The organism is Streptomyces sp. NEAU-YJ-81 (genome assembly GCF_017592595.1).
Classification (GTDB): domain Bacteria; phylum Actinomycetota; class Actinomycetes; order Streptomycetales; family Streptomycetaceae; genus Streptomyces; species Streptomyces hygroscopicus_B.
The window spans coordinates 1-113,938 of the sequence record NZ_JAGFNO010000027.1 but is presented as its reverse complement, the minus strand read 5'-3'; the positions used below and the strand labels follow the sequence as shown (position 1 = coordinate 113,938).

At 71.5% G+C, this 113,938-nt stretch carries 99 protein-coding genes and 2 pseudogenes (1 of these 101 cut by a window edge); 43 read left to right on the top strand and 58 right to left on the bottom strand.

Annotated features, from left to right (window positions below):
* A protein-coding gene (locus J5X86_RS38620) for a CHAT domain-containing protein (protein WP_208521322.1) crosses the window boundary here: on the bottom strand, window positions 1-2,825 show its 5' portion. It extends 889 nt beyond the left edge of the window; the window shows 2,825 of its 3,714 coding nt (coding positions 1-2,825); it begins with the start codon at window positions 2,823-2,825; its stop codon lies beyond the left edge, outside the window.
* A 330-nt stretch (window positions 2,826-3,155) separates the two neighbouring features.
* On the opposite strand from J5X86_RS38620, the gene J5X86_RS38615 reads away from it, so the two are divergent.
* Window positions 3,156-4,046 (top strand): MHYT domain-containing protein, encoded by an 891-nt coding sequence (locus J5X86_RS38615; RefSeq protein ID WP_208521321.1) that lies wholly within the window; start codon window positions 3,156-3,158, stop codon window positions 4,044-4,046.
* Window positions 4,047-4,161: 115 nt separating this feature from the next.
* Here the strand turns inward: J5X86_RS38615 and J5X86_RS38610 are convergent, their stop codons facing one another.
* Window positions 4,162-5,298 (bottom strand): carboxylesterase/lipase family protein, encoded by a 1,137-nt coding sequence (locus J5X86_RS38610; protein WP_208521320.1) that lies wholly within the window; start codon window positions 5,296-5,298, stop codon window positions 4,162-4,164.
* On the bottom strand, window positions 5,289-6,185 hold the full coding sequence (locus J5X86_RS38605) for an MBL fold metallo-hydrolase (RefSeq protein WP_208521319.1): 897 nt from the start codon (window positions 6,183-6,185) through the stop codon (window positions 5,289-5,291). Before J5X86_RS38605 ends, J5X86_RS38610 begins: the two co-directional genes overlap by 10 nt.
* Before the next feature lie 87 nt (window positions 6,186-6,272).
* On the opposite strand from J5X86_RS38605, the gene J5X86_RS38600 reads away from it, so the two are divergent.
* Entirely contained in the window at window positions 6,273-9,038 is a 2,766-nt protein-coding gene (locus J5X86_RS38600; protein WP_243982547.1) for a helix-turn-helix transcriptional regulator, read from the top strand.
* Between the two features lie 31 nt (window positions 9,039-9,069).
* On the opposite strand, the pseudogene J5X86_RS38595 reads toward J5X86_RS38600, so the two are convergent.
* Window positions 9,070-9,768: pseudogene (locus J5X86_RS38595) on the bottom strand (sensor histidine kinase); the annotation flags it as partial.
* Window positions 9,769-10,099: 331 nt separating this feature from the next.
* Here J5X86_RS38595 and J5X86_RS38590 point away from each other — a divergent pair.
* Window positions 10,100-10,537: a TIGR03618 family F420-dependent PPOX class oxidoreductase gene (locus J5X86_RS38590; RefSeq protein ID WP_208521317.1), complete on the top strand. Its 438-nt coding sequence runs from the start codon at window positions 10,100-10,102 to the stop codon at window positions 10,535-10,537.
* Window positions 10,538-10,555: 18 nt separating this feature from the next.
* Here J5X86_RS38590 and J5X86_RS38585 read toward each other — a convergent pair whose 3' ends face one another.
* The 4 genes from J5X86_RS38585 to J5X86_RS38570 all read right to left on the bottom strand — a co-directional run bounded on the left by J5X86_RS38585 (window position 10,556) and on the right by J5X86_RS38570 (window position 13,390).
* Window positions 10,556-11,611: a biotin/lipoate A/B protein ligase family protein gene (locus tag J5X86_RS38585; protein WP_208521316.1), complete on the bottom strand. Its 1,056-nt coding sequence runs from the start codon at window positions 11,609-11,611 to the stop codon at window positions 10,556-10,558.
* Between the two features lie 91 nt (window positions 11,612-11,702).
* A complete protein-coding gene (locus J5X86_RS38580) occupies window positions 11,703-12,176 on the bottom strand; it encodes a hypothetical protein (RefSeq protein ID WP_208521315.1) in 474 nt (157 codons plus the stop codon).
* Window positions 12,177-12,366: 190 nt separating this feature from the next.
* The gene (locus J5X86_RS38575; protein WP_208521314.1) at window positions 12,367-12,753 is read right to left on the bottom strand and encodes a tautomerase family protein; all 387 of its coding nucleotides are present in this window, start codon (window positions 12,751-12,753) and stop codon (window positions 12,367-12,369) included.
* Window positions 12,754-12,826: 73 nt separating this feature from the next.
* Window positions 12,827-13,390: a TetR/AcrR family transcriptional regulator gene (locus J5X86_RS38570; RefSeq protein WP_208521313.1), complete on the bottom strand. Its 564-nt coding sequence runs from the start codon at window positions 13,388-13,390 to the stop codon at window positions 12,827-12,829.
* A 117-nt stretch (window positions 13,391-13,507) separates the two neighbouring features.
* Between J5X86_RS38570 and J5X86_RS38565 the strand changes: the two genes are divergently transcribed.
* Entirely contained in the window at window positions 13,508-14,068 is a 561-nt protein-coding gene (locus tag J5X86_RS38565; protein WP_208521312.1) for a GNAT family N-acetyltransferase, read from the top strand.
* A gap of 8 nt (window positions 14,069-14,076) precedes the next feature.
* On the opposite strand, the gene J5X86_RS38560 is transcribed toward J5X86_RS38565, so the two are convergent.
* The gene (locus tag J5X86_RS38560; RefSeq protein WP_208521311.1) at window positions 14,077-14,835 is read right to left on the bottom strand and encodes a class I SAM-dependent methyltransferase; all 759 of its coding nucleotides are present in this window, start codon (window positions 14,833-14,835) and stop codon (window positions 14,077-14,079) included.
* Window positions 14,836-14,962: 127 nt separating this feature from the next.
* Here J5X86_RS38560 and J5X86_RS38555 point away from each other — a divergent pair, with 127 nt between their 5' ends.
* Window positions 14,963-15,406, top strand: a complete 444-nt coding sequence (locus tag J5X86_RS38555) for a DUF4186 domain-containing protein (protein ID WP_243982546.1) — start codon at window positions 14,963-14,965, stop codon at window positions 15,404-15,406.
* 4 nt (window positions 15,407-15,410) lie between these two features.
* Here the strand turns inward: J5X86_RS38555 and J5X86_RS38550 are convergent, their stop codons facing one another.
* Window positions 15,411-16,802, bottom strand: a complete 1,392-nt coding sequence (locus tag J5X86_RS38550; protein WP_208521310.1) for a 2-oxoadipate dioxygenase/decarboxylase family protein — start codon at window positions 16,800-16,802, stop codon at window positions 15,411-15,413.
* 292 nt (window positions 16,803-17,094) lie between these two features.
* Here J5X86_RS38550 and J5X86_RS38545 point away from each other — a divergent pair, with 292 nt between their 5' ends.
* Complete coding sequence (locus tag J5X86_RS38545; RefSeq protein ID WP_208521309.1) at window positions 17,095-18,141, top strand: tetratricopeptide repeat protein; 1,047 nt, start codon at window positions 17,095-17,097, stop codon at window positions 18,139-18,141.
* Window positions 18,138-19,274, top strand: a complete 1,137-nt coding sequence (locus tag J5X86_RS38540; protein ID WP_208521308.1) for a polyprenyl synthetase family protein — start codon at window positions 18,138-18,140, stop codon at window positions 19,272-19,274. Before J5X86_RS38545 ends, J5X86_RS38540 begins: the two co-directional genes overlap by 4 nt.
* Before the next feature lie 59 nt (window positions 19,275-19,333).
* Here J5X86_RS38540 and J5X86_RS38535 read toward each other — a convergent pair whose 3' ends face one another.
* Window positions 19,334-19,582 carry a hypothetical protein gene (locus tag J5X86_RS38535; protein ID WP_208521307.1) on the bottom strand — a complete coding sequence of 83 codons (249 nt, stop codon included), beginning with the start codon at window positions 19,580-19,582 and terminating at the stop codon, window positions 19,334-19,336.
* Between the two features lie 193 nt (window positions 19,583-19,775).
* Between J5X86_RS38535 and J5X86_RS52170 the strand changes: the two genes are divergently transcribed.
* A complete protein-coding gene (locus J5X86_RS52170; protein ID WP_208521306.1) occupies window positions 19,776-20,711 on the top strand; it encodes a fumarylacetoacetate hydrolase family protein in 936 nt (311 codons plus the stop codon).
* A 50-nt stretch (window positions 20,712-20,761) separates the two neighbouring features.
* Here J5X86_RS52170 and J5X86_RS38525 read toward each other — a convergent pair whose 3' ends face one another.
* Window positions 20,762-21,415, bottom strand: coding sequence for a L,D-transpeptidase family protein (locus tag J5X86_RS38525; protein WP_374229335.1), 654 nt, complete (start codon window positions 21,413-21,415; stop codon window positions 20,762-20,764).
* Window positions 21,416-21,613: 198 nt separating this feature from the next.
* On the opposite strand from J5X86_RS38525, the gene J5X86_RS38520 reads away from it, so the two are divergent.
* From J5X86_RS38520 to J5X86_RS38490, 7 genes are all read left to right on the top strand, one after another.
* Window positions 21,614-22,240: an alpha-ketoglutarate-dependent dioxygenase AlkB gene (locus tag J5X86_RS38520; protein WP_208521305.1), complete on the top strand. Its 627-nt coding sequence runs from the start codon at window positions 21,614-21,616 to the stop codon at window positions 22,238-22,240.
* Between the two features lie 62 nt (window positions 22,241-22,302).
* A complete protein-coding gene (locus J5X86_RS38515; RefSeq protein WP_208521304.1) occupies window positions 22,303-22,899 on the top strand; it encodes an HD domain-containing protein in 597 nt (198 codons plus the stop codon).
* A 210-nt stretch (window positions 22,900-23,109) separates the two neighbouring features.
* Window positions 23,110-23,910, top strand: coding sequence for a thaumatin family protein (locus tag J5X86_RS38510; protein ID WP_208521303.1), 801 nt, complete (start codon window positions 23,110-23,112; stop codon window positions 23,908-23,910).
* Between the two features lie 61 nt (window positions 23,911-23,971).
* A complete protein-coding gene (locus J5X86_RS38505; protein ID WP_243982577.1) occupies window positions 23,972-24,796 on the top strand; it encodes a glycoside hydrolase family protein in 825 nt (274 codons plus the stop codon).
* A gap of 58 nt (window positions 24,797-24,854) precedes the next feature.
* Window positions 24,855-25,289 (top strand): septal ring lytic transglycosylase RlpA family protein, encoded by a 435-nt coding sequence (locus J5X86_RS38500; protein ID WP_208521301.1) that lies wholly within the window; start codon window positions 24,855-24,857, stop codon window positions 25,287-25,289.
* 198 nt (window positions 25,290-25,487) lie between these two features.
* Window positions 25,488-27,431 (top strand): serine/threonine-protein kinase, encoded by a 1,944-nt coding sequence (locus J5X86_RS38495; protein WP_208521300.1) that lies wholly within the window; start codon window positions 25,488-25,490, stop codon window positions 27,429-27,431.
* Complete coding sequence (locus tag J5X86_RS38490) at window positions 27,428-28,279, top strand: FHA domain-containing protein (protein ID WP_208521299.1); 852 nt, start codon at window positions 27,428-27,430, stop codon at window positions 28,277-28,279. Before J5X86_RS38495 ends, J5X86_RS38490 begins: the two co-directional genes overlap by 4 nt.
* Window positions 28,280-28,318: 39 nt before the next feature.
* On the opposite strand, the gene J5X86_RS38485 is transcribed toward J5X86_RS38490, so the two are convergent.
* Window positions 28,319-30,844: an ABC transporter permease gene (locus J5X86_RS38485; RefSeq protein ID WP_208521298.1), complete on the bottom strand. Its 2,526-nt coding sequence runs from the start codon at window positions 30,842-30,844 to the stop codon at window positions 28,319-28,321.
* 202 nt (window positions 30,845-31,046) lie between these two features.
* On the opposite strand from J5X86_RS38485, the gene J5X86_RS38480 reads away from it, so the two are divergent.
* Together J5X86_RS38480 and J5X86_RS38475 are read left to right on the top strand one after the other, a co-directional pair.
* Window positions 31,047-32,333 carry a sensor histidine kinase gene (locus J5X86_RS38480; protein ID WP_208521297.1) on the top strand — a complete coding sequence of 429 codons (1,287 nt, stop codon included), beginning with the start codon at window positions 31,047-31,049 and terminating at the stop codon, window positions 32,331-32,333.
* A 20-nt stretch (window positions 32,334-32,353) separates the two neighbouring features.
* Window positions 32,354-33,079 carry a response regulator gene (locus J5X86_RS38475; protein WP_374229334.1) on the top strand — a complete coding sequence of 242 codons (726 nt, stop codon included), beginning with the start codon at window positions 32,354-32,356 and terminating at the stop codon, window positions 33,077-33,079.
* A 32-nt stretch (window positions 33,080-33,111) separates the two neighbouring features.
* On the opposite strand, the gene J5X86_RS38470 is transcribed toward J5X86_RS38475, so the two are convergent.
* Entirely contained in the window at window positions 33,112-34,068 is a 957-nt protein-coding gene (locus tag J5X86_RS38470; protein WP_243982544.1) for a LysR family transcriptional regulator, read from the bottom strand.
* A 202-nt stretch (window positions 34,069-34,270) separates the two neighbouring features.
* Between J5X86_RS38470 and J5X86_RS38465 the strand changes: the two genes are divergently transcribed.
* Window positions 34,271-34,966 (top strand): type 1 glutamine amidotransferase domain-containing protein, encoded by a 696-nt coding sequence (locus J5X86_RS38465; protein WP_208521295.1) that lies wholly within the window; start codon window positions 34,271-34,273, stop codon window positions 34,964-34,966.
* 70 nt (window positions 34,967-35,036) lie between these two features.
* On the opposite strand, the gene J5X86_RS38460 is transcribed toward J5X86_RS38465, so the two are convergent.
* Window positions 35,037-37,115: a tetratricopeptide repeat protein gene (locus tag J5X86_RS38460; protein ID WP_208521294.1), complete on the bottom strand. Its 2,079-nt coding sequence runs from the start codon at window positions 37,113-37,115 to the stop codon at window positions 35,037-35,039.
* Window positions 37,116-37,269: 154 nt separating this feature from the next.
* A complete protein-coding gene (locus J5X86_RS38455) occupies window positions 37,270-37,872 on the bottom strand; it encodes a TetR/AcrR family transcriptional regulator (RefSeq protein WP_208521293.1) in 603 nt (200 codons plus the stop codon).
* Window positions 37,873-38,128: 256 nt separating this feature from the next.
* On the opposite strand from J5X86_RS38455, the gene J5X86_RS38450 reads away from it, so the two are divergent.
* The gene (locus J5X86_RS38450) at window positions 38,129-39,274 is read left to right on the top strand and encodes an NAD(P)/FAD-dependent oxidoreductase (protein ID WP_208521292.1); all 1,146 of its coding nucleotides are present in this window, start codon (window positions 38,129-38,131) and stop codon (window positions 39,272-39,274) included.
* A 129-nt stretch (window positions 39,275-39,403) separates the two neighbouring features.
* Here the strand turns inward: J5X86_RS38450 and J5X86_RS38445 are convergent, their stop codons facing one another.
* Complete coding sequence (locus J5X86_RS38445; RefSeq protein ID WP_208521291.1) at window positions 39,404-40,429, bottom strand: LacI family DNA-binding transcriptional regulator; 1,026 nt, start codon at window positions 40,427-40,429, stop codon at window positions 39,404-39,406.
* A gap of 245 nt (window positions 40,430-40,674) precedes the next feature.
* Here J5X86_RS38445 and J5X86_RS38440 point away from each other — a divergent pair, with 245 nt between their 5' ends.
* Both J5X86_RS38440 and J5X86_RS38435 read left to right on the top strand, forming a co-directional pair.
* Complete coding sequence (locus J5X86_RS38440; RefSeq protein ID WP_208521290.1) at window positions 40,675-41,457, top strand: TIM barrel protein; 783 nt, start codon at window positions 40,675-40,677, stop codon at window positions 41,455-41,457.
* Between the two features lie 180 nt (window positions 41,458-41,637).
* Window positions 41,638-42,660, top strand: a complete 1,023-nt coding sequence (locus tag J5X86_RS38435) for a Gfo/Idh/MocA family oxidoreductase (protein WP_208521289.1) — start codon at window positions 41,638-41,640, stop codon at window positions 42,658-42,660.
* Window positions 42,661-42,664: 4 nt separating this feature from the next.
* On the opposite strand, the gene J5X86_RS38430 is transcribed toward J5X86_RS38435, so the two are convergent.
* Genes J5X86_RS38430 through J5X86_RS38390 form a run of 9 tightly spaced genes read right to left on the bottom strand, consistent with a single transcriptional unit; the run spans window position 42,665 to window position 52,635 of the window.
* Window positions 42,665-43,408, bottom strand: a complete 744-nt coding sequence (locus J5X86_RS38430; RefSeq protein WP_208521288.1) for a trans-aconitate 2-methyltransferase — start codon at window positions 43,406-43,408, stop codon at window positions 42,665-42,667.
* 16 nt (window positions 43,409-43,424) lie between these two features.
* Window positions 43,425-44,678: an MFS transporter gene (locus tag J5X86_RS38425; RefSeq protein WP_208521287.1), complete on the bottom strand. Its 1,254-nt coding sequence runs from the start codon at window positions 44,676-44,678 to the stop codon at window positions 43,425-43,427.
* Window positions 44,675-45,166, bottom strand: a complete 492-nt coding sequence (locus J5X86_RS38420) for a pyridoxamine 5'-phosphate oxidase family protein (RefSeq protein ID WP_208521286.1) — start codon at window positions 45,164-45,166, stop codon at window positions 44,675-44,677. The genes J5X86_RS38425 and J5X86_RS38420 overlap by 4 nt, the downstream gene beginning before the upstream one ends.
* Window positions 45,163-46,383, bottom strand: coding sequence for a PLP-dependent aminotransferase family protein (locus J5X86_RS38415; protein WP_208521285.1), 1,221 nt, complete (start codon window positions 46,381-46,383; stop codon window positions 45,163-45,165). The genes J5X86_RS38420 and J5X86_RS38415 overlap by 4 nt, the downstream gene beginning before the upstream one ends.
* Window positions 46,380-48,137 (bottom strand): non-ribosomal peptide synthetase, encoded by a 1,758-nt coding sequence (locus J5X86_RS38410; protein WP_208521284.1) that lies wholly within the window; start codon window positions 48,135-48,137, stop codon window positions 46,380-46,382. Before J5X86_RS38410 ends, J5X86_RS38415 begins: the two co-directional genes overlap by 4 nt.
* Complete coding sequence (locus J5X86_RS38405; RefSeq protein ID WP_208521283.1) at window positions 48,121-49,515, bottom strand: condensation domain-containing protein; 1,395 nt, start codon at window positions 49,513-49,515, stop codon at window positions 48,121-48,123. Before J5X86_RS38405 ends, J5X86_RS38410 begins: the two co-directional genes overlap by 17 nt.
* Window positions 49,512-50,591, bottom strand: a complete 1,080-nt coding sequence (locus tag J5X86_RS38400) for an LLM class flavin-dependent oxidoreductase (RefSeq protein WP_308124847.1) — start codon at window positions 50,589-50,591, stop codon at window positions 49,512-49,514. Before J5X86_RS38400 ends, J5X86_RS38405 begins: the two co-directional genes overlap by 4 nt.
* Window positions 50,581-51,294: a class II aldolase/adducin family protein gene (locus J5X86_RS38395; protein ID WP_078638652.1), complete on the bottom strand. Its 714-nt coding sequence runs from the start codon at window positions 51,292-51,294 to the stop codon at window positions 50,581-50,583. Before J5X86_RS38395 ends, J5X86_RS38400 begins: the two co-directional genes overlap by 11 nt.
* 9 nt (window positions 51,295-51,303) lie before the next feature.
* On the bottom strand, window positions 51,304-52,635 hold the full coding sequence (locus J5X86_RS38390) for an SUMF1/EgtB/PvdO family nonheme iron enzyme (RefSeq protein WP_243982543.1): 1,332 nt from the start codon (window positions 52,633-52,635) through the stop codon (window positions 51,304-51,306).
* Between the two features lie 843 nt (window positions 52,636-53,478).
* Between J5X86_RS38390 and J5X86_RS38385 the strand changes: the two genes are divergently transcribed.
* Window positions 53,479-54,576, top strand: coding sequence for a LacI family DNA-binding transcriptional regulator (locus J5X86_RS38385; protein ID WP_078638650.1), 1,098 nt, complete (start codon window positions 53,479-53,481; stop codon window positions 54,574-54,576).
* Here J5X86_RS38385 and J5X86_RS38380 read toward each other — a convergent pair.
* The 11 genes from J5X86_RS38380 to J5X86_RS38330 all read right to left on the bottom strand — a co-directional run bounded on the left by J5X86_RS38380 (window position 54,570) and on the right by J5X86_RS38330 (window position 67,842).
* Window positions 54,570-55,457, bottom strand: a complete 888-nt coding sequence (locus J5X86_RS38380) for a carbohydrate ABC transporter permease (RefSeq protein ID WP_374229337.1) — start codon at window positions 55,455-55,457, stop codon at window positions 54,570-54,572. The two genes, J5X86_RS38385 and J5X86_RS38380, sit on opposite strands and share 7 nt — an antisense overlap.
* A gap of 58 nt (window positions 55,458-55,515) precedes the next feature.
* Window positions 55,516-56,466 (bottom strand): carbohydrate ABC transporter permease, encoded by a 951-nt coding sequence (locus J5X86_RS38375; RefSeq protein WP_208521281.1) that lies wholly within the window; start codon window positions 56,464-56,466, stop codon window positions 55,516-55,518.
* A gap of 31 nt (window positions 56,467-56,497) precedes the next feature.
* Window positions 56,498-57,805, bottom strand: a complete 1,308-nt coding sequence (locus J5X86_RS38370) for an extracellular solute-binding protein (protein WP_208521280.1) — start codon at window positions 57,803-57,805, stop codon at window positions 56,498-56,500.
* Complete coding sequence (locus tag J5X86_RS38365; RefSeq protein WP_208521279.1) at window positions 57,802-59,697, bottom strand: glycoside hydrolase family 2 protein; 1,896 nt, start codon at window positions 59,695-59,697, stop codon at window positions 57,802-57,804. The genes J5X86_RS38370 and J5X86_RS38365 overlap by 4 nt, the downstream gene beginning before the upstream one ends.
* 123 nt (window positions 59,698-59,820) lie before the next feature.
* Window positions 59,821-60,054, bottom strand: coding sequence for a hypothetical protein (locus tag J5X86_RS38360; RefSeq protein WP_043236480.1), 234 nt, complete (start codon window positions 60,052-60,054; stop codon window positions 59,821-59,823).
* Window positions 60,055-60,141: 87 nt separating this feature from the next.
* A complete protein-coding gene (locus J5X86_RS38355) occupies window positions 60,142-62,502 on the bottom strand; it encodes a family 43 glycosylhydrolase (protein WP_208521278.1) in 2,361 nt (786 codons plus the stop codon).
* Entirely contained in the window at window positions 62,503-63,969 is a 1,467-nt protein-coding gene (locus tag J5X86_RS38350) for a sulfatase-like hydrolase/transferase (RefSeq protein WP_208521277.1), read from the bottom strand. It abuts the gene before it with no gap.
* On the bottom strand, window positions 63,966-64,946 hold the full coding sequence (locus J5X86_RS38345) for an aliphatic sulfonate ABC transporter substrate-binding protein (RefSeq protein ID WP_208521276.1): 981 nt from the start codon (window positions 64,944-64,946) through the stop codon (window positions 63,966-63,968). Before J5X86_RS38345 ends, J5X86_RS38350 begins: the two co-directional genes overlap by 4 nt.
* A 67-nt stretch (window positions 64,947-65,013) precedes the next feature.
* A complete protein-coding gene (locus J5X86_RS38340) occupies window positions 65,014-65,793 on the bottom strand; it encodes an ABC transporter ATP-binding protein (protein ID WP_208521275.1) in 780 nt (259 codons plus the stop codon).
* Window positions 65,790-66,599, bottom strand: a complete 810-nt coding sequence (locus J5X86_RS38335; RefSeq protein ID WP_119984818.1) for an ABC transporter permease — start codon at window positions 66,597-66,599, stop codon at window positions 65,790-65,792. The genes J5X86_RS38340 and J5X86_RS38335 overlap by 4 nt, the downstream gene beginning before the upstream one ends.
* A 52-nt stretch (window positions 66,600-66,651) precedes the next feature.
* A complete protein-coding gene (locus tag J5X86_RS38330) occupies window positions 66,652-67,842 on the bottom strand; it encodes an ROK family transcriptional regulator (protein ID WP_208521274.1) in 1,191 nt (396 codons plus the stop codon).
* Window positions 67,843-68,223: 381 nt separating this feature from the next.
* On the opposite strand from J5X86_RS38330, the gene J5X86_RS38325 reads away from it, so the two are divergent.
* Window positions 68,224-68,991: an NPP1 family protein gene (locus J5X86_RS38325; RefSeq protein WP_208521273.1), complete on the top strand. Its 768-nt coding sequence runs from the start codon at window positions 68,224-68,226 to the stop codon at window positions 68,989-68,991.
* Window positions 68,992-69,061: 70 nt separating this feature from the next.
* Here J5X86_RS38325 and J5X86_RS38320 read toward each other — a convergent pair whose 3' ends face one another.
* The 4 genes from J5X86_RS38320 to J5X86_RS38305 all read right to left on the bottom strand — a co-directional run bounded on the left by J5X86_RS38320 (window position 69,062) and on the right by J5X86_RS38305 (window position 72,226).
* Window positions 69,062-69,532 carry a hypothetical protein gene (locus tag J5X86_RS38320; RefSeq protein WP_208521272.1) on the bottom strand — a complete coding sequence of 157 codons (471 nt, stop codon included), beginning with the start codon at window positions 69,530-69,532 and terminating at the stop codon, window positions 69,062-69,064.
* A 46-nt stretch (window positions 69,533-69,578) separates the two neighbouring features.
* The gene (locus J5X86_RS38315; protein WP_208521271.1) at window positions 69,579-70,631 is read right to left on the bottom strand and encodes an alpha/beta fold hydrolase; all 1,053 of its coding nucleotides are present in this window, start codon (window positions 70,629-70,631) and stop codon (window positions 69,579-69,581) included.
* Between the two features lie 128 nt (window positions 70,632-70,759).
* The gene (locus J5X86_RS38310; RefSeq protein ID WP_208521270.1) at window positions 70,760-71,311 is read right to left on the bottom strand and encodes a DoxX family protein; all 552 of its coding nucleotides are present in this window, start codon (window positions 71,309-71,311) and stop codon (window positions 70,760-70,762) included.
* 51 nt (window positions 71,312-71,362) lie between these two features.
* Window positions 71,363-72,226, bottom strand: coding sequence for a polysaccharide deacetylase family protein (locus tag J5X86_RS38305; protein WP_374229333.1), 864 nt, complete (start codon window positions 72,224-72,226; stop codon window positions 71,363-71,365).
* Window positions 72,227-72,377: 151 nt separating this feature from the next.
* Between J5X86_RS38305 and J5X86_RS38300 the strand changes: the two genes are divergently transcribed.
* Window positions 72,378-74,039 (top strand): APC family permease, encoded by a 1,662-nt coding sequence (locus tag J5X86_RS38300; RefSeq protein ID WP_243982541.1) that lies wholly within the window; start codon window positions 72,378-72,380, stop codon window positions 74,037-74,039.
* Here J5X86_RS38300 and J5X86_RS38295 read toward each other — a convergent pair.
* Entirely contained in the window at window positions 74,020-76,596 is a 2,577-nt protein-coding gene (locus tag J5X86_RS38295; protein WP_208521357.1) for a polysaccharide lyase family 8 super-sandwich domain-containing protein, read from the bottom strand. The two genes, J5X86_RS38300 and J5X86_RS38295, sit on opposite strands and share 20 nt — an antisense overlap.
* 195 nt (window positions 76,597-76,791) lie before the next feature.
* Here J5X86_RS38295 and J5X86_RS38290 point away from each other — a divergent pair, with 195 nt between their 5' ends.
* The 6 genes from J5X86_RS38290 (at window position 76,792) to J5X86_RS38265 (ending at window position 82,773) form a co-directional block, all read left to right on the top strand.
* Window positions 76,792-77,460 carry a GntR family transcriptional regulator gene (locus J5X86_RS38290; RefSeq protein ID WP_208521268.1) on the top strand — a complete coding sequence of 223 codons (669 nt, stop codon included), beginning with the start codon at window positions 76,792-76,794 and terminating at the stop codon, window positions 77,458-77,460.
* A 65-nt stretch (window positions 77,461-77,525) separates the two neighbouring features.
* Window positions 77,526-78,287, top strand: coding sequence for a 4-carboxy-4-hydroxy-2-oxoadipate aldolase/oxaloacetate decarboxylase (locus J5X86_RS38285; protein ID WP_208521267.1), 762 nt, complete (start codon window positions 77,526-77,528; stop codon window positions 78,285-78,287).
* Complete coding sequence (locus J5X86_RS38280) at window positions 78,284-79,345, top strand: 4-oxalomesaconate tautomerase (protein WP_208521266.1); 1,062 nt, start codon at window positions 78,284-78,286, stop codon at window positions 79,343-79,345. Before J5X86_RS38285 ends, J5X86_RS38280 begins: the two co-directional genes overlap by 4 nt.
* A gap of 127 nt (window positions 79,346-79,472) precedes the next feature.
* Window positions 79,473-80,423, top strand: coding sequence for a catechol 2,3-dioxygenase (locus tag J5X86_RS38275; RefSeq protein WP_208521265.1), 951 nt, complete (start codon window positions 79,473-79,475; stop codon window positions 80,421-80,423).
* 80 nt (window positions 80,424-80,503) lie between these two features.
* The gene (locus J5X86_RS38270) at window positions 80,504-81,841 is read left to right on the top strand and encodes an aromatic acid/H+ symport family MFS transporter (protein WP_208521264.1); all 1,338 of its coding nucleotides are present in this window, start codon (window positions 80,504-80,506) and stop codon (window positions 81,839-81,841) included.
* Window positions 81,842-81,915: 74 nt separating this feature from the next.
* Window positions 81,916-82,773, top strand: coding sequence for a triphosphoribosyl-dephospho-CoA synthase (locus tag J5X86_RS38265; RefSeq protein ID WP_208521355.1), 858 nt, complete (start codon window positions 81,916-81,918; stop codon window positions 82,771-82,773).
* A 30-nt stretch (window positions 82,774-82,803) separates the two neighbouring features.
* Here J5X86_RS38265 and J5X86_RS38260 read toward each other — a convergent pair whose 3' ends face one another.
* From J5X86_RS38260 to J5X86_RS38250, 3 genes are all read right to left on the bottom strand, one after another.
* A complete protein-coding gene (locus tag J5X86_RS38260; protein ID WP_208521356.1) occupies window positions 82,804-83,454 on the bottom strand; it encodes a TetR/AcrR family transcriptional regulator in 651 nt (216 codons plus the stop codon).
* Window positions 83,455-83,573: 119 nt separating this feature from the next.
* A complete protein-coding gene (locus J5X86_RS38255; RefSeq protein ID WP_208521366.1) occupies window positions 83,574-83,747 on the bottom strand; it encodes a hypothetical protein in 174 nt (57 codons plus the stop codon).
* 216 nt (window positions 83,748-83,963) lie between these two features.
* Window positions 83,964-84,665 (bottom strand): ATP-binding cassette domain-containing protein, encoded by a 702-nt coding sequence (locus tag J5X86_RS38250; protein ID WP_208521263.1) that lies wholly within the window; start codon window positions 84,663-84,665, stop codon window positions 83,964-83,966.
* Window positions 84,666-84,856: 191 nt separating this feature from the next.
* Here J5X86_RS38250 and J5X86_RS38245 point away from each other — a divergent pair, with 191 nt between their 5' ends.
* The 3 genes from J5X86_RS38245 (at window position 84,857) to J5X86_RS38235 (ending at window position 88,647) form a co-directional block, all read left to right on the top strand.
* Window positions 84,857-85,816 (top strand): tetratricopeptide repeat protein, encoded by a 960-nt coding sequence (locus J5X86_RS38245; RefSeq protein WP_208521262.1) that lies wholly within the window; start codon window positions 84,857-84,859, stop codon window positions 85,814-85,816.
* Window positions 85,817-86,025: 209 nt separating this feature from the next.
* Window positions 86,026-87,162, top strand: coding sequence for a glycoside hydrolase family 64 protein (locus J5X86_RS38240; protein WP_208521261.1), 1,137 nt, complete (start codon window positions 86,026-86,028; stop codon window positions 87,160-87,162).
* A gap of 18 nt (window positions 87,163-87,180) precedes the next feature.
* Window positions 87,181-88,647 (top strand): glycoside hydrolase family 76 protein, encoded by a 1,467-nt coding sequence (locus J5X86_RS38235; RefSeq protein ID WP_208521260.1) that lies wholly within the window; start codon window positions 87,181-87,183, stop codon window positions 88,645-88,647.
* Window positions 88,648-88,704: 57 nt separating this feature from the next.
* On the opposite strand, the gene J5X86_RS38230 is transcribed toward J5X86_RS38235, so the two are convergent.
* On the bottom strand, window positions 88,705-89,613 hold the full coding sequence (locus tag J5X86_RS38230; RefSeq protein ID WP_208521354.1) for an NADP-dependent oxidoreductase: 909 nt from the start codon (window positions 89,611-89,613) through the stop codon (window positions 88,705-88,707).
* A 95-nt stretch (window positions 89,614-89,708) separates the two neighbouring features.
* On the opposite strand from J5X86_RS38230, the gene J5X86_RS52165 reads away from it, so the two are divergent.
* Both J5X86_RS52165 and J5X86_RS38220 read left to right on the top strand, forming a co-directional pair.
* Window positions 89,709-91,001, top strand: coding sequence for a response regulator transcription factor family protein (locus J5X86_RS52165; RefSeq protein WP_208521259.1), 1,293 nt, complete (start codon window positions 89,709-89,711; stop codon window positions 90,999-91,001).
* Window positions 91,002-91,096: 95 nt separating this feature from the next.
* Complete coding sequence (locus J5X86_RS38220) at window positions 91,097-91,702, top strand: GPP34 family phosphoprotein (protein ID WP_208521258.1); 606 nt, start codon at window positions 91,097-91,099, stop codon at window positions 91,700-91,702.
* 24 nt (window positions 91,703-91,726) lie between these two features.
* Here J5X86_RS38220 and J5X86_RS38215 read toward each other — a convergent pair whose 3' ends face one another.
* The 6 genes from J5X86_RS38215 to J5X86_RS38190 form a co-directional block, all read right to left on the bottom strand.
* Complete coding sequence (locus J5X86_RS38215; protein WP_208521257.1) at window positions 91,727-92,491, bottom strand: SDR family NAD(P)-dependent oxidoreductase; 765 nt, start codon at window positions 92,489-92,491, stop codon at window positions 91,727-91,729.
* A 68-nt stretch (window positions 92,492-92,559) separates the two neighbouring features.
* On the bottom strand, window positions 92,560-92,754 hold the full coding sequence (locus tag J5X86_RS38210; protein WP_078638620.1) for a ferredoxin: 195 nt from the start codon (window positions 92,752-92,754) through the stop codon (window positions 92,560-92,562).
* Window positions 92,755-92,768: 14 nt separating this feature from the next.
* Window positions 92,769-93,998, bottom strand: coding sequence for a cytochrome P450 (locus J5X86_RS38205; RefSeq protein ID WP_208521256.1), 1,230 nt, complete (start codon window positions 93,996-93,998; stop codon window positions 92,769-92,771).
* An 86-nt stretch (window positions 93,999-94,084) separates the two neighbouring features.
* Complete coding sequence (locus J5X86_RS38200; protein ID WP_208521255.1) at window positions 94,085-94,729, bottom strand: TetR family transcriptional regulator; 645 nt, start codon at window positions 94,727-94,729, stop codon at window positions 94,085-94,087.
* A gap of 194 nt (window positions 94,730-94,923) precedes the next feature.
* A complete protein-coding gene (locus J5X86_RS38195) occupies window positions 94,924-95,583 on the bottom strand; it encodes a response regulator transcription factor (protein ID WP_208521254.1) in 660 nt (219 codons plus the stop codon).
* A 35-nt stretch (window positions 95,584-95,618) separates the two neighbouring features.
* On the bottom strand, window positions 95,619-96,800 hold the full coding sequence (locus J5X86_RS38190; protein ID WP_208521253.1) for a sensor histidine kinase: 1,182 nt from the start codon (window positions 96,798-96,800) through the stop codon (window positions 95,619-95,621).
* A 158-nt stretch (window positions 96,801-96,958) separates the two neighbouring features.
* Here J5X86_RS38190 and J5X86_RS38185 point away from each other — a divergent pair, with 158 nt between their 5' ends.
* The gene (locus J5X86_RS38185; RefSeq protein ID WP_208521252.1) at window positions 96,959-97,201 is read left to right on the top strand and encodes a hypothetical protein; all 243 of its coding nucleotides are present in this window, start codon (window positions 96,959-96,961) and stop codon (window positions 97,199-97,201) included.
* A gap of 33 nt (window positions 97,202-97,234) precedes the next feature.
* Here J5X86_RS38185 and J5X86_RS38180 read toward each other — a convergent pair whose 3' ends face one another.
* Together J5X86_RS38180 and J5X86_RS38175 are read right to left on the bottom strand one after the other, a co-directional pair.
* On the bottom strand, window positions 97,235-99,814 hold the full coding sequence (locus tag J5X86_RS38180; protein ID WP_374229332.1) for an alpha-L-arabinofuranosidase C-terminal domain-containing protein: 2,580 nt from the start codon (window positions 99,812-99,814) through the stop codon (window positions 97,235-97,237).
* A 106-nt stretch (window positions 99,815-99,920) separates the two neighbouring features.
* Window positions 99,921-100,928 (bottom strand): LacI family DNA-binding transcriptional regulator, encoded by a 1,008-nt coding sequence (locus tag J5X86_RS38175; protein ID WP_208521250.1) that lies wholly within the window; start codon window positions 100,926-100,928, stop codon window positions 99,921-99,923.
* A gap of 112 nt (window positions 100,929-101,040) precedes the next feature.
* On the opposite strand from J5X86_RS38175, the gene J5X86_RS38170 reads away from it, so the two are divergent.
* The 4 genes from J5X86_RS38170 to J5X86_RS38155 all read left to right on the top strand — a co-directional run bounded on the left by J5X86_RS38170 (window position 101,041) and on the right by J5X86_RS38155 (window position 105,230).
* On the top strand, window positions 101,041-102,195 hold the full coding sequence (locus J5X86_RS38170) for a Gfo/Idh/MocA family protein (protein WP_208521249.1): 1,155 nt from the start codon (window positions 101,041-101,043) through the stop codon (window positions 102,193-102,195).
* 146 nt (window positions 102,196-102,341) lie between these two features.
* Entirely contained in the window at window positions 102,342-103,355 is a 1,014-nt protein-coding gene (locus J5X86_RS38165) for a permease (protein WP_208521248.1), read from the top strand.
* Window positions 103,352-104,086: a TIGR03943 family protein gene (locus J5X86_RS38160; RefSeq protein WP_208521247.1), complete on the top strand. Its 735-nt coding sequence runs from the start codon at window positions 103,352-103,354 to the stop codon at window positions 104,084-104,086. The genes J5X86_RS38165 and J5X86_RS38160 overlap by 4 nt, the downstream gene beginning before the upstream one ends.
* Before the next feature lie 133 nt (window positions 104,087-104,219).
* Window positions 104,220-105,230 carry an alpha/beta hydrolase fold domain-containing protein gene (locus tag J5X86_RS38155; protein WP_208521246.1) on the top strand — a complete coding sequence of 337 codons (1,011 nt, stop codon included), beginning with the start codon at window positions 104,220-104,222 and terminating at the stop codon, window positions 105,228-105,230.
* A 103-nt stretch (window positions 105,231-105,333) separates the two neighbouring features.
* Here the strand turns inward: J5X86_RS38155 and J5X86_RS38150 are convergent, their stop codons facing one another.
* Together J5X86_RS38150 and J5X86_RS38145 are read right to left on the bottom strand one after the other, a co-directional pair.
* Window positions 105,334-107,067: an IlvD/Edd family dehydratase gene (locus J5X86_RS38150; protein ID WP_208521245.1), complete on the bottom strand. Its 1,734-nt coding sequence runs from the start codon at window positions 107,065-107,067 to the stop codon at window positions 105,334-105,336.
* An 81-nt stretch (window positions 107,068-107,148) separates the two neighbouring features.
* A complete protein-coding gene (locus J5X86_RS38145) occupies window positions 107,149-107,964 on the bottom strand; it encodes an SDR family oxidoreductase (protein WP_208521244.1) in 816 nt (271 codons plus the stop codon).
* Window positions 107,965-108,198: 234 nt separating this feature from the next.
* On the opposite strand from J5X86_RS38145, the gene J5X86_RS38140 reads away from it, so the two are divergent.
* Window positions 108,199-108,939 (top strand): SDR family NAD(P)-dependent oxidoreductase, encoded by a 741-nt coding sequence (locus tag J5X86_RS38140; RefSeq protein ID WP_208521243.1) that lies wholly within the window; start codon window positions 108,199-108,201, stop codon window positions 108,937-108,939.
* A gap of 17 nt (window positions 108,940-108,956) precedes the next feature.
* On the opposite strand, the gene J5X86_RS38135 is transcribed toward J5X86_RS38140, so the two are convergent.
* The gene (locus J5X86_RS38135; RefSeq protein ID WP_243982539.1) at window positions 108,957-111,965 is read right to left on the bottom strand and encodes a SpoIIE family protein phosphatase; all 3,009 of its coding nucleotides are present in this window, start codon (window positions 111,963-111,965) and stop codon (window positions 108,957-108,959) included.
* Between the two features lie 156 nt (window positions 111,966-112,121).
* On the opposite strand from J5X86_RS38135, the gene J5X86_RS38130 reads away from it, so the two are divergent.
* Window positions 112,122-113,318 carry an acyl-CoA dehydrogenase family protein gene (locus tag J5X86_RS38130; protein ID WP_208521242.1) on the top strand — a complete coding sequence of 399 codons (1,197 nt, stop codon included), beginning with the start codon at window positions 112,122-112,124 and terminating at the stop codon, window positions 113,316-113,318.
* Between the two features lie 33 nt (window positions 113,319-113,351).
* The gene (locus J5X86_RS38125; protein ID WP_208521241.1) at window positions 113,352-113,810 is read left to right on the top strand and encodes an Rrf2 family transcriptional regulator; all 459 of its coding nucleotides are present in this window, start codon (window positions 113,352-113,354) and stop codon (window positions 113,808-113,810) included.
* Window position 113,811: 1 nt separating this feature from the next.
* On the opposite strand, the pseudogene J5X86_RS51285 reads toward J5X86_RS38125, so the two are convergent.
* Window positions 113,812-113,938 (bottom strand): annotated as a pseudogene (locus J5X86_RS51285) (IS630 family transposase); the annotation flags it as partial.

Sequence of the window (113,938 nt, the reverse complement as noted above, 5' to 3'; positions counted from 1 at the left end):
GCGTGCCAGGGAACGGCACCGAGGTTGCCGCACGGCACGAGGATCAGCCGGACCGGTGTGTTGTGCTGCGGGGACCCGTCCTCCGCCCGGACACCCAGCGCGTCCAGTACGGGGGCGAGGACGGCCGGGCCCGCCCAGTCGCACAGCCCCTCCAGCGCCGCCTCCCAGTGCCGATGGGCCTCGGCGTAGGCGTCCATGCCGTGCCCGGACACGGCGGACCGCCGGGCGCCCGCGTCCAGATAGCGCTCCAGCGGCTCCCGGCCGGGCGCGCCGAGCCCCGGCAGCGCCAGCGCCGTCGGCTCACCGGCGCTCGGCACCAGGACGGTCACGCCGTCGGCGGTGTCCTGCCCGGGCACCAGATACACCAGGGCGTCGGTGCCGGTGGCGCGCAGCCCCTCCCGCAACTCCCCGATGCCGGGGGCGCCGAGCAGCCCGCGCAGCGGCGCCTCGCCGCTGTCCCGGCGCAGCACGTCCAGCGCGCGACGGCGCAGCCTGCTGGGGATCTCGACACCGGGGGCGGCCCCGGCCGACATGACCCGCGCGAGCGCGCTCCGGACCTCGTCCGGGGTACCGCCGCCGATGCCGGGCGCGAGTCCGCCGCCGGTCGGCGCGGCCTGGGGCGGGAGGTCCCGTACGGCGGTCCGCCACTGCTCGGCCAGCTCCGCCTCGCCGCGGGCGGCCAACTGCTCGGGGACCCCGGCGGCCGCGGCCGCGGCCCGCAGCACCAGGCCACGCCCGTTCTCCAGCGATGCCACGGCCTCCTCGATCCGGCCGTCCACGGCGGCCCAGTGGGCGGCGAGCAGCCCACGGCTGGCCCCCGCCCTGGCCACCTCCAGGCCGTGCTCGGCGCCCAGTTGCAGCAGCACGTCCTCGGCCAGCACCCACAGCGAGGCATGGGCGGCGGCGACGGCCGTTCCTGTGTCATCGCGCTCGCGGTCGTCGCGCAGCCGGTACGCCTCGGCCAGCTCCCACAGCAGCTTCTGCCGGATGGCCGGGCTGGTGCGCTCGGTGAGTTCCCGCCTGGCCTGTTCCAGCTCCCCGACCGCCTCTTCCAGGTCGGAGTGGTCGCCGGTCGACCTGTGGATGGTGAGCAGCGCCATCCCGATGCCTTGCCGGATCCACACCCGCTGGTCGGGGGTCGAGGCCGGGCCGTCCAGGGCCCGGCGGGCCCGGGTCACGGCCTCGGAGACACGTACGGGATCCGGTTCGATCATGGAGAAGAGGGCCAGCAGGGGCGCGCATTGCGCGTCCATGAGGGGCTGTGCGAAGGCCGGGAGCCTCGGGTGGTTCGCCGCCTCCTCGAAGTAGGCCACGCCGGCCCGCAGCGCGGGGATCCCGCCGTCCAGCGTCGCCAGGCTCAACTGCGCCTGGCCGAGCAGAAAGAGCACCAGGAACTGCCATTCGCTGCTCTCGCCGGCCTCCTCCAACAGGTCGAGCAGCTCGTCCAGCAGCTCCTCCAGCGTTTCGGCGTCCCGCTCGTCCAGCGCTTCGTTGAGGCGCAGCTGGAGGTGCATGCTCCGGGTACACAGCCGTAGCCCCTCCGCGCCGGGCCCGGTCGCGTGGGCGGATTCGAACACCGCGGAGGCGGGGCCGAAGAGCGCGTCGAGGCGGGCCCGCGCCTGGTCGCGGTCGGTGAGGTTGCCGCCCAGGATGTTGGCCGCGGTGAGCAGTCCGGGCGAGATGACCCCGGCCATCCAGTCCACCCGTCCGGATCCCGTACCGGCGGCTGTGCCGATCAACTCGGCCGCCTCGGCCAGCCGGTCGGCGTCACCTGTGCGCACGCCGTGGGCCATGCGGCTCATCGCGGCGCGCATCGCGGTCTCCGCCTCTTCACCGGCCGGTCCCTTGCTCACCTCATCGACCAGGGCCTCCAGATCCTCGGTCCGGACGGTGCCGGGCACTTCGAGCTCCAGCATGAGGGCGGCCTGTGCGAAGGTGAGGGCGGTCTCCTCCGCGCTGAGCTCCTCCAGTCGATCGGTCTCATCGCCCCCGACCGCCCCGGCCGTGGCGAACTCGGTGACCAGCCCGCTCAGGGCCCGCATCAGCGGGGAGTGGCGGTCCGGCATCCGCTCCGCCAGCTGCGCGGCCAGGTCGGCCATCTGCTCGAAGTCCCCGGAGCGCGCGGCGGCGGGCACCCGCTCCAGGGCCTCGGCCGCCCACGACAGGGGTTCGGCCATACCCTCGGGCAGGGTCGGCACCAGGTCGGTCAGCAGCCCGCGCAGCTCGGTCAGATCGGCGGTGAGTTCGGGCTCGCCCACCACCACCTGGCGGCCCACATCGAAGGATTCGAGGAGGCGGGACAGCGTGCCGTCCCATCCGGCCATCATGCCGGGCGTCAGCAGCAACCGCACCAGATGGAGGGCGGAGGCCCGCTCGTCCGGTGGGTCGAGCGTCCCAGGGGCGCGCGCCGCCCTCAGGACCCGCAGGCCCCGACTCCGGTCGTCGTCGGTGGGATTGCGCCGGTAGCGCTCGGCGTACAGGCCGCCGAGCCGGGCGCGTACGGTGCACAGCAGCGCGTCCCCGTCCGGCACGGCCGCCGCCAACGCGGCCTCCAGCTCGTTCAGTTCGGCGATGAAGCGGTCGAGTGACGCGGGGTCGGCGTCGGCGGGCGACTGAGTGCCGCCGGACGATCCCTCTGCCCCGATGCCGTCGGACGGTCGCTCGGCCGCCGGGCCGTCCGGTGGGCCCTCCGAATCAGCGCCGCCGGACGGGGCCTTGGCCGCCGGGCCGTCCGGTGGGGGCGGGGGCGGGGCGATCCACGCCAGCGCGTCGGCCGCGGCTCGTTCGGCTCGGTCACGTAATGCCGCGAGATCCCTGCTGTGCATGAAACGTCCCCCTTCGTCATGCCCCACTCATCATCCGCCCGTCCGCGCGAGCACAGGAGCCCTTTGATCGCTCTTTCCGGAAACCGCCCGGAAGACGTCCGCGAATCGCCCAGTCGGATACGCGTGTTCGGGGCCGCGCGGGAACTCCCGCCCGGTGGCCAAGGCGAAAACGGACATGAGGTGAATGATGCGACATCCTGTCACGCCCGGTGAGACACCTTTATCGATGCGTGACCAAATGTGTGGGTGGCGTGCTTGCGCGCGCCCTACTCTCGCCGGTGACTCAACGTTTCTGCACAGAATCCCCGCGGCGAGAAGGATGGAACGTACATGTACGGCACGATCGACGGGTTCAACTACGGGGCCACCACCCCGCTGGCGGCCTACCTCATGGCCTGTCTCGGGGGAGCCCTCGGCTTACGCTGCACCGCCCGTTCGGTGCGTACTCGGCGTTCCTGGAAGCCGGGCTGGCTCGCGCTCGGATCCGCGTCGATCGGCTCGGGCATCTGGACGATGCACTTCATCGCCATGATGGGGTTCCATGTGAAGGAAACCCCGGTCGGCTTCGACATACCGATCACCCTTCTCAGCCTTCTGGTGGCGATCGTCGTCGTCGGCATCGGTGTCTTCATGGTCGGCTACCGGGGCGTTTCCCGAGGGGTGCTGCTCTCGGCCGGTGTGTTCACCGGACTCGGCGTCGCGGGCATGCACTACATCGGGATGTCCGCGATGCGCATGCAGGGGCATCTGGAGTACTCCGTGCCGACCGTCCTGCTCTCCGTCCTGATCGCGGTCGTGGCCGCGACCGCCGCCCTCTGGGCCGCCGTGACCATCCACGGTTTCCGCGCCAGCCTGGGATCGAGCATGGTGATGGGGATCGCGGTGACCGGGATGCACTACACGGGCATGGCCGCGGTCAGTGTGCGGCTGGACGATGTGCTCGGCGCCTCCGTGGGCGGTAATGCGCCGGCTTCGCTGATCCTCCCCATGCTGATCGGCCCGGTGATCTTTCTGGTGGTCGCGGGGACCATCATCATGTTCGATCCGCTGCTGGTCCTGGGCGAGGGGGAGTGGAACGAAAAGAAAGCGGACAGCTCTCGCCTGCCCCCGCCGCCACCGCCTCGGCCGGTCTGGCCGGCCCGGCCGCCGGAGGACCCCATGCGGGCCCCGGCGAGCCGCCCGGCTCCGCCCCACAGCCGTCAGGAATACGGCGGTTGGTGAACGCGCGGCCGGTGGTCCGGGGTGCGACGAGGCGGGCCGTGACCGTGGGCGCCGGAGCGGACACCGATCCGCCGCCGACGGCCACCCCGCCGCACCCCGCCGCACCCCGTGGGACCTAGTGGAACCTGCGCGTCCCCGACCAGCCCGGATCCCCGGTGGTGGCGAACCGGACCCACGCGCCGTGCATCTCCGTGGCCAGCGACGGCGGGATGTCCGGTCCGAGCAGTCCGTTCGCCGTACGGAGCGCGGGCAGAGCGGTGTTGTCGAACACGAACGGGAGCTCCGCGGTGTGGCACGCGCCGAACGGACCGCCCCGCCAGTCGAAGTCGTAGCTGAACACCTTGTCGTAGCGGGACACCAGCCGCTCACGGGCGTCGCGGAACATGGCGTCGATGCCCGCGCTGTGTTCCGGCCGCTGGTAGAGCAGCGACTCCTGGGTGTTCGTGCCCACCAGCAGATCCACCGGATGCGGCGGGGCCACCTCGTCGGGCTCATCGAGCACCACACCGAGCGGTGAGAGCCTCGGACCCAATCCGGGCAGGTCGGCGAGCGCGGACACCAGGCGCTCGTCGGGGATGGCGGCGAACGCCTCGGCCGTGGCGGGTACGCCCAGCCGGTCGGCCAGGGCCCGGGTCGTCTCCGCCGCCTCCGCGCCGGTCAGGGTGTGCAGCCCACCGCTCTGGCTGATCGCACGCCGGAACAGCCCGGCGGCCTCGGGCGTCACCAGCAGCGCGCTGACGATCATTCCTCCGGCCGACTGCCCGAACACCGTGACCCGGTCCGGGTCCCCGCCGTAGTCCGCGATGTGCTCGCGCACCCACCGCAGCGCCGCGAGCACGTCCAGCAGACCCCGGTTGCGCGGGGCGTCCGGCAGGTCCAGCCAACCCGGTGCGCCGAGACGGTAGTTGAGGGTGACCAGGACCACGCCGTCGCGGGCGAAGGACGTCCCGTCGTACAGCGGCGCCTGGCCGGTGCCGGAGAGGAAGCCGCCGCCGTGCACGAAGACCATCACCGGGGCGTTGCCGTCGGTCCGGGGCGTCCAGATGTTGACCGTCAGATAGTCCTCGCCACGCACCCAGCCGTGCCCCAGCACCGGGCTGAGGTCCGCCGCGAACCGCCGCTCGGGCACCGGAGCCGTCGGCCCCGGCCCGTCGGCGCCGGGTGCACCGTGTACGGGGGTCGGCGCGGCGAACCGCGCGGCGCCGGTGAGTGCGGCCGCGTACGGGATGTTCCGGAACACGCTCACCGCCATGCCGCCCACTCCTTCACCGCGAACCGCTCGCCATCCCGCCGCACTTCGGCCGCGCCCGCGCCGGGGAGGTGCGCGGGGAAGAGCAGCGCGCCCTGGTCCGCGGCCTCGCCCAGCACCCGGCGGCGGGCGACCCGCGCCCGGGGCTCGTCCTCGTCGAAGCAGGGGCAGAGGTCCGGCTCCACGATCTGCAGCGGGCTGTGCAGCAGATCGCCCGCGAAGATCGCCCGATCCGTACCGGACCGCAGCCGCACCACGCAGGAGCCGGGGGTGTGGCCGGGGGCGGGCTCGAGGCGAAGCTGGGCGTCGATGTCGTAGTGGTCGCCCTCCCACAGCACGGTCTGCCCGGCCTGGTGGACGGGGGCGACGCTGTCCTCGAACACGTTCGCCATCCTGGGGCCGGAGCGGGTCCGGTGTCCGTTCTCCGGGTTCCAGTAGTCGAAATCGGTCCGGGGGAGCACATACTCCGCGTTGGGGAAGGTCGGCCGCCACTCACCGTCCGTCCACGAGGTGTTCCATCCGACGTGGTCCCCGTGCAGATGGGTGCAGATCACCAGGTCCACGTCGGCCGGGCGGACCCCGGCCGCGGCCAGTTCCCCGAGGTAGTCCGTGTGCAGATGGTGGAAGTGCGGCACATCCGGCCGCTCCCGGTCGTTGCCGATGCCGGTATCGATCAGGATCGTCCGGCCCTCGCTGCGGAGCAGCCAGGTCTGGATCATCGTGCGTACCTCATCGGCGGCCGGATCCAGGAATTCGGGGGTCAGCCAGCCCTCGTGCGCGCGCCAGTGCTCCATGGCCACGTCGGGAAAGATGAAGCCGCGCGGCAGCCCCCTTGGGGTCACCTCTACCACGCGGGTGATCTCGACGTTTCCAAGCGTGATGGTGTCCATGACTCCAGCCTGCGCTTCGGCGGGCGCCGGCGGTATCCGTCATATGACTGCACCACGGGCTACTGCACCACGGGCTAGAGTCGAGGGATGACCATGGTCGGGCGGGAGAATGAGAGCGCGGCCGTACTCGGTCTGACCAGCGGTGTGCTGATCCTTACGGGTGAACCGGGTGCGGGCAAGAGCACCCTGCTCGGCCTCGCGGCGGATCGTCACCCGGGCCGGGTGCTGCGGATGACGGGCAGCGAGAGCGAGGCGAACCTGACGTTCGCGGGGCTGCACCAGCTGCTGCGGCCGGTGCTGGGGGAGACCGCCGGGCTGTCGGCGCGGCAGCGGTCGGCCCTGCTCGGCGCCATCGGCCTTGCGGAGGCCGAGCCCCACGACACCGGCCTCGCGGAGGCCGAGCCCCACGACACCGGCCTTGCGGACACCAAGCCCCACGACACCGACCTCGCGGAGGCCGAGCCCAGCGGTGTCGACAGCGGACACGGTGGCCCGCCCGACCGGCTCCTGCTCGGCGTCGCGCTGCTCACCCTGCTCTCGGACCTCGCCCGGAGATCGCCCGTCCTGGTGGTCGCCGACGATCTGCAGTGGATCGACGCCGGCTCGCTGGAGCTGCTCGCCTTCGCCGCCCGGCGCATCGACGACGAACCCCTCGCCGTGCTGGCCGCGGCCAGGGACACGGCGGGCGAGGGCGGCACCCGGGACGGGGCCACGGCGCCGTTCTCCGGCTTTCCCCTGCTCACGCTGGGCCCGCTGGACGCGACCGCCGCCGGCCTCCTGCTGGACCGGCAGCCGCATCCGCCGACCGGCCGCGGCCGGCTGCGCATCCTCGACCAGGCCGCCGGGAATCCGCTGGCGCTGGTCGAACTGGCCCGGGCGAACGGCACCTGCGCCGCGGACTCGGCCGACTCCGCCGAAGGGGAGCTCCTGCCGCCCACCGACCGACTGATGCGGGTCTTCGCCGCCGACCTCGAAGCCCTGCCCGAGACCACCCGGCAGGCGCTGCTCCTGGTCGCGGCGGACGACCGGGCGGTGGCGGGCCGGGTCGAGGCGCTGGCCCCGGCCGAGGCCGCCGGACTGCTGCGGCTCACCGGTGGCGGCCACGACGGCTGGCGGGCCCGCTTCCGGCATCCCCTGATCAGGTCCGCGATCTACCACTCCGCACCGCTGGCGGCCCGCCGTCAGGCCCACCGCGACCTCGCCGCGCTGCTCAGCGCCGAACCCGACCGCCGCGCCTGGCATCTGGCCGCCGCCGCGGAGGGGCCGGACGAGGAGATCGCCGCCGCCCTGGAGGAGTCGGCGGCCAGGGCCCGGGAGCGTGGCGGATACACCGCCGCCACCACCGCGCTGGAACGTGCCGCCGAGCTGAGCCCCGGGCGCCGCGACCGTGCCCGCCGCCTGGTGGCGGCGGCGGGTGCGGCGGTGTCCACCGGACAGCCGCACTGGGTGCGCCGGCTCGCCGCGCGGGCCGCGGAGCTCACCGACGACCCGGCGCTGTCGGCCGAGGCATCGCTGCGGGTGGGCCAGGTGCTCACGCTGAGCACCGAGCACGACACCGCGCTGTCCCTGCTGCTGCGGGCGGCGGAGGATCCCGGGCTGCGCCGGGTCGCGCTCGCCTCCGCGTCGGTGGCGGGCTTCTACTCGGGCGACGAGGAATACCGCCTCGCGGTACGGGCCCGGGCACAGGACGACCTCTGGACGCTCGCGGTGACCGACCCCACCGCGCACCGGTCCGAGCGGGTGGCGGCGATCCCGGCGCTGGTCGAGCGGGCGGACGGCGACCCCGCCCGGCTCATCTCGCTCGGCGCCATGGCCTGGCTGCTCGACGAGACCGCACTCGCGGTACGGATCTTCGACGACGCCCTCCACCGCTGGCGGCTCGGCGGCACCCTGCCCATCGGTCTCGGCTGCTCGGCCGGGTGGGCGTATCTGGACCACGGGCTGTGGGCGCAGGCCCGTACCGCCGCCGTGAACAGCAACTCCGCGGGCGCCGGGCTGCCCCACCTCGACGCCGCCGCACGGTCGCTCGAAGCCGCCGCCCTGGCGCTGACCGGCCGGACCGACGAGGCCCGCACCGCGGGCTCCGCCGCGCTGGCCCTCGTCGACCCGCACCGCAGCCGCGCCGTCGCCGTCCGGGCCCGGTGGGCGCTGGGCATGGCCGGGGTGGCCGACGGCGACCACGTCGGCGCGTACCAGCAGTTCCGTCTGCTGTTCACGGCCGACGGCGACCCCGTCCACTACGCGTGTTCCTTCCCCGGGGTCGCCGAACTGGCTGCCGCGGCCGTCCGCACCGGCCACGGCGCCGAGGCCGCCGCCATCGTGGAGCGCACCGCCGACCGGCTCGCCGAGGACCCCTCGCCCCGGATCCGCATCCTGATCCACCGCGCCCGTGCGCTGCTCGAACCGTCCCGGGCCGAGGCGCACTTCGCGGCGGCCCTCGCCGAACCCACGGGCGGTCAATGGCCCTTCGAACGCGCGCAGCTCCTGCTGGACCACGCCGAATGGCTGCGCCGCCGCCACCGCATTACCGAGGCCCGCCACCAGCTGAACACCGCGCTGGAGACCTTCCGCCGCCTCGGCGCCCGCCCCTGGATCGACCGCACCCAGGCCGAACTGCGCGCCGCCGGGATCGAATCCGCCCCCACCAGCCCCGACGCCCTCACCTCCCTGTCCCCGCAGCAGCAGCACATCATCCGCCTGGCGGCGCAGGGCCTGAGCAACCGTGAGATCGGCGAACGGCTCTTTCTCTCCCCCCGCACCGTCGGCTCGCACCTCTACCGCAGCTTCCCCAAACTTGGCGTCACCGCCCGCTCCCAGCTGCGCGATCTGATCGAGGCTTCCTGCCCGTCGTAGTGGCGGTGGCCACGCGGGCTCCCGGCGATCGCCACCGGCAGGGCAGCTCCACCGCGACGACCGTGGGCCCGCCCCGCGGGCTCGTCACCGTCACCGTTCCATCGAGCGCGGCGACGCGGCGACGTATCCCGAGCAGTCCGGAGCCACCTCCGGAGCTGCCGGAACCACCGGTCTCCGCGGCGCCGGACACGCCCGCGACCGCCTCGGCGCCACCTCGTCCCTCGTCACGCACCGAGACCCACAACCCGCTCGGTGTGCGGGCCAGCCGGGCCTCGGCCCGGTCGGCGCCACTGTGCCTCGCCACGTTCGACAGTGCCTCCGCCACGACGAAGTACGCGGCCGCCTCGACCGCCGCCGGGGCCCGCGTCCCGTCCTCCAGACCGTCCACCCGCACGATGACATCGAGCCCGCTGCTCGCGGCGAGCGCCCGTACCGCCCCGGCCAGGCCACGGTCGGTGAGGACCGGCGGATGCATGCCACGCACCACCTGGCGCAGCTCGGTCAGCGCCGCTTCGGCCAGGTCCTGCGCGTCGTCCAGCATCCTGCGCGCCGCCGTCGGATCCCGGTCGTAGGCCCGCTTCGCCAGGCCGATCCGCAGGGACAGGGAGACCAGCCGCGCCTGGGTGCCGTCGTGCAGCTCCCGTTCGATCCGCCGTAGTTCGGCACCGTGCGCGGCGATGGCACCCGCCCGGGTTTCCGCCAGCTCCGCCACCCGCTCGGTCAGCCGCGCCGTGGCCGTGTCCGTTGCCGTGTCCGTCGGGCCGGGCCGCCGACGGCGCAGGTACGAGCCGAACGCCAAGGCGAGCACGGACACCAGCAGGGCCATGGCCCGCACCGCGTGCCGCATCGATCTCCCCATGCCGACGAGGCTAGAAGACCGGCCGGACACACGCGGGAGAGCGAGCCGCCCCATCGACGGTGGAGTCCGCTACACCCCCGGCCCGGCGGCGAGCCCACGCCCGCCCGCGCGGTCCGGGATTCACCGGCATGGACGCATCAGGGTGCGGTAGCGTGCCGAGGAAGCCATGGTGGACGGACCGGTCCGCCGAGAAGGGCACCCGATGACGGATCTTCAGGAAGTGGACCGCATCGCCACGGCCGACCACCACTTGGCGGTCGTGACGACGACACGCGCCGACAGCTCGGTCCAGGCATCAGTGGTCAACGCCGGGATCATCGACCATCCGGTCTCCGGTGAGCAGGTGGTCGCCTTCGTCACCTACGGCCGCGCCAAACTCGCCCATCTGCGGGCACGACCGCGGGCCACCCTGGTCTTCCGCGCCGGATGGAACTGGGCCGCCGTCGAGGGCCGCACCGAGCTCGCGGGGCCCGACGACCCGTTCCCCGGGGTCGACCAGGAGCGTCTGCGCCTGCTGCTGCGCGAGATCTTCACCTCCGCGGGCGGCGCGCACGACGACTGGGGCGCCTACGACCGGGTGATGGCCGAGCAGCGCCGCGCCGCGGTCTTCGTCCACCCCGAGCGCGTCTACAGCAACTGACCTCTGGGGCGGCCCCGGTCACGGCACCCGCGATGTCCACTCCGGTGAGCCGAACTTGCCGGCCGCCAGCAGCCGCGCCGCCGCCGACTCATCGTCCGTCACCTTGCCGTCCGTGAGCCCGTACCGCCCGCGGAACGAGGCCACCATGCGGTCGATGACGGCCGGGCGCGGCAGCCCGGTCTGGCGGCGCAGCGGGTCCACCCGCTTGTCGGCGCTCGCGATGCCCTTGCCGGACAGCTTCTCCCGCCCGATGCGCAGCACCTCCACCATCTTGGCGGCGTCGATGTCGTACGACATGGTCACGTGGTGCAGCACCGCACCGCCGTGTGCCGCGATCCGCTTCTGGGCGGCCCCGCCGACCTTCCCGGCCTCCGTCGCGATGTCGTTCAGCGGCTGGTACCACGCCTTGACGCCCATCTCGCCCAGCGCGCCGAGCACCCAGTCGTCCAGATAGGCGTAGCTGTCGGCGAAGGACAGGCCGGAGACGAGCGACTGGGGTACGTAGAGCGAGTACGTGATGGTGTTGCCCGGTTCGACGAACATCGCCCCGCCGCCGCTGATCCGCCGGACGACCGTCACCCCGTGCCGCTCGGCGCCCGCCGGGTCGACCTCGTTGCGCAGGGACTGGAAGCTGCCGATGATGACGGCCGGACGGTCCCACTCCCACACCCGCAGCGTCGGTGGCCGCCGCCCGGCGGCCACCTCGCCGGTCAGCACCTCGTCCAGGGCCATGTGCAGCGCGGGATCCTGTGGCCCCTCGTGGACCAGCTGCCAGTCGTAGTCCGTCCAGTCGGTGGCACGGGCCACCGCCCGCCGCACCGCGATGCCCACGGCCTCGGCGGAGAAACCGAACATCACGGTGTCGGCTGGCAGTCCCGCCTCGACGCGGGCGGCGAGCGCCTGCGCGTCCGCCTCGGCGGGCGCGCCCTCAAGTGCGCGGTCGATGGCGTGCAGCGCCTCGTCCGGTTCCAGGAAGAAGTCGCCCGCGACCCGCACCCCGCGCAGCGCGCCGTCGTGGACATCCAGATCCACGACGACCAGCTTGCCGCCCGGCACCTTGTACTCACCGTGCATGCCCTGTACCGCCTCCTGTTTCCGCCCCGGCGCTTTCGATCATTATCCCGCGCCGGGGGCGGCTTCGGTCGGCACCGGTGATCCGGTGGGGTCAGGCTCCCGTGGTCGAGCCCGGGCGGACGATCATGAGAATGGTCACCGTCGCCCACAGTAGGTTGAACGCGCCCGTGAACATGGCCAGTTGGGCGGTATCAGTCCGCTCCAGGGCCTTGCCCCCACCGAGGCTGTCGATGAGCTCGTCCTGGCGGGGCAGGACGAAGGCGATCAGGACGCCGGCGGCCGCGGCCGTCAGCGCGATGGAGGCGGTGAGCCAGCCGCTGCTGAGGACGCCCATCACGGCGGCCGTGGCGAATCCGAAGACGGGCACGGCGAGGCCCATCTTGGCGTAGACGCGGCAGATGCGGTGCAGAAGCCGGACCGTGCCCAGGTCCGCCTCGCCCTCGGCGGCGGCAGTGGCAGCGTGGGCGTTGCGGACCGCGGGCGGGAACATGCTGGCCGCGACGGTGACGGGGCCGATCGCGACAATGGCGGCCAGGACATGCAGGGAGAGCAGGATCTTGGTCATCGGGTGGTGTCCGGCTCCCTTTCGAACGTGGCAGGCACCGCGTCTCCTTCCGAGCGTGGGGCGGCTGGTGCGCGCCCCACGCTAGGGAGCCGCGAGAAGATCACCCAGGGGCCGGAACGACAGAAGTCAACGGATTCTCGCCATGCCGGGCCCCAGCGGCTCAGTGGTATGGCGAGAGGGGGCGACGTGGTCATCCGTCGATGTACTGCGCCACCCCGTGGCCGAACGACCAGTCGGCCGACTCGTTCTCGGTCAGGGTGATGAAGACGTTCCGCGGCTCGGTCCCCGCGTACTCCTGGGCGAGCTCGGCGATCCGCTGGTACAGCGCCTGCTTCTGTGCCGGTGTGCGCCCCGAGCGCATCGTGAGCGCGATGTAGACGATGCCGTCGTCGCGCCGCACACCGAGGTAGTCGTCGTAGCGCAGCATGCCGCTGGTGCCGTCATGGCTGGTCAGGACCTGGAACCGGTCGTTGGGCGGGAAGCCGATGGTTTCCACCAGGGCGTCGTGCACGGCACGGCCGAGCGCGTCGAGCCGGTCGGGGCCGGCCCGCAGCGCGTCAATGCGGACGAAGGGCATGTCGGGGCTCTCTTTCGGACGAGTGGCGAGTGGCGGGCGGCGGGCGGAAACTCAGTGGAAGGTCGGCGCAAGCTCAGCGGACATGGGCGGTGAGCAGGCCGAGCGCTCCGTCCATGGCCCGGGCGTACACCTCGGCCGAGTCGGCGGCGCGGGCCAGAACATAGCCGCCCTGCAACACCGCGACCAGTGCGGTGGCCGTGCTCGCCGGGTCGAGCCCGGTGTCCAGCTCGCCGTTCGCCCGGCCCTCCGCCAGCAGCCCGGCCAGCCGGTCGGTGAGCCAGGCGAAGGTCGCCTCGACCGGTCGGCGCAGGTCCGGATCCGCCATCACATCGGGGTCCTGGGTGAGGCGGCCGACCGGGCAGCCCTTCAGGGCGTCCCGCTCCCGCCGCAGATAGGCGCTGATCCGCTCGACCGCGGTGCCGGGACCGCTGAACTCGGCCTCCGCCCTGCCCCTCAGCTCCTCGGCGCTGCGGCTGATCGCGGCGAGCGCCAGATCGGGCTTGCCGCGGAAGTGGTGGTACATGCTGCCCTGGCCCGCTCCGGATCGCTCCTGGATCGCCTTCGGGCTCGTGCCCACATAGCCGCGCTCCCACAGCAGCTCGCGGGTGCTTGCGATGAGTCGTTCCCGGGTGTCCATGGGCAAGATCATACATACTAGTAGGTACAAATTGAAGCGCGCGGACGGCCCTCTCGGTGAGAGGATCCCTCCGCAGTGGGCGGGCAAGCGGGCCGGTCCGGACGGTGGAAGGTGACGATGTACGCGATACCCCTGGGCGAAGACGGCGCGGAGCTGCGCCCGCTCGAGCCGTGGCAGGCCGAGGAGTTCCTTACGCACATGGACCGGGGACGGGAATTCATCGGGCGGTACATCCCGCTGGCGGACGCCGTCTCCGACCTGGAGTCGGCCCGGGCGTTCCTCCAGGGATACGCGGACAAGGCGGCGGCCGACGCCGGGCGGATCTACGGCATCTGGACGGACGGCAAGCTGGTCGGCGGAGTCCTCTTCCGGACGATGGACATCAACCAGGGCACCGCGGAGGCGGGTTGCTGGCTGGAGCCGTCGGCGGTGGGCAAGGGGTTGGTGACCCGGGCCACGCGCGTGATCATCGACTGGGCCGTCGAGGAGCGGGGCATCCACCGCGTGGAGTGGATTGCCGCCGCCGGGAATGAGGGCAGCATCGCCGTGGCCCGGCGGCTGGGGATGACGAAGGACGGTGTGCTGCGGGAGAGCTATCTGCGCCGGGGCGAGTGGCAGAACAGGGAGATCTGGTCGGTGCTGGCACCGGAGTGGCGGGCGGCCCGGAAGCCGTCCTGAACCGCGCGTCAATCACGCTGATGGCGAGGGCGGCGGGCGACGGTAATGATCTCCGGGCTGGTGTCGGTCAGCGGCGCCCGGTCCCAGTCCCCGAACTGCTCCGCCACGACCAGCCCCGCCTCGCCCAGGAAACCCGCCAGTGCGTCCGGGCCGAGAAACCGCAGCGTGCTGCGGCTCAGCAGGGGCCGCTCCCAGCCCGCGCCGGTGTAGGTGTGCGTGGCCGAGACGAGATCGCCCCGCACCGGCGTCTCCACCTCGCACACACACCGCACCACGGCCCCGGTGGAGTCCACCACCTCGCCCGAGTACCGCACGTCCCAGTCCGCCCACTCCCGCACCAGCGGATTGCGGGTCTCGAACACAAAGCGGCCGTCGTCGGTCAGTGCCGTGGCGATCGCGGCCAGCGCATCGCGCAACTCGTCGTCGCCGAGAAGCCCCTGGAAGGCGTGGCCGGTCATCACCACCAGATCGAACGCGCGGCTCCACCCCGGCACCGAGGCCAGGTCACCGAGCACCCACTCCACATCCGGGCACGCCCGCGCCACCTCCAGCATCCCCACCCCGGGATCCAGCCCGCACAACCGCCCCTCATGCCCGTCCTCCCGCGCCCTGCGCAGCAGCGCGCCCGTTCCGCACCCCACGTCCAGAACGGATCGGGCGGACATCACCAGGGGCAGGTAGAACGTGAAATCGCCGCGCTCGTCCCAGGGGCAGAACAGGTCGTACAGCGCGGCCAGCCGACGATCGGAGAACTGTGTGTCCACCATGGCCGTCACAGTGCCCTTGGCCCGGCGGGGGCGCAAGGTCCGGCACCCGTCCAGGGCCCCGTCCACGGCGTCGTGGGCGGGCCGTCTTACGATCGAAAGGGGCTTTTGCCGTCTCCGGGAGCTTTCTATGTCCGACCCGACGCCCGACCCGTCCGACCCGACGCCCGACCCGTCCGACCCGATGCCCGACTCGCCCGCCCCGGTGCCTGAATCGCTCGACCAGCGGCTGGAGGCCATCGCGCGCCATCCCTTCCGTGCGAAGTTCCATCTGCGCGGTCGTGATCGGGCCACGGCCGAGCTGAGTGGCCCGTCGACGATGCGCTGGCACGCGTACGACCTGATCGCCAAGCGGCTGGCCCCCGCCGAGCCGTACAAGGACGGCAAGCAGACGCCCTACCGGGGCCACCCCGTGTTCGTCGCCCAGCACGCGACCGCCACCTGCTGCCGTACCTGCCTCGAGCGCTGGCACCGGATCCCCAAGGGGCGGGAACTGAGCCGTGCGGAGCGGGCGTACGTGGTGGGGGTGATCTGCCGTTGGATCGAACGCGAGGTGGCGACAGGCGGACGGTGACGGATCAGCCTGGGACGCCGTCGAGCCCCAGCTCGCGGGCGACCCGCGCGAGGGAGCCGCTCTGCTGCCGCTCGTAGAGCGCGAAGGGGTCCAGGACATCGCGGCCGATGGCGCCGGAGAGCCATGCGGCGTCGTGGGCGGTGCCCTCCTGGCCGTTGTCCCGTACGCCCTCGCCGCTGAGGTTGGACTGGAAGATGCCGGCGGCGGAGCGGGGCAGGAAGTCCTCGTAGACGCTGGGCTCGGCCCGCGCCCAGCCCCGCTCCAGCAGTTCGCCGATGGTGGTGGGCGGACGGCTGCCGTCGCGCGGGCGGTCCGGTACCACGTGGTAGGTGAACCAGCCCAACCCCCGGGCGGCCAGCTCCCGTTCGGTGTGGGGCAGATGCTCCTCCCATACGCCGCGCGCCAGTTCGCCCCGGTGCACCCCCGGGTGGCGGGCCACTTCATGGTCGACGAGGGTGAGCAGCCGGTCGTACAGGGCGCGGCCGTCGTGGGTGAGGGCGATACCGCGGGCCTCGACCTCGCCGAAGCGCACCCGCAGGGCGCCGGTGGTGACACTGCCGTCCGCGAGGCGCATCGCGCGGGGTTCGTCGAGGGCGCGGAAGGAGGTCTGGCGCAGCAGGACGTCGGGGCCCTTCCAGGCCGGTGGCCCCTGAATGGTGTCGATCATCTGGATGCCGCGGTCGGTCATCCGCCGGTAGAGCTCGTCGATGTCCAGGACGCGCGGAGTGAGGTGGTTGATGTGGGTGCTGCCGACGCCGCCGATGTCCGCGGCGACGGCGGAGATCCTCTCCAGGGTCTCGTACCAGACCTTGTCCACCGGCTCGGGTGACAACTCGAAGGCGGACACGGCGAGGTGGAGGAAGCGCTCGGCGTCCTCCTCGGGCAGTCCGTGCTCGGCCGCCGCGCGGTCGGCCAGGGCGAGCAGCTCCGGCGGGAACAGCTCGCGGCCGGCCAGGAAGGTTTCCAGCCGGGAGCGCAGATCGGCGTCGAAGAACCGCGGGTCGGCGGTGGTGAGGAGGGAGGTGAAGACGCGGAAGGGGTTGCGCGCCAGCTCCTCCCCGTCCACCGGGCGGAAGGCGGTCGAGACCACGGGGACCGCGCTGGCGGCGGCCTCGCGCAGATCGTAGAAGCCGACCGGGTGCATGCCCAGCGCGCCGAAGACGCGGGCCACCTGCCCCAGCTCCTGAGGTGTTCCGACCCGGATGGCGCCGTGGCGTTCGGCGGTCACCCGGCCGATGGACCCCAGACGCTCGGCGTCGGCGCCCCGTGCGCGCAGCACGTCCTCGTTGACCTCGCGCGAGACGTCCACGAGCGTGGTGTACGCGGGGACTTCCCGGCCGTACATGTCGGAGAGCCGTGCCGCGAAGGCGGCGCGCAGCTGCCACTGGCTGATCATGGGTGGTTTCTGCCTTTCCGTCGGGGACCTGCCGGATCGGGCGGGAGTGCCGAGCCCGGTCCATAAGTTTTTTGCCACCCGCGGAGCCGGTCGGTAAACCTCCCCGGCCTCGATCGCGTCTAGATCGGCAACGGACGCACAGCACCGGTGACCTTGGCAGGGCCGGTTTCCTGTCACCTATACACGGCATGTATACATGGAGTGCATACTCACGGTGTATGCACTCCATGTATGCACTCGGTGTATAGCGGACAGCCGCGTGCTCCTGGGAACAACAGACGGAAAGGCATCCATGTACGGCAAAGCATTCGCTCCTGAGTACCAGGGCTCCCTCACCACCCTGTCCGTGAACTCCTCGCTGGTCGACGTGCTGGCGGCGGGCACCGAACAGTTGCGGGCGGCCGAGCGGGGCGGCTCCCCGGGCGAGGCGGCCCGCGCGGGGCTCGCGGTCGCCGAGGCGCACCGGAGGCTGGGGCAGGTGGGCGAGGCCGACCGCGAGTGGAAGGCCAGTTACCGGGCGGCCCGTGCGGCGGGGGACGTCGGAGCGATGGCGTGGGCGCTGTGGAGCGGAGGCACGCTCGCCCGGCAGCGGGGCGCGCTGGCGCTGGCGTGGCGGCTGCTCGGACTCGCGGCCGAATTCGGCGAACGCGGCGGGGACATCGTCGTCCGTGGCTACTCGCTGGCCGGGATGGCGGAGACCGGCCGCATCCAGGGTGACTACGAGGCCGTGGGCGCGCTGCACGAGCGGCTCCTCGCCGAGGCACGGAAGCGCGGCGAGGCGCGGCACACCGTATGGGCGCTGGAGGGCATCGCCCAGATGCACCGCAACACCGGGTCGTACGACTCGGCCTACGCGATGTTCCAGGAGGCCGCGGAGATAGCCGCGGGCGCCGATGACCGGCGCGGACACGCGTGGGCGCTGCGGGGCATGGCCGACATTGTCTCCGTACGCGACGGGGACGTGGAGCGCGCACTGGAGCTGCTCTCCGGGGCCGAACTGACCTGCCGCGAGATGAACCTGGTGAGCGCGCTCGCGTACAACCACAAGATGCGCGGCAATGTGTTCTATCGCGCGGGCCGTTACGAGGAGGCCCGCGCGATGTACGAGCAGGCCCTGGAGGAGTTCCGCGACATGAGCGAGCCACGCGGCGAGGGTCTCGCCCGGCTCGGGCTCATCAAGTCCCTGGCCCGACTGGGCCGCGACCGAGCCCGGACCGACGAGGACCTGTCCGAACTGGCCGGTGTGCTGGAGCGGATCGGGCTGCGGCACGCCCGCCGGATGGTGGACCGTGCCCGGGAGGAGTTCGGCCTCGCGGAGGTCATGGAGGTGGCACTGTGACGACGGCGTTCCCCGTGCTCCTCGGGGCATACGAGACCACCGCGACCGCGCACCAGACCGCGGACCGGACCACCGCGACCGCAGGCGAGCCCATCGCGACCGCGGGCGAAATCCTGGGCCGCTGCCGGGAGTTGGTGCGCCCGGCGCTGGCCGAGACGGTCGGCCGGCTGCACCCATGGGTCGGCGAGATGGCCGCGTACTCCTTCGGCTGGTGCGATGTGGGCGGTACGCCCGCCGAGGGAGCCGGCGGCAAGGGCGTGCGGCAGGCCCTGGCCGTGCTGTGCGCGGAGGCGGCCGGGGCATCCGGCGAGGCGGCGGTGGCCGGAGCGGTGGCGGTGGAGCTGGTGCACACCTTCTCGCTGCTGCACGACGACATCATGGACGGCGACCAGACCCGCCGCACCCGCCCCACTGTGTGGAAGGCGTATGGGACCGGCCCGGCCGTGCTCGCCGGTGACGCCCTGTTCGCGCTGGCCGTGGAGGCGCTGGCCGCCGTACCCGGCGCCGGAGCCGCGGCCGCGGTGCGGCGCCTGAGCGTGGCCCTCGGCGACCTCGTCCGCGGCCAGGCGGATGACCTGCTCTTCGAGTCGCGCCCCTGGACGGGAGCTACGGCGGTGGGGTCGGATGAGTACCGCAGGATGGCCGAGCACAAGACCGGCGCGCTGCTCGGCTGCGCCGCCGCCTTGGGCGCCGCGCTCGCCGGGGCTCCGGAGAGCACCGCGACCGCGCTGGACCGGGCCGGACGGCATATGGGCGTGGCGTTCCAGGTGGCGGACGACCTGCTGGGCATCTGGGGCGACCCCGCGGTCACCGGCAAACCCGTCCACCGCGATCTGCGGCAGCGCAAGAAGACCTTCCCCGTGCTCGCCGCCCTGAGCGCCCGCGGCCCCGGTGCCTCGGCCGCCGGGCAACTGGCCACGCTCCTGGAGGAGTCCCCGGACACCCCGGACGACGCCACCACGCGCCGGGCGGCCGATCTGATCGAGCAGGCCGGTGGCCGCTCCGCGGCCCTGGTGGAGGCCGACCGTCACATCGCCGCCGTGGAGAGGTGCCTGGACGGTCTGCCGCTCGTGCCTCGCGCGAACGCGGAGCTGCGCACCCTGCTGGGCTTCCTCGCACGGCGCGACATCTGACCCGGCGGGGCATGGTGTGCCCCCTTGCGGCCGGTGCCCATGCCACTCGGGCCCGCCGGTCAGCGGCGGTCGCGCACCGCGTCCAGCCGGTCGCGGACCCACAGCTCCACATCGCCCACATGCCGACTGGCCGCGGTGAACGCGGCCAGGCTGTGATGGGCCCGGAGCGCGGTGTAGATGTCCATGTGCTGCTGCTGGGTCCAGGACAGCACATCGGACTTGACCAGGGCGCGCCAGATGCGGAGGTGGCCTCGTCGATGCGGGTCGCGGCCAGTGCGGTGGCGCCCGGCTCCAGGACCTTGCGGCATTCCAGCATCTCGGACCTCAGTGGCGACTGGCGCGGGTCGCTGCGGCTCGCCCTGGTGCTGACCGTCGTCGGCCTGCTCGGCGGGGTGCTGCTGCCCCCGGTCCCCGTCATCGTGGCGGCCGGTGTGTGCGCGGCCACCGCCCTCCGCTGGGTAGGAGGACTGACTGCACCGTCACGAGAGGAGAGGACGACAGATGACACGCATCGTGCGCTTCGCCGATGACGCCGGGACCGTCCGGACCGGAGTGGCCGACGACACCGGCGGGGTACGGGCCTTCCCCGGAGCGCCGCTCATCGCCGAGCTGCTGCGGCTGTCCGTGGCGGAGCTGCGGGCCCTGGTGGAGAACACCGTCGCCGGACCGGCGGCCGTCCATGAGCCGGACGTCCTGCCGCTGCCACCGCTGGACGGGCTGATGGAACTGTGGGCCGCGGGGGTGACGTATGAACGCTCGCGCGAGGCCAGGGTGGAGGAGAGCACCGAGCAGTCGGTGTACGAGCGGATCTACGACGCCGAGCGCCCCGAGCTGTTCTTCAAATCGCCGCCTTGGCGGGTGGTGACCGACGGCGAGCCGATCGCCGTACGGGACGACTCCGCGCTGAACGTCCCCGAGCCCGAACTGGCGCTGGTGCTCAACCGGTACGGCGAGACCGTCGGCTATCTCGTCGCCGACGACGTCAGCTCACGGTCCATCGAGGGCGAGAACCCGCTCTACCTCCCCCAGGCCAAGATCTACGCCGGAAGCGCCGCCGTGTCCTCGGCCATCGTGCCCGCGTGGGAGATCGACGCGCCCGACGCGCTGGACATCACCATGGCGGTATGGCGCGACGGCGAGGCGGCCTACCGGGCGTCCACCTCCACCGCCGCGTTCCACCGCACCCCGCAGGGGCTGGTGGACCACTTGTGGCGCTCCCAGCCCTTCCCCGACGGCGCCGTGCTGTCCACCGGCACCGGCATCGTGCCCGCGCTCGACTTCACACTCCACGCCGGGGACGTCGTGGAGATTTCCATCGAAGGGGTCGGCACCCTGCGCAACCCGGTACGGGCCCAGCAGTCCGACCTGGACTGGCTGGTGGAGGCCATCAACCATCCGCTGACCCGCCGTGCCCACCGCAGCGGCTTCCCGGAGTGATCCGCTGCCGTGGTCACCGCACCGGTGCTCCGCCGTGCACGGCCCGGCGCTCAGCGTTCCAGTGACGCCGGGTCCCCCATGGCGACGACGGGCTCACGGGCCGGGTCCAGCGCCCGGAGCAGCTCCTTCATGGGGCCCTCCCCGAGGCTGACACAGCCGCGTGTGGGGCCGCCGTGGTCGACGTGCAGCCAGATGCCGCCGCCCCGGTCCGGGCCGAGGGGGCGGGCCCGGTCCAGGGGGGATGTGCCGGACCGGCGGTTGTAGTCGATGGCGACCACGTAGTCGAACGAGCCGGACAGGGGCTCGCCTTCGAAGCCCGTGCCGCCCGCGGTGAACTCGGCCGACCGGTCGTAGGGCAGCCGTGTTCCGGGGTCGGGGAGCCGTCCGCCGGCGTCCGTGAGGGTGTAGACGCCGATGGGGGAGCGCAGATCGCCTTCCCGGTGGTGGTCCGTCCAGCCGTTGAGCGCGTTGTGCGCCGGCCGGCTCGCCCCGGCCCGCCAGCCGGCCCCGGCGCGCTCGTACAGCACCGCCGTGGCCACCGGCGCATTCCGATCGCGGCCCGTCACCACCAAGAGCTGCCCGCACAGGCGCGGCACCTCGGCCCAGGTCCGGAGCCCCAGCCCCGGAGGTGGCGGCGCCGGGGCGAGCGGAGGCGGTGTGCGTCGTGGTGTGCGCATGGTCATGGACCGACCCCCGGCCGACATGGGAGGGAACGTGTCAGGGTCCCAGTGTCCCGCGACGGCTCGAACGATGGTGACGACGTCGGGAGGTGTCGTGCGGCGGGCCGGTGCAGGGGCGGCGACCGGTCGCTGACCTGCGGTGTCACCGCCGAAGGAGCCACGGCCGGGTCCTCCGCATCCACCTGTAGAACGTTTGCTCGATTACACGAGTACGCTGCGCATATGGGTGCGTATCTCCAGGGCTCGCTCTTCGACCAGACCGACGACATCGGTCTCCGCTCGCTGCGCGGGACGCGCAGGACCGAGCTCGGGTCCGGGGCCTGGATCGATCTGCTGCCCGGGTGGCTGAGGGGAGCGGACGACCTGTTCTCCCGTCTCGTCGCCGAGGTCCCCTGGAAGGCCGAGCGGCGGCACATGTACGAGCAGGTGGTGGACGTCCCACGGCTGCTCGCGTTCTACGGCGCCGAGGACCCGCTGCCGCACCCCGTCCTGTCCGAGGCCCGGGAGGCGCTCTCCACGTACTACGCCGCCGAGCTGGGGGAGCCCTTCACCACGGCCGGGCTGTGCTACTACCGCGACGGCCGGGACAGCGTGGCCTGGCACGGCGACCGCATCGGCCGCGGCAGGACCGAGGACACCATGGTCGCCATCCTGTCCGTGGGTGCGCCCCGGGACCTGCTGCTCCGCCCGCGTGGTGGCGGCAGCGCCATGCGGCGGCCGCTCGGCCACGGCGATCTGCTGGTGATGGGCGGCTCCTGCCAGCGGACCTGGGAACACGCGATCCCCAAATCCTCCCGCGCCACCGGCCCACGGATCAGCATCCAGTTCCGCCCCAGCGGCGTGGGGTGAAGCCGACCACCTGACCACGGCCGTCCGCCGTGCGCGCCCGTCGTGATTGTTACGCTGCGGCGGTGATTCTGCCGACCGTCGACGAGGTGCGTGCGCTGCACGAGAAGTACGCGCCGACGCGTGGGGCCCTGGACCTCGTGTACACCCACTGCGAGATCGTCTGCCACATCGCGGAGCAGCTCATGGCGCGCGCCGGGCTACGGCTCGACGCCTCCCTCGTCCGCGCGGGGGCGCTGCTTCACGACATCGGTGTGTATCGGCTCTACGACCCCACGGGCCGGCTCGACGAGGGCAACTACATCCGCCACGGAGTCCTCGGCCACGAGATCCTCCGCCAGGAAGGCTTTCCGGAGCCCCTGTGCCGCTTCTGCTCCCACCACACGGGCGTCGGCATCACCCGGGACGACATCCGCGCACAGAAGCTGGCTCTCCCTCCGGCCGACTACACGGCCGACACCACCGAGGAGCAACTGGTGATGTACGCGGACAAGTTTCACAGCAAGACCTCGCCACCGAAGTTCCTGACCGCCGACTCCTACGCCACCTATGTGCGGAGATTCGGCAGCGACAAGGTCGATGCGTTCCACCTCCTGCGTGAGCGGTTCGGCGAGCCCGACCTCACGTCTCTCCAGGCGCGGTACGGCCACCCGCTAGCCTGATCCGGGGCCGGGTGCGGCTGGTTTTGGTCCAGACCATTGACATATATGGCTCGGGGCGCTGTCATGGGGGACCGTCAGCTCTGGCGCGTGCCTTCGGGCGGATGTCCCCGGGCGGGTGCCCTCACGTGGATGTCCTCATCTGAGGCCGGATCTCGGAGAGTTCTCGTGCGTCAAGATTGTCATGATCGTGACAACGGCGAAAGAGACACCATGCGGAAAGTCATGACCGCCCTGGCCGCCGCGGCCATCGCGGTCCTGGTGGCCCTGAGCCCCCAATCCGGGACCAGCGCGGCCGCCACCCCCGGCACCGGCGGGGACCTGCCGTCCCGCGCCGCACCGGCCGTAGCCTCGGCGGTCGATCACACGGTCACGTTCGTCAACGACACCGGGAAGACCGTATGGATCGGCAGTGATGTCAACAACGACGGATCCAAGCCGTTCGCCACGTTACCCACCCTGGAGCCCGGACAGTCGGGCACGGTGACGATTCCCGAAACGGCGGAACCCGGCCACTGGCGTGGCAAGTTCTTCGCCCGTCAGGGATGCACCGGGACATCGGGCAGCACCTTCCACTGCCTGGTGGGAGACTGCGGCACGTTCGCCGACCACTGCGAGCGGAGCGAACAGCCCACCAGCCTCGCGGAGTTCAATTTCGACACCAAGGACACGCTCGCTCCCTGGTACAACGTCAGTTACGTCAACGCCTTCTCGCAGCCGGTCACCATCGCCCCGAAGAACGCCACGGGCGGCGGAGGATGCGGCACCATGGGCTGCTCGGAGAACCTGCTCCCGCTGTGTCCGCCCGACAATCTGACGCGCTGGCCGGACGGCAAGCCGATGCTGTGCACCAGCCCCAACCGGGACGCCAAGACGCCCTACAGCGACATGATCGCCGCCCATTGCCCCAAGGCGTACGGCTGGTCCAAGCAGGACCAGGAGCCGGGCAACCAGGTGATGCAGCAGTGCGCCCAGTGCAGTGGTTTCACCGTCACCTTCCACAGCGCCGCCTGACCGGCCGGTCCGCCGCTTCACCCCAAGACCGGATGAGGAAGGGAGAGACGACGTGCACAGGATGCGCGGGACACGCGTTCTGGCCGTACTGCTGGCGGTGCTGACTCTGCTGACCGCGGGCAGTCAGGCGGGCGCCACCGGCGCGGCCACCGCCGCGGCGCAGAAGAAGGGCGTCAGCGCCTGGAACTTCAACGGGGTCACCGCCGCGATGTCCGACGCCAAGGTCGGCTGGTTCTACACCTGGGCCTCCGGCCGGGAACAGATCAACGCCCCGGCCGGTGTCGAGTTCGTGCCCATGATCTGGGGTCCGGGCTCGGTGACCGACGCGGAGCTGGACCGGGCGAAAAGCGAGGGCACGACCCTGCTCGGATTCAATGAGCCGGACATGGCCGGCCAGGCGAACATGACCGTGGAGCAGGCCCTCGACCTGTGGCCCCGGCTGCAGTCGACCGGTATGCGGCTCGGTGCCCCCGCCGTGGCCTACGGCGGTGACGTCGCCGGTGGCTGGCTCGACCGCTTCATGAAGGGCGCCGCCGACCGCGGCCACACGGTCGACTTCATCCCGCTGCACTGGTACGGCGCGGACTTCGACCCCACCCGCGCGACCGACCAGCTGCGGAGCTATCTCCAGGCCACATACGACCGCTACAAGAAGCCGATCTGGCTCACCGAATACGCGCTGATCGACTTCTCGACCGGTACGCCGAGGTATCCGACCCCGGGCCAGCAGGCCGCCTTCGTGACCAAGTCCACCGCCATGCTCCAGGGACTGTCCTTCGTCGAACGGTACGCGTGGTTCACGCTGTCCGCCGATCGCGGCGGCACCGGTCTCTACAACGGCGCGACGCCCAACCAGGCGGGCGTCGCCTACCGTGCGGCCGGCTGACGAACGGCCCACCCGCGCTCACACCACACCACGACAACCCGAAGTGAGGTTCTCCGCCATGCGCAAGGGAACGCTGATCGGCCGGGTGGCGGCCGCCGCCGTCGCCCTGACCGCCGTGCTGGGTGCCGCCCCGGCGAGCACCGCCGCGACCAGCGACACCCCGCCGGCCGGTGAGAACTGCTGGGCGACGCACTACGGCTACATACCCCCCGGCGCCTACACCGCCAGTGGCGAGCTCTTCGACAACAACGCGGACACCGCGGCGACTTCTCTGAGCCGCGATCCGCAGCTGCCGTTCGGGACCAGGGTGAAGGTCACCAACGTCGCGAACAACGCGTCGCTGGTCGTGCGCGTCAACGACCGCGGCACCTTCGCGTGGACCCCGTCGGTGCCCAAGTGCCTCGACCTGACCGACGGGGCGTACGCCCGGCTCGGCGGCGTGCTCAACCCGGACTCCGGCCACATTGTGGTCAAGGAGGAAATCGTGCCGTAAGCCGAATGAGACGGCCCATTTCACGCCGTCCAACACCGGCTGTCGGCTCGGGGAACCGACCGTCGTGCGCCGGAGGCTTCCCTCTTTCCGGGGGCTATCGACCGGAAGCGCTACCCACTGACGTCAGGGCCAAGTACTCTCCGTGGCGACACGGGAACGTGATTCGCGCGATGAAACGGGGTAGCGGGGGTGCGGGTGATGGCGGAGGCCGGTGACAGGGTCGCCGACCGATATCTCCTCCAGGAGCCCATCGGGAGAGGCGGAATGGGCGTCGTCTGGCGGGCCCACGATGAGCTGCTGGACCGCCAGGTCGCGGTGAAGTGTGCCCGTCCGGACGACGACCGCGCGGCGCTGCGACTCACCAACGAGGCACGCAACGCCGCACGGCTGCACCATCCGCATATCGTCTCGGTGTTCGACTTCGTGGAAGAGGCCGAGGTCTGCTGGATCGTCATGGAATATGTGTCCGGGGGCAGCCTCGCCGACATGGTGCGCGACCGTGGTGCGCTCACCCCCGAGGAGGCGGGCGCCATCGGCTGCCAGATCGCCACCGCGCTGGCGAAGTCGCATGCCGAGGGCGTGGTGCATGGCGATGTCACCCCGGAGAACGTCCTGATCACCGAGGACGGCGTCGCCAAGCTGACCGACTTCGGCATCTCCCGGGCGCTGTGGAGCGAGGCCACCATGACCCGGACGGGCGGGGTGCGCGGCAAACCGCCGTATCTGCCGCCCGAGGTGGCCAGGGGAGACGCGGCCGACCGGAAGTCCGATGTCTTCTCCCTGGGCGCGACGCTCTACGCGGTGATCGAGGGACGGTCCCCGTACGGCGAGGCATCGCACCCCATGGCCTATGTGGCGCGGGCCATCGAGGGCTATATCGAGACCCCGCACCGGGCCGGTCCGCTGGTTGACCCGCTCACCGCGCTGCTGAACGTGGAGCCGAAGCGGCGCCCCGCCGCCGATCAGGCCGCACGGCTGCTGCGGCGGGTCGCCCCGTCGTCCCCCCATCTCGAACACATCGAGGACACCCACGAGGACCCGCACGACGTCGACACGCTTCACCGCACCCCTTTCACGATGCGGCTGCTGCCGCCGTCGGTCCGAGGGGCGTGGCGCCGCCCGAGCCGCCGGGTGGTGATCACCGCGACCGCGGTGGGCACCGCCGCGGCCCTGGTTGCCTGGGCCGCCCTCTTCGGCCCCTGGGGCGGCGGGCACTCGGACGAGAGCGGCCGGTCCGGGCAGGACGGCGGGCGTGGCGCGTCCGGCACGGCCGACTCGCTGTCACAGGCGGGACGGGCCGGTACCGTGGGCGACGCACGGACGGCCGACCCCTGCAAGCTGCTCAACGCCGCATCGCTCAGCCGCTTCGGCGAGACCGTCATCGACCCGGACTACGGCGAGGTCGATCGATGCGATGTCCTGCTGCACGGCGAAAGCGGCGATGACATCGCCGACGTCCAGCTCAGCTTTGACGCCGACCCGCCGGAGCCGGGCGGCGACGCGCCCACCCGAAGGATTGGCAACGTCACCGTCGGCGCGTTCCAGCGCGAGGGGGACGAGTGCGTGCGGAACATCGCCTCCGCCGACCGGATGCAGATCTGGATCATCACCGAGCGGCTGGACACCCCGGCGCCCGACCCGTGCCAACTGGGCGACGCCGCCACCGACTACGCGATCAGTGTGCTGGACCGCGGCCAGGTTCCCCGGCGCTCGGGGCAGCCGGTCGCGAGCTCCCTGGTCCGCGAACACGCATGCCGGCTGCTGGACGGCGACGAACTCCAGCGGATCGCCGATGTCCGGGTGAAGGACCGCGACCCGGGCTTCGGGGACTGGCGGTGCGAGTGGGCGGACGGCTCGGACGACGCCGGAGTGGAGCTGGAGTTCACCCGGGACAATGATTTCTCCCCGGAGGACGGGCAACGGGCGGAGATCGACGGGAAGTTGAGCTCCGTGTCCCCGGAGGAGTGGGACGACGACTCATGCCTCGTCCGGATGCTGCACCGCTCATACCGCAACTACCTCGGTGACGACACCGTCGAGTTGATGTCGTTGAACGTCTACGGGCCGAAGCCCACCGCAAAGCTCTGCCAGACCGCCAAGGCGCTCGCCGCCACGGCCGCGAAGAAACTCCCGAGCTCATGACCACACCTCCCGGCAGCGACCGCCGTACCACCGGCCGGGCCCCCGCCGCCCGCCACCCCGCCACCGGCCGGCCCGCCGCGGGCGGCCGCCCCCTGCCCGCCGCACACGGCAGCCTGGCCCGCGGTGTGACCGCGCCGGTGCCGGGCACCGCCTTCGCCCTCGCGCTGACCGGTGGCATGACCCTGGGCCCCGGCGACGGCCGTGAGCTGCTCTTCGGACGGAACCGCCCCGAGGTGCACGTCTGCGTGGGCGAGGACGACCCCCAGGTCAGCCGCTGCCAGGGCAGACTGACCCACCGCCACGGCCGCTGGTGGGTCGCCAACAGCGGCCGGCTGCCCCTCCGCTTCCCGACCCGGCTGCTTTTCACGGGCGAGGAGCCACTGCCCCTCGAAAGCGGCTACACCCCGCTGTTCGTCCGCGGCTCGCGCGACCGTGAGCATCTGCTGGAGGTCTTCGTCAGCGGCCCCGAGGCCGAGCGGCCCGTAGCCCTGCCCGGGGAGGTCACCCGCCCGCCTCGGGTGTGGGTGCTCACCGACGAGGAGAAGCTCGCGCTCATCGTCCTCGGCCAGCGGTATCTGCTCCACGAACCCCGGCCACAGCCCCTCACCTGGAAGCAGACGGCCGCCCAGCTCGCGGAGTTGCGCCCCGGCGAGGGCTGGCGGGAAAAGCGCGTCGAGCACCTGGTCAACCGGGTCCGCATGATGCTGTCCCGGGACGGAGTGCCCTGGCTGACCCGCGAGGAGGTCGGTGAGCCGGTCGGCAACGCGCTCAACGACCACCTCATCCGGGCCCTGATGATGTCGACCACACTGGTCCCCCCGGACCTGGCCCTGATCGACGCCGCCTGACCGCTCACCCCGCGTCCTCGGCGCCCGCCGCCGCGCCGGTCATTCGGTGTCCGCGCCGATGGCCTCCAGCATCGGGAGGCGGGCGGCCTGACGCCCCGGCCAGAGCGAGGCGAGAACACCGATCGCGGCGCTCGCGAGGAAGAAGAGGGCCGCCCGGTCCCAGGGGATGACGAGCGGAACGACCTCCTGGCCGAGGACGGCCGCCGCGCCGATGGCCGTACCGGCGACGACACCGAGCGCGGAGCCGAAGAGCGAGATGGTCACCGACTCCAGGCGCAGCACCGATCCCACGCCGGCGCCGTCCAGCCCGATGGCCCGCAGAAGTCCGATCTCCCGCACCCGCTCGAACACGGCCATGCCCATGGTGTTGACCACCCCGAGGGCGCCGATCAGCACGGTGACGCTGAGCATGGCGTACATGATGTTGAGGAACGGCGCGGTCCGCGCGGTGGCGGCGGCCCGCGCGTCGGCGTGGTCCTGGACGAGCAGCGCCGGGTTGTCCAGGGTGCGCCGGATCTCCTCCCGGAGCGCGGCGGTACGGCCGGGAGCGGCCTTGACCAGGACCGAAGCGATGCTCGGCCGGTCCTCGGCGCCGGCCGGACGCGGCAGGGCGCGATCGGAGACGAGGGCGGGGGTCACATCGTCCGGGCCGTCGTAGATCGCCACGACGGGCAGGCTCGTCGGGGTGCCCGGCGTACGCGCGCTCGCGCCGGTGAAGGTGCCGCTGACGCGGGAGCCGAGCCGCCAGCCGTGGGCGGCGGCCAGCTCCTCGGTGAGGGCGATGCCATGGCCGAGGCGGTCCAGCGACCCCTCGCGGACGGACAGCGACGCGGCGCGTTCCACCGCGGCGGGGTCGACCGCGGTGACCTCCAGGGACGTTTTATGGGGGACGTCGAGGTAGGTGTGGATGACGGGCGTGACGGCCTCGGCGTCGGCGAGCCGCCCCACCCGGGCCGCCGTGTCCTCGCCGATCTCCCCGAAGTCGACGGCCGTGATGCGCAGGTCCGAGGTCATGGAGCTGTCCGCCTCCTGCTCGTCGAAGCGGTTCACGGAGGCGACGACCACGGTGACGGCGGTGACCATCGCCAGACCGACCATCAGGGTGGTCGCCGTGGCCGCCGTACGCCGTGGATTGCGGCGGGCGTTCTCCACCGCCAGCTTGCCCCGGATGCCCGCCAGCCGGGTCAGCGGGGAGCGCAGCAGCCCGGTGACGCCCAGGGCGAGCAGCGGGGTGAGGACGATCAGGCCGACCAGCAGCAGGGGCACGGCACCGAAGAGGAGGTCCGGCTCGCCGACGGCGGCGGCGACCAGCAGCGCTCCGCACGCGGTGACGAGCAGCCCGATGGTGTTGCGGCGGCGCAGCGAGGCGGCGGAGGACGGCTGGACGGTCCGCAGTGCCGCCACGGGCGGTACGGCCGCAGCCCGGCGGGCCGGGACGTAGGCGGCGAGGACGGTGACGCCGATGCCGACGGCGAAGGCCGCGATGAGGGGCTTGGCCGACAGCGCCCGCACGGTGGCACTCCCCGCGCCGGAGGCGTCGAACAGGCTGCCCAGCAGGTGCGCGGCACTGATGCCCAGCCCGTAACCGATGGCCGAGGCGGCCGTGCCGACCATGGCGGCCTCGGCCAGGACCATCCGCATCACGTGGTTCCTGGTGGCGCCGACCGCCCGCAGCAGCGCGTGTTCCCGGGCACGGGCCGCGCTGAGCATGGTGAAGGTGTTGGCGACCAGGAAGGTGGAGACGAAGAGGGCGACGCCGGCGAAGCTCAGCAGCAGTGTGGTGAGCTTGTCCGAGTCCTCCTCGGAGGCGGCATCGGATTCCAGATCCGCGCGGGTGACCGCCCGCAGCCCGGACGGCAGCAACTTCTGTGCCTGCTGCGCGAGTTGGGCATCCGATGTGCCGTCGGCAGCCGTCAGGGTGATCGCCGAGTAGCCGTTCGGCGCCGGGGCGAAGTGCCGTTGTGCGGTGGCGGTGTCGAAGGCGGTGAGCGTACCGCCGGAGTCCACACGGCTGTCATGGACGGTGAAGACGCCGACCAGCCGGGCGTCGCGGGCCGTGCCGCCCACGACGATGCGCACCCTCGCCCCCACCCGGTACCCGGCGCGCTCGGCGGTCCGCCGGTCGACGGCGATCTCGGTGGCGCTACGGGGGCCGTGGCCCGCGGTGAGCGGATAGCGGACGTCCTTGCCGCCGTCGTCGGGCACGTAGTTGACGCCCGCGGCCTGGTACAGATCGCCCACCAGAGTGCCGTCGGAGCCGACGAGGAACGAGCGGCCCTCCACCACACCGCGCGCCGCGGCCGCCGACGGCAGCGCCCGCAGCCGCCGCAGAAGCGTGTCATCGAGCGGGTGTGCTTCGGAGGGGTCCGCGGAAGGGGAGTCCGCGGTGATCGAGACGGACGCATCGGGCTGGGAGTTGGAGTGTGCGCGGTTCACGGCCGCTTGGACGGAGTCGCCGTAGAGCAGCGACCCGGTCACGAAGGCCACGCCGAGCACGACGGCGAGGGCGGGCATCGCGAAACGGAGCCGATGGGATCGGAGGGTGCGCAGGGCGGTGCGGAACATCGACGGCCTTCGGAAGGGGAACGGTCGGAAGGGGCGTGGCGCATCGCGCTCGAGCGCTCTCCGGTCGCCCCGGATGCCATCCTTCGCGAGGGCGCGGCGTGGCGGATCCACCGGAATGCCGAAGCGATCCGCGCCCCTTCCCCGGCTTCCTCGGCCGAAAGTCTGATGTGGCGACGGCGGCCGGGCCGTAGCGTGACCTGCCATGATCTCCGAGTTCCGGTCCCGCTTCCGGTCCCGATTCCGTTTCCGGCACGCGTGGCTGGGCCTGGTCGGCGTCAGTCTGGTCGTCCTCGTGGTCCTGGAGGGGCTGAACGCGCCGAATCCGCCGATGGCCGCGGCGACGATGGTGTCCGGGGTGCTGTGCCTGGCCGCGTTCGCCGTGCCGGAACGCCTCTTCGCGCGCTACGCCATCGGCGCGGCGGCCGTCTCCTGCGCGCTGACCCTGGTGGAGGCGCAGCTCTCCCAGCGTCCTCCGAACACCCCGGGCCTGGTGGAGCTGGGTGTGCTGCTGCTGCTCATCACCCGCGCAGTGCGGCGCTGCCGGCCCCTGCGAGCGGCCGGTCCGGTCGCGGGATCCGCACTCGCCGCCGTGGTTCTTCCCCTGCGGATCGCGGTGTGGGACGGCAACCTCCTGAATCTGATCGCCGTCATCGCGGTCTGCGCCGTGCCGTTCATGGTGATGGTGGGGCTGTGCCTGCGCCTGTACGACACGCTGCGGGAGCGGGATCGCGAAGCCGTCCGGCAGGGCCAACGCCTTGAACACGCAAGGGAGTTGCACGATTTCGTGGCCCACCACGTGACGGCGATCGTCGCGCAGACCAAGGCCGCGCGCTTCACGGCCGCGGCCGGTCACACCCAGTCCCCGGAGGATCTGGACCGGATGCTCGCCCAGATCGAGCGGGCCGGATCCCAGGCGCTGGGGTCGATGCGCGCCATGGTCTCCAGCCTGCGGGACCACACCACCGCCTCCGCCGCGACCCGGCCCACGGGCGATCCGGCGGGGCTGCGCGGTCTGCGTGAGCTCACCGAGGAGTTCTCCGAGGTGGGGCCGCCCGCCGAGCTGACCCTAGCCACGGAACTCGCCGACCGGCCGCTGCCGCCCGGCATCATCACCACCGTCCACCGGGTGGTGCGGGAGTCGCTGACCAACGTGCGCAAGCACGCCATCGGGGTCGGCCGGGTCGAGGTGCGGATCGGTGTGCGGTCCGGTGCCCCGGAGCGGCTGGAGGCGTCGGTCGTCGACGACGGGCAGGGTGGCGCCTCGCCCGCCGCTGAGCGGTCGGTCGAGGGGAGCGGCTATGGTCTGGTCGGTCTGGCCGAGCGGGTCGAGAAGGTCAACGGGCGTATCACGGCAGGGCCGCGGGACGGCGGCGGCTGGCACGTCGTGGCGGTCCTCCCCCTGGACAAGGCGGACAAGGCGCTCACGGTGGACAGCGCGGACGCGGCGGCCTTGGGCAAGGCGGCCCCGAACGTGACCTCCCCCGGCTGACGGCCCGCGCGCCTGCGATCATGCGTGACATGACGATCCAGGTGCTCATCGCCGACGACCAGGAGATGGTCCGTGCCGCCTTCCGCATGATTCTGGACTCCCAACCTGACATGCGGGTGGTCGCCCAGGCGGCGACCGGTGTCGAGGCGGTCGAGCAGGCCCGGCGGCTGCGGCCCGACGTCTGCCTCCTGGACATCCGTATGCCCGAGCTGGATGGTCTGGAGGCCACCCGGCTCCTCGCCGGGCCCGATGTGCCGGACCCCCTCAACGTCCTCATCGCCACCACCTTTGACCTCGATGAGTACGTCTACCGGGCGCTGCGCAACGGCGCGTGCGGCTTTCTGCTCAAGGACGGCGCGCCCGGCCTGCTCACCGAAGCGGTGCGGGCCGCGGCCTCGGGCAACTCGCTGATCTCCCCGTCGGTGACCGTCCGCCTGCTCGCGCACATGGGGCCCCACCGCGACCGGTCGGCCCCCTCCGAGGCCCGTCCGGCCAGCCGGGGGAGGGGCGGGCGGGAGGATTTGATCGAGCCGCTGACCCAGCGTGAACGCGAGGTGGTCCGGCGGGTCGCCCGCGGCCGTACCAATGAGGAAGTTGCCGTCGATCTGCATGTCACCCTGTCCACGGTCAAGACCCACCTCGGCAACGTCCAGCGCAAACTGGCCGCCCGCAACCGCGTCGAGATCGCGGCCTGGGCCTGGGAGCACGGCATGGTGGACCAGTCCTCGCCGAGTGGCGGAGGGTGACCCGCCTTGCGGATTTCCCTGATGTGTGCGCGTTACCAGGTGCGGGCGGCGCGCTGAAGCCGCTCGCGGACCCGGGCCACGTCCGGGTTGGCGTCGGCCCCCGGCCGCTGTACGAGGAAGAGGGTGTTGAGCGGCGGCTCATCGGGCTCATGGAGCAGGACCAGCCCGCCGGACGTGAGTTCGTCCTGGCACAGGTAACGGGGGAGCACGCTGTAGCCCGCGCCCGCGGCGACGGCCGACACGGCCCCGCGCAGATCCGGCACGGTCACCGCGGCCTGCGCGGTGAGCCGCTTGCCGAAGACATTGCGCCAGTACCGGCGGGCGATGGGGAGGTCCTCCGCGTAGGTGATCAGCGGTACGTCACGGACGGCGGCACACGGCCCGTCGGCCGCCAGCCGCTCCCCGATGCGCCGGGCCCAGTCGGGCGAGGCGACCAGCACATAGTCCTCGTCCGCCAGCGGCAGCGAGGTCAGCGCGCGGCCGCCGGGGCGTCTGGTGGCGATCACGAGATCGTGGTGTCCCGCACGCAGCGCGTCCAGCAGCGGATCGGTCAGCCCCATCGTGATCCGCAGCCGCAGCCCCTCGGCGACCAGCGAGGCGAGTGCGGGCAGGGCGCGGGCGCACAACAACTCGGCCGGACCGGCCAGATGGACCGGGATGGCGTGTCCGGTGAGTACGGTGCTCCGGCCGCCGAGGGAGGCGAGGGCGTCGAGTGGCCCGGCGATCTGCCCGGCCAGATCGTGGGCGAGGTGAGTGGGTTCCGCACCGCGCGGCAGCCGGGTGAACAACTCGCGCCCGGTCTGCTGCTCCAGGGTGCGGATCTGGGCGGTGACAGTCGGTTGAGAGAGTCCGAGCAGCGGCGCCGCGGCGGTGAACGAGCCGGAGCGGTAGACGGCCAGAAAGGTGCGCAGCAGATTCAGATCGGCGTGCGGAGGTGTCCGCCCACCGCCGATGACGAGGTCGCCGTCCTGGTATGTTCCGTCCTCCATGCCGCCCAGCATAGAGAGGCGTACGGCTCTTCCTCCCATCGGAATCCCGATGCCGACGATCGACTCACCTATTGGCATTTCGATGCCCAGTGGATCTACCTTCGAGCACGCCGCCAGGACGGCGGCGACACATGGGGGCGGCAGCGCCCCAGGAGATCCCAGCGATCACACGTACGGCGGGTGATCGCATCGAGGAGTGAGCATGGCGAAGATCCTGTTCGTGATGACCGGTGCCGACCAGTGGACACTGGCCGACGGTACCAAGCACCCCACCGGCTACTGGGCCGATGAGGCCGTTGCCCCCTATGAGGCGTTCAAGGCCGCGGGCCACGAGATCACCGTGGCCACCCCGGGCGGTGTCGTCCCGCCCGTCGACGCCGCCAGCCTCAGCCCCGAGGCCAACGGCGGCCCGGAGAACGCCGCCAGGATCAGGAGCGTCGCCGAGACCGCCGCCGAATTCCGCGCCCCCATCGCGCTGAGCGAGGTGCGCCTGGACGAATACGACGCCGTCCACGTCCCCGGTGGCCACGGCCCCATGGAGGACCTCGCGGTCGACGCCGACTCGGGCCGGATCCTCACCCAGGCGGTACGGAGCGGTACGCCGGTGAGCGTGGTCTGCCACGGCCCGGCGGCGTTGCTGGCGGCGGTCACCGAGGACGGCACCCACGCCTACGCCGGCTACCGGATCACCGCCTTCACCAATGAGGAGGAGACGATGGCCGGCAACGCCGACAAGGCCAAGTGGCTTTTGCAGGACCGCCTGACCGAGGCGGGCCTGACGGTGCGGGTCGGTGAGCCCTTCGCACCGCATGTGGAAGTCGACCGCAATGTGATCACCGGCCAGAACCCGGCCTCCTCCGGCCCGCTCGCGGACGAACTGCTCAAGCAGCTCGGCTGACCTCTCATCCCTTTTCCCCGTCCACCGCACCGGTGGACGGGCCGTCGACAGCGGGGTCGCCCCTATTGGCTCAGCCGCACATGCCCTCGGACGCACGGCGGCGCACCGCCCTGGCCTCGGTTGTCTGCGGATGGGCGCCGCCGAAGGCGTGCTCACAGGCTCGGATGGCGTCGTCGCAGAGACTTCGCACGTCGGCCCAGGTGAGTCTGTCCGGTCGAGTGGGGGTGACCGTGCGCCCCAGCCACTTCACCACCGGGGCCGGAAACATCCCGACGCCTCGTGTGCGCTGCCTGTCGCCTCGCTGGCGAGAGGCGACGATCTCGGCCGTCACCTCGGCATGCGCCAGGCGGATGAGCGCGTCCGTCTCCGGGCTGTCCTGGTCGAGCCGAAGCCGCGCGGCGCAGGGGATCACATCGTGCACCAGCCCCAGTGCCTCTTCCCACCGATGTTGGCGCGCGACCGCTTGGGCTCGGTGCATCTGGGCGAGCATGCGTCCCGGATGCTCCGCCCCCTGGGTTCTCCAGAGTAGCCCTACGGCGGCTTGCAGCAGCCTCTCGCTCTCGGGGTACCGCCGCAGGCCGTAGAGAGCGTTGCCCAGGGCGTGCTGAACTCTGGCGGCGAAACCGAGCACGTCGCATTGGGTCTGGGAGAGATCTCGGGTGAACGGGCCTTCGGCGTCGTTGGTAAGAACGTCCCTCATGCTGGGGCCGGTTCGCCCGGCCAGTGATAGCCCGTGTTCGGCGGCGTCCTTCTCCGCCATGGCGAGAACCCCGCGGAGCACGACTTCGGCTTCGCCGAAGTCCCCCCGTCCGCTGTGGAGTTGGCCGAGTGCGAGGTCGTCCTTGAGGTCACCCTGGCCGCTCATCACCAGCTGGACGGCGAGGGGCAGCCCGTCTTCGTAGCGGCCGCGCGCCAGGTACGCGTCCCGCACTCGGCGCGCGGCCGCGATGGACCGTGCCGGATCGCCGTCGCGGTGCCACAGCAGGGCCAGTACGTGCGGCGCCAGGAGGGGTAGGCCGGAGTCGTCCGGGGGCGCCGCCACGGCGTGATCGAGAAGCGCCCCCGCATACGTGCACAGGCGGGCACGTTCGTCGGGCGTTTGGCATGCGGCGTCCACCGGCGTTGCGGCGCCCGCCCTGATACAGGACACCATGGGTCCGCCGGGTTCCCCGGATGCCGTGACGGGCTCGACGGTGAACTCACTTATCTCCTCTGCCACCCGGTCAGCGGAGAGCTCCGGTATGCCGACGGCCGAGATTGCCGCCGGGGAGAGCACATACAGCGGCAGCGGTGCGTCCGCGAAGCATGACAACAGGTGTCGGAGCGACAATGACGTTCCGCTCCGGGGAGAGCCGGGAAGATCACCCCGGTCCGAAGAGGGAAGCGCTGCCCGGCTGAGTGGGGCAGACGGCGCTTGGGGCGGTGACAGGTGCCGTATCACGGCGACCGCGGCTGCCGCGGCATGGGCGGCGGCGCGAGGCTGGTGCTCGGTGTCAGCCTCCGCGTATTTGTTGCCATCGGCCATGTCGCTGATGCCACGGACGGTCAGGGCCTCGACACGGCCGATCTGGGCGGCATGCGCCATTCCGGCGCTCTCCATCTCAATGGCCACGGCGTCGTTGTAGTGCGTCCGCAGCTGCTGGCGCAGTACGGAGGTGGCGGAGTTGAGCACGACGTCGCCGGCCGCGATGGGCTTGAAGTGTACGCGTGGGTGCCGCTGGCCGTCGGTGTCGCCCGGTGCAGACTCCGTGTGCCATGACTGGCCACGCAGTGCGTGCCGGGCCGACTGCACCAGCTCATGTGAACCGGCCCAGCCCTCCGGACGGGCCAGGAATCCTTCGGGGGCGTCCTTGCCACCGTGAACGGAATGCACCCGAGTGGCGACGACGACATCACCGAGTGCCAGGTCGTCTTTGAGCGCGCCCGCGACGCCCACGAACAGGAGCGCTCTGGGCGAGAAGAGCTGGCGGGCCTGCTCGGTGACGACGGCGGCCGAGTCATTGCCCGCTCCGACCTCCGCCAGCGCCGTCCGCCATGCGGTCCCGGCGAGCGTGCCCACTTCGAAGACGGTGCCGGTCTCATGGCGGACGAAGTCCCGTTCCCTGAGGTACGCCCGCACCGCCTCATACTCCAGGCCCAGTGCAGTCAAGATCACTACTGTGTCGCTCAACCGCGCTCTCTCCAGTGATCGAGGGACATTCCCGGGCACTCTATCGCCGTGTCGCCGCAGCGTCCCGGGGAGCCATCCGCGAGTACCCGCGCAAGCGCGGCATCCGCGCGGTGATTCCCGTCCCCGTGGACGCCTAGGCGCTATGGGGCGCGGACGACTTGGCCGGCGGTTGCCAGCCCTTCGTGAGGATGCCGAAGATGGCGTCGACGGCGGCTCGGCGGTCCTGTTGACCGCGGGCCAGGGCCGGGATCTCGAGTACGAATCGGGCAAGAGCCACACATGAGAGGTCGTCGTGGTCGACGCCGAGCTCGTCGGCGATGGCTGCGCTGAGGCTGTCGGTGTGCCGGGTCCACATGCGTTCGGCGTATGCGCGGAGTGCCGGCGTGGAGTCCACCAGGTTGGTGAACTCGGCCATCCGCGGATGCGCCGTGATCGGCAGCCAGGCGTCCAGGACGTGCTGCCGGAGGGCATCGAGGATGCTCTGACCGGCGGCCCGCTGTCGCACCGCCGCGATCACTTCCGACTCCCGGTCCTGCTCCCGGTCGAATACCAGCGCTTCCTTGCCGGTGAAGTGCTTGAACACCGTAGTGGTCGACACATCGGCCGCGTCGGCGATGTCACGGATGCTCACCTGGTCGTAGCCGCGTTCCAGGAAGAGCTGCAGCGCGGCGTCGGCGATCGCCTGGCGGGTGGCCGCCTTCTTGCGTTCGCGGCGGCCGACGGGGGGCTCGGTCATGGCTTGAGCATATCCGATAGTTGCATCGAGAGCTAAGTGGACTCGTTGCACTTTTCTACTGGGTCTGCTTTTCTGGGGTCTGCGAGAACCCGAGCGGCACCGCTTCCTCGGCATGCTCCTCGTCCGCACCGCATCGCTGGTCGCCGTCCTGTGCATCAAGAAGGCCCGGTGCGAGGCATGTCCGAGGCTGAGGGTGATGCCGGAACGCCCGGCCCTGCTCGCCCCATGCCCCTCTTCGCCGGTGAAAGGAACCACCATGACCTCCCCAGAGCCCGCCCACGCCCGCATCAGCGTCATCGGCGCCGGGCCCGGCGGCCTGACCTGCGCCCGCATCCTCCAGCAGCGCGGAATAGCGGTCACCGTCTACGACCGCGACTCGGGCCCCGGCGTGCGCAACCAGGGCGGCACCCTCGACCTGCACGCGGACAACGGCCAGATCGCCCTGCGCGAAGCGGGCCTGCTCGAGGAGTTCTTCAAGCTGGCCCGCCCGGAAGGGCAGGAAATGCGCAAGATCGACCCGGCCGGCACGATGACGTTTCATCACGTCCCGGAGGCCGACGAACTGTTCAAGCCGGAAATCGACCGCGGCCAGCTGCGCACCCTGCTGCTGGACTCCTTGCAGCCGGGAACCGTGCAGTGGGGCCGTGCCCTCGACAGGGTCAGCGGGCCCGCCGATGGGCCGCGGCAGTTGTCCTTCGCCGACGGCACGACCATCGAGACCGATCTGGTCATCGGCGCCGACGGCGCCTCTTCCCGGGTGCGCCCGGCCGTGTCCCCAGCCGTCCCCGAGTACACCGGGGTGAGCTTTGTGGAGGCGTGGTTCTCCGACGTGGAGAACCGGCACCCCGACATCGCCGAGCTGGTCGGCTCGGGCAGCGCGGGCGCGGCCGACGGCGAGCGTGGCCTCTTCGCCCAGCGCAACAGCGGAGACCACATCCGCGTCTACATCATCCGGCGAGCCCCGGTCGACTGGCTCGCCATGAGCGGCCTGACCGCCGACGACACCGACGGCATCCGCGCCCTGCTCCTCGACGAGTACGCCCACTGGTCGCCCCGCATGCGCCAGATGATCACCACCAACGACGGCCCCTACGTCGACCGCCCGCTCTTCGCCCTCCCGGTCCCGCACACCTGGGAGCACAACCCGACGGTGACCCTGCTGGGCGACGCCGCCCACCTCATGCCTCCGCTCGGTGTCGGCGTCAACCTCGCCATGCTCGACGCGAGCGAACTCGCCCTCGCCCTCGCGAACGCGGCCACCGTCGATGACGCCATCCGCGTCTACGAGAAGACCATGCTCCCCCGCTCCATCGAGATGGCCAAGGCCCTCGAAGGCGCCGCCGAGCACCTGCTGTCCGCCGACGTACCCGACTTCGGCAACGACAACGGCCCCCGGTCCTGAGCGCCCCGCCCCGCGAGGACGGCACCACCGAAACCCTGTCGAGCGACCGCGTCCGGGACGCTCACCACAGGCCGGAGGGAGGCAGGCGCGGCGAGGAAGGCAACAGCGAAACGCCCTAGTCGTCGCGTATCAGGCGGGCCCGGCCGTCGTGCCCCGGATGACGAGGTGCGGATCGACCACCGCTTCCCCGGTGGGCGTCCGCTCGCCCTCCAGGCGGGCGATGGCCCGGCCGACGGCGAGTTCGGCGAGGCGGGGGATGTCCTGGCCGACGGTGGTGAGGTTGATATGGGCCAGGCGCGCCAGATGGCTGTCGTCGAAGCCGATGACGGAGACCTCGCCGGGGACGGAGACCCGGGCGCGGAGGAAGGTGTCCAGGACACCGGTGGCGGAGCGGTCGTTGAAGGCGAGGACGGCCGTGGGCAGGGGAGTGGCATCGAGGAGGGCGTGGGCGCCCGCGGCGCCGTCCTCCTCGGTGAGCCCGCCGGGCAGCACATGGACGCGGTCGGCGAGGCCGTGGCGGCTCATGGCGGTGCGGTAGCCACGGCGTCGGTCGGCGGCGCCGGGTGCCCTGCCGCCGTCGATATGGGCGATGTCGCGGTGGCCGAGGGCCACCAGGTGGTCCACGGCCTGGCGGGCGCCCTCGTCATCCGCGGTCCGCACCACCTCCACGCCCGGGGCGGTCCCGCGCAGCCGGCGGGCCACGGAGACGACCGGGAGCTGTCCGGCGAGTTCCGCCAGCCGCGCGGCCGGGGCCTGCGGGCCGAGCAGGATCAGGGCCTCGCAGCGGTCGGCGAGCAGGGCGTCGGTCGCCCGTTGTTCGCCACGGCCGGCGGCCACGGCGCTCAGCGCGATCTGGTACCCGGCGGGCTCGGCCACCGCGTAGATGCCCTCCAGCAGATCGGAGTGGAAGGGGTGCTGGAGGCCGAACTGCACCCCGAGGAGATGGGACCGGTGGCTGCGCAGCAGCCGGGCCCGGGCGTCCGGCCGGTATCCGATCTCCTGTGCCGCCTCGAGGACCCGCTCACGGGTGGCGGCGCCGGCGCCCTTGGCGTCCCGCATCACGATGGAGACCAGCGCCGTGGACACGCCTGCCCGCGCCGCCACGTCCGCGAGGGTGGGGCGCTTCCCATGGGGGACGGCCGGCGTCGGTGGCACCACTGGTCTCCCTGGTCGAGGTGTCGTCTTCGGTCGGGGGCGGTCGGGGTTTCGCCTTCCGGGCGACGATCGTAGCCCAGGGCGCGATGCGCGGCGCCCGGGTTCTATAACGTTCTAGTCATTCGGTCGTCGGCCCTTGACAGGGGTGGCCGGTGGCTGGCGTACTGCTGCTCGTTCCCTAGAACGTTCTAGTAGCTGGAACGTTCTAGTTTCTGCCGAGGTCGTCGTAGAGAGGGCGAGCAGCGATGTACACATTGGCGGTCTGCGCCGAGATGGTCTTCCGGGATCTGCCGGTCCAGGAACGGGCGCGGCGTATTCACGACGCCGGCTTCCAGGTCGAGATCTGGGACTGGAGCCGACACGATCTGGCCGCCCTGGAGCGGACCGGCGCGGTCTTCTCCTCGATGACCGGCTATCTCCGCGGCAGCCTGACGGACGAGGACGGGGCGGCCGAACTCCTGCGCACCGCCGAGGAGTCGGTCAAAGTGGCCGAACGGCTCGGCTGCCCCCGGCTCAATCTGCACGGCACCGGGCTGGACGGCGAGGGCCTGCCGGTGGTGCCGGTGGCGGGCCCGGCCACCGGCCCGATGTGGATCGCCGCCCATCGCACCCTCACCCGCCTCGCCGAACTGGGTGAGCGCGCCGGGGTCACCTTCACCCTGGAGAACCTCAACACCGCCGTCGACCACCCCGGCGTGCCGTTCGCGACGGCCGCCGACACCCTGGCGCTGGTTCAGGCGGTGGACCGGCCGGGCCTGCGGATGAATCTGGACCTGTACCACGCGCAGATCGGCGAGGGAAACCTGACCGAGCTGGTCCGAAGGGCCCACGGCCGGGGCCTGATCGGCGAGATCCAGGTGGCCGACGTACCCGGCCGTCGCGAGCCGGGAACCGGGGAGATCAACTACCCGGCCCTCGCCCAAACCCTCGTCGACCTCGGCTACGAGGGCACCGTGGCCATGGAGGCATGGGCCTCCGGTGACAGCGACCTCGCCCTGGAGCGCTTCCGCTCCGCCTTCACCCGCTGACGGCGCGATGGCCTTGGCCGGCGGCCGCGACGCCGTACCGCCCTGTTCTCACCCGTTCTCACCCGTTCTCGCCTACGGAACCACGGAACCTACGGAACCACGGAACCTACGGAACCACGGAACCTACGGAACCACGGAACCTACGGAACAACGCACTCACGGAATCTACGGAGCATCCGCATGACCACGCGACACCCTCTCCCCGTCGGTCTCATCGGCGCCGGCCGCATGGGCTCCTTCCACGCCGAGACCCTCGCCCGCCGCCTCCCCGGCGTCCGTCTCGCGGCCATCGCCGACCCGGCCCCGGGCGCCGCCCAGGGGCTCGGCGACCGGGTGGGCGGCACCACGGCGTACACCGAGATAGCCGAACTGCTCGCCGACCCCGGGATCGAGGCGGTGGTCATCGCCACCCCGGCCCGCACCCACGCCGGGCTGGTCGAGGCGGCGGCCCGGGCGGGCAAGGCCGTCTACTGCGAGAAGCCCATGGCCGTCACCCTCGATGAGGCGGACCGCGCCATCGCGGCCGCCGCCCACGCGGGCGTCCCCCTCCAGGTGGGCTTCAACCGCCGCTACGACACCGGCTTCCGCACCGCCCACGAGAAGATCCGCGCAGGCGCCATCGGCACCCCGCAGCTGCTGCGTTCGCTCACCCGCGACCCCAAGCTGGCCGACCCGGGCCGCATCCCGCCGTGGACCATCTTCCTGGAGACCCTCATCCACGACTTCGACACCCTGCGCTACCTCAACCCCGGCGCCGCGCCCGTCGAGGTCTTCGCGTTCGCCGACGCCCTGGTCCGCCCCGACTTCAAGGACCGCGGACTGCTCGACACCGCCGTGGTCACCATCCGCTTCGACAACGGGGCCCTCGCCACCGCCGAGGCGAACTTCCAGGCGGTGTACGGATACGACGTCCGCGGTGAGGTCTTCGGCTCGGCCGGCATGCTCACCATGGGCGACATCCGCCGCAGCCATCTGACCGCCTACGGCCCGGACGGCCTCACCGCCGCATGCGTCACCTACGACCAGGATCTCTTCCACGACGCCTACGTCGCCGAACTCGCCGACTTCGCCGAGTGCGTGCGCACCGGACGTGCCCCCTCCGTCACCGGACAGGACGCCCGCGCCGCCCTGTCCGTCGCGCTCGCGGCCATCCAGTCGGTCACCACCAACGGACCCGTCCGGGTCGGCGACACCGTGGCGTAGGCCCTCACACCGCCTCGGCGGGCTTCCGGTAGACCACGACATACCCGCCCTCCGCGGTGAAGGGCGCCCGCGACCAGCCGTCCCAGCGCCCTTCCAGCCGGAGGCCCGCCAGCCGTGCCATCAGGTCCAGCTCGGTGGGCCATGCGTAGCGGAACACCATGGGGTACAGCTTCGTCCCGCCCTCGGTGATGGCGACGTACTGCCGGTTGACCGTCTGCGTCACCCGGTCGAACTTCGAGACCCGCAGGACCACCTGGTCGAGTGCCACATGAAGGGCGTCACTGGTCTGCGGCTGGATCAGCCGATGCGGATCGGGGACGAAGAGCTGGAGGACGAAGGCGCCACCGGGGGCCAGCCGCGCGGCCACGTTCTGGAAGCAGCGGATCTGGGTCTCCTGGTCGCGCAGCAGGAAGAACGTGTGCTGGACGGCGTAGACGAGGTCGAAGGTCCCGTCGACGGCGGCCTCCGCGAAGTCGCCCTGGACGGCCCGCACCTGTGCGCTGCCCGGCTTATCGGCCATCTGCTGGAGCATGACGGGGGAGGCGTCGATGCCGGTGACCCGCACCCCCCGCTCCGCCAGCGGCAGGGCGACCCGCCCGGTGCCCACCCCGAGCTCCAGCGCATGGCCGGGCTTGGCCACGTCCACGAGGAACCCCACCGCCGCGTCCTCGTCCTTCGCGGCCGGCCAGCCGATGGCGTCGTGGTCGGTCATGTGGTCGCCGTAGGTCGACGATTCGTATCCCTGCACGTGCGCACTCCTCTGGCTATGCGACTCGGCGCGGGCCCAGCAGGCCCTTGGCGGCGAACGGAACGAGAACGAGGGTGAATGCCGCGGAGAGCAGCAGTCCGCCGCGCGCGCCGAGCGCGCTCACCAGCGGGCCGCTGAGCGGCAGGCCGATCGGGGCCGCCAGCGTCGAGCCGGTGGTCCAGAGCGTGATCACCGGCTGCTGCTCATGGGGCGGGAGCTCCGACTGCACAAAGGTGTAGGCGATGGGTGTGAACGGGGCGTAGATGAGTCCGCCCAGGGCGAAGGCGCACATCGCGACCGGCCCGGAGGGGGCCAGGGCGAGCAGCACCACCGAACCGCCCCACAGCGCGATGACCGCCACCAGGACGGCCTGCTGGTGCAGTTTCCGCAGGAAACCGGTGAGCGCCCCGCCGATCAGCGCCCCGGCGCCGAAGGCGGTCCAGATGATGCCCAGTGTGTTTCCGTCCCCGTGGAGATCTCCGTTGACCAGTACGGGAAGCGCCACTTCCACCGGCATATAGGACAGATTGAAGAAGAAGACCACGAAGAACAGGCGGGCGGCCACGGGACGCAGCCGCAGGATCCGCCACCCGGACTCCGTCGACCGCTCCGCCCGGGGCGCTCTCGGCTGTGGCGGCACGACGAGCGCGACGGCCCCGAACAGCAAGAGGAAGCTGAGCGCTTCGAGGAGGACGGCCACGTCCGCTCCGAACGCGACCGTGACCGCGCCACCGACCGCCGGCCCTATGACATAGAGCGCCAGGCTGTTGGCGAAGCCCAGCAGTCCGTTGACGGTGAAGAGCTCGCCCTTCCCGGCCATACCGGTGGCGACGAGGCGCCGGCTGCTGGACGCCGTCTGATGCAGGACGGACCCGAGGAGCAGCGCCACCACCAGGAACCGGATGTCGATCCGGTCGGCCATGGCGGCGAGGCCCACCACCGTGAAGAGGACGGTGCGCAGCGCGCTGTCGGTGATGACCACGGCCCGGGTGGGCAGTCGCAGCCGTCCCAGGCCGATGCTGAGGGCGAGCACGGTCGACAGCACATACGGTGCGGTCATCACCAGGCCGACCGCCACGGGGGCGGAGAGCTGCCCGTGGTGGCGTATGGCCAGCAACGGCAGGGCGATCAGCAGGATGCCATCGCCCACGCTGGAGATCACATAACCGGCGAGCAGTACGGCCAGGCGCGGGTTCCCCGTCAGCACCTGGCGGTAGGACCGGTGGCCGGCGGCCCCGTCCGCCGTCTCGTCCGTGGTGTCCGTGGTCATGGGCGGTCCATTCGCGCTTCGTGGGGCGGGCGGAAGGACAGGTCCGCGATCCACAGGGTGTCGGGCACCAGCAGGGCCCAGCGGGTGCCCCGGGCGGACGGGTCGTCGCGCAGGCTGAACCGGGCGTCCCACAGCTTCTCCCGCTCGCCCAGGTACCGGGTGAGCTTGCGGCGGCCCCGGTCCGTGTCGAAGTTCACCACCCGGCCGTGGCCACGGGCGATGACCTGGTGAACGGTGCCGGTCGCGAGGTCGCACGAGTCCACCACGAGTTCGAAGACCGGGGCGCGGTCCAGTCGCTCCTCCAGCCGGGCCCAGGGGCCCGTGAGCACCCAGAAGGCGTGGTCCTCCCACAGGAACCACACGGGCCGCACCCGTGGGCCCTCGGTGGCCAACCGGGCCACCAGGGGCCGGGCCAGGAACGCGTCCACGTCGAACGGGGCCTTGTCGAGGCCCGCGAAGGTTCCGTCGTCGTCCCTGGTGAGCTTCATGAGCGGGGTCCCTTGCGCAGGGTCCGCCATGCCCGTTCCAGCCGGGCGACGCCTTCGACGATGTCCTCGGCACGGGTGCAGGAGAAGGACAGCCGGAGGGTGGACGGGTCAGGCCCGGTCGCGTAGAAATCGGTCCCCGGTACGAAGGAGACACCTTCCTCGACCGCGGCGGCCAGCAGTTCGGTGGCGTCGGCGCCCCCGGGAAGCCTCGCCCAGACGAAGAAGCCACCGTGGGGCACCTCGAACTCCAAAGCCCCCTCGAAGGAGCCGGCCAAGGCGCTCACCAGTGCGTCGCGGCGCTTGCGATAGAGATGACGGGAGCGCTCCAGCCGGGTGGCCAGAAAGCCGGGCTCCTGGACGAGCTCATGCACCACCTGCTGCATGAGAAGCGAATTCCCCAGGTCGGCCGCCTGTTTGAACTTCATCAGCACATCGGTGAGAAAAGGTGGGACGACCAGATGGCCCAGGCGCGCCGCGGGGAAGAGCACCTTGGAGAAGGTACCCATCCGTACGGCGCCGGCCACGGCGGAGGTCGCGGCGGCCGGCCGGGGCGCGACGGTGTCGTAGCCGAGATCCCGGTATGGGTCGTCCTCGACGAGGACGCAGCCGTACCGCTGGGCGAGGGCGGCCAGGCGGCGCCGGTGCGCGGTGTCCAGGGTGGCGCCCGTCGGATTGGCGAAGGTGGGTACCACATAGATGATTTTGGCCCGGTCCTCCACCGACAGCGCCGCTTCGAGCCGGTCGAGACCCTCGTCCGACCCCAGGGGAACGTCCACCACCCGGGCCTGGAAGAGACGGAAGACCTGCAGCGCTCCCACATAGCTGGGCCGGTCCACGAAGACCACGTCCCCGGGATCGAGCAGCGCCTTGCACAGCAGGTCGAGGCCCTGTTGTGAGCCATGGGTGAGAAGCACCTGCCCCGCGTCGACCGGACGGCCGAGCTCGGCGGACTCCCGGGCCGCGATCCACGACCGGAGCTCGGGCAGCCCGCTCGCGTCGCCGTACCGCAGCGGCAGGCCGCCCTGGCTCAGCAGGCGGGTGGTGGCGTCGGTGAACTCCTGGTGGCAGTAGGTCTCCGGCGCCGGGCTGCCGGCCGCCAGAGCGATCACATCGTGGCCGTCGGTCAGCCGGAGCACGGCGCCGACGGCGGAGTCCGCGAGCTGGTCCGTACGGCTCGCCAGAGCCGGAAGCCTGCTGGGCGCGTCCGTGAAGGTCACCGGGGCTCCTCCCCGCCGTCGCTGGCGGCCGTACAGATCCGGCGCGGGGTCCGCTGACGGAAGATGAGGGTGTAGGGGACGTCGATGCCGTGCCGTTCCAGGAGGGACTGCCGCACCCGGGCGACACCCATGGAGTCCCCGCCCAAGCCGAAGAAGTCGTCGTGGGCGCCGATGTCCGCGCGGCCGAGGACTTCCCGGAAGACGTCGATGACCTGCTGCTCGGTCTCGTCCCGCGCCGTGGCCCGACGACCGCGGAACACGATGTCCGCCGTGGGTTCCGGGAGCCGGCCGCGGTCCACCTTCCCGCTGGACAGCAGCGGCAGGGAGGTGAGGCGCACCAGGACGCCGGGCACCATCTGAGGGGGCAGCCGCCTGGCGACCGCGTCGATCACCTCATCGGGGGCCGGCCGGTCGTCGTCCACGACCAGATACCCCACCAGCCGTGGCCGCTCCCCGTCGTGGACACGGATCGAGACCGCGGCCCCGGTGACCCCGGGCGAGGCGAGCAGCGCGGCCTCGACGGCCGCGAGGTCGACGCGGACACCGCCGACCTTCGGGTCGTCGTTCAGCCGGCGGACGAATTCCACCCGCCCCTTCTCATCGACGCGCACCAGATCACCGGTGCGGTACAGGCGCCGCCCGCCGCCGTGGAACGGATCGGGTACGAAGCGCCGTGCGGTCTGTTCCGGGTCGCCGAGGTAGCCGCGGGCCAGTCCGACACCGCCGATGAACAGCTCCCCGACCTCCCCGTCGGGCACCGGGGCCAGTGCGTCGTCGAGCACATGGACCCGGGTACCGCGGATCGGACGGCCCACCGAGGGGAGACGTCCGGTGGAACCCTCGGAGGGGCCGAGCCGGGCCGCGAGGCGGACGCTGGACGCCTCGGTGACACCGTAGGAGTTGACGACCTCGAAGGGCAGCCCGCGGGGCCAGACCCTCAGTTGCTCACCGCCCGTCACCAGCAGACGCAGCGGGCAGTTGGCCGGCCAGGGGACGCCGAAGAGCCGTTCCGCGAGCCCGGTCACCACGATGCTCCAGGTCACCCCCTGGTCCAGCAGCCAGTCACGGAGCGCCCCCGGCTCGCGGACGGCGCCTTCCTCGGAGACGGCGATGGCGGCGCCCGCGGTCAGCGGAGTCCACAACTCCCATCGTGAGATGGCGAATCCAGGGGAGGCCAGCCAACCGCTGCGGTCCTCGGGGCGGATCGAGAAGGCGTCATGGGACCACAGCGCCTCGTTCACGATGCCCGCGTGGGTGAGGGCCACCGCCTTGGGACTGCCGGTCGAGCCCGAGGTGAAGTAGACGCAGGCGACGGCGCCGTCCTCGCCCTCCGGAGCCGGGGGCAGACCGGCGAGTGGCTGGTCCACGGGGGGATCCGCGACCTCGCTGATGGTCAGTCCCGGACCCACTGTCAGTCGCACCCCGGCGATCCGCAGCATGTCCGCGATCCGGGCCGGGGGCAGATCCGTCGCCAGTGGCACACAGACGCCACCGGCCTTCCACACGGCGAGCGCGGCGATCACGTGCTCGGCGGAGCGTGGCGCGCTGACCCCGATGGTCATGTCGCGGGCCGCGCCCCGCGCCACTAGGGCCTGGGCCAAGTCCTCCGCGCGCCCGTCGAGTTGGCGGTAGCTGAGGACGGTGTCGCCCTCGATCAGCGCCGGGCGGTCCGGCCACCGTAGTGCGGCGTCGCGCACCAGGTCGTGGGTGCGGGCCGGACGGCCGTGCCCGGGCTGGTCAGCGGCCGCTGTCATGCCACACCTCCCCGATCCGCGTCTGGGGGTCCTTGAGCATGTGTTCCAGGTTCTGGCAGTGGCGGTCGACGTAGCGCTGTGCGCCGCTCGGGGTGAAGGCCGCGCGGTTGTACGTCATCTCGCCCTCCAGCCCGGTCGGGCCGGCGTAGAGGGTGGGCACCACGTTCTGGCCGTAGACATGCGCGTACCGATCGCCGTCCAGCTCGATGGGATAGCAGGTCTCCCTGGTGAACTCGAAGGGACGGACCTCGGCGTCGCCGATGCGCTCCGGCGGGCCCAGGTCGGCGTTGAGGACGCTGCCGCGCACCCACACGTGGTACAGCGCCCTCGCCGGCCAGGGCCGTCTGGCCGTGAAGTCCGGGTCGATCGCGTCGGCGATGCGCAGATACGGCAACTGGTTGTCGTAGGCGTCGAGCGTGGTGTCCCTGACGTGTTCCAGAAGCTCGCCGAAGGTGTGCTCGGGGCGCACCTCGATCGGCAGCAGCACCAGATCGGCGAAGTGCCCGACCGTATGCGGATCCGGTTTGAGCTCCAGACGGGTCAGCGTGGATCCGACCACGACGCGCCGCGCCCCGCAGAGGTCCGCGAGGGCGGCCACATAGGCCGCGAGATGAATCAGATAGGGGGTGACGCCCGCCCGGCCGCGGAGCGCGGCGAGGGCCTCGGAATCGGCCTCGGCCCGGAACGGCGTCGTCTCCCGCAGAAAGACCGGCGGTGGGGCCGCGGGGTAGTCGGTGCGGACGTCGAGCGGGGCGGGCAGGGGGCTGAGCACCCGGCGCCAGTGCTCCAGACGCCGGTCGGCGTCCGCGGGCGGCCGGGCGGCCCGCCGGACGAAGTCGCGGTACTGCTCCTGCCGTGCCGGAGGGGCGACTCCCTCGTACGCCTCGGCCAGGTGCCGGACGACCGTCTGCACCGAGGGGGCGTCCAGCATCAGATGGGCGGCGGACAGGACCAGCACATGCTCCGTGCGGGAGCGGCGCACCAGCGTCGCCCGCCACAGCGGGCCCCGGACATAGTCGAAGACGCGGTGCTCCTCGGCGCCGGCCACCAGCTCGCAGTAGGTGTCCTGATCCTCCGGTGGCACGCCGGAGAGATCCACCAGGGCGAGGCGGGGCGGGTGCGAGTCCTCCGCGTCCTGGACGTGGGTGCGGGGTGCGGTGCCCAGGTCGCTGAGGCTGGTGCGCAGCGCCTCGTGCCGTCGGCGGACATCGGCCAGTGCCCGTTCGAGCCGCCCGGTGTCCAGGGGGCCGCGCAACGTGAACGCCAGACAGACATTGGTCCTGGTCATCGCCGCGTCGTCCGGGTTCATGAAGCGCATGCTCTCCCAGATCCACTCCTGCTGCGGACTGAGCGGAACCGGATCGCCGGACGCGGTCATACGCCCTCCATGAGCTCGGGCAGCACTCGCTCCCCGAGCAGCCGCACCGCCCGCATGGCCTCGGTGTGCGAGACGGACCCGAACCGCAGCTGCAGGCTCAGTTCGGCACCGGGGTAGAGCTTGCCGATGCGGCGGATGGTGGCGGCGGTCTCGGCCACCCCGCCCACGATGATGTTGTCGGCGGCCATCAGACCGGCCACCGTGGTCGTGCGAGCCGCCTGTTCCATGCGCTCATAGCCCTGATACTGATCCGAGGTGATGCCGCTCCAACTCCCGTAAGCCTCAAGCTGTTTGGTTCGATACGCGGCGTAGTGCTCCTCAGCTCGCGCCACCGCCTCGTGCTGGCTCTCCGCCACATAGCAGTGGTAGCTGACATGCAGTCGGAAGTCGGGGGAGTGGCCGTGCTCGATCCGGGTGGCGCGGTACAGATCGAGAAGCCCGGTGAGCTTCTCATGGCTGGCCACCACCGGGATGATCATGAGGTGGTACCCCTTGGAGGCGGCCCAGGTGAAGGTCTCCGGAGAGGTGGTGGCGGCGATGAACACCGGTGGCCGGGGCCGCTGTGCGGGGCGGGGCAGCATCGCGGACAGCGGGCCGAAGCGGTGGAAGCGGCCCTCCCAGCGGAAGCCCTCGTCCGTCCACAGCCGCTCGACGGCCTCGACGTTCTCCTCCAGCAGGGCCCGGCTGTCGGCCATGTCCACCCCGAACGCCTCGAACTCCGAGGGCAGGAACGCCCGGCCGAACCCGGCGTCGAGGCGGCCGTGCGAGAGGTTGTCGAGGACCGACAGTGAAGCGGCCAGCTTGATGGGGTGGGTGAACGCGGGGGTGACCGCCCCGGTCACCAGCCGTACGCGGGTGGTCCGCCGGGCGATGGCCGACAGCAGCGCCACCGGGTCCGGACTGTATCCGCCCCACTCGTGGAAGTGGTGCTCGACCAGCTTCACATGGCTGAAGGAGAGCCGGTCGGCCAGCTCGCTGAGCTCGATGATCTCGTCGTAGAACCGCTCGGCCGGCATATCGCCGGGGCCCACGGTGGGCAGGAAGTTGAGCCCGACCTTCATGGTGTCACTTCCCACGCCGGCAGGTCGTCTCGTACAGATTCCGGTACTGCCGGTCGGCGAATTCGAGCTTGGCCAGCGCGCGTCCGGTCTCCAGGGCCGTCTCGTGCGGGATCAGCCGCGGTGTGCCGACGGCCTCGGCCATCAGCTGGGACGCGGCGGCCCGTTCCATGACGATGAACAGCCAGATCGCCTCGCCCAGGGAGCGGCCCCCGGCCAGGAAGCCATGATTCTGCATGATCACGGCAGTGCCGTCGCCCATGGCCTCGATGACCTCCTTGCCCTCCTGGCGCGCGTTGACCAGACCGGTGAACCGGTCGTACAGGCCGTGCCGCCGGTAGAGGACGCAGGCGTCCTGAGTGATCGGATCGAGCAGTCGGCCCAGGGACGACCAGGTCTTGCCGTACATCGAGTGGGTATGGGCGAAGGCCACCAGGTCCGGCCGGTTGCGATGCAGTTCACCATGGAGCGGGTCCACCGAGGGATTGAGCTCGCCCGAGCCCTCCAGGACGGTGCCCTGCGCCCCGACGAGGAGCAGATCGTCGACCCTCACATGGTGGAAGTCCAGACCGAAGGGATTGACCCAGTAGGCATCCGGGTCCTCCGGGTCGCGCACGCTCACATGGCCCGCGATGCCCTCGCTGTAGCCCAGCTCCGCGAGCAGATGGATCCCCTCCACCAGAGACTGCCGCAGCACATCGCGCTCGCCTCGGTCCGGCATGGTGCAACCTCACTTTCCAGAAGCGTCGTATACGCAGCGAAAGCCGACTTCGTTGTGCCGGTCGGTGAGCAGGTCCTTACCTCGGTAGAAGGTCGACAGGCAGACCGGAGGCGAGGTCCACGTCCCACCGCGCAGCACATGGAAAGCCTCGGGACGGTTCATGAATTCCTGCCCCGAACGCCCCTTGAAGAAGGGGGCCATATCGGCCCGGGTGAAGAAATTGGTGCGAGTGAGCTCCCAGACGTTCCCCGCCATGTTGAGGACGCCGTAGGGGCTCGCGCCGGCCGGATGGGAGTCGGCCGCTGCCACCGGGCGCTCGGGCCAGGAGACGGTGGTGGTGACGAGCAGCTCCTCCAGTTCCGCGAGATTCCGGATGTCGTCGCGGCCGTATGCCGTGAAGACGCTTTGTGCCTTGTCATCGCTCCATTCGTCGCCCCATGGATAGATCCGGCCGTCGGTTCCACGGGCGGCCTTCTCCCATTCGTTCTCCGAGGGCAGCCTGCCTCCGGCCCAGCGGGCGAACGCGTACGCGTCGTACCAGTCGACCCCGACCACCGGGAAGTCCGGCCCGTTGAACCGAGGATCGTGCCAGTGCGCCGGGGTGTAGTCCTTGCCGTCGGGCTCATCGGGGTGGGCGAACTCCCTGGAGCCACCCACCGCGTCGAGGAATTCCGCGTACCGGGCGTTGGCCACCGTGGTCCGGTCGATGTAATACGCGGGAAGTTCCTCGACGCGCAGCGGATTGTCGGTGTTGTCCATCTGGAAGGGGCCGATGTCGTTCACCCGGGCCCCGGCGATGAAGGGCCCGGCCGGAATCAGCATGGCATCGCGCAGGTCCGGTTCGCGTCTGGCGGAGTCCACCGTGGCCCGCAGCCGGGCGAAGTGGCGGTCCTCCAGCTCGCGGAGCTCGTCCGGATCGGTGGAGTCGAAGAAGTCGAGTAGGGCGCGCTTGGTGAAGGCGGCACCGCAGCCCACGGGTTTGCGGGCGTAGGCGGGCTTGGTGAAGTTGCTGGGCCAGCCGGAGATGCGGATCATGTGGGCCACCGCCTCCGGGACCCGGTGCTCTCCGGCGACCTTGATGGCGGTGAAGGCCACCCAGTCGACATCGTCGTGGATCGCCTCGGTGATCGCCGCCCGTGCCTCGGGTGCGTCGACGAACCGGGCGGCGAGGGTCTCCACGGCGAGGCGCCTGACGTTCCAGTCCCGGTGCCCGACCGCCCACTCGGCCAGTTCCTTCAGTGAGAGGTCGCCGTCGGCGGCATCGGTCAGCGCCTTTTCTATCCGCTGGATCCGATCGCGATACTCCTGGCCCTGAAGGGAGTTTATCGATTCCTCGTTCAAGAGTCCGTGCAGCATTGTCCCACCCACCCTCGTACACACTGCCCTGACGGGGTGCCGGGCGAATACGGAGATCCGCCCGGCGCCCCTTACCTACCGGTCGCGACGATTACCACTTCGTCGCGGCCTCGCCCGCCTCGCGGGAAGCCAGGAAGTCCTCGGCAGTCATTGTCAGTCACCTCCATTCGCTCGCCGGTCGGAGTTTTTCAAGCCACGCGCACAGCGTGGCCACTCATGGGCGCCCGAGGGCGCGATGACGAGAAGGTCTCCCGTTTCAGAGATTCCTGAGTGAGATGCTTACCGGCCGTGATCGCACCGGGCCGGGATCTTGTCACTGACAGGCGCTGTGGGTCAGCAGCGCACCGTGCTCATCTGCATCTTCGAAAGAGTCCGAGGGGATCGGACCCCCAGGAAATCAGTGGCACTACACTTCCTCCGTTGCGTGACGTCCAGCATCCGCTCGGGGAGTCGCATGTACACCTCACGGCACTATAGGCATCCGTCACCTCTGCCACAACGGATGCGAGCCAAAAAGCTTTTCGGCTTTATGGAATCTTGGTACTCAAGCTGAATTGAGTATTCCATTCCGGTTGTGTTTCGATCTTCGCGTCGGCCCGCGGTCGCCGAGGTAAGAGGTCTGGATGACCTGGCCCTCGAGGCAGGGCGCTCTTCGAGAGAATCGCCATATTCTGGCTATATGGAACGACGTCGGCGGCCCGTGGTCCGTGCGGCACCCGTCCTCCGAGGGGCACCCTTCTCCCGAGGGGGCGGCCGTCGCCTGACGGGACGGGGCCCGGGTGGTGCCCGCCGGTGCGGCCCACCACCGTCACGCTCTAGGATCGGTCGGTGACCGCCGTGAAACAGCAGACCACCAGGGATCAAGCGGCACCGGGGCGGAAGCGCTCGGACGGTGCCGGCCGGAGCGCCACCGTCAAGGACGTGGCGACGCTCGCCGGGGTCTCCCCGAAGACCGTGTCGAATGTGATCAACGGCTTTGTGCATGTGTCCCCGGCGACCCGGGAGCGGGTCCAGCGGGCCATCCGGGAGCTCGGCTACCGGCCCAACCGGGTGGCCCGCAACCTCCGCCGCGGCAGCACCGGCATGATCGGGCTGGTCCTGCCCGAGCTGGACGTCCCCTACTTCGCCGAATTGGGACGCCACTTCCTCACCACGGCCGAGGAGCACGGCCGCACCCTGCTGATCGAGCAGACCCTCGGTGACCGTGAGCGGGAGGCGGCGGTGATCCACGGGCTGGGCGACCAGGTCGTGGACGGCATGGTGGTGAGCCCGCTCGCGCTGCACGGCAGCGCGCTCGCGAACCACCTCGGCACCGTGCCGCTCGTGCTCATCGGCGAACGCCCCAGCGGCGGCCTCGCCGACCATGTGGTGATCGACAACGTCGCCGCCGCGCAGCAGGCCGTGCGCCATCTGGTGGCCGGCGGGCGCCGCCGGATCGCCGCCATCGGGGTGCAGCCCGAGCCGTACATCGGCACACCGCTGCTGCGCAGGACCGGCTACCGCCAGGCGCTGGAGGAGGCCGGGCTGCCGCTGGACCCCCGGCTGGAGCGGGAGACCCCCCGCTACCACCTGGCCGAGGGCGCCCGGGCGATGGCGGCCCTGCTCGACCAGGCCGAACCGCCGGACGCCGTGTTCTGCTTCAACGACGCGCTCGCCCTCGGCGCACTGCGCACCCTGTACGAGCGCGGGCTACGGGTGCCGGACGACATGGCCGTGATGGGCTTCGACGACATCGAGGCCGCGCGGTACAGCACCCCGAGCCTGAGCAGCGTGGCACCGGACAAGACCGCCATCGCCCGGCACGCCATCGATCTGCTGCTGGAGCGGATCGAGGCACCGGACCGCCCGCCCCAGGAGGTCGTCGTCGGGCATACCCTCCACGCCCGCGAGTCCACCGAGGGCGGTGTCGCCCGGACCGCTCACTGACCTCCCAGACCCGTGGTGGCCACGGACCTCACGATCTGGCGCTGGAACAGCATGAAGACGATCAGCAGCGGGATGGAGCCGAGGATCGAGGCGGCCGACTCCTGGGCGTTCCGCAGCCCCGTGGAGTCCTTCACGGTCGACAACCCCACTGGCAGCGTCATGAGCTGCGGATCGCTTGTGCTGATGAACGGCCAGAGGAAGTTGTTCCAGGTGTTGATGAAGACGAATATCGCCACGGCCGCCAGGATCGGCCGGGACAGCGGCAGCACCACACTCCAGAACACCCGGAAGCTGCCCGCCCCATCGATCCGGGCCGCCTCCTCCAGCTCACGCGGAATGCCATCGAAGAACTTCTTCAGGATGAACACCATCGCGGGCGCCACCACCTGCGGCAGGATCACCGCCGCGTAGGTGTCGACGAGGTTCATCGCGAGCATCTGCCGGAAGAGCGGCACGATCAGGATCTGTGGCGGCACCATGATCGAGGCGATGGTGACGGCGAAGAGCACGCGGCGACCGCGGAAGAGCGTACGCGAGAAGGCGTACGCCGCCATCGCCGAGATCGTCACGGTGATCGCCGTGACGCATACGGCGATCACGACGCTGTTCACCGCCCACACCGGGAGATTGCCCTGACCGAGGATGGTCCGGTAGGCGTCGAGGGTGAAGCCCGCCTTGGGGATCCAGTCGGCGCCCGACGCGCTCGCATCGACCTCCGTCTTGAACGAGGTGTCCACGCCCCAGCCGAACGGCACCAGCCAGACCACCGTCATCAGCGCCAGCGCCAGCAGCGTCAGCACACGGGGGAGAGGACCCGTTCCGAGCGTGGGGTGCCAGGCATGGCCGCCGTAGCGACGCCGCCGGACCACCTCCCGGGGCATGGTCGAGCGGGGCTTTCCGGGGGTACGGGGGGAGAGTGTCTCGGTGGTCATGGCGCGATCAGTCCTCCCTGCGCGAGAAGATCTTCAGCTGGGCGAGCGAGAGGATGATGATGATCCCGAAGAACACGTACGACACCGCCGAGGCGTAGCCGAGCCGGTAGTTGGTGAAGCCGGTGTCGTAGATGTACTCCAGGATCGGCCGGGTGGCCCCGTTCGGGCCGCCTTTGGTCAGCAGATAGATCTGGTCGAACACCTTCAGCGACGCCATCACCTGCAACACCGCGATCAGCGCGGTGGTCCGGCGCAGCTGGGGGAGTGTGACCGACCACAACCGGCGCCACGCACCGGCGCCGTCGAGCGCCGCCGCCTCGTAGAGGTGGTCGGGGATCGCCTGCAACGCGGCAAGGTAGAGCAGGAAGTTGAATCCCACCGTCCACCACAGGGTCACCAGCCCGATGGACCACATCGCGTACTTCTCGTCCGTCAGCCAGGCGATCCCGTCCATCCCGAACGTCTGGAGCACGCTGTTGAGCATCCCCCGGTCCGGCTGGAACAGCATGCTCCAAATCTGGAAGACCACCGCCACCGGCAGCAGATGCGAGGCGAAGAAGGCCAGCCGCCACAGCCACTGCCCCGGCATCCCCGTGTACACCAGCAGGGCCATCACCAGGGCGACGATCACGAGGGGGACGGTGGTCAGGACGGTGAACCAGACCGTGTTGCCGAGGGTCTGCCACACCTGGCTGTCGCCGAACGCCTCGGTGTAGTTGTCCAGGCCGACGAAGACGCCGTCACCGTGTCCGGTCAGGCTGGCGTCGGTGAAGCTCATCCACAGGCCGATGCCGATCGGCACGAGGAGGAAGAGCGTGAAGAACACCAGGAAGGGGGTGGCGAAGAGCCACCCGGCGCCGCCCGGGGACCGTCGCCGGTCCGTGGCAGCGGCCCATCGGGATCTGGCGCGCCGGGATCCGGCCGCGGCCTGCCGCGAGGGCGTGGAAACGGAAGCCATCACATCGCTCCTTTCTGCGATTCCGCCGCGATCAGGCCGGATTCGGCTGGGCCATCAGGGTGTTGATCTGGGAGACCATCGTGCGCACCGCACTCGCCGGGGACGACGAGCCGCCGAGCGCGGGATCGAGCGCCTGGCACATCCGCGTCTGGAAGTCCGAGCCGGAGCCCGCGAACCACACCGGCGGGTCGAGCACGAGTTGCTTCGCGGCGCCCGCGTACTCGGACTGCGGACGCAACTTGGCGTAGCCCGCGGACGAGACGGCCGGTGTGTACGCGGGGATATGACCCGCCGACGCCCACGTCAGCCCGGATTTGACCAGCTCGGCCACGAACTGGTGGGTGCGCCGCCGGTGCTCCGGATCCGGGTTGTCCTGGTGCGGCAGCACCAGCGCATGGCTGTCGGACGCCCCGGCCGGACGGTCGTAGAAGGTGGGAATGGGGGAGCCGCCCAGCCTGTCCTTGAGCGCCGTCTTGTAGGTGGCCATGTCCCACTCGCCCGAGAAGATCATCGGGGAGCGGCCGTTGGCGAAGGCGGCGATCGCCGTCTGGACGTCCATGGTGCGGCTGTCGCGTGCCAGGTCGGCCATGAAGCGCACCACCTCGACGGCGGTGTCCTCGTCGATCTCGGCGCGCTCGCCCGTGAGGTCGAAGGTGGCGCCGGTCTGGCTGAACAGCGTCCAGAACATCCGCCAGCCCATCGCCGCGTCATTCGCATGGCCGAAGACGGGCCCGAGCTTGCCGGTGTCCTTGCGGAGCTTGTCCATCAGCTCCAGGGCGTGCTTCGGCGATTCGAAGGGCACAAGCCGGCCGTCGCCCGCGAGGAGACCCGCCTTGTCCATGACGTCCCGGTCGAAGAAGACGACGAAGGGGTGGGTGTCCAGCGGAATGGCGTACGGGGTGCCCTCGAACAGACTCCGCTTGACCAGCGTCTTGTTGAGGTCGTCCTGCTTCAGGCCGAACTCCGCCAGCAGATCCGTGTCCCAGGGGTCGAGCAGACCACCGGGGGCGTAGCCCGCCAGCCGGGTCAGGTGCATGATCGCCACATCCGGCGAGCGGCCGCCCGCCGAGGCCATCGCCAGCTTGGTGTAGTACGGCGGGCCCCAGTCCAGCACCGTCGTCCTGACCTTGAGATCCGGGACGCGCTTCTCCACGTTCCGGGTCATCGTCTTCATCAGTTCGCCGTCGGGGCCGGTGAACAGGGTCCAGTACTGGATCTCGTCGGCGCTCGCCACGCTCCCGGCGATCGATCCGCAGCCGCTGAGCGCGGACGCCGACACGGCGGCACCCGCCCCGTACACCGCGTCTCTCAGCAGCCCACGCCGTGACAGACCGCTCATCGCCCCTCCTCACCGGCCGGGCGCTCGAAGGCGGCGGGGCGCTGCTGGGCCGCGCGCACCCGCGCCACGTCGAGCTTGCTGCTCCGGTCGAAGCGGTAGACGCCGTTCTGCTCCTGGAAGACATCGGTGAGCTGGGTGTAGCAGTAGCCGAACATCAGGGGGTCGTCGAGCAGCGCCGCGGTCAGCCCCGCGAAGCGCGCGTGGAACTCCTCCTCGGTCCGCGGCCGCTCCCCGTAGCCCCAGGACACCTCGCGGTCGTCACCGGCCGCGGCCTCAGCCTCCTCCGGATTCCACCAGATGCCGCCGAACTCGCTGCAGAAGTAGGGCTGGCCGCGGTACGGCAGCGACCACACCGCGTCGGTGTCCCGCTTGCCGGGGTTTCCCCGGTTGTCGGGGTTGAGGAACGGCTCGTCCTTGTCCAGCCCCGCCATCTGGCGGCGGAACGCCTCCGGGTCCTGTTCATAGCTGTGCGAGTCGTACACGTCGGTCTCGGCCACGCGGTGGGAGTAGCCGGAGGCGTCCAGGACCGGACGGGAGGTGTCGGCGGCCTTCGTGGCCAGGAACATGCCCCGGGTGACATCGTCCAGGACGCTCTGCCGGTCGTGGAGTTCCTGGTGTGTCTCGTTCAGCGGGCACCAGCCCACGATGGACGGATGGGAGTAGTCCCGCTCCACGGCCTCCAGCCACTGCGCGACGAATCCGGCGGTGGGCTGCTGGTTGTCCCGGGTGGTGCGCCCGGTGCCGGCTCCCCAGTCGCCGAACTCGCCCCAGACGAGATAGCCGAGCCGGTCCGCGTGGTGCAGGAACCGCTCCTCGAACACCTTCTGGTGCAGCCGCGCCCCGTTGAACCCCGCGGCCAGCGACAACTCGATGTCCCGGACGAGCGCGGCGTCGTCGGGCGCGGTCATCAGCCCGTCGGGGTACCAGCCCTGGTCAAGGACGAGCCGCTGGAAGACGGGGCGGCCGTTGAGCAGCAGCCGTTTGCCGTCGATGGCCACCGACCGCAGCCCGGCGGTGCACTCGGCGCGGTCCACGGCTTCGCCGTCGGTGTCCAGCAGCTCGATCCGTACCCGGTACAGATGGGGGTCCTCCGGAGACCACGGCCGGCGCCGGTCCTCCGGCAGCGCGAGCACCATACGGGGTGCCATATCGAGATCGGCGCGCACGGTCGCCTCGGCCACCGTCTCGCCGTCCGCGTCGCTCACCCGGGCCGTGATCCGGTGGCCCGGGCGGTTGGCGCTGAGCGGCAGTTCGAGGTGGAAGGCCCCGGACGCGAGGTCGGGGGTGATCCGGGGCCTGCGCAGATGGACCTCGGACACCGGCTCCATCCAGACCGTCTGCCAGATGCCGGTGGTGCGGGTGTAGTGGCAGTCGCTGTTGGCGTACTCGGTGGCCTGCTTGCCGCGCGCCTGAGGGCCGTGCCGGGCGTCCCGGGCCCGTACCACGATCACCACCTCCGCCCCTTCGCCGGCCGGGTCCGCCACCTCGCCGAGGTCGGCGGTGAAGGAGGTGAAGCCGCCGCTGTGCCGGGCCACTTCACGGCCGTCGGCCCAGACGGTGGCGTCGTGGTCGACGGCCCCGAAGTGCAGCAGCACCCGCCGGCCGGCCCAGTCCGCCGGTATCCGGACCGTGCGCCGGTACCAGACCGCGGGGTGGAAGTCGGTGTCACCGATCCCCGACAGCTCGGACTCGGGGCAGAACGGGACCAGGATCCGCCCGTCCAGCTCCTGGTGCACCAGACCGCGTTCGAGTCCGCTGTCACCGGGGTCGAACGCGAACTGCCAGGTGCCGTTGAGATTGAGCCAGTTCTCACGGACGAAGCTGGGACGGGGATATTCGGGTCGTGGAACGGCGTTCGACAGGTCGGGCGAGGGGATGTCGGTGTGGGCCATGGGGTCTCCGGGACGGGGCGGGGATTCGGCCGGGCAGGGGTATGCCATCACCCGTTTACATCGTTGTAAAGATCCCGCGCACCATCTTTTACCGCGACCTCGGGAGGCCGCCGGTGGGCGTGGCTAGATCTCGCCCTTCTTCACCTTGTACAGCTCGATGTCAGTGTTGGCGAAAAGGTGCACATAGCCGCAGTTCCAGCAGATCAACCCGGTGGCCGATTCGTTGGCCCAGCCGAACTTGAACAGCTCCATGCCGGTGCTGTTGAGCTTCACCTCGCGGTCCCGGAAAAGGTCGCCCTTGCAGAACACACATGTGATCCACACGTCCCCGATCGCCGCACGTACAGGCTTGGCCACGCTCGCTCACCTTCTCCGGCCGCCGAAGCGGCCCCCGTCGCGCATCAACAAAGGTGATCAGCATAGGACGGGGGCTCGCTCGGAACGTCAGCGGCGGTAGGTGTGCACGTAGTCGAAGCGCGCGACCGCGCCCGCGGTGTTCTGCGCGACCAGCCCGATCCTGAGCTTGCTTGACGTCGGAAGCGTCCAGACGCCGGTGTGGACCCAGTGCACACCGTCCGTGCTGGTGGCGGCGCGCACCTCGGTCTCGTCCCGCGCGGTGTCGGCGTGGTACGACAGCCGCATCCACAGCGTCTCCGCGGGCGGGCCGCCGAACATCGGCCCGTAGGCCACCGGCGTCGGCGGTGTGGTGGTGGGACGCTCGCCCTCCTTCGCGAACTCCGTGACATGCGTGGCCTTCCCATCGGTGTGGCTCACCGGGAGCACCGCGTGCACCAGCTTCAGATAGCGGTCGTCGTTCCCGTAGAGCACCAGCCCGGCCTGCTGATTGGTCCGCCCCGGAGCGAAGCGGAGCCTGGTCTCCACGGTGTAGTCGCCCGGGGGAGCGTCGCGGGTCAGCACCGACGCCGTATTGGTGCCGAGATAGAGCTCGCCACCCTGAGTCGGCCAGGACAGGGCGCCATCGGCCATCGTGACCCCGGACGCCGGTCCGCGTACCCAAGACCACGGCGAATCCGCCGTGGTGCCGGGGACGGTGGCGGTGTCGAAGTCGTCGCTGTAGGCGGGCAGCAGCGGGCCCGGCACCCGGTCGGGGATGCGGGTGGTGACCGGCGTGTGGAGCGCCGCGGCCCCCACGTTGTCGGCGGCTGCCCCGGCGCCGCGGGTGGCGACGCCGACCTTGCCGGAGCGGACCGCCGCCGCGGGCAGCGTCCGCTCCTGGGTGGCCACCGCGTCCCGCAGCCGGTCCGCGCTCACCTCCACGGTCATCCGGGTGCCGCGGATCTCGGCCGCCACGTTGTGCCAGGTGTCCCAGGCGAAGTCCGCCGGGAGCGGGGTCGTCCGAGCGCCGCGGCTCCGGCCGCCGACTCGTACGTCCGTCACCAGTGCGTTGCGCGCCCTGTCCAGCCACGCCACCACGACGTCGTCCGGGCCGGTGTAGCGGACCAGCAGCCCGGCCGCGCCGGTGGCCGAGGTGACCCGGAGGTCCGCCTCGGCGCGCCGGGCGGCCGGGGCAGAGCGGTCCGAGACCAGAGAGGCGGGGCCGGTGGGGTTCCCGCGCGGTGTGACGAAGCCCCGCGCGTCCTGCTCGTGTCCGACACGCCAGCCGTCGGTGCCGGAGCCGCCACCGCCGTGCCACCCCTTCAGCGAGCCGTCGTTGAAGGTGCCGCCCGCGGCCCAGGAGGCCACCGGGGCCCGCTGTGCGCCCTGGGAGGCGCCGGCCCCGGCCCGTACGACCGGCCAGCCGTCGATCCAGTCCAGCCGGTCCATCAGCATCGGCCGCTTGGACAGCTTCAGCGTGCCGCCCGCGGCCGGTTTGAGGTCCGGGTCGTCGGAGGAGATGGCGTGGTAGACGAGCCAGTCCTGGCCGGACAGGTCGGTCTGCAGGGCGTTGTGCCCGGGGCCGATCCAGCCGTTGCCGTTCGCGGTCAGCGCCACGCCGCCCTTGCTGGTGGCGGCCGTCAGCGGAACGCCCGCGTCGTCCACGAAGGGCCCGGTCGGGCTGGTCGCCCGGCCGACCTTGACCTGATAGCCGCTGTAGGCGCCGTCGCAGCATCCGGCGTCGGAGTAGAAGAGGTAGTAGTGGCCACCGCGCCGGACGACGAACCCGCCTTCCATCCGGCGGCCCTGCGCCACTTCGGTCACCGCGCCCTCGATGCGGGTGCGGGCGGCGTTCATCTTCGCCACGCAGATCGTGTCGTAGCTCCCCCAGTACAGATAGGGCTGCCCGCCCTCGTCCGTGAACTGGGCCTGGTCGATGTTGCCCGTGGCGCAGCCGCTCGGCGAGGGCAGCACGGCTCCCTGGTCGGTCCAGGGGCCGGTGGGGGTGGGCGCGGTCGCCACTCCGACGGTGTTCTCCGAGGACACCGAGTAGTACAGGTTGTAGTGGCCGTTCACATAGCGGATGTCGGGGGCCCACAGCCGGGCGCCCTTGTGCCAGGCGGGTTTGGTCTGAGGGGTGAAGACCTCTCCGGCGTACTCCCAGTGCGCCATGTCGGCCGAGCGGAGGATGGGCAGCATCCGCTCACCGTCCTCGCCCTTGCTCTGGAACACCGGGTTCTGGGTGCCGTACGCGTACCACAGGCCGTCCTTGCCCCGGATCATCACCGGGTCGGCGAAGGTGTCGACCACTCCGGCCGTCAGGGGGTTGTGGTACGTCGGCGCCGCGCGGGCCGTCGTGGTGTCCTCCGTCGCCGGGCGCGCGGCGGCCGTCGCCTGGGCCGCGGGCAGCAGCCCGGCCAGCAGCGCGCACAGCAGCGTGGCGACGAGCGCGCCAGGACTTCGTCTCATCTACGCGGTCCCTTCCGGCTCGAAGGAGCTCAGGCTCGGGTCGTAGTCAAGGTCCCCGATGTCGAACATCGGGGTCATCCAGTGGTAGAAGTTGTCACCGCGCTCCCGCAGCAGGTCGTACAGGCGGCGCATCAGGCGGCGGCGCACGGGCAGCAGCTCGGGGTGTTCGTATCGGTTGGTCAGCTCATGGGGGTCGGTGTCCAGGTCGTACAGCTCGTTGACCGACTCGGGATTGACGATGAGCTTGTGGCGCTCGTCGCGGATCATCCGCTGCGGATACGGGAAGTGGTGGCCGTGGAATTCGGCGAGCAACTCGGTGGGCCACCGTGGATGTTCGCCCCGCACCAGCGGCAGCAGGCTTCGGCTGTCCACGGCCGGTGAGGTGTCGCAGCCCGCGAGGTCCAGGATGGTGGCCGTGCAGTCGGTGAGGCTGACGAACTCCTGGCGGACCTGCGGGGCAGCCCCGGGGACGCGGATGATGCCGGGGATGCGGTAGATGTCCTCGTACATCGCCGGGCCCTTGTCGTGCAGCCGGTGGGCGCCGGTGAACTCGCCGTGGTCGGCGGTGAAGAACACCGAGGTGTCATCGGCCAGCCCGAGCTCGTCGAGGCGGGTGAGGATGCGCCCGATCTGCTCGTCGATCAGAGTGACATAGCCCCAGTAGACCGCGATCAGCTTGCGGGTCACCTCGATCGGGATGGTGTCGAAGGTCCAGTGGGCGCTGTAGTTGCGCTGCACCGGTGGCTTTCCCTCGAAGGTCTCGGCGATCGAGGCGGGCAGCTCCACCAGGCCGGGGTCGTAGGCGTCGAAGTACGCGTCGGGCAGCAGATACGGCAGATGCGGCCCGAAGAAGTGGGTGGCCAGGAAGAACGGCCGCCCGTCCGCGGCGTATCGCTCCAACTGCTCGATGGCGCGGGTGGCCAGATAGTGCTCGAAGGTGGCCTCCACCGGCTGGTGCAGCCGCGCCGCCAGCAGATTGCCCGGATTGCCGTTGGGCGTGGTGCCGCGGATCGGATCGGATATCCGGTACGGCGGCAGGCCCCGCTCCTTCAGATACGCCGCGTAGTCCGGATGGTCCACGGGGTTGTGCCAGCCGGGCAGATCGGGTCCGTCGAAGCCGTACGAGGCGGCGTTGCGGTGGGTGCCGACATGCCACTTGCCGACCAGGCCGAGCTGGTAGTCACGCTCGGCCAGTGCGGTGGGGAAGGTGAACGCGTCCTCGCGCAGATCCTCCAGATAGCCGACGTTGCGCTCGTAGTTGGCCAGCAGCCGGTGGCGGAACGGCGCCTGGCCGGTGAGCAGACTGGCGCGGGCCGGGGTGCAGATGGCCGTGGGGGTGTAGAAGCGGTCGAAGCGGGTGCCGGTCGCCGCCAGCCGGTCCAGGTTCGGCGTGGCCATATGCGGATTGCCGTAACAGCCGAGGGTGTCGACGCGATGCTGATCGGTCATCAGGAACAGCAGGTTCATCGGGCGGCCGCCTTCGTGTAGAGGTCACCGGCGTAGAACGAGGACGGGGCGGGCGACTTCCGCAACTGCCCGGTACGGACGAAGAAGCGGCTCATGCCGTCCAGCCACTTGTCGACGGTGCCGTCCTTGGTTCTGGCGGCGAGCTCGGCGGTCGTCATCGTCTTCACATGCTCCGCGTCCGCCGCGACCTTCGCCTCATCGGCCTTGAGCAGCTTCGCCGCCAGCGCGATGGACTCCTTGGGGTGCGCGGCCCGCCAGTCGTTGGCCTCCTGCAGCACCTGGACGACCTTCCGGTCGCGCTCCGGTTTCGCCTTGGCGCCGGAGACGAAGGCGGTGGGGAAGGTGGAGCCGCGGATGTCCTCGGTGCTCGCCACCTCCTTCATGCCCGGCACCTTCTCCTTGATGGTGTCGATGAGGGGGTACCAGATCCCGGCGCCGTCGATCTGCCCGGAGGCGAACGCGGAGACGACGGTGGGCGCGTCCATCACCACCTTCGAGATGTCCTTCATGGTCATCCCGGCCTGCTGGAGCGCGAGATTGAGCGCCATCTCACCGGATGTGCCCTCGGGAACGCCGACCTTCTTGCCCTTCAGATCCCGGATCGAGGCGATTCCGGGCCGGGCGATGACCCGGTCGGCGTAGGTGAGCGTATTGACGGCCACGATGGTGGCCTTGCCGGAGGCGGGCAGCCACAGGGCGCCCGGCCCGATGTAGCCGTAGTCCAGGTTGCCGGTGCGCAGGGCCTGGATCTGGACCGGGCCGTTGACGAACACCTTGGGCTCGGCGGTCAGACCGTGTTTCTTCCACAGGCCCCGGTCCTCGGCGATGGCCAGCAGGCTCGCGCCGTTGTAGTCGGCGATATAGCCGAACCTGACCGCGGAGCCGCCGCCGTTGCCGGAGGACGAACACGCGGCTACCGACAGTGCCGCCCCTGTCGCGGAGAGTGTGCGTATGAAGTCGCGTCGGCTCATCCTCATCTCGGGTGAGTCCCTTCGGAAGTGGGGTGGGGATGGGTGTGGAAGGAGGAGGGAGGAAGGAGGGAGGTCAGGCGGCGGAGCCGGCCGGTGACTGGTGGTAGACCTGCGTCCAGACGTCGTTGCGGATCCGGGCGAACTCCGCGGAGAGCCGTATCTCCTCGGTCCGCGGATAGGGCAGGTCCACGTCGATGATCCGGTGGACGCGGCCCGGCCGGGCGGCCATCACGACCACCCGCCCGGCCAGATACACCGCCTCGTCGACGTCATGCGTGATGAACAGGACGGTCCGCCGCTCCTGAGTCCAGGTGTCCAGGAGCTGGTCCTGCAACTGCACCCGGGTCAGCGCGTCCAGCGCCCCGAACGGCTCGTCCATCAGCAGGACTTCGGGGTCCACGGCGTAGGCCCGTGCGATGGCGCAGCGCTGTTTCATCCCTCCGGAGAGGGTCTTGGGCAGAGCGTCCGCGAAGTCGGCGAGCCCGACCAGCTCAATGGCGTGTTCGGCGCGCCGCCTGCGCTCCGCGGCCGGGACGTGGGCCAGCTTCAGCCCGAACTCGACATTGCCGCGCACCGTCAGCCACGGGAACAGCGCGTACTGCTGGAAGATCACCCCACGGTCCGGCCCCGGCCCGGCGACGGGCGCGCCGTCCACCGTGACCGTGCCGGAGGTAGGTTCCACCAGTCCGGCCACCATGCTCAGCAAGGTGGACTTGCCGCACCCGGACGGCCCGACCACCGCGACGAACTCCCGGTCCCCGATGTCCAGTGAGACCTGGCCGAGCGCGGTGAAGGTGGTGTTCTTCATCGGGTAGGTCTTGACCACGTCCCGGAATGAGATCTTGGGGCTCATCGGCGCTCCTGCCACGCGGTGAGACGGCGTTCGGCCACCAGCAACAACCGGTCCATGACCAGGCCGATGACGCCGATGCTGATCAGGCCCACAAAGATCGTGGGAACGTCGTAGTAGGTCTGGGCGTGGACCATCTCGAAGCCCAGCCCCTTCTGGGCGCCGATCATCTCGGCCGCCACCACGGTCGCCCAGGCCGCGCCGAGCCCGATGCGCATGCCGACTAGGATGAACGGCGTGGACGCCGGGATGACCACCTTGAGGAAGACGGTCCGGTCCGAGGCGCCGAGGACCCGCGCCGCGTCGATCAGCGTCCGGTCCACGCCGGTCACCCCCTGGAAGGCGGCCACCACACAGGACATGAACGCGGCCAGGAAGATGACGAAGATCTTCGGTGTCTCGCCGATGCCCATCAGGACGATCACCAGGGGGATCAGCGCCAGCGGCGGGATCGTACGGAAGAACTGGACGTACGGCTCCAACAGGCCCCGGGCGACCGGGTACCAGCCCATCAGAAAGCCGACGGGCACGGCGACCAGGGTGCCCAGCGCGAACCCGAGGAGCACCCGCTGCAGACTGGCCAGCGCGTCCTGGGTGAGGGTTCCGTCGGCGAGCAGTTCACGCGCCCTGGAGCTCACGGAGAGCGGTCCGGGGATGTCCGCGAGCCCCGCGGCGGCGGTCAGGGCCCAGATGGCGACGCCCAGGACGAGGGCGATCAGATTGAACACGAGGGGGTGGACGGTGCGTCGTGCGCCGCGTGGCGCTTCCGGTGTCGTGGGGGTCTTCTCGGGCGCGGTGACCACCGTCATGGACGCCTCGCGGGGTTCATGGGTCCTCCTCTTCAGCCCGGGGCGGGCAGGTTCAGCCCGGACGGGCCGGGTAATGGCTGAGCAGGGGAGATTCATGCAGGACAAGGGCGATGGCGCCCAGGGCGCCACCGGCCTCGCCGAGCGTCGCCGGCCTCAGGTCCACACGGTCCCGTGAGATCGGCATGATGTGTGCGCGCAGCGCCCGTTCGACCGGCTCGAAGAGCGGTGTGCCGGCCGCAGCGAGTTCGCCACCGAGCACGATGACCCCGGGGCCGACCGCGTTGCACACCGCCGCCAGCACGGTGCCGATGTGGACGGCGGCCGCCTCCAGCGTGCGCAGTGCCACCGGATCGCCGGCCTCCAGCGCCCCGAGGAGCGCGGCCAGGCCGTCCGCGTGTCCGCCCGCGCGGCGATAGGCGGCGAGCACGGCGCCCACCGAGGCCACCGTCTCCAGGCAGCCGGTGGCGCCGCACGAACATCGCCCGTCGCCCGACTCGACCGCGATATGGCCGAACTCGCCGGACAGGCCGTACGCCCCCCGGTGCAGGGAGCCGCCCACGACCAGCCCGCCGCCCACACCATGGGACAGCCGCAGATACAGCACGTCCTGACCGCCCGCCGCCGCGCCCCAGGTGGCCTCGGCGAGCGCGGCGAGCCGGGTGTTGTTGTCCACCAGCACCGGGGCCTCGAAACGCTTGCGCAGCAGGGCGGGCAGATCGGCGGAGGGGCAGGGGTCCGGCGGCCCGGAGTCGGGGTCTCCGACCGGGCCGACCACACCCACCCCGATGGCGTTCAGCGCGCCCAGCCGCAGGGCGCCGTCGGCGAGCGTGCCGACCAGCCGCTCGGCCAGGGCGATCCGCTCCTCCCAGGGCAGTCCCGGGTCGTGCGGTTCACTGGCCGACCCGATCACCTCGTGTGCGACGTTGACCGCGGAGACATGCACCGCCCGGCGGGCGAAATCGATACCGATGGCCTGGCCCGCGCTGGGGTTGAGCGTCAGTGCCTCCACCGGCCGTCCCCGCCTGCGCGGGGCCGTTTCCGGCGCCGTGGCGACCACGGCGCCGCTCTCGATCAGCTCGGTGACGATGTCGCTGAGGGTGGTCCGGGAGAGGCCGCTGTGCTGTCCCAGTTCGGCCCGGCTGAGCGGGCCGTGTTTGCGCAACAGCTCCAGTACCAAGTCTTCGTGGCCCCGCCGCAGCCGGGCCAGCGGGCCGTCCTGATGGGGGTGCATGCCGAACAGCATGGGCACGCCACGCTATTTCGTCAACACCCCGGAATAAAGAAGGCTCAGGTGTCGCGGACGGTGCGGAAGCCGAGGTCGCCGGTGGAGCCGTCGGGGGTGTCGGAGGCCCGGGCGGCCACGCGGTAACGGTCGCGGTACGGCTGATGGCGAGACATGGACCACCGGCCGGCGGCCGCGCTCACCGACCTCGCTGCCCGGACCTTCCGGCACCCGCCGCGCCCCCTCCTGGGCGTCACCCCACTTCACCTGCTATAGCTGTTGGCTGACTCTTCATCACGGCGACATCTCCCGCCGCGGCTCAAGGAATGCGATCATGCTGACCTGAGCATGCCAACCACCCCCCCCTCGTGGTGCTACGCCGCGGTCGTTCAGGAGGACGCAGTGAAGAAGAGTTCGCGGATCCGTAGGGGATCCGCCATCCTCGGCAGCGCCATCGCGCTCGTCGTGGCCTTTCCGGGCAGTGCGCTCGCGGACCCGCCCACAGCTCTGCCCGCCAACGCGGACGGCACGGAGCAGACGTTCCAGCCGGCGTTCGACTACGACACCGACGGCTGCTACCCCACCCCCGCCATCGGGCCCGACGGGACGATCGCGGGCGGGCTCAACCCGAGCGGCGCCCTCAACGGCCAGTGCCGCGACTCCTGGGACCTCGACAACACCAACGGATACTCCCGCTCCAAGTGCAACAACGGCTGGTGCGCGGTCATCTACGGCCTGTACTTCGAGAAGGACCAGGCCGTGGCCGGAAGCGGGCTCGGCGGACACCGCCACGACTGGGAGCACGTCGTGGTGTGGGTGCAGGACAACGAGGCCAAGTACGTCGCCACCTCGGCCCACGGCAACTTCAACATCTACAACCGGGACCAGATCCGCTGGGACGGGACCCACCCCAAGGTCGTGTACCACAAGGACGGTGTGAGCACCCACTGCTTCCGACCGGCGAACGCCAACGACGAGCCGCCGGAGAACCACCACCAGACCTGGCAGTACCCCGCGCTGGTCGGCTGGAACGGTTACCCCGCCGGGCTGCGCGACAAGCTGAGCCAGGCCGACTTCGGCAGTGCCACCCTGGGCCTCAAGGACAGCACCCTCGCCTCGCACCTCGCGAAGGCCAAGCCGTCCGAGATCCCCTTCGACCCCAACGCGTGAGCGGCACCGCCCCGGGAGGCGACGTGGCATCACAGCCCGCGCCTCCCGGGCCGGTTCGGCCCAGGTCAGATCAGCGCCGGGGAGGCCCGGCCGGGGGAGGCTCGACCTCGAGGTAACGGTGGCGGCGCGGCCCCCGGTACTCCAGCGCCTCCCAGCCCAGCCGCCGCAGCACGGCCGCACAGTTCCGCAGCGCGTCCTCCGCCGCGTACCCGGCACCACTTCCCGGCGGCCCCAGCCACTCGACCCGCACCACCCCGGTCCGCTCCGCCGCGCCGAGACAGTATCCGGTCGCCGTGCGGTGGCCCTCCGCGTCGGTGGCCGACGGCGGAACACCGGCGCCCTCCAGGGCGAGGGCCACGGCCCGCACCGGCTGCCGCCGCTCCCACTCGGCGGGCACACCTTCGGGGTCGGCGGCGTCGGCGTTCATCAGCCGGCGGATCTGCAGCAGCCCCTCGAACGCGGTCCGTACCGCGGCCCGGCGGCCTTGGTCGTCGCCGTCGGGGACCCCCGCGGCGCCGGTGGCCACCTCGAACTCCGCCATCCCCTGCCCCCTTCGGACGTGGCGGCCCGAGGCCCGGCGGCGGTGTTCAGCGCCGTCGCAGACCGTCGGCCTCGACCACGGCATCGGCGAAGGCTTCGGGAGCCTCCTGGGGCACATTGTGGCCGATGTCCTTCAGCGTCCGGTGGGCGTACGGACCCGAGAACTTGTCCCGGTAGGAGGCACCGCCCCCGGCGGGGGTGAAGGGATCGCGCCCGCCGTCCAGCGTGACCGTGGGCACGCCGATGACGGGGCCCTTGGCGAGACGCCGCTCCAAACCGTCGTACCGGGGATCACCCGCCGCGAGCCCCAGCCGCCAGCGATAGTTGTGGATCACGATGCGGACATAGTCCGGATTCCGGAAGGCGGCGGCGGTGCGCGCGAAGGTGGCCTCGTCGAAATGCCATGTCGGCGAGTTGAACCGCCAGACGAGCCGCGCCAGTTCACGCCGGTACTCCGGGTTCTCCAGCCCGAGCACGCCCCGTTGCGTGGCGAAGTAGTACTGATACCACCAGGCCCATTCGACCTTCGGTGGCTGCGGCTGCTTGTTCTTCTCCCGGTTGGTGATCAGATAGCCGCTCACCGAGACCAGGGCCTTGCAGCGCTTCGGCCACAGGGCCGCGACGATGTCGGCCGTCCGCGAGCCCCAATCGTATCCGGCGAGGATCGCGCGCTCGATCCCGAGGGCGTCCATCAGGGCGAGCAGGTCGAGGGCGAACACCGACTGCTGGCCGTCGCGGAACGTCCGGGGCGACCGGAAGCGCGTCGTCCCATAGCCGCGCAGATACGGGACCACCACCCGATAGCCCTCGGCGGCCAGCAAGGGCGCCACATCGACATAGCTGTGGATGTCATAGGGCCAGCCGTGCAGCAGGACGACCGCGGGGCCATGGGCCGGACCGGCCTCGGCGTAGCCGACGTTCAGCTCCCCGGCCTTGATCTGCCGCAGGGCGGCGAAGGATGTGTGCGGCCGCGCGGGCGGCGTCCGCCGCTCCTCCGGGGCGTCCCCCGTGGCCTTGGCCGAGCCGGTGGCGCGGATGGCGAACGGCGCCCCGACCGCACTCGCGCCCACGATCTTCCCGAAGCTGCGCCTGTTGAACATCCGCACCCTCCACCACTGCGACCGCTCCCGGGCCTGGCATCCACCATGGCGCACGAGTGCGCTCCTCGCACGCCGTGCGTCACCTGCCGGACAGGTGATGCGCGAGGGGTGAGGGGGAGGGGCGCGCCCTACTCGGCGAGCTCCTGCTCGTCGATGACCCCCTGCTCGGCGAGCTCCCGCTCCGTGGTCACCGCGATCCGGCGTCTGATCACCGCGGCCGCCGTGAGCGCGCTCATGGTGAACGCCGTCGCGATCAGCCACGGCTGGTCCAGCACATGGCAGGTGAGGTGATCGAGCGAGTAGCGGCCGGGCCCCGCGATCCCGAGCGCCGCCGCCGAGCATCCCAGCAGGGCCGGGAACTCATAGCCCCCGGACTCGGCGAAGAACCCGGCCGGCGCGTTCACCGACACCGCGCCCGCCATCGTCCCCGCGGCCGCCGCCCCGGCCGCGGGAGTGGCGAAGCCGAGCGCGAGCAGCAGCCCGCCGCCCGCCTCGCCCAGTCCGGCCGCCAAGGCACTGGCCCGCCCCGGACGGAAGCCCATCGCCTCCATGGCCTGGCCGGTACGGTCCAGGCCGGCGCCGCCGCACCAGCCGAAGAGCTTCTGCGCGCCGTGTGTGGCCAGGACCCCGCCCACACCGAGGCGCAGTGCGAGCAGTCCGAGATCCTTGCGGTGGTGCATGGGGTCTCCTCCGCTCCCGTACGGGCACACCACGGGCGGCTGCCCGGCGTCTCATCCAGTCTCGGTACGCATCCCGGGACCCGCTGTCGCTGCTACGCCATCGGAGTGCATCAGCTCCGTCGCGGTGACCGCGTGCAGACCGCGCCCGCGCAGACCCTCGAGGACCGCGGGCAGCGCGGTCAGGGTTCCGGTGTGACCGAAGTGCAGACTGACCACGGAACCGGCGCGGACCTGGCCGAGGATCGTGTCCCGCACCGCGTCCGGCCCCGGGTCCTGGAAGTCCTGGGAATCCACGTCGTAGGAGAGGACGTGCGGGTACCCGGCGCGGGCCGCCAGACGGGTCACGAGGTCCGTGGCGGTGCGGGCCTGCGACGGACGGAACCAGCTTCCGATGGTCCCGGTGAGGCGGCGCAGCCGGTCGGCGCATTCGGTGATCTCCGCGTACGCCTCGTCGGCGGGCAGCGCGCAGACGGCGCGGTGCCGCATGGTGTGGTTGCCCAGTTCATGGCCGCCGTCCAGGACCCGCCGGGCCAGCTCCGGATGCTCGTCGAGCCAGGTGCCGACGGCGAGGACGGTGACCCGGGCCCCGGCCCGCTCGGCCTCGGCGAGCAGCGAGCGGGCGAGCTCCGCGTCGCCCTGGCCGTGGAAGGTGAGGGCCACCGCGCTTCCGCCGCGCGGGCCGTGGACGATCTGGGGTGACAGTCCGGGGAAGCGCACCGGTCCGCGCGGCGCGTGTCCGGCGGGGGTGGCCCGGTCCGAGGCCGCACCGGAGGAGGGCGTTTCGGTGGCACCGGCGGGTCTGGACGACGAGGACACGGCGTGGTGGCCGCAGCCGACGCCGCACGTCGTGGCCGCCACGGCACCGCTCGCGGACCGCAGGACATCACGGCGGGAGGGAGAGGACACCTGAAGCATGAGAACACGCCCCTGGCTGATATGAGGCGATTTCTCGCTGGTGGGGTGTGTTTTTCCGTCGATCGCCGGGCATGGCCATGAGCTCTCACCCGTGCGTGGCCATGGGCTCGCGCCGAGGGCCGGGGCGGGGCGGGGGCGCCCGTCGGCACGCATGGCACGCTGGGCCTTTGTATGTTCGTGCACCACCGAGGAGACGAGCCACGTGCCGCAGAACCACCCACCGGAGTCCAGCGCCGCCCCGGCGGTGCTCGCCGAGGAGCGACGACTCCATAAGGACCTCGGATTCTGGGGCCTGACCGCGATCGGGTTCTCCAACATCCTGGGGTCCGGGTGGCTGTTCGCGGCCATGTACGCGGCTCAGACCGCCGGCCCCGCCGCCCTGCTGTCCTGGATCGGGGCGGGTGTGCTGTGCGCCCTGATCGCCCTGGTCATGGTGGAACTCGGCGCCACCCGCCCCGAGGGCGGCGGCACCGTGCGCTGGCCGCTGTACGCCAGCGGACGGCTGGTCGGCACGATGATCGGCTGGTCCGTGCTGCTCTCGGTGGGCGGTACGGCGGCCGAGATCAGCGCGATCATGCAGTACGCCGCGCACTATCTGCCGGGGCTCTACAGCGGCGGCACACTCACCGTCTCGGGCCTCGCCGTGGCCGTCGCGCTCAGCGTCGTGCTGACGGTGTGCAACTGGTTCGCCGTGCGGATATTCGCCCGGCTGAACAACCTCATCTCGGTGTTCAAGGTCGTCGTCCCCGTCCTCACCATCGTCGCGCTGTTCCTGTCCGGCACCCACTCCGGACGCCTCACGGATCACGGCGGTTTCGCGCCGTACGGCTACGCGGCCTGCCTGACCGCGCTTGCCGGTGGCGGCATCGTGTACTCCGTCAACGGCTTCCAGGCCCCGCTCGACTTCTCCGGGGAGGCGCGCAACCCGCGCCGTACCGTACCGGCCGCGGTGCTCACCGGCATCGGCCTCGCCGTGCTGGTCTACCTCGGGCTCCAGTTGGCCTTCCTGTTCACGGTGCCCGAGTCGCTGCTGGGCCACGGCTGGAAGGGAGTCAACTTCGAGTCGCCCTTCGGGCAGCTCGCCCTGGTGCTCAATCTCCACTGGCTGGCCACGCTGCTCTACGCCGACGCGGTGATCTCACCGGGCGGATCGGCCTATGTGGGCGTGGCCATCGACGCTCGCCATACGTACGCCCTGGCCAAGAACGGGCTGCTGCCCCGCTTCTTCATGCGCATCCACCCCCGGTCCGGGGTGGCGCGCCGGGCGCTGCTGCTCAACCTGGCGGTCATCGTGGTCTTCATGCTGCCGTTCGGCGGCTGGCAGGACATCGTGAGCGTGATGGGCGACATGTATCTGCTGATCTACGCGGCCTCGGCGGTCGCCGTCGCGGCGTTTCGGGCGCACGACCGCGAGCGGGGAGTGACGCGGGCCGAGGGGCGGATGCCGGGGGTGCACTGGATCGCGCCGGTGAGCTTCGTGGTGGCCAGCGAGTTCGTCTACTGGTCGGGCTGGCACGATCTGCGGCTCGCGCTGCCCTTCGTGCTGGTCGGCGCGGTGTTGTTCCTGTTTCAGCGTCGTGAGGACGGCGGCGCGTCCCTGGGGGAGGAGCTGCGGCGCGGCGCCTGGCTGGTCGTCCATCTGGCCGCGCTGACCGTGCTGTCGTGGCTCGGCACCTTCGGCGGTTCCGCCCGCCTCCCGGCGCCGTACGACACCGTGGCGGTGGGCGTCCTCGCTCTCGCCGTGTTCGTGTGGGCGGTCCGCGCGGGCGCCCGGCACCTGCGCATCTCGCAGGTCAGCGCAGCGTCGCCGTGAAGCTCCGGCCGTAGGCGTGGCGGGTAGTGACGACGATCCGGGTGCCGCCGGGCACCCGGCCCACCCGGACCCCGTCGTCCGCCGCCACGGCCCTCATCCTGCGGCCCCGGATGACGACCGAGACCGTGTCGCGTTCGGTGGTCGGATCGGACACCGCGATCGCCAAGGCGCCGTCCCGGGCCTCCCGCAGGAGCACAGAGCCGGGCCCGCGCACCGACAGCCGCCCGGCGCGATGGGTGCCGGGGGTGAAGGCGTTGAGTGCGGTGATCCGCAGACCCCGGTGGGCCACGGCCTGCAGCCGGGTGGTGTTGGCCAGGACGGCGAGCGGCCGGCGGGCGTAAGCGCCCAGTTGGCGTTCGGTGGCGCCCGGGACGAGGGCGTACGCCATCGAGGTGTGCGGCGCCCCGGCCGGCCGCTCCACCGTGACGGCGAAGAGCTGTTTGGTCACCGGGAGGTCGGGGTTGGCGAGGCGGACGGCGCGGCGGCTGCGGGTGACGGTGCCGAGCGTGACCGTGGGCGGTGGCCCGTCGAGGAAGACGTACCCGACCGAGGCGGCCCGGGTGGCATTGGTGTACCGCAGCCAGGCGAGCGGGGCCGTGCCGGTGCCGGACCAGGGCGCACCGCCGCGGAGCCGCCCGGTGAGCGCGAGGGTGTCCGAAGGGGCGGCGATCCGGGTGTCGAGGGTCGTCGTCACCGCGCGCCCGGCGGCGTCGCCGACCCCCGCGGCCAGCACCACGATCTCGTCGTCGAACAGGAACCACGACTTGGTGGCATCGGCGTTGCGGTACACCACGAAGTCGTCGGGGAGGTCGCCCGCCTGTTTCGCGGTGTACGCCACGTCGTCGGACTGGACGAGCCCCGCCACACCGTACGCGCCCAGGGCGGCGCCACCGGAGAACGGGTGGGTGCCGCGCGGGAAGTAGACATAGGTGTTCTGCGCCTCCGACGAGGAGGTGAAGCCACGCTCGGGGTTGTCGTACCAGAGCGTGCCGTAGAGCTCGGGGACGGTGCGGCGGGTCTCCACAGGGGCGGTGACACCGGCGAGGCGGTGGGGCGGGACGGTGGTGAGGTAGTCGATGCCGAACGCCGTGGTCTGGTCCTGGCCGGAGAGATACAGATAGTGGGCGCCGTCCCCCTGGAACCAGGGCATCAGGTTCTCGCCGCTCATGTACTCGTATCGGCTGATCCTGGACGAGCTGCGGGACAGGGCGAAGGCGTAACCGGGGCGCCGGTGGACGGTTTTGTCCATCGCGTTGAACGCGACATGGCGCTCGGCGGGCCCGAGGTCCCGCGCCGGGATCGAGGAGTCGGCGAGGATGTCGGCGTAGCGGGCGATGCTCACCGGGGACACGAACGCCGAAGGGTCGAGCGTGGCCTTCGAGGTCTGCCGCAGATACGAGACATAGCCCTTCAGCGCCGTGGCGTCGGCGCCGGTGGCGTGGGCGGACAGGCCCACCACGGCCTCCACCACCTCGGCCGCGTCGGCGTATCCCGTCGCCGGGCGGGACACCCCGCGCCCCTTGACGATCTCCATCAGCCAGCCCTCGAAGATCAGCGGGGCGAAGCCGTCCACCACCCACCCCTGGGCGACGCGGACCAGCCGGTCGTCGGTGGTGTAGCCGGTGCCGTCGAGCATCTTGATGGTCTGCACGACGCGGGTGAGCAACCCCTTGCCGTAGGAGCCCGTGTAGGCCACGGACGCGTGCTGGATGAAGGAGCCGTCGGCGTAGAAGCCGTCGGTGACACCGTGCCGCAGCGCGTACGGGTCGATCGTGGCCAGGACGGTCAGCTGGTCGGCGATGGCCTTGGTGATCCGGGCGTCGTCGCCGAGCACGGAGCCCTGGAGGATGCGGTTGGTGGTGATGTCGGCGAGGTTGGCACCGGTGTGGAAACGTGAGTCGAGGTCGATGTCACCAGCCTTGCCGTTGCGCAGATACGCGTCCATCGAGGCGACGTAGGTGGCGGCCAGTTCGGGTTGGTATGCGGCGAGTTGGTCCACGAGCAGCGCAAGGATCTTGCTGACGTGGGTGGAGATGCCGATCTCCCAGGTGAACCAGTTGCCGTAGTAGCCCTTCGACTGGTCGCCGTAGTAGTGCTCGTGGAGCCATTTCAGACCGTCGATGACGCGCCGCTGGACACCGGTGTCACCGTGCAGCCCGGACGGTGTGCCGCCTTCCGGTGTGCGGGTGGCGAGGGTGATCTCATAGAGGTACTGGAACGAGGTGATCAGGTTGGGATCGCTCGTGCCCAGTGCGAGGCCCTGGAAGAGCTCGCCCTGCCCGGCGCGGTCCATCGCGGTGAGCCGGGAGCGGGCGGTGGCGGCGATGGCCGCGAGTTTGGCCCGCACCTCGGGGCGGGTGCCCACCTCGCGCGTTCCGGCGAAGACGGCCGCGGTGTTGTCGATCAGCCGGGTGTGAGCGGCCCCGGACGCTTCACCGTCCGCCGTCTCACCGGACGCGGCCGGACGTCCCGCCGCCCGCGCGCGCAGCGGCAGGGCCATGGCCGACAGCGTGGCAGCCGGGAGCGTGGAGACGAGGGCACGACGCGAGAGAGGCACGGGCACGCTCCAACGGTCGACGGGGTCCGATGGGGAACCGCCGCACCATTCAAGCAACCCCGGCTTCCCCTGTCACGAGACCGGAATCGGGGGAACGCGGGCGGGTTTATGTCGCCAATATAGGCAACAGAATCGTTGACAATCTTGTTGGCCTAGATTTACCTTCGACAGGCACTCACTCAGGGAGGGCACGCGATGCCGAAGGAAGCTCGTCCAGGCACCGGAGAGCAGGCCAAGCAGCATGCGATGGAGCAGCTGCGGCAGGCGATTTTGCGCGGGGAGATGGCACCGGCCCAGCGGCTGGTGGAGAACGAACTCGCCGAGCAATTCGATGTGACACGGGCGAGCATCCGCGCGGCGCTGATCGATCTGGCGTCCGAGGGACTGGTCGAGCGGATCCGCAACCGTGGCTCACGGGTGCGGGTGGTGAGCGTGGAGGAGGCCGTGGCCATCACCGAATGCCGCATGGTCCTGGAAGGGCTGTGCGCCGCCAAGGCGGCTGTTCAGGCCGGCGAGGAGCAGCTGATCGAACTGGCCGACCTGGGCACGGCGATGTCCAAGGCGGTCGCCGACGGCGAACCGCTGACCTACTCCGACCTCAACCACCAACTGCACGCCCGCATCCGGGAGTTCTCCGGTCAGCAGGTGGCGGTGGAGCTGCTGGAGCGGCTCAACGCACAGCTGGTGCGCCATCGGTTCCAGCTCGCGCTGCGGCCGGGGCGTGCCCAGCGGTCCCTGGGTGAACACCTGGCCGTGATCGAAGCGATCAGGGCCAGGGACCCACAGGCGGCCGAAGCGGCCGTCCGTGCCCACCTCGCCAGTGTGATCGACGCCTTGAGTGAAGCGCCGGCGTCGACGCCGTGAGCACCTGACGCGGGGCTCGCGCCGCGGGGTGGGTCACCGACCTGTCCAGCAAGGAGATATCAGCAATGACGCACGGTAACGCGGGTGACGCGCCCGCTGCCGCACGGCCGGCCGGTGTGATCGTCACCGATCCGCCACGCGCCGGGGCCGAGCACGTGGACGCCCTGCGGGGGTACGGCGTGGCCACGGTGCACGAGGCCATGGGCCGCACCGGATGCCTCGGCCCCGGGCTGCGCCCCGTCCAGCAGGACGTGCGCATCGCGGGCACCGCGGTCACGGCGCTGTGCTGGCCCGGCGACAACCTGATGATCCACGCCGCGGTCGAGCAGTGCGCCGAGGGCGACATCCTCGTCGTCGCCACCACCTCGCCGTCCACGGACGGCATGTTCGGCGAGCTTTTCGCCACCGCGCTCCACCACCGTGGCGTCCGCGGTCTGGTCATCGACGCCGGGGTGCGCGACACCGCCGAACTGCGCGCGATGGGCTTCCCCGTGTGGTCGGCGGCCGTGTGTGCGCAGGGCACCGTCAAGGCCACGGCCGGATCCGTCAATGTGCCCGTGGTGGTGGGCGGGCAGTGCATACGCCCCGGCGATGTGATCCTCGCCGACGACGACGGGGTGATGTGCGTACCGCGCGAGTCCGCCGCCACGGCCGTCGAGGCGGCGAAGGCCCGCACCGCGAAGGAGGAGGCCACCCGGGCCGCCTTCGCCGAGGGTCAACTGGGCCTGGACCGCTACGGGTTGCGGGAGACCCTCGACCGGCTCGGAGTGCGGTACCAGCCGTACGCCGAGCATGCCGCGCACGCCCGCGGCGGGGCCGTTTCATGAGCGGGCCGGAGGAGGTGCGCTGCATGCTGATGCGCGGCGGCACCTCCAAGGGCGCCTATTTCCTCGCGGCGGACCTGCCGTCCGACCCCGGCACCCGTGACGATCTGCTGCTGCGGATCATGGGCAGCCCCGATCCACGGCAGATCGACGGCCTCGGCGGAGCCCATCCCCTCACCAGCAAAGTGGCCGTCGTCTCCGTCTCCCGGGACCCGGACACCGATGTCGACTATCTCTTCCTGCAGATCGGTGTGGACCGGGCCGAGGTCTCCGACCGGCAGAACTGCGGCAACCTCCTGGCCGGGGTCGGCCCCTTCGCCGTGGAACGTGGCCTGGTCGCCGCCCGGGCCGGGCGGACACCGGTGCGGATCAGGATGGTCAACAGCGGTGACCACGCCACCGTGACCGTTCCCACCCCGGACGGGCGCGTCGACTGCACCGGCTCGGCCGAGATCTCGGGCGTACCGGGATCCGCCGCCCCGCTGGTGATCGGCTTCCAGCAGGGCAGCGGCCCGCTGCTGCCCACCGGCCATGCCCGTGACCTCGTCGATGGCACGCCGGTGACCTGCGTGGACAACGGCATGCCGACCGTACTGATCGCCGCGTCCGCCCTGAACGTCACCGGCTATGAGGACCCCGGGGAGCTGGAGGCGGACGCGGTGCTCGCCGCCCGGCTCCAGGAGATCCGGCGGGAGGCGGGCCGGCTGATGGGCCTGGGCGATGTCAGTGCCACGACCGTGCCCAAGCTCAGCCTGCTGGCCCCGCCCGCGCACGGTGGCACCGTGATGACCCGCACCTTCATCCCGGTCCGCTGCCACACGGCGATCGGCGTCCTGGGAGCGGCCAGTGTCGCCGCCGGGCTGTGCGTCGAGGGAAACGTCGGCGAGGACGTGGCCCGGCTCCCGGCGACGGGGGAGCGGCTGCGCATCGAACACCCCACCGGATTCCTGGACATCGACACGGCCGTGGACAACGGAGCCACTCCCGTGGCACGGGGTACGGCGGTTGTGCGCACCGCGCGGAAGATCTTCGACGGCATGGTCTTTCCCCGCCCCGCCTGATCCGGCGCCCGGTCGCTCTCACGCCGGCGCCCGGTCGCGTTCGCACCACCCTCTTCTTCGGCGCCACCATCCCTTCCCCCGTCACGCCCCCATTCCCCAACGTCCCGCCATTCTCAAGGAGTTGCCGATGACCCCACCGCTCGGGGACATCGCCCACCTCGGGCATGTCGAACTGCTCACCCCCGACCCCGACCGCAGTCTGTGGTTCTTCACCACCATCCTCGGCCTGACCGAGAACGGCCGCTCCGGCGACTCGGTCCACCTGCGGACCTGGGACGACTACGAACACCACAGCCTGACCCTCACCGCCCACCCGACCTCGGGCATCCGCCGCACCGCCCTGCGCGCGGCCGGTGCGGAAGCCCTCCACCGCCGGGTGAAGGAGGCCGAGGCCGCCGGCCTCCCCGGCCGCTGGGTCGAGGACGAACCCGGTATCGGCCCGCTCTATGTCACCAGCGACCCCGATGGCCATGAACTCGCCCTGTACTGGGAGACCGAGTGGTACGAGGCGCCGCCCGAGCTCAAGCCGGGGCTGAAGAACCAGCCTCAGGCCAAACCCGCCCATGGCGTGGGGGTACGCCGCCTGGACCACGTCAACTTCCTCGCCTCCGACGTCGCGCCCAACGCCGCGTTCACCCGCGATGTGCTCGGCGCCCGCCCCACCGAGCAGATCGTCCTCGACAGCGGACGGCTCGCCGCCCAGTGGCTGACGTTCACCAACAAGTCCTACGACATCGTCTACACCGAGGACTGGTCGGGCTCGCGGGGCCGGCTGCACCACATCGCGTTCGCCACCGACACCCGCGAGGACATCCTGCGCGCCGCCGATCTGTGCCTGGACAACGGCGTTCACATCGAGACCGGCCCCCACAAGCACGCCATCCAGCAGACGTTCTTCCTCTACGTCTACGAGCCGGGCGGCAACCGCATCGAACTGTGCAACCCGCTCACCCGCCTGGTCCTGGCCCCCGACTGGCCACTGATCACCTGGACCCAGGCCGAGCGCGCCAAGGGCCAGGCGTGGGGTCTGAAGACCATCGAGTCCTTCCACACCCACGGCACCCCGCCGATCGACTGACCGGTCACGTCAGTACCCACCCACAGGACGCGACAAAGAACCCCGCCCGCAGGACACGCCTCCACGACGAGAGGAATGCCATGTCCTCCTTACCCACCCCCGCCGCCCGTTCGCGCGGCACGGCACTCGCGGTCCTCGTGGTCGCGCTGTGCTGGACGGTCGTCCTCTTCGACGGCCTCGACCTGTTCGTCTACGGTGCCGTGCTGCCCGGCATGCTCGACGACCCCGATCTCGGGCTGAGCCCCGGCCGGGCCGGTGACCTCGGCAGCTACGCCACCTTCGGCATGCTGCTGGGTGCCCTGTCGGCGGGCACCGTCACCGACTGGATCGGACGCAAGAAGGTGATCATCGGCTGTACCACGGTGTTCTCCCTGGCGTCCGCCGGGTGTGCCATGGCCCCCACCCTCGGTGTCTTCGGCGTCGCCCGGTTCGTCGCCGGGCTGGGACTCGGCGGCCTGCTGCCCACCACCATCACCCTGGTCGCCGAATACGCCCCCCGCGGCCGCGACAACCTCATGATCGGGCTGTTGATGACCGCCCATCAGGCGGGTGGCATCCTGGCGGCGTTGCTGGGCCTGTGGCTGGTGGAGCCGTTCGGCTGGCGCTCCGCCTTCTGGGTCGGGCTGGCCCCGCTGGTCATCGCCGTGCCGCTGGTGGCGATGTTCCTCCCCGAATCCCTCGGCTTCCTCATCGCCCGCGGCCGCACCGACGAGGCCCGCCGGCTCGCCGACCGCTACCGGGTCGAGCTGCCCGCCACCGAACCGGCCCCCGCGACCCCGCCCGACCGCCGCCACGCCCTGACCGCGCTGTTCCGCGACGGCCAGTGGCGGAGGACCGTGCTGTTCTGGTGGGCCTCCTTCGGCGGGCTGCTCCTCGTCTACGGCGTCAGCACCTGGCTGCCGACCATGATGCGAGGCCAGGGCTATGAACTCGGCTCCGCCCTGGCCTTCCTCATCGTCATCAACCTCGGTGGCATCGTGGGCATGCTGGTGGCCGGACGCATCGCCGACCGCTTCGGCGCCGCCCGTGTCGCGGCCGTCTGGTTCGGCTGCACCGCCATCGGCATCTATCTGCTGGGCATCCATATGCCGCTGGCGCTCACCTACCTCGTGGTCTTCCTGACCGGTCTGTGGCTCTTCAGCGCCCAGACCATGGTCTACGCGACCGTTGTGGGACGCTCCACCGCCGAGAACCGCGCCACCGCCGTCGGCTGGACCTCCGGTATGGGCCGCTTCGGCGCCGTCTTCGGGCCCTGGCTCGGCGGCCGGCTCGTTGCCAACGAGGCGCAGGACTGGGGCTTCACCGTGTTCGCCGCCACCGCACTGTTCGCCACCGTCATGATCGGCCTCACCGGCCTACGTACCGCGCGGCGCAGCCCGCGGAGCGGCCCCGCACGGCCCGTGTCCACCACGGGCTGACCACGCCGCACAGCGGGGCCACAGGAACGTCTCATCTCTCTGAAAGGTTCGCCGTCTAGCCTCCGGGCATGCCCATGACCCGCTCCACGGATGAGGCACTGGCACGGGCCGCCGTGCTCGCCCTGATCGCCCAGGCGGAGCTGACGCCCAAACCGGGCCTCGCCGACACCCGCGATCTGCAGGCCCGCGCCACCGGTGCGGATCTGCTCGCACTGCGCTGGTCGGCCAAGGCGCTGGCGCCCGGGTTCGCGGCCATGGCCGCCGCCGCCCGCCGTCCCGGGGAGCCGTCCCGGGCGCTGCGCGAGGAGCTGGGTGCCATCGGCCGCTGTGCCGAGTGGACGATGGCGCGGGCCGGTGGCGGCGCGGCCACCGGCCGCCTTCACCATGGCGCGCTGTGGGTGATGGGCCTGCTGGTGGCCGCCGCCGCGCTGCGGCCCGGCGCCGGGCCCGGTGAGGTGACCGCCACCGCCAAGCGGATCGCGGACCACCCCGACCGTGGCGCACCGCGCCGGCCCTCACCGGGCTCGCATGTCTCCGCCACCTACGGAGCGCCCGGGGTGCGCGGCGAGGCACGGGCCGCCTTTCCCCATGTGCGCCGCGCCCTGGACGCCCTGTCCCGGGCGCGTGCCGCGGGGGCCACCGAGAACCAGGCGCGCCTGGACGCGCTGCTCACCGTGATGAGCACCCTCCAGGACACTGGTCCGCTGTACCGGGCGGGTCCGCCGGGCCTCCGACGGGTCAAGGAGGGGGCGCATGCCGTGCTCGAGGCGGGCGGCGCCGCAACGCCCGAGGGTGCCGCCGCCCTGGCCGCGCTGGACGCGGACCTGCGTGAGCTGGGCATCGCGCCGCGCGGAAGCGCCGCACTGCTCGCGGGGGCCCTGTTCCTGGACGGTCTCCCGGCACCGGCGGTCATGGCCTCGCCCGTGCGGTGACTCCGTCCGGACGGGGGTTTCGCGGGGTGGTCAGTCGTTCGCCGGTGGCGTCGGTCCGTGGCGGTGGAGGAAGGCGTCCACGAGTCGGTCGGTGAACTCCTGGTCGACGGGTTCGTCGGTCACCAGCACGCGGTAGTAGACGGGGCCCAGGAGCTGGTCGGTCTCGGCCGTCAGGTCCAGGCTGGGCGGCAACTCCCCGCGCTCCATGGCCCGTTCCAGCGGGAGGCGGTCGCGGCGGCGCTGGTCGTCGAGGTACCGGGACCGGAAGTCCCGGGCGAACGCCGGATCGTGCTGCGCCTGGGCGACCAGGGCCTTGAAGACGGCGCCGGAGTCGGAGGCGCTGAGGAACCCGGCCAGGTCGCGCAGATAGCCGCGCAGGTCCAGGGCGAGGTCACCGCGGTCGCGCACGGGCAGGTCCTCGGCCACGTCCTGGAGAAGGGCGTCCATGAGGATGTCGGTCTTGGTGCTCCACCAGCGGTAGATCGTCTGCTTGGCGACCCCGGCCCGGGTGGCGATCCCCTCGATGGTGACGCCCGCGAAGCCCTTCTCGGCCAGCAGGTCGTCGGCCGCGTTCAGTACCGCCAGCCGGGCCTGTTCGCTGCGTCCGTGCCGGTTGCCGTGGTGGCGTGGTGCCGGTCGGTCGGTGCCGCTCGTCCCGGCGGTCTGTGTCGCGCGTGCCATCTCGCCTCCCCGGTCAGGATAGTCGCCGCCCAGGACCGCTCCGCCCGCCCGCACGGCTGGGCCCGCCGACCGGTGGAAGATCACCGGCAGGCGGGCCTGGGTGCCGAGAGGGACGGTGCTCAATCCCACCGTTCCCCTTCGGCCTGTGAGGGAGTCGTCCTCTGTACGTCGGGGTGGCCGGTGTCCCGTTCGTCGTCGCGCTCGCCCTCGGCCTGTGAGGGGGTCGTCCACGGCACGTCCGGGTGGTCGGCTTCCCGTTTGTGTTCGGCGTGGGAGGGGGCCGGCTCGGTCATGTGATGCCTCCGCTCCTAGTGCGGACGATGCCGATTTTACGCCCGAATGCCCACGTAGGCGCGATGCGGCCGGGCTCCGGCCCCGCCCCTCGGATGGCCTGCCGTCCAGCAGCCCCCTGGGCTTGGGCTGTCCGTCGGCCACCGGGTACCCGCGTGTGCGCGGATGACTGCGGGGCCCCGCGTCTCCTGGCCGATCGGGAACGGGCCGACCGGCGATCACGACGGCCGGAGCGAGACCGGGAGCTGGCGGTTCACCAGCGCGGCGTACCGGCCCTGGGCCAGCATGAGGTCGTCGTGGACACCACCCTCCGTGAAGCGGCCGTCGTGCAGTACGACGATCTCGTCCGCATCCATGATCGTGCTGATTCGGTGCGCGACGACGATCCTGGTACAGCCCAGCGCGGACAGCTCGCCGGCCACCTCCGCCTCGGTCACGGCGTCCAGGTGGCTCGTGGCCTCGTCCAGCACCAGCAGCGCGGGGTCGGCCAGGAGCGCACGGGCGATCGCCAGACGCTGGCGCTGGCCCCCGGACAGCGCACTCCCGCCCTCCGCCACATGTGTATCCAGTCCCATGGGCATCCGGCGCACATCGGCGAGCAGCCCGGCCTGGCCGAGCGCCTCGAAGAGGGCCTCGTCCGGCATGTCGCCCCGGCCGAGCCGCAGATTCGACCCGATGGTGCCGCCGAAGACATGGGGCTCCTGTGTGACGACGCCGAAGCGGCGACGCAGGCTGTCCGCGTCGTACTCCTCGATGTCGCGCCCGTCGAGCAGCACCGTGCCCTCGGTCGGCCGCAACAGCCCGGCGAGCAGGCGGGACGTCTCCCTGCCGGCCGCGGCGGGCGTGGCAGGTCTTCCAGTTCCCCGGGTGAGCGCTCTGCTGGCCGAGCTGAGTCGGGTGCACCTGGTCGGCGAGGTCACGCCCGGTCGATACGCGCTGCACGACCTGCTCCGCGCCTACGCGGGCGAACTGGCCCACACCGTGGACCCCGAGGTCGACAGGAGGGCCGTGCGGCACCGCGTCGTCGAGCATTATCTGCACACCGCCGATCGCGCGGCCGGGCTGCTGGACCCCCACCGGGACCGCGTCCCCCTGCCACCCGCCGTGCCGGGTGCCGGCCCGCAGGAGATGGCGGGCCAGGCCGCGGCGCTGGGGTGGTTCACCGCCGAGCACGCCGTACTGCTGGGCGTGGTCGACATGGCGACCGGCGCCGGCCTCGACGCGGGCGCCTGGCGGCTGGCGGCTGGCCAGGAACCTGGAGACCTATTTCGACTACCGCGGACACTGGCACGACTGGGCCGCCGTCCAGCGCATCGCCCTCGGCGCGGCCCAGCGGCTCGGCGATCCGGCGTGGCAGGCCGGCGCCCACCGCGGCCTCGGCAACTGCCACACCCAGATGGGCCGCCTCGACGAGGGACACCACCATTTCCGACACGCCCTGGACCTCTACGAGCGGCTGGGCGATCCCATCCGTCAGGCACATGTCCATCGCGGCCTGGGCTGGGTCTGCGGCCGGCTGGGCTGCCACCGGGACGGCTGGGTCTGCGGCCGGCTGGGCCGCCACCGGGACGCGCTCGGCCACAACGAAAGGGCGTTGACGCTCTATCGGCAGGCGGGCCACCGGGCCGGGGAAGCCCTGGCGCTGAACAACGTCGGTTGGGTGCACGCCGTACTGGGTGACTACCGGCAGACCCTGGACTACTGCGCCCAGGCTGTGTCCGTGAACCAGGAGATCGACGATCGGCATGCCGAGGCGGGGGCGTGGGACAGCCTCGGCTACGCCCATCATCATCTGGCCGAGTACCCGGCTGCCGTGAAGTGCTACGCCCGGGCCCTGCGTCTGGTGCGCGGCTTCGGCGACCGGTACAACGAGACCGAGATCCTGAACCATCTCGGCGACACCCATCTGGCCGCGGGCGACCTTGACGCGGCCCGTGCCGCCCGGTGTCACGCCCTGGAGATCGCCCTCGAGATCGGCCATCCGGACACCGACGAGCTCCGCGTCAAACGGGATGAACTCGACCGGGCACGCCCTTACGGCCCCGTGGCTCCCCACCCGGCCGTGCGCTGATGCCGGTCGTGATGTCGGGATGTACATGAGTATGTCTAGACCAGTGTCATGTTCACTGCCATGATGACCCCGCACCCCTCAGCTCCGTGAGCCCCCCATTCCCCCCGCTGACGCGGCCGTGTCGCCGCGCGAGAGGTGATGTATGTCCAGACGCGTCTCCACCCGATTCCGGACCCTGCCCTGCTGGGCATCAGCCCTGCTGCTCGCCCATGACCGCGCTGGCCCCCGAGGCGTCCGCCCGGACGGCCGTGCCGAGCACGATCCCGCTGAAGTTCACCAACAACTCCGGGCGCGGCGACCAGATCTACGTCTACACGATCGGCACCCTGCTCTCGACCGGGCAGCAGGGCTGGGCCGACGCCTCCGGGACCTTCCACCCCTGGCCCGCCGGCGGCAACCCGCCGACCCCGGCCCCCGACGCGTCGATCGCCGGTCCGGCAAACGGCCAGGCCCTGACGATCCGCATCCCGAAGCTCTCCGGCCGGGTCTACTTCTCCTACGGCCAGAAGCTGGACTTCAGGCTCACCACCGGCGGCCTGGTGCAGCCCGCCGTGCAGAACCCCTCCGATCCCAACAGGAACATCCTGTTCAACTGGAGCGAGTTCACCCTCGACGACTCCGGCCTGTACATCAACAGCACCCAGGTCGACATGTTCTCCGCGCCGTACGCGGTGGGCGTGCAGGGCGCCGACGGCGGCGTGAAGAGTGCCGGTCACCTCAAGCCCGGCGGCTACAACGGCGTCTTCAACGCACTGCGAGCCCAGCCCGGCGGCTGGGCGGGCCTCATCCAGACCCGCCCGGACGGCACCCTCCTGCGGGCCCTCGCGCCAGGGCACGGCATCGAGGCGGGCGGCCTGCCCACGAACACGATGGACAACTACATCAACCGGGTGTGGCAGAAGTACACCAGCTCCACCCTGACGGTCACGCCCTTCGCCGACCGGCCGAACACCAAGTACTTCGGGCGGGTCTCCGGCGACGTCATGAACTTCACCAACGGCGCCGGAGCCGTGGTCACCAGCTTCCAGAAGCCGGACTCCGACTCCGTCTTCGGCTGCTACAAGCGCCTGGACGCACCCAACGACGAGGTGCGCGGCCCGATTTCGCGGACCCTGTGCGCCGGCTACAACCGCACGACCCTGCTCACCAACTCCAACCAGCCCGACACCAGTGACGCCGGGTTCTACACCGACGCCGTGACCAACCACTACGCCCGTGCGATCCACGCCCAGATGGCCGACGGAAAGGCGTACGCCTTCGCCTTCGACGACGTCGGCCAGCACGAGTCGCTCGTCCACGACGGCAATCCGCAGCAGGCGTCCATCACCCTGGGCCCCTTCAACTAGACCGGCAGGAGGCACGGCATGAGACGCACCAGACCGCCGCGCACCCGCCTGGCCGCCCTCGCCACCGGAGCACTCGCCCTGCTGGCCACGCAATTCCTCCCGGCCACGGCCGAGGCGGCGCCGTCCGCCACCATCTGCAACAAGTACTGCGACGCCCGTGACCCGGCGCTCGCCCCGCAGAGCCGCAACCCGGTCACCGCCACCCTCTTCTCCCGCTCCATCGCCCTGCACTTCGACGACGCCGACGCGATGGGCTGGGCATCCATCGACAACGGCGGCCCCGGTGACGAGGTATGGCTGGACCGCTCGTTCGACGGCGGCCGGAGCTGGTCCTCGGGCAGCCGCCTCGGCAGCACCGCCATCCCGTCCGGACAGCGGGGCTGGCGCACCCTCATGTACAACGTGGACGACTGGGGCGCCCATGGCGTCGGCGCGCTGCGGGCCTGCGGCAAGGCCGGTGACCGCCCCGACATCGCCTGTACGCCCTGGGCCCGTACGACCTGGAACGCGTGGGACCGCCGCACGGCCGCCGCCACCGCGCAGATGGCGTTCTACTCCAACGGGACCGGGCTGTTCTCCACCACCGGCTGGTGGAACTCGGCCAACGCCCTCACGGCCGTCATCGACAACATCCGCGTCACGGGCGTGCACAGCTATGAATACGCCATCGCCCGCACCTATGACCTCAACCTCGGCGCGCAGGGCGGGCAGTTCCGCAACGACTACATCGACGACACCGGCTGGTGGGGCCTGGCCTGGGTGGCGGCCTACGACCTCACCGGGGACTCCCGCTATCTCGCCACCGCCCGCGCCGACGCCGACTACATGGCCTCCTACTGGGACTCCACCTGTGGCGGCGGCGTGTGGTGGAGCACCGCGAAGACCTACAAGAACGCCATCGCCAACTCCCTCTACCTCCAACTGAACGCCGCCCTGCACAACCGGATCCCCGGCGACACCGCTTATCTCCAGCGGGCCAAGGCGGAGTGGTCCTGGTTCCAGGGCACCGGCATGGTGAACGCCTCGAACCTGGTCAACGACGGCATCGACCTGGGCACCTGCAAGAACAACGGCCAACCGGTCTGGTCCTACAACCAGGGCGTTCTGCTCGGCGGCCTCACCGAGCTGCACAAGGCCACCGGTGATGGTTCCGTGCTGGATACGGCCCGCCGCATCGGCACCGCCGCCACCACGTCGTCCCAGCTCAACACGGCCGACGGCATCCTCAGGGACCCCTGCGAGACCGGCGACTGCGGTGCCGACGGCCCGTCGTTCAAGGGCGCCCATGTGCGGGGGCTGGCCAAGCTGGACGCGGCCCTGCCCGACCACCCCTTCACGGCTTATCTGAAACGGCAGGCGGACCGCGCCTACGCCGCCGACCGCAACGCCCTGGACCAGTACGGACTGCGCTGGTCAGGACCGCTGGACAAGACCGACGCGGCGCGACAGCACAGCGCACTCGACCTGATGAACGCGGCACCCTAAGCGGCCTCGGGGGCGTGCCTCACTTCCCCGAGGCCGCTTAGACCCGGGCAGTGCCCATCAGGGCCGCAGAACGAGCTTGCCTCGGCTGTGGCCGGTCTCGCTCTGCTCATGGGCCTCGGCGGCGTCCGCGAGCGGGAAGCTCCGCACGACGGGCAGCCGCAGCCCGCCCTCCGCGGCGAGCCGGGCGTAGTCGGCGATGGCCTCCAGGGGGCGGTCGCCGCCGCCTCCGGAGAACGTGACACCGAGATCGGCGGCCGCGGGGTCGGCGATGGTGACGATGCGGTCGGTCGTGCCGCCCCGCAGCTCGATCGAGACGGGCAGGGCGCCCTGGCCGGCCGCGTCGTAGACGGCGTCGACACCACCCGGGGCCACCGCGCGCACCCGCTCGGCCAGGCCCTCGCCGTACGCCACGGGGATCGCGCCGAGCGAGCGCAGATAGTCGTGGTTGGCGGGGGAGGCGGTGCCGATGACGGTGGCGCCCCGGGCCACCGCGAGCTGGACGCCGACCCCGCCGACCGCACCGGCGGCCCCGTGCAGCAGCAGGGTCTCGCCCTCCGCGAGCCGCAGCAGGTCGAGCACGCGTGCCGAGGTCTCGGTGGCCACCGGCAGCGCGGCGGCCGTCTCCCAGTCGAGCCCGGCCGGCTTGGGCGCGACATCGGTGGCCAGGGCGTACGGGGCGTAGGCGCCGGTGGCCGTCCAGCCCAGCACCTCGTCGCCCACCGACCAACCGGTGACCCCCTCGCCGACCTCGTCGACAATCCCGGCCGCCTCCGTACCGGGGATCGCGGGGAACGCGGCGGGGCCCATCTGCGGCATCCAGCCACGGCGGATCTTGTAGTCGATGGGGTTCACCCCGGCGGCCATGACCTTCAGCCGCACCTGCCCGGGACCCGGATGGGGCTCTTCCGTCTCCTTCAGCCCCAGCACCTCGGGGCCGCCGTACTCCGCGTAGACGATCGCCTTCATCTCTCTCACTCCCGTCAGCCCCGTCAAGAGGGCGTTTGTACCGACAACGCCATCCTCGGCCGGGACCGCGAAGAGGGCCCATTACGCTGACGGACATGGACCTCACGGCCGCAGTCGATGTGATCCGGGCGCCCCTGGGCGAGATCCTGCCGCGCCTGTCGGATGCCCTCTCCGAGACGATTCCGCACCGGGCGCTGGCCGAGCTCTCCGGCAACTGCCCGCATTCACCGTTCAAGACCCATGGACACCCGCCCGGCGACCCCGGATCCGCCATCACCACCGTGGAGATGGCCGCCCTCTCCCCGGCGGCGCGCGCCGAGGGAAGCCGGCAGGGCCGGGCGCGGATGGCGGGGGCCGAGGTGCCCGTTCTGGCCCTGCACAGCGACGCCACCGCGCGGGGCGCGCTGCTCGTCCTCGTCCTGACCGAGGAGACTCCCGTGCCGGCCGAGTCCGTGGCGGCCGCCCGTACCCTGTGGGACCTGGTGACCGCGCACCGCGACCGGATGTCGGTGGAGGCGGTCCCCGGGACGCTGGCCCAGTCGCGGGCCGCGGCCGCGGCCCGGGCCACGGCCATCGCCGAGCTCGTGGACGCCCACGGCGCCGCCCTGTCCGCCCTGCTCGGCGTGTTGCGCCGACGCGATCTGGACGACTCGACCGCCCGGGCCCGCGCGGTGGACCTCGCCGTCACCGCCCTGGCCGAGCTGCGTGACCGGACCGACCGGGATCAGGCGCTGGTGGAGGAGTCGGCCGGTGACGCCTTCGCCCGGCTCGCCGAGACACTCCGCCCGGTGCTGCGCGGCCTGGCCGTACGGCTCGACCTGGGCCCGCCCGGCACGGAGGAGGGCGCCGACCGGCTGCTCCCCGCCGATGTGGCCAATACGGCCCGCGCGGTGGTGCACGCCGTGGTGCACGCCATGCTCGACGAGCAGGGACCGGGCCAGGACGGCGCGCCGCGCCCGGTGCGCCGCGTCCACGTCGGCTGGAAGGTCGGCGACGGCGAGCTGCGCGCCACCGTACGCGACGACGGCCCCGGCGTCCTGAGGCGGACCGCCCTGGACGCCCGCCGGGTCGGGGAACGGCTCTCCGTGCTGGGCGGGCGGCTGGACGTGGACGCGGTCCCCGAGTGGGGCACCATGGTGACGGCCACCGTGCCGCTGGGCCCGCCGCAGCCGGCCCGCAAGGATCCGCTGTACGTCCTGGGGGCGCGCGAACTGGAGGTGCTGGAGCAGCTGGCCCGCGGGCGGCGCAACCGGCAGATCGCCCAGGAGCTGCACATCAGCGAGTCGACGGTGAAGTTCCACGTGGCGAACATCCTGGAGAAGCTGGGGGTCACCTCGCGTGGCGAGGCCGCCGCGCTGGCCCACACGTGGGGTGCGACCGGCTCCTGAGCGGCCGGTGACAGGGCGGACACCGGAGGACACGTCGGCGGACAGCCCCGCGCTCGCGACGTATCGTTGCTGAGGGACGGCGAGCGGAGCGTTTCATGACCACACCGCGGGACCTGTTGATCGTCACCCTGGACGTGGCGACCACGCGCCCCCTGGAGCGGGGCGATCTGTCGCTCGCGCTCGCGGGAGCCGAGCTGATCGACCTCCTCGACGCCGAAGCGCTCGGGATCGAGGACGACCGCATCGTGCCGGGCCTGTGCCCGCCGACCGGGGATCGCCTGCTGGACGACGCCGCGTCCTCGTTCGTCGGCCGGCCGCCGTACGAGCCGGTCGGCGATTGGCTGTGGCGCAGAGGCCGCGGTCTGTCCCCGGCCTATCTGGACGCCCTGGAGTCCGCGGGACAGATCACCCGGCGACGGCACGGCTGGCTGCCGCTCCGCGCCGGTGAGGCGGTGCCGGTGGACTCCGCCGCCCGTCGGCACGCGATGGACCGCTGGGCCTCGGACGAGCCCGTCCTCGCGTCCCTCGCGGCGGCCATCGGGGTCCGTGAGCAGCCCGCCGGAGACGCCGCGGGCGCGGCCGGCGACGCGGCCGTGACCGTGCTCGCCGCCGTCAACGACGCCGTGATGGAGCTGGAAGCCGAACGGCAGCGGCGGGCCATCGAGGAAGCGGCCTTTGACAACATCTGGCGCGGCGAATGACCGCGTGATCGGTTCGGCACCGCGTCAGACGGCCGACCAGCCGTTGTCGACGGGCAGGATGACACCGTTGACGTTGCTCGCGGCCTCGGAGGCGAGGAAGAGGATGGCGGCGGCCTGCTCCTCGGCCGTGGCGATCCTGCCGGCGGTCGCGGCATGGGCCCCGATGACCGCCGGGCCATGCTCTCCCGGCCGGGCGTCGACCCGGATGGCGGTGGCGGTGCCGCCGGGGGCGATCGCGTTGGCCCGGATCCCCTGGTCCCGGTACATCACCGCGAGGGACTTCACCAGGCCCACCACACCGTGCTTGGCGGCGGTATAGGCGGCACCGGCGGTACTGCCGCGCAGCGACGCCTCCGAGGCGGTGAAGACGATCGCGCCCCGGCCCGCCGCCAGCATGTGCGGCAGCGCGGCCCGGGTGAGCATGAACGGGGCCGTCAGATTGACCCGCAGCACACGGTTCCATTCGGTGTCGTCGGTGTCCGCGACCGCCGAGAAGCGGTCCATGATGCCGGCGTTGTTGACCAGGACGTCCAGGCCGCCGAACTCCTGCACGGCCGTGGCGACGACCTCGTCCACCACCCGCTGTTCGCCCAGGTCGCCGACGACCGCGCGGGCGACTCCGCCCGCCGCCCCTATCGCCGTGACGACCTGCTCGGCGCCGTCCCGGTCGAGGTCCGCGACCAGCACCTTCGCCCCCTCGGCGGCGAACCTCAGGGCCGTGGCCCGGCCGATCCCCGATCCCGCTCCGGTGACGATGACGCCGCGATCCTGAAGACCGGTGCTGCTCACGGATGTCTTCCCTTCCTGATGTTTTCCGAATGTTGTACCCGGCTCTGGAACCGGCCCTGGAACCGGTCCTAGTCCTGGATTTCGATGGCCAGGGCCGGACAGACGGCCGCGGCGTGCCGGACGTCCTCGGCCTGTCCGGCCGGGGGCTCGGCGTTGAGCAGCACCACGATGCCGTCCTCGTCGCGCTGGTCGAAGACCTCCATCGCGGCGACCACACACTGGCCGGAAGCGACGCACTTGTCCTGGTCGACGGTCACCTTCATGAGCTTCTCCTTTGTCACCAGGTCACGGGCAGTTCGTAGACGCCGTAGACGGATCCGTCGTGTTTGAACGGGATCCGCTCCAGCTCGGTGGCCGGCCGCAGGGTGGGGATGCGGCGGTAGAGGGTGTTGTAGACGACCTGGAGCTCCATCCGGGCCAGCGGCTGGCCCAGGCACTGGTGCACCCCGAAGCCGAAGGCCACATGGCGGCGGGCGTCGCGCCGCAGGTCCAGCCGGTCGGGCTCGGCGAACACCCCGGGGTCCCGGTTGGCGATGTCATTGGCCAGGATCAGCCCCTCGCCCGCGCGGATGACCTCCCCGCCGATCTCGATGTCCGCCACCGCCACCCGCCGCCGCCCGCTGTGGGTGATGTGGAGATAGCGCAGCAGCTCCTCCACCGCCGAGGAGATCAGCTTGGGGTCGTCGGAGTCGCGCAGCAGGGCGAGCTGATCGGGGTGCTCGAAGAGGGCGAGGGTGCCGAGCGCGATCATGTTCGCGGTGGTCTCATGTCCCGCGATCAGCAGGAGCACACCCATCTGTGCCGCCTCGTCGCGGGCCAGTTCGCCCGCCGTGACCCGCCCGGCCAGCCCGGACAGCAGGTCGTCGAGGGGATGGGCGATCTTCTCGCCCATCAGGTCGTCCAGATAGCCGATCAGGTTCCCATGGGCGGTCGACCGCTGCTCGGGCGTGACGTTCCGATTGATGATGACCTTGCTGTTTTCCTGGAAGAAGTCGTGGTCGGCGTAGGGCACTCCGAGCAACTGGCAGATCACCAGCGAGGGCACCGGGAGGGCGAACGCCTCGACCAGGTCCACCGGGTTCGGACCGGCCAGCAGGTCGTCGATCAGATCGTCCACGATCTTCTGTACGCCGGGCCGCATCGCTTCCACCCGCTTGATGGCGAACGGCGCCGTCACCATCCGCCGCAGCCGGGCGTGCTCGGGGTCGTCCTTCAGGATGAAGCTGACCCCTGTGCCTCCGGGCGGCATCGGGGCCTGCCGGGGATAGCCGGGCCGGTTGATGTCGGCGCTGACCCTGGCGTCGCCCAGCAGCGCCCGCTGATCGGCGTACCGGGTCACCAGCCACGGAGTGCTGCCGTCCCACAGCCGGACCTTCGCCAGCGGGCCCTCCTGCTGCATGTCCCGCAGCCCCGGGGGCGGGTCGAACGGGCAGCCCGCCGCCCGGGCCATCGGAAACTCCGGGGCCTGCGCGGCGCGCTCGTCCACCGGGTTCACTGTGCTGGTCATCGCTTCCTCAATTCGTTTGAGGCGTGTGGTGGAACCCCCGTTGTCCCCCGACGGCCCTCACGGACCGCTGGTGTGCGGAGCCGCGCTCAGCGGGTGACGGGCGCCAGCCACAGCCCGACGATGCCGTCGATCAGACCGGTGGCGGCGTCGTGCCAGCTGGACCGGGGCGTGGCGGTGTTCTCGGCGAGCGCGCGCTCCCGTTCGGCGCACATGTGCAGGATCAGGTTGCGCGCCATGGCGCCGCGCTCGAGGTGCACCTCGAGCGGCAGCTCGGGAAGGCACCGGTTGAACCCTTCGAGGGTGTGCCGCAGTGCCGGAGAGGCCAGGGACTCCTCGGTCATGATCTCGTGGAGCGCGGGGTCGGTCATCACCTGGGCGCAGAACCGCGCGTACCAGGTCGGACTGGACAGCTCCGCCAGATGCTCGAGGACCGGGCGCACCAGACAGGCCACCCAGTCCCGTACGTCGGTGGAGTCGCCGATCTCGCTCAGCAGCCGCTTGCGCAACCGCTCTACCTGCTCGGCGTGTTGCCGGGCGATCGCCCGTACCAGGTCGGCCTTGGTGCCGAAGTGGTAACCGACCGCCGCGTTGTTGCCCTGTCCGGCGGCCTCGCTCACCTGGCGGTTGGAGACCGCGTACACCCCGCGCTCGGCGAACAGCCGCTCGGCGGCGGCCAGGATCGCCTCACGCGTGGCATCGGCCCGTTCGTGCCGTACCGTCCTGCCCGCCACGGTCACCACCTCACCAGCACGAGCAGCGGCTCGCCGTTTCCTCGATCCACGACGCTCTCCCTCGGTTCCGGGGTGGTCATCGACATGATCAGGCAACCTCATGGGCTACGTTAAGTCAAGCGACTGATTTAAGTCAGGGTGCCGTCGGAACCGCGCGCACCACCGCTCAGACCCCGGCGCGTGAGGAGCGTCGGTCAGCCGCCGTCCGACTCGCCGGCGTCGTGGACCAGCAGGGCGATCTGGACGCGGTTGTTGAGGTCCAGCCGGGTCAGGATGCGCGACACATGGGCCTTCACCGTCGGCAGCGCCAGATGCAGCTCGCGGGCGATCTCCGCGTTGGAGCGGCCACCCCCGACCGCCCGGGCCACCTCCCGCTCCCGCTCGCCCAGCAGCGCCAGCCGGGCCCGGGCGGCGGTGGCCCGGTCCTCCTGCCCGCCGCCCGCCACCTGCTCGATGAGGCGGCGGGTGACGGCGGGGGAGAGCACCGGATCCCCGGCGGCCACCGTCCGGATGGCCGCGACGATGTCCCGAGGCGGGGTGTCCTTGAGGAGAAACCCGGCCGCCCCACCGCGCAGCGCCCGCAGCACATGCGCGTCGGTGTGGAAGGTGGTCAGCACCAGCACCTCCGGGGCGCCGGGCCGGGCCCGGAGCTCGGTGGTGGCGGTCAGCCCGTCCACGCCCGGCATCCGGATGTCCATCAGCACCACATCGGGCCGGTGCGCGGCGACCAGGGCCGGCACCTCCGCCCCGTCGGCGGCCTCCGCGACGACCGCGATGTCCGGGGCGCCGCCCAGCATCAGGCGCAGTCCGGCCCGTACGATCGCGTCGTCGTCCACCAGCAGGACATGGATCACCCGCGCCGTCCTCCCTCACCCCTGGCCTGCGGCCCTCACCTCTGGCCCGTGGCGGACACCGGGTCCGCCGCAGGCCAGGGTAGCCAGGCCCGGACCCGGAAACCGTCGTGGGCCGGTCCCGCGCTCAGCTCGCCACCGGCCAGCCGGGCCCGTTCGGCCAGCCCGATCAGCCCCTGCCCGCCGCCTTCGCCACCGCCGGTGTCCACGGCGGCTCCGGGCGGCGGCGCGTTGCGGACCTCCACCGTCAGCCGGCCGGCCGGGCCCCCGGCCACCCGTATGGTGACCGCCGCGCCGGGCGCGTGTTTGCGCGCGTTGGTCAGCGCCTCCTGGACGATGCGGTACGCCGTCCGCCCCACCACGGGCGGTGGGGCCGGTCCGTCGGGCGGCCCGGTCAGCTCGATCCGGCCGCCCGCCGCCCGTGCCTCCGCCACCAGCCGGGCCAGGTCGGCCAGTTCGGGCTGGGGCCGCTCGTCCTCCGCCGGTCCCGCGCGCAGCACCCCGATCACCTCGCGCAGATCGCGCAGCGCCAGATGGGCACTCTCCCGGATCACCCCGGCGGCCCTTCCGATCTCCTCCCGGGGCGCTTTCGTATGGAACTCCAGCGCCCCCGCGTGCACACTCAGCAGTGTCAGCCGATGCCCCAGCACATCATGCATCTCCCGCGCGATCTCCTCCCGCGCCTCCCGGCGGGCCCGCTCGGCCCGCAACTCCGCGTCCGCCTCGGCCAGTTCGGCGCGCTCCCGCAGTGAGGCGATCAGCTGCTGCCGGGACCGCCGGAACAATCCCCAGCCGATGGCCCCGGCGATCAGCGCGAAGTACGTCAGCGCCGAGCTCTTCCGGTCCCCGGACACCTCAGGCAGCTGCCACAGGAAGGCGGGAAGCGGTACGAAGGCCACCGCCGCCACCCATGCCGTGGCCCGCCACGGCCGGGTCGCGGCCACCGTGAACACCGCCACCATGGCCGGACCGGTCAGGTAGTGCGACACCTCGCTGCCCGCCAGCAGCAGCGCCACCGCCAGCGCCACCGGCCACCGCCGCCGCAGCAGGACCGTCGCACACCCCAGCCCGCCGATCACCTGGTCGATGGTCCGCCACAGCGGATCGAGGCCGTCCTCGATCGGTATGGAATCCGAGCTGGCGGCGGCGAAGCAGGCGGCGAAGAGCATGAGCCCCAGATCGGCTGCCCAGTCCCGGCGGGTGCGGTGGATGCGGCGCATGTCCCGGCAATTTACGCGGACCCGGCGGGCGAGCGGGGATGGGCGGCGCGAGCGGATACTTAAGTACGACTCGCCGGTGGCGGGCGGTGTTCTTTGGTCATCGCCCGGTCGCCTTGTGCCCGATCCGCCGCCCGGGGCGGCCCGCCTAGGTTCGGGCCATGACATCCACCAAGGACACCTCCCCGCTCGCCGCCGTGTCGCATCTGCTCTCCTTCACCCTCGTCGTCGGTGGCGGAAGCGGTCTGCTGCACGAATGGTGGGGCTGGCTCCAATTCATGGGTTTCGTCCGCTTCGTCGTCCCCGATGGCTACGAGGTCTACAGCTATGTGGTGATGGTCGTCCTCGGCCTGGCGGTGGGCGCGGCGGGCGGTGCGCTCAGCGATCGAAGCCGCGGCCGGTGACCACCCCGGTCACCGGCCGCGGCTTATGCGTCGTTACTTCCGTGTCGCGATCCGCATGAACGTGATGGAGTTCGCCGGGAAGGTGTGACTGAAGGTGGTGTCCACACCGTCGAGTGTGGAACTGCTCGGCTTGATGGGCTGATCGGTGGCGCTGTTCACCGCGTCCGGGGCGCCCTGGAGCGTGGTCAGCCGCGCGGTGCGCCGGACCTTGACCCCTTGGCCGAGGTCGATACGGGTGCGGGCGGCCGCGTCCTGGGCGTTGACGACCTTGACGATGAGCTCACCGGTGGCCTTGTCGCGCGTCACCACCTGGCGGAACGGCTCGGCGGCCTTGTCATCGGTGAACGCGCCCCACTTCTTCCCGTCCAGGTACAGGGTCACCTGCCGGCCGCGGACCTCGATCCGCACGTCGTACGCCCGGCCCGTCTCGATCTTGGTGCCGTCCTCGGCCATCGTCTGCTTGGCGCCGTCGGTGGCCTTCTCCACGGCGGATCGGGTGTTGCCCCAGCCGCCGAGGTTCCACCAGTAGTAGTTGCCGGTGTCCTTGACCCCGAAGGCGATGAGAAAGCCCTCGCTGCCCGCGCGCTTGGTGGCCTTCAGCTTCAGGTCGTAGTTCTGCCAGCCGCGGTCGCCCGCGGTGACCATGGTGTTCTCGGCACCGGTGTCGGACTGTTCATACGCTCCGTCCCGCACCTGCCAGGAGCCGGTCCCGGTGGCCTTCGTCCACTTGCCGTCGCCGCCGGAGAAATCGTCGCTGAGCAGCGTGCCCCCGTCCGCCGAGGTGACCTGGACGTCGTCGTACGCGGCGCTGGTGGCCCACGTGGACAGGCCGACGGCGCCGGTGATCGGGCCGGAGGGGAGGGACGGGGTGGCGGACGCCTCGCTCGGCACGACCTGGTCGCCGACGTTGTTCATGAACAGCTTCTGGGTCTCATAGCTGGTCGAGCCCCAGGCGGCGGCGTTGTCGTACCAGATCAGATCCGGCCGCCACTGGACGTAGTCCTTGTTGGCCAGCAGCGGGGCGTAGGAGGCCATCTTCACCACATCGGCGTTGCGCTCCAGGCCGGTCATGTACGCGGCCTCGGCGAGGGAGTTGCCGAAGCGGTTGTCCTGTGAGGCGTATTCGCCGAGAAACACCTTCGGGCCCTGGCGGTCGTAGGAGTCGTAGCGCTTGTTGTTCTCCAGGAACCACTGGGGGCTGTTGTAGTAGTGCTCGTCGACCATCTTCACCTTGGCGGCGCGGTTCAGCTCCCACGCGCGGTCGAAGGTGACGCCGCTGTCGTCGGGCCCGGAGTTGCTGATCACCGTGATCTCCGGGTGCTTTGCCTCGATGGCCTTGCGGAACTCGGTGAAGCGCTCGAAGAAGGCGTCGGGGAGGTTCTCCTCGTTGCCGACCTCCAGACGGTTCAGCCCGAAGGGCTTCGGATGTCCCATCTCCGCACGCTTCTTGCCCCAGGTGGAGGTCACCGGACCATTGGCGAACTCGATCAGATCGAGGGTGTCCTGGATGTGCCGCTTCAGCAGCTCGGGGTCGTCGGTGGCCTTGTTCTGGCCGCAGCCGGTGACGAGGGCGGGCACCACCGGCAGCGGTGTCGCGCCGATGTCCTCGGCGAACTGGAAGTACTCGAAGTAGCCGAGGCCGTAGGACTGGTTGTAGCCCCAGAAGTTGGCGTTGGTGGGCCGCTCCTCGACCGGGCCGACGGTGTCCTTCCACTGGTAGGACCGCTTGCGCTCCCAGCCCGGTGCCTCGTACGCCCGGTGGCTGCCGGTGTTCACCAGACAGCCGCCGGGGAAGCGCAGAAAGCCCGGCTTCAGCGCGGCGATCTTGTCCGCGAGGTCCTTGCGCAGCCCGTTCGGATGGCCCTTGTAGGTGTCCCGGGGGAAGAGGGAGACCATGTCGAGCCGGACGGTGCCGCCACCTCCGGCGGTCACCGCGAGCCGTCCGGTGGTGTCCGTGGCGCGCGCGGTGAGCGTCCCGGTGTACTTCGTCCAGCGGTCCCCGCGCACGGTGGCGCGCAGCGGCGTGGCGAGTGCGGTGGCGCCCGAGGCGGTGTGCAGGCCGATCGTCAGCGGGGTGCCCGAGGGGTTGTCGGTGCGGGCCCACACCGAGAAGTCGTACGTCTTTCCGGCCTGGACCGCGATGCCGGTGTTGTATCCGGCGTTGGTGACGCCGTACCCCGCCCCGGCGCCGCTGCCGTCCCCGCGCAGATCCAGTCGCAGGTAGTTGCGGTTCTTCTCATGGAGCCGCGCCTCGTCGTTCACCACGCGCGCCGTGCCGGTGGCGCCGCCGGTCGTGGTCTCGGTCCACGAGGTGAGCGGCGTGTACGAGGCGTGGTCGGCGGTGTCGTACTCGAAGGACCGGTTCTGGACCAGCTCGGCGTACAGCCCGCCGTCCGCGGCGCGGTTGATGTCCTCGTAGAAGATGCCGTACATCGCGTCGTCGATCTCCGGGCCCGCGCGGTCCGGATCGACGGTGATCGAGTAGTCGGTCACGGCCGCGGAGGAGGCTCCGGCGGCCGTGGGATCGGTGAGCGACGCGGCGGCGAGCGAGGTGGTGAGCAGAGCGCTCAGGGTGAGGCCGAGGCCCGGTCTGATGCGTCCCATTGATCGCATGGCGACTCCTGTACCGCAGAATGTTCGAAATATCGGACACTGCTCAGTACTTCGGACGGACGATAGGCAAGGGACCGACGGGGCGTCAATGGGCGGTGCGCGACGGTCAGTCGGCCGATCGCGGTGGCGCGGTCGTACCGCGGACCTCAAGAGCCGGGGCGGTGAGGGCGACCTCGCCGGGGCGGGCGGGGTCGGCGATCCGGTCGAGCAGGCGGCGTGCGGCGCGACGGCCGATGTCGTGGTTCGCGTTGTCCACGGTGGTGAGCCACAGATGGCGCAGCCGCGCGAGATAGGTGTTGTCGTAGCCGACGAGGGAGAGGTCGTCGGGCACCCGGAGGCCGAGCTCCTCGGCGGCCGACAGGGCGCCGACCCCCGCCATGTCGTTGAACGCGAAGACGGCGGTGGGCCGGCGCGGCGCGGCCAGCAGCCGGACCGTGGCCCGGTAGCCGCCCTCCTCGGTCAGATCGCCCTGCTCCACGGCCGCCGACCCGGCCAGGCCGTGCTCGCGCATGACCGCCTCGAAGCCGCGGCGGCGCAGCTCGCCCACCACTCCCCGCCCGGCGATATGGGCGATGCGCCGGTGGCCGAGGCCGATGAGGTGCTCGGTGGCGAGGCGGGCGCCCAGCTCGTCGTCGCCCGCGACGATGTCCACGTGGGGCAGCACGGGCTCGCGGGTGCCCGCGACCACCGTGGGCACCCGCGCGGCCGCCGTGCGCACCGCCGCCGGGTCCGGGAGCGTGCCGACCGCGATCAGGCCGTCGACCCGCAGCTCGGTGAAGGTGTGGGTGAGGTCCTCGCCGAGCCGCCGGTTGAGCCGGCCGTCGGCCAGCAGCGTCCGCAGACCGCTCGCGTACAGCTGGGAGTTGAGGCCGTCGAGCAGCTCCACGAACCAGGGGTTGCGCAGGTCGTTGAGGAGCACCCCGACGGTCCGGGTGCGCCGCTCGCTGAGGCTGCGCGCGGCGGCGTTGGGCCGGTAGCCGAGCTCCTCGACGGCGGCCAGCACGGCCTGCCGCTTCTCGGGGCGCACCTGCTCGGAGCCGCGCAGCACCAGGGAGACCAGCGACTTCGACACTCCGGCCCGTTCGGCGACATCGCGGATCGTCGGTGGTCTCATGTTCTGGACCGTTCCACAGGGCGGACGTGGTTGTCAAAGGGGTTGACACCCTGCGGATAGGGCTTCCAGTGTGGGCCGGGATATTTCTGGAACGGTCCAAAGAAGGGCAGTCATGGTGAGTACGCTCGGGGTCGCCGTCGTGGGATTCGGCTGGATGGGACGGGTGCACACCCAGGCGTACGTCCGGCTGCCGCACCACTTCCCGCAGCTGTCCGTACGGCCCGAACTGGTCGCCGTCGCCGACGAGGTGCCCGGACGGGCCGAGGAGGCCGCCGGGCGGTACGGCTTCGCCACCGCCGTCCGGGACTGGCAGGAGGTCGCCGCCGACCCCCGGATCCAGGCCGTGAGCATCGCCGCGCCGAACTTTCTGCACCGCGAGATCGGCATCGCCATGGCCCGGGCGGGCAAGCACATCTGGATCGAGAAGCCGGTCGGGCTCACCGCCGACGACGCCCGCGCGGTCGCCGCCGCCGTGGCCGAGGCCGGGGTCCAGGGCGCGGTCGGCTTCAACTACCGCAACGCGCCCGCCGTCCAGACCGCGCGCGCCATGATCGCAGCCGGGGAGATCGGCACCGTCACCCACGCCCGCGTCCGCCTCTTCAGCGACTACGCCGCCCACCCCGAAGGTGCCCTGACCTGGCGGTACGAACGCGCGCGTGGCGGCAGCGGAGTGCTGGGCGACCTCGCCTCCCACGGAGTGGACCTGGCCCGTTTCCTGCTCGGCGAGATCGACGCCCTGACCGCCGACACCGCCGTGTTCGTGCCCGAGCGGGCCCGCCCCACCGGCGCCACCGCCGGACACACCCGGGCCACCGGCGGCGAGCTGGGCCCGGTGGAGAACGAGGACTACGTCTCCTGTCTGCTGCGCTTCACCTCCGGCGCCCGCGGGGTGCTGGAGGCGTGCCGGGTCTCGGTCGGCGAGCAGAACACCTACGGCTTCGAGATCCACGGCACCAAGGGCGCCGTCTTCTGGGACTTCCGGCGCATGGGCGAACTCGGCGTCAGCCACGGCACCGCCTACCAGGACCAGCCCGTCTCCACCGTGTACATCGGCCCCGGACACGGCGAGTACGCCGCCTTCCAGCCCGGCGCGGCCAACAGCATGGGCTATGACGATCTGAAGGTGATCGAGGCGTACCACTTCGTGCGCTCCATCGCCGAGGGCACCGCCTACGGCGCCACTTTGGACGACGCCGTGCACAGCGCCACCGTGCTGGACGCCATGGCCCGCTCCGCCGAGCGGGGCACCTGGGTGAACCCCGGCTGAGCGGAGCGGCTCAAGCTCGTCCGGATCGTGGTGGGCACAGGACATCCGGCTCATGGGTGGGAACGGTGAGCACTCGGGGCCGAACCGGCGTACTGGAGGGGGCGGGGAACCGCGCACGCACCCTCGACGCCGGAGGTACCTCACCCGTGAGCACCACGACCAAAGCGACCCCGACCCGGGCCGGCCGTCGCGACGCGGGCGATCCGCGGGGTGGGCGGTTCGATTCGTCCCTCGGCCTGATCATGCTGCTGGTCCTGGTGGTCACGGCACAGGGGCCGATCCGGCGGGCGCTGTCGGCTCCGGTGACGCAGAGCTGGATGACCGTGTTCGTCGCGGTGGTCCTCCAGGCCCTGCCCTTCCTCGTGCTCGGGGTGCTGCTGTCGGCGCTCATCGCGGTGTTCGTCCCGCCGTCGTTCTTCGCCCGCGCGCTGCCGCGGCGGCCCGCCCTCGCGGTGCCGGTGGCGGGGGTGGCCGGGGCGGTGCTGCCCGGCTGTGAATGCGCCTCGGTGCCGGTGGCCGGGGCGCTGGTGCGCCGGGGCGTCACCCCCGCGGCGGCGCTGGCGTTTCTGCTGTCCGCCCCGGCGATCAACCCGATCGTGCTGACCGCCACCGCCGTCGCGTTCCCCCGCGACCCGGAGATGGTGCTCGCCCGGTTCGTGGCCAGTCTGCTCGTGGCGTGTGCGATGGGCTGGCTGTGGCAGCGGCTGGGGCGGGCCGACTGGCTGCGCCCACCGGCCCGCCCCTCCTTCCACGGCCACGGCAGGGGCGCCGCGTTCTGGGCGTCCGTACGCCACGATGTGATGCACGCCGGCGGTTTCCTCGTCGTCGGCGCGATGGCCGCGGCCACCCTCAAGGCCGTGGTGCCGGTGAGCTGGCTGCGTGGCGCGGCCGATGACCCGGTGGTGTCGATCCTCGCCCTGGCGGTCCTCGCGGTGCTGCTGTCGATCTGCTCCGAGGCCGACGCCTTCGTGGCCGCGTCCCTGTCGCAGTTCTCGCTCACCGCCCGGCTGGCGTTTCTCGTCGTCGGGCCGATGATCGACCTGAAGCTGTTCGCCATGCAGACCGGTACCTTCGGCCGCGGGTTCGCGCTGCGGTTCGCCCCCGCCACCTTCGTCCTCGCCGTGCTGATGTCGGTCCTGGTCGGGGCGGTGCTGCTGTGAACCGGAAGGCTCAGGCGATCGTGCTGTTCCTCATTGGCGGGGCGGTGCTGCGGGCCGGTTTCACCGGCCTGTATCTGCGCTATGTGAAGGCGGGGCTGCGCCCGTTGCTCCTCGCGGCCGGTGTCGTCCTGATCGCGGCCGCAGTCGCCACCCTCTGGTACGAGCGGCCGCGCGCGGCCGATCGTGACCCGCACGCGGAGGAGGGCGACGGCGGCCACGCCCACCGGGAACCACGGGTCTCCTGGCTCCTCGTGCTCCCGCTGTTCGCCCTCATCCTGGTGGCGCCGCCCGCGCTGGGCTCGTACACCGCCATGCACACCGGCACGGCGCTGCAACGCCCCTGGGGCTTCCCCGCGCTCCCCGCCGGTGACCCGCTGCCGCTCAACGTGGCCGATTACGCGGGCCGCGCGGTGTACGACCACGGGCACTCCCTGGAGCACCGGAGGATCGAGGTCACCGGCTTCATCGCCCTCGACGGCCACGGTGCCCCCTACCTCGTCCGCATGGCCCTCAACTGCTGCGCCGCCGACGCCCAGCCCGTCAAGATCGGCCTGACCGGACGGATCCCGCCGGTGCTGCAACCCGACACCTGGCTGCAGGTCATCGGCACCTACACCCGCAAGCGGACCAAGGACCCCGTGGGCGGTGGCGCCATCCCGTACCTCGAGGTCAGCAGCTCCCGACCGGTCCCGGCCCCGCACGATCCGTACGACGAGAGCTGGAACGGCTGACCGCCCGGTGCCTCCGTCGAACCGGCCGCCGTGCCGCCACCCGGCCGATAAGATCGTCCGCGCGGCGGTTGCTCTTCGGGCAGTGGGCGGTCGGCGACGGGGATTTACGTCACCACGACCCTGGGAGCCGACCATGGCGAACACCTCCCCCGACCCGGCGGCCACGGTGCCGCTCGGGCCACCGCCGCCGTTCGACCCGGAGCTCATCGCGCCACTCGAGGCCATCGGCGAGATACTGCGGCCCGGCGGGTCCGGGGCGGATCCGGAGGCGGGGGACGGTCAGGGCGTGCCCGGTATGGAGACGCTGACGAACGAGGATCTGGAGCGCGACGGCGCCTTCCTGGTCGAGGAGCGGTCCGTCCCCGGCCCGGCGGACGCGCCGGAGGTCTCGCTGCTGATCTGCCGGTTGGCGGACGCGGCCATTCCCGCACCGGCGCTCTATCACATCCACGGCGGTGGCATGACGGTCGGCCACAACCGTCTGGGTATGCCGGAGTTGCTCGACCTCGCCCAGGAACTGCGGATCGCCGTGGTGTCCGTCGAATACCGCCTGGCGCCGGGGACCCGGCATCCGGGGCCGGTCGAGGACTGCTACGCCGGGCTGCGCTGGACCGCCGAACACGCCGAAGAGCTGGGCATCGACCCGGGGCGCATCGTGGTCGTGGGCGGCAGCGCCGGTGGCGGCCTCGGTGCGGCCGTCGCGCTGCTGGCCCGGGACCGCGGCGGCCCGGCCCTGTTCGGGCAGCTGCTGATGTGTCCCATGCTGGACGACCGCAACGACACACCGTCCGCCCGGCAGATGACCGGGATCGGGGTGTGGGACCGCGCCGCCAACGAGGCCGGATGGACCGCGCTGCTCGGCGACGCACGCGGGGGCGACGACGTCTCGCCGTACGCCGCGCCCGCCCGTGCCGCGGACCTGTCCGGACTGCCGCCCGCGTTCATCGACGTCGGCTCGGCGGAGACCTTCCGCGACGAGGACGTGGACTACGCCAGCCGCATCTGGCGAGCCGGGGGATCGGCCGAACTGCACGTCTGGTCCGGGGCCTTCCACGGCTTCGGCGGCATGGCACCGCAGGCCGCCGTCTCGCGGGACGCGCGGGAGGCGCGGCGGCGGTGGCTGCGCAGGCTCCTGGCCCACTGACGGCACCCGTGCGCGGGCCCTACGTACGGCCCGCGCACGCCCGCCGCGGGAAGACCGCCGCGGGAACGATCCGACCGCCGACGGCGGTGGCCGTGCGAGCGGGTCAGTGGGACTCGCGGGGCACCTCGTGTCCGCTGGAGCCGACCAGGAAGTCCAGGTCCAGCCCCTGGTCCGCCTGGAGCACATGCTCGGTGTAGAGCCTGCTCCAGCCCCGGGCGGCGACCGGCGGCGGAGGCTGCCAGGCGGCCCGTCGGCGCTCCAGCTCGTCCTCGGCCACCTCCAGGGTGAGCGCACGCGCCGGGACGTCCAGGGTGATCCAGTCGCCGTCGCGCACCAGCGCCAGCGGGCCGCCGACGGCGGACTCGGGGGCCACATGGAGCACTACGGTGCCGAAGCCGGTGCCGGACATCCGGCCGTCACAGATCCGCACCATGTCCTCGACGCCCTTGCGCAGCAACTTGGGCGGCAGCACCACATTGGAGACCTCGGGCATGCCCGGGTAGCCACGCGGGCCGCTGCCCCGGATCACCAGCACGGTGTTCTCGTCCACCGGCAGGTCCTCATCGGCGTGAACGGCGATGTAGTCCTCCGGTGTGTCGAACACCAGGGCCCGGCCGCGGTGCCGGAGCAGGTGGCGGGATGCGGCGGACTGTTTGATCACCGCGCCGTCGGGTGCGAGATTGCCGCGCAGCACCGCGGTGCCGGTGCCCGCTTCCTGGAACGGGTCGTCCAGCGTCCGGATCACCTCACGGTTCCAGCACTCGGCGTCGCCGACGTTCTCCGCCACCGTGCGCCCGTTCACCGTGGCCGCCTCGGTGTGCAGCAGCGCGCCCAGCTCGCGCATCACCACCGGCAGGCCCCCGGCGTAGCAGAAGTCCTCCATCAGGAACCGTCCGGAGGGCTGCAGATCGACCAGTGTGGGCACCTCCCGGGCCAGCGCGTCGAAGTCGTCGAGGCTCAGCGGCACCCCCAGCCGCCCCGCGATGGCCAGCAGATGGATCACCGCGTTGGTGGAGCCGCCGATGGCCGCGTTGACCCGTATCGCGTTCTCGAACGCCGCCCGGGTCATGATCTGCGACGGCCGCAGATCCTCCTCCACCATGGCCACGATCCGCTGCCCGGCGCGCTGCGCCGTCTCGTACCGCCGCGAGTCCACCGCCGGCCAGCTCGCCGAATAGGGGAGCTGCATGCCGAGCGCCTCGGCCATGGATGCCATGGTGGACGCGGTGCCCATGGTCATGCAGTGCCCGTTGGACCGGGCCATGCAGCCCTCGGCGAAGAAACACTCCTCCTCGGTCATCCGCCCGGCCGCAAGCTCGGCCTCGAACCGCCACACCTGCGTGCCCGAGCCCACATCCCCGCCCCGGTACTTGCCGTTGAGCATCGGTCCGCCGGTGACCATGATGGCCGGCAGATCGACGCTGGAGGCGGCCATCAGCAGACCGGGGGTGGTCTTGTCACAGCCGGACAGCAGCACCACACCGTCCAGCGGATTGGCCCGTATCAGCTCCTCGGCCTCCATGGCCAGCAGATTGCGGTACAGCATCGCGGTGGGCCGCATCAGCGTCTCGCCCAGCGCCATCGCGGGGAACTCCAGCGGAAAGCCACCGGCCTGCCAGACCCCGCGCTTCACCGACTCCGCCACCCGCTGCAGATGGCTGTTGCAGGGCGCCAGCTCCGACCACGTCGTGGCGATGCCGATCACCGGACGGCCGTCGAACACCTCCCCGGAATAGCCCTGGTTGCGCATCCAGGACCGGTAGACCATGCCGGACCGGCCCTCCGCGCCGAACCAGGCCGCGCTGCGCCGCCGACCGTGTGTTCCCGTGTCAGTCACTTCTGCACTCCCTCTGGCGAACGGTGATGGCGTCTGGACGAAGGGCGGTCTTGGCGAAGGCCGTCTCGGCGAAGAGCCTTCTCAGCGAAGGGTGATGACGTTTCCGGTGATGAGCGCGGCCTCGTCCGAGGCGAGGAAGACGATGGTCTTCGCGACCTCGGCCGGATCGGCGACATGGAAATGGGTGGGGCTGGAGGCGACGAACCGCCGGACCTCGTCCGTGACCCACCCGGTGTCGGTCACGGGCGGCTGCACCACATTGGCCGTGATGCCGAGGGCGGCCAGCTCCGCGGCGGCCGACAGGGTGTAGTCGGTCTGCGCGGCCTTCGCCGCACCGTAGGACACCTCTCCTGGGAAACCGAGGTCCCCTCCCGACGTCAGACCCACGATCCGCCCCCAGTCGGCACCGCGTGCCCGGTGGCGGCGGGCCAGCTCACCGATCAGCAGCGCCGGCGCCATGGCGTCCACCGCGAACTGCCGGGACCAGGTCTGCGCGGTGACGGGGCGCAGCGGCCGGTCGAACCGGTCGGCCGGATCGGGGGTGAAGGTGTCCTGGATCCATCCCGAGGCGTTGTTGACCAGGATGTCGACCGGGCCCAGGCGGTCCTCGGCGAAGTCGAAGAGCCTCCCCGGAACCGCGGGGTCGCCGAGGTCCGCTTCGTATGCCTCGGCCCGCCCGCCGGCCCGGCGGATCTCCGCCGCGACCTCTTCGCCGTCGATGGACCGCGCGGCGTGGTACGGATCCGGGGCGTCTCCCTCACCGGGGCCGCGCGGGCGCAGATAGGTGCCGAGCACCGCGGCGCCGCGGGCCGCCAGCGCTCGTGCCGTCGCGGCGCCGATTCCCTGGTTCGCCCCCGTCACCAGGGCGACATGGCTGGTTGACGATGTTTCCCGCATCCCCGCAGTACAGCAAAGACCAGCGCGACGCGGAAGATCGTGTCAGCCGCGGAGCCGCGGCCGCGTCGTCGTCCGGCCTCGGGCGGATCAGCGGATACGGCGTCACGTCACCGGGCCGCCGCGCCCGTTCAGCCTCAGCGGCGGCGAGCCGTCCGGCCCGGCGTGGGCCGGTGCGGTAATCATCCGGTGCGTGCGGTGTGGATCGGTGTCCGGCACACGGTGAGGAGTGTCCGCATGAGTGGTGAGCTGTCCGGAGCCACGGCCCTGGTCACGGGCGCCACGGCGGGGATCGGCCGCGCCGTGGCCCTGCGTCTGGCGGCGCTGGGGGCCGAGGTCGTCGTCCACGGCCGGGACGCGCGACGGGGTGCGGAGGTGGTCGAGGAGGTGTCCGCGGCGGGCGCCACGGCCAGGTTCGTGGCGGCGGATCTCGCCGAGGCCGACGATGTGCGGCGGCTGGCCGCCGAGGCGGGGGACGTGGACGTCCTGGTCAACAATGCCGGTGTCTACCGGTTCGCGGACACCGCCGGGACCTCGTCCGAGATGTTCGACGTCCATATGGCCATCAACGCCCGCGCACCGCTTCTGCTGGTCGGGCGGCTCGCACCGGGTATGGCCGCTCGGGGCCGCGGGGCCATCGTCAACCTCAGCACCGTCGCCGCCGGTGCCCCCGCCCGCAACGCCGGGGCGTACGGCGCCTCGAAGGCCGCGCTGGAGCTGCTGACCCGGGTGTGGGCCGATGAGTTCGGTGGCCGGGGAGTCCGGGTCAACGCCGTGCGTTCGGGCCCGGTCCGTACACCGGGCACCTCCGAGATGGGGGAGGAGGCCCTGCGGACCGTGGTGCGGACCACGGTCCTGGACCGGCCCGCGGTGCCCGAGGAGATCGCCGAAGCCGTTCTGTTCCTCGTCTCCTCGCGGGCGAGTTACATCACCGGCGCCATCCTGGAGGCCCGGGGCGGCGAGCTCGCCATCGGTTGACGCGGGCCGCCGTACTCCTAGACCGCGCCGCCGCACGCGATGGGCTGTTCCGTCCAGATGCACTTGCCCTCGGCGGTGTAGCGGGTCCCCCAGCGCTCCGAGAGCGCGGAGACCAGTTGCAGCCCCCGCCCGCCCTCGTCCGTCTCGGCGGCCCGGCGGATCCGGGGAGTGGTGGAGCTGGCGTCCGAGACCTCGCAGATCAGCGATCTGCCACGGATCAGCCGGAGCCGGGTCGGCCCCCTCGCGTGCCGCACGACATTGGCCACCAGCTCGCTCACCAGCAGTTCGGTGGTCATGACGAGATCGTCGAGATCCCATGCCTCCAGCTGTTCGCGGACATGGGTGCGGGCGAGACCGGCGGCCACCGGGTCCTCCGGCAGCGGCCACCCGGCGGTGTTCCCGGAGGGCAGTCCGTGGAGCCGGGCGATCAGCAGGGCGGTGTCGTCGGCGGTCAGCCGCTGGGCCGGCAGCATCGTCCCGACCAGGAGGTCACAGAGCCGGTCGAGCCGGTCGTGGTCCTCGCCGTGCTCGCCGCCCGCCCTCCGGCCGTTGGTGCGCGGACGGCGTGGCGGACAGGTGAGGAGCCGGCCGTACTCGCTGGTGAGCACCTGGGTGCACTCGGCGATGCCGGTGTCGATATCGCGCGCCGCGGACTCCACCAGACCGTCGGTGAACAGCACCAGCAGACTGCCGTCGGGCAACTGGAGATCCACGGTGGAGAACGGGGGCTCGGCGGCGCCCAGCGGCGGATCGGGCGTCGGATCCAGGCACTCCACGCTTCCGTCGGGGCGCACGATCAGCGGCGGGGGATGACCGGCGCGGGCGAGGGAGCAGCAGCCCGAGACGGGGTCGTACACCGCGTACAGACAGGTGGCGAAGGAGTCGTCGCCCAGATCGCTGACGACCTCGTTCAGATGGGCCAGGACCTCCTCGGGAGGCAGTTCCAGGTTGGCGAGCGTGTGCACGGCGGTGCGCAGCCGCCCCATGGTGGCGGCCTCGGCCAGACCGTGGCCCATCACATCGCCGATGACGACGGCCACCCGCTCCGCGGACAGCGGAATGACGTCGTACCAGTCGCCGCCGATGTCCGTACCGCTGCTGGCGGGCAGATAGCGGACGGCGGGGGTGAGGGCGGCCGGCGAGGGCAGGGTCCGGGGCAGCAGTCCGCGTTGGAGCGCCTGGGCGCGGGCGTGCTCGGTGTCGTAGAGACGGGCCCGGGCCAGCGCCTGGGCGACCATTCCGCTGAGGGCGGTGAGCAGGGTGCGCTCATCGGCGGTGAGGCGGCGGGGCTTGTCGAAGGAGACGCTGCAGGTGCCGATGGCGTTGCCCGAGGCGATCAGGGGAAGCACGGCCCAGGCGTTCTTCCGGGCCAGGGCGGGACTGCCGGACAGGTCGGGGAAGAGCCGCACGTACTCCTCGGTCGAGGAGATGAAGAACGGGCGCCGCGAGCCGAGCACTTCGTTGAGCAGACGGTAGCCACCGAAGGCCGGGACCCCGTCGACCCTGCGGAGGAAGGCGCGGGGATAGCCCACGGAGCCCACCACGTTCAGCCGGCCGCCCTCCAGGAACAGCACCAGCAGACCCGAGGCGCCGAACGGCGGCAGCACATGCGCGGCGACGACCTGGACGACGTCCTGGGTGGTCACCGCGTCGGCCAGCGCGCTGGCCAACTCACTGATCCTGGCGGCCTGTTCGGCACCGGCACGCTCGGCCTCCGCACGCCGCGCGGCCTGGGTACGGCGCTCGGTCGCATCGGTGAGATAGGCCGTCAGCCCATCGGGCACGGAGACCAGCCGGATGTGGTACCAGCGGTCATCGGTGGGCCACTGGATGTCGAACCCGGTCGGCCTGCCGTCGGCGGCGGCGCGCCGGCAGCGCTCCTCCAGCTCGGGGACCGTGCCCGCGGGGCCCTCCCAGAGCGGCCTGCCGAGCACCTCCGCGGCCGGGCCGACCAGGCGCTCGGCCTCGACATTGAGGAAGGTGATCCGCCAGTCCTGGTTCACCGCGAAGAACGCGTCGCTCATGTACCGCAGCGCCTGCCCCACCGACTCCCGGGCCATCCGGCTCTCGGTGGTGTCCCAGACCTTCCCGATCATGCGGACGGGCTCGCCGTTCTCGTCGAGCTCGAGATGGGCGCGGCTCTGCACCCACCCGCTGGTTCCGTCGGGGCGGCGGACCCGGTACTCGGCCTCGTACCCGCTCCGCTCACGGAGCGACTTCTCGGTGGCGGCCATCACCCGCGGCATGTCCTCGGGGTGGATCAGGTCGATCCAGCTCTCGATCCGCCGCTCGTAGCCGCGGGGGATGCCGAGGAGCGTGAGGCCCGCCCGGTCCCACCACATCTCACCGGTGCGGATGCCCCATTCCCAGGAGCCGACGTTGACCACTTCCAGGGACTGCTGGAGCACCGAGCCGCCCGGCCGCTGGTGCCACCACGGGTGTTCGTCGCAGTCGCCGATCCCGCCCGCCGAGCGCGAGAGGCGGCGCTCCACCCAGCCTCCCACCGCCTCGAGGAAGGCGGCCTGTTCCGGGGTCGGCTCCCGCGGGCCGGTGAGGACGGACAGTGCGCCCACCGGCCCGTCCGGCCCGGTCAGCGGAACGGATGCCACCGTGGTCGCCGCCGGCAGGGCCCCGGAGGAGGCGCGGCCGGTCTCCCCGGGCCCGGGGGTCTCGCCCGGCCCGAAAGTCGCGCCGCCGGCCGCCGGCAGCCAGACGAAGCGGCCGTCCCGCACAGCCCGGGCGGGGGCGAGTGGGGCCTCGTCCTGGCGGATCTCCTCCCAGCCCCCGAGGGCGGGCAGCGGCAGCCCGCTGGCCAGGACCAGGCGCAGCGTACGGCTGCCGGCCGGGCCGCAGGACCAGTGCATCAGCCCCGCGAGTCCGCCCAGCTCGGAGACCGCCTGGTCCAGGGCGTGCTGCAGCGCCTCACGGTCGTTGAGTGCGGCGCCTACCGTCGAGAGCAGGGAAAGCCGTTCATCGCCCCATGAGTGGGAGCGCCCCACCGCGTCTGTTTCGCGCCGCTCCTCCATCCCCGGACCTCACCTCATGGAATAGAGCATTCTCGGACAAACGTAGCACTGGCATATGTGGAACATCGCTCACTGGACGTCCGTGGCCAAGTTCCCTATTTTCCCTACTGGAAAAATAGGGAATGATGAAGCCCGGCCGGATGGAGGGGAGCGGGCGTGACGGTGGTGGATGCGGTGGCCGAAGCGCCCGACCGCGCATGGTGGCTGCAGACTGCCGGCGAGGCGGCGGACGACCTCGCCACGGACGCGGTCATCCGCGACCAGGCCGGCAAGACGCCGTACGACGAGGTCGCCCGGTTGCGCGAGGCGGGACTCTTGGCGCTGCTGATCCCCGTCGAGCACGGGGGCGGGGGAGCGGGCTGGTCCACGGCCTGCGCCGTCGTGCGGAAGATCGCCGCGGCCGATGGCGCGATCGGCCAGGTGCTCGGCTGCCACTACCTGCTGTCCTTCAGTGCCCGCTTCTTCGGCGGGGCCGAGCTGGCCGCCCGGCTGGAGCGGGAATCGGCGGCGGGGCAGTGGTGCTGGGGCGGCGGGCTGACCACCCACGAGCCACGGCTGACGCTCACCTCCGGGAGGGACGGCCGGGTGGTGAACGGACGCCAGGGGTACGCCACCGGCGTCCTGGTCGCCGACCGGCTGGCCGTCCGAGCCACCCACGCCGACACCGGTGAACCCCTCGCCGTGCTCGTCGACGCCGCCGATCCCGGTGTGGTGTGCGGTGGCGACGACGGGGACACCTTCGGGCAGCGGCTGGCGGCCGGCGGAAGCGTGGAGTTCGACGCGGTGCCGGTCGAGGACGGTGCGGTGCTCGGCCCGCTCTCCTGGGACGAGGACACCCCGTCGCCCTTCAGCGGTCTGGCCGCGCCGACCGGGCGTCTGGTCTCGGCGCAGATCTGTCTCGGGATCGCGCAGGGGGTGCTCGCCGAGGCCCGCGAGTACACCAGGGCCGTGCACGCGCCCTGGCCGCACACCTCCCCGCGCGATCCGTACGCGCTGACCACCTACGGGGAGCTCACCGTCGCCACGCTCTCCGCCGCCGCCCTCGCCGACCAGGCGCTGGAGGCCCTGGACGGCGGGCTGGCGCGGGGCGAGGACCTGACCGACGACGAATGCGCCGAGATCACCGTGCTCGCCGCCGCGGCCGAGGCCGCCGCCTCCCGGGCCGCCCACGACGCCACCGCCCGCGCCCTGGACGTCGTCGGCGCGCGCTCCGCCTCCTCCGCCTACGGATTCGACCGCTTCTGGCGCAACGCGCGCACCCATACGCTCTACGACCCCGTCGCCCACCGGCTCCACGAGGTCGGGGACTACTTCCTCAACGGCGAGCACCCCCCGTTCACCCTGCCCTTCTGACGGCCCGCCGCGCCGGTGGCGGATAATCAGGGCATGCGGATCTCGGCGAAGGCGGACTATGCGGTGCGGGCGGCGTTGGAACTGGCCGCGGCGGGGGAGGACACCTCCGTCAAGGCCGAGGTGATCGCCGGTGCGCAGGGCATACCGCACAAGTTCCTCGAAGGGATTCTGGGCGATCTGCGCCGGGGCGGGCTGGTGGCCAGCCAGCGCGGGGGCAACGGCGGCTACCGGTTGGCCCGCCCGGCGGACACCATCAGCATCGCCGAGGTGATCCGGGTGGTCGACGGACCCCTGGTGTCGGTGCGCGGAGTGCGCCCGCCCGAGCTGTCGTACTGCGGACCGGCGGAGTCGCTGCTGCCGCTGTGGATCGCGGTGCGGGCCAATGTGCGCAAGATTCTCGGCGAGGTGACCCTCGCGGAGGTGGCCGCGGCCCGGCTGCCCGGCGACGTCCTGGGCCTCGCCGAGGACCCCGAGGCATGGACCAATCCCTAGTCTAGTGACCTGAGTCAGAGATTCTCTGGCAGTATGCGGCGACTTTGTCGAGGATGTCGTCGGCGGTCTTGGTCCACACGAACGGGCGGGGTTGCTCGTTCCAGTCTGTGAGCCAGGCGCGGATGTCG

Coding starts and splice junctions, on each gene's coding strand:
- J5X86_RS38615 (WP_208521321.1), top strand. CDS start 3,156: ATGTACGGCACGATCGACGGGTTCAACTACGGGGCCACCACCCCGCTG.
- J5X86_RS38610 (WP_208521320.1), bottom strand. CDS start 5,298: ATGGCGGTGAGCGTGTTCCGGAACATCCCGTACGCGGCCGCACTCACC.
- J5X86_RS38605 (WP_208521319.1), bottom strand. CDS start 6,185: ATGGACACCATCACGCTTGGAAACGTCGAGATCACCCGCGTGGTAGAG.
- J5X86_RS38600 (WP_243982547.1), top strand. CDS start 6,273: ATGACCATGGTCGGGCGGGAGAATGAGAGCGCGGCCGTACTCGGTCTG.
- J5X86_RS38590 (WP_208521317.1), top strand. CDS start 10,100: ATGACGGATCTTCAGGAAGTGGACCGCATCGCCACGGCCGACCACCAC.
- J5X86_RS38585 (WP_208521316.1), bottom strand. CDS start 11,611: ATGCACGGTGAGTACAAGGTGCCGGGCGGCAAGCTGGTCGTCGTGGAT.
- J5X86_RS38580 (WP_208521315.1), bottom strand. CDS start 12,176: ATGACCAAGATCCTGCTCTCCCTGCATGTCCTGGCCGCCATTGTCGCG.
- J5X86_RS38575 (WP_208521314.1), bottom strand. CDS start 12,753: ATGCCCTTCGTCCGCATTGACGCGCTGCGGGCCGGCCCCGACCGGCTC.
- J5X86_RS38570 (WP_208521313.1), bottom strand. CDS start 13,390: ATGGACACCCGGGAACGACTCATCGCAAGCACCCGCGAGCTGCTGTGG.
- J5X86_RS38565 (WP_208521312.1), top strand. CDS start 13,508: ATGTACGCGATACCCCTGGGCGAAGACGGCGCGGAGCTGCGCCCGCTC.
- J5X86_RS38560 (WP_208521311.1), bottom strand. CDS start 14,835: ATGGTGGACACACAGTTCTCCGATCGTCGGCTGGCCGCGCTGTACGAC.
- J5X86_RS38555 (WP_243982546.1), top strand. CDS start 14,963: ATGTCCGACCCGACGCCCGACCCGTCCGACCCGACGCCCGACCCGTCC.
- J5X86_RS38550 (WP_208521310.1), bottom strand. CDS start 16,802: ATGATCAGCCAGTGGCAGCTGCGCGCCGCCTTCGCGGCACGGCTCTCC.
- J5X86_RS38545 (WP_208521309.1), top strand. CDS start 17,095: ATGTACGGCAAAGCATTCGCTCCTGAGTACCAGGGCTCCCTCACCACC.
- J5X86_RS38535 (WP_208521307.1), bottom strand. CDS start 19,582: ATGCCGCAAGGTCCTGGAGCCGGGCGCCACCGCACTGGCCGCGACCCG.
- J5X86_RS52170 (WP_208521306.1), top strand. CDS start 19,776: ATGACACGCATCGTGCGCTTCGCCGATGACGCCGGGACCGTCCGGACC.
- J5X86_RS38525 (WP_374229335.1), bottom strand. CDS start 21,415: ATGTCGGCCGGGGGTCGGTCCATGACCATGCGCACACCACGACGCACA.
- J5X86_RS38520 (WP_208521305.1), top strand. CDS start 21,614: ATGGGTGCGTATCTCCAGGGCTCGCTCTTCGACCAGACCGACGACATC.
- J5X86_RS38510 (WP_208521303.1), top strand. CDS start 23,110: ATGCGGAAAGTCATGACCGCCCTGGCCGCCGCGGCCATCGCGGTCCTG.
- J5X86_RS38505 (WP_243982577.1), top strand. CDS start 23,972: ATGCGCGGGACACGCGTTCTGGCCGTACTGCTGGCGGTGCTGACTCTG.
- J5X86_RS38500 (WP_208521301.1), top strand. CDS start 24,855: ATGCGCAAGGGAACGCTGATCGGCCGGGTGGCGGCCGCCGCCGTCGCC.
- J5X86_RS38495 (WP_208521300.1), top strand. CDS start 25,488: ATGGCGGAGGCCGGTGACAGGGTCGCCGACCGATATCTCCTCCAGGAG.
- J5X86_RS38490 (WP_208521299.1), top strand. CDS start 27,428: ATGACCACACCTCCCGGCAGCGACCGCCGTACCACCGGCCGGGCCCCC.
- J5X86_RS38485 (WP_208521298.1), bottom strand. CDS start 30,844: ATGTTCCGCACCGCCCTGCGCACCCTCCGATCCCATCGGCTCCGTTTC.
- J5X86_RS38480 (WP_208521297.1), top strand. CDS start 31,047: ATGATCTCCGAGTTCCGGTCCCGCTTCCGGTCCCGATTCCGTTTCCGG.
- J5X86_RS38475 (WP_374229334.1), top strand. CDS start 32,354: ATGCGTGACATGACGATCCAGGTGCTCATCGCCGACGACCAGGAGATG.
- J5X86_RS38470 (WP_243982544.1), bottom strand. CDS start 34,068: ATGGAGGACGGAACATACCAGGACGGCGACCTCGTCATCGGCGGTGGG.
- J5X86_RS38465 (WP_208521295.1), top strand. CDS start 34,271: ATGGCGAAGATCCTGTTCGTGATGACCGGTGCCGACCAGTGGACACTG.
- J5X86_RS38455 (WP_208521293.1), bottom strand. CDS start 37,872: ATGACCGAGCCCCCCGTCGGCCGCCGCGAACGCAAGAAGGCGGCCACC.
- J5X86_RS38450 (WP_208521292.1), top strand. CDS start 38,129: ATGACCTCCCCAGAGCCCGCCCACGCCCGCATCAGCGTCATCGGCGCC.
- J5X86_RS38440 (WP_208521290.1), top strand. CDS start 40,675: ATGTACACATTGGCGGTCTGCGCCGAGATGGTCTTCCGGGATCTGCCG.
- J5X86_RS38435 (WP_208521289.1), top strand. CDS start 41,638: ATGACCACGCGACACCCTCTCCCCGTCGGTCTCATCGGCGCCGGCCGC.
- J5X86_RS38425 (WP_208521287.1), bottom strand. CDS start 44,678: ATGACCACGGACACCACGGACGAGACGGCGGACGGGGCCGCCGGCCAC.
- J5X86_RS38420 (WP_208521286.1), bottom strand. CDS start 45,166: ATGAAGCTCACCAGGGACGACGACGGAACCTTCGCGGGCCTCGACAAG.
- J5X86_RS38410 (WP_208521284.1), bottom strand. CDS start 48,137: ATGACAGCGGCCGCTGACCAGCCCGGGCACGGCCGTCCGGCCCGCACC.
- J5X86_RS38405 (WP_208521283.1), bottom strand. CDS start 49,515: ATGACCGCGTCCGGCGATCCGGTTCCGCTCAGTCCGCAGCAGGAGTGG.
- J5X86_RS38395 (WP_078638652.1), bottom strand. CDS start 51,294: ATGCCGGACCGAGGCGAGCGCGATGTGCTGCGGCAGTCTCTGGTGGAG.
- J5X86_RS38380 (WP_374229337.1), bottom strand. CDS start 55,457: ATGCCCCGGGAGGTGGTCCGGCGGCGTCGCTACGGCGGCCATGCCTGG.
- J5X86_RS38375 (WP_208521281.1), bottom strand. CDS start 56,466: ATGGCTTCCGTTTCCACGCCCTCGCGGCAGGCCGCGGCCGGATCCCGG.
- J5X86_RS38370 (WP_208521280.1), bottom strand. CDS start 57,805: ATGAGCGGTCTGTCACGGCGTGGGCTGCTGAGAGACGCGGTGTACGGG.
- J5X86_RS38365 (WP_208521279.1), bottom strand. CDS start 59,697: ATGGCCCACACCGACATCCCCTCGCCCGACCTGTCGAACGCCGTTCCA.
- J5X86_RS38355 (WP_208521278.1), bottom strand. CDS start 62,502: ATGAGACGAAGTCCTGGCGCGCTCGTCGCCACGCTGCTGTGCGCGCTG.
- J5X86_RS38350 (WP_208521277.1), bottom strand. CDS start 63,969: ATGAACCTGCTGTTCCTGATGACCGATCAGCATCGCGTCGACACCCTC.
- J5X86_RS38345 (WP_208521276.1), bottom strand. CDS start 64,946: ATGAGGATGAGCCGACGCGACTTCATACGCACACTCTCCGCGACAGGG.
- J5X86_RS38340 (WP_208521275.1), bottom strand. CDS start 65,793: ATGAGCCCCAAGATCTCATTCCGGGACGTGGTCAAGACCTACCCGATG.
- J5X86_RS38335 (WP_119984818.1), bottom strand. CDS start 66,599: ATGACGGTGGTCACCGCGCCCGAGAAGACCCCCACGACACCGGAAGCG.
- J5X86_RS38330 (WP_208521274.1), bottom strand. CDS start 67,842: ATGCTGTTCGGCATGCACCCCCATCAGGACGGCCCGCTGGCCCGGCTG.
- J5X86_RS38320 (WP_208521272.1), bottom strand. CDS start 69,532: ATGGCGGAGTTCGAGGTGGCCACCGGCGCCGCGGGGGTCCCCGACGGC.
- J5X86_RS38315 (WP_208521271.1), bottom strand. CDS start 70,631: ATGTTCAACAGGCGCAGCTTCGGGAAGATCGTGGGCGCGAGTGCGGTC.
- J5X86_RS38310 (WP_208521270.1), bottom strand. CDS start 71,311: ATGCACCACCGCAAGGATCTCGGACTGCTCGCACTGCGCCTCGGTGTG.
- J5X86_RS38305 (WP_374229333.1), bottom strand. CDS start 72,226: ATGCTTCAGGTGTCCTCTCCCTCCCGCCGTGATGTCCTGCGGTCCGCG.
- J5X86_RS38300 (WP_243982541.1), top strand. CDS start 72,378: ATGGCACGCTGGGCCTTTGTATGTTCGTGCACCACCGAGGAGACGAGC.
- J5X86_RS38290 (WP_208521268.1), top strand. CDS start 76,792: ATGCCGAAGGAAGCTCGTCCAGGCACCGGAGAGCAGGCCAAGCAGCAT.
- J5X86_RS38285 (WP_208521267.1), top strand. CDS start 77,526: ATGACGCACGGTAACGCGGGTGACGCGCCCGCTGCCGCACGGCCGGCC.
- J5X86_RS38280 (WP_208521266.1), top strand. CDS start 78,284: ATGAGCGGGCCGGAGGAGGTGCGCTGCATGCTGATGCGCGGCGGCACC.
- J5X86_RS38275 (WP_208521265.1), top strand. CDS start 79,473: ATGACCCCACCGCTCGGGGACATCGCCCACCTCGGGCATGTCGAACTG.
- J5X86_RS38270 (WP_208521264.1), top strand. CDS start 80,504: ATGTCCTCCTTACCCACCCCCGCCGCCCGTTCGCGCGGCACGGCACTC.
- J5X86_RS38265 (WP_208521355.1), top strand. CDS start 81,916: ATGACCCGCTCCACGGATGAGGCACTGGCACGGGCCGCCGTGCTCGCC.
- J5X86_RS38260 (WP_208521356.1), bottom strand. CDS start 83,454: ATGGCACGCGCGACACAGACCGCCGGGACGAGCGGCACCGACCGACCG.
- J5X86_RS38255 (WP_208521366.1), bottom strand. CDS start 83,747: ATGACCGAGCCGGCCCCCTCCCACGCCGAACACAAACGGGAAGCCGAC.
- J5X86_RS38240 (WP_208521261.1), top strand. CDS start 86,026: ATGACCGCGCTGGCCCCCGAGGCGTCCGCCCGGACGGCCGTGCCGAGC.
- J5X86_RS38235 (WP_208521260.1), top strand. CDS start 87,181: ATGAGACGCACCAGACCGCCGCGCACCCGCCTGGCCGCCCTCGCCACC.
- J5X86_RS38230 (WP_208521354.1), bottom strand. CDS start 89,613: ATGAAGGCGATCGTCTACGCGGAGTACGGCGGCCCCGAGGTGCTGGGG.
- J5X86_RS52165 (WP_208521259.1), top strand. CDS start 89,709: ATGGACCTCACGGCCGCAGTCGATGTGATCCGGGCGCCCCTGGGCGAG.
- J5X86_RS38220 (WP_208521258.1), top strand. CDS start 91,097: ATGACCACACCGCGGGACCTGTTGATCGTCACCCTGGACGTGGCGACC.
- J5X86_RS38210 (WP_078638620.1), bottom strand. CDS start 92,754: ATGAAGGTGACCGTCGACCAGGACAAGTGCGTCGCTTCCGGCCAGTGT.
- J5X86_RS38205 (WP_208521256.1), bottom strand. CDS start 93,998: ATGACCAGCACAGTGAACCCGGTGGACGAGCGCGCCGCGCAGGCCCCG.
- J5X86_RS38190 (WP_208521253.1), bottom strand. CDS start 96,800: ATGCGCCGCATCCACCGCACCCGCCGGGACTGGGCAGCCGATCTGGGG.
- J5X86_RS38185 (WP_208521252.1), top strand. CDS start 96,959: ATGACATCCACCAAGGACACCTCCCCGCTCGCCGCCGTGTCGCATCTG.
- J5X86_RS38180 (WP_374229332.1), bottom strand. CDS start 99,814: ATGCGATCAATGGGACGCATCAGACCGGGCCTCGGCCTCACCCTGAGC.
- J5X86_RS38175 (WP_208521250.1), bottom strand. CDS start 100,928: ATGAGACCACCGACGATCCGCGATGTCGCCGAACGGGCCGGAGTGTCG.
- J5X86_RS38170 (WP_208521249.1), top strand. CDS start 101,041: ATGGTGAGTACGCTCGGGGTCGCCGTCGTGGGATTCGGCTGGATGGGA.
- J5X86_RS38155 (WP_208521246.1), top strand. CDS start 104,220: ATGGCGAACACCTCCCCCGACCCGGCGGCCACGGTGCCGCTCGGGCCA.
- J5X86_RS38145 (WP_208521244.1), bottom strand. CDS start 107,964: ATGCGGGAAACATCGTCAACCAGCCATGTCGCCCTGGTGACGGGGGCG.
- J5X86_RS38140 (WP_208521243.1), top strand. CDS start 108,199: ATGAGTGGTGAGCTGTCCGGAGCCACGGCCCTGGTCACGGGCGCCACG.
- J5X86_RS38135 (WP_243982539.1), bottom strand. CDS start 111,965: ATGGAGGAGCGGCGCGAAACAGACGCGGTGGGGCGCTCCCACTCATGG.
- J5X86_RS38125 (WP_208521241.1), top strand. CDS start 113,352: ATGCGGATCTCGGCGAAGGCGGACTATGCGGTGCGGGCGGCGTTGGAA.